Annotated in this window: 98 protein-coding genes, 1 tRNA gene and 1 pseudogene (2 of these 100 only partly in view); 39 read left to right on the forward strand and 61 right to left on the reverse strand. The window is 73.4% G+C overall.

Annotation, left to right across the window (positions count from 1 at the left end; all coding sequences use genetic code 11):
• On the forward strand, positions 1 to 899 hold the 3' portion of the coding sequence (locus ACI790_RS05420) for a hypothetical protein (protein WP_456568764.1). 400 nt of this gene lie to the left of the window's left edge; only the last 899 of its 1299 coding nucleotides appear in the window; its start codon lies off the left edge, out of view; its stop codon occupies positions 897 to 899.
• A gap of 143 nt (positions 900 to 1042) precedes the next feature.
• Complete coding sequence (locus ACI790_RS05425) at positions 1043 to 2548, forward strand: sugar transferase (RefSeq protein WP_456568765.1); 1506 nt, start codon at positions 1043 to 1045, stop codon at positions 2546 to 2548.
• Between the two features lie 75 nt (positions 2549 to 2623).
• On the opposite strand, the gene ACI790_RS05430 is transcribed toward ACI790_RS05425, so the two are convergent.
• Complete coding sequence (locus ACI790_RS05430) at positions 2624 to 3928, reverse strand: hypothetical protein (RefSeq protein ID WP_456568766.1); 1305 nt, start codon at positions 3926 to 3928, stop codon at positions 2624 to 2626.
• A gap of 193 nt (positions 3929 to 4121) precedes the next feature.
• On the opposite strand from ACI790_RS05430, the gene ACI790_RS05435 reads away from it, so the two are divergent.
• The gene (locus tag ACI790_RS05435; protein WP_456568767.1) at positions 4122 to 4295 is read left to right on the forward strand and encodes a hypothetical protein; all 174 of its coding nucleotides are present in this window, start codon (positions 4122 to 4124) and stop codon (positions 4293 to 4295) included.
• A 135-nt stretch (positions 4296 to 4430) separates the two neighbouring features.
• Here ACI790_RS05435 and ACI790_RS05440 read toward each other — a convergent pair whose 3' ends face one another.
• On the reverse strand, positions 4431 to 5240 hold the full coding sequence (locus tag ACI790_RS05440; protein WP_456568768.1) for an arsenate reductase/protein-tyrosine-phosphatase family protein: 810 nt from the start codon (positions 5238 to 5240) through the stop codon (positions 4431 to 4433).
• 177 nt (positions 5241 to 5417) lie between these two features.
• Between ACI790_RS05440 and ACI790_RS05445 the strand changes: the two genes are divergently transcribed.
• Both ACI790_RS05445 and ACI790_RS05450 read left to right on the forward strand, forming a co-directional pair.
• Positions 5418 to 6326 (forward strand): ATP-grasp fold amidoligase family protein, encoded by a 909-nt coding sequence (locus ACI790_RS05445; protein WP_456568769.1) that lies wholly within the window; start codon positions 5418 to 5420, stop codon positions 6324 to 6326.
• A gap of 11 nt (positions 6327 to 6337) precedes the next feature.
• The gene (locus ACI790_RS05450; protein WP_456568770.1) at positions 6338 to 7447 is read left to right on the forward strand and encodes a glycosyltransferase family 4 protein; all 1110 of its coding nucleotides are present in this window, start codon (positions 6338 to 6340) and stop codon (positions 7445 to 7447) included.
• A 40-nt stretch (positions 7448 to 7487) separates the two neighbouring features.
• On the opposite strand, the gene ACI790_RS05455 is transcribed toward ACI790_RS05450, so the two are convergent.
• The 5 genes from ACI790_RS05455 to ACI790_RS05475 all read right to left on the reverse strand — a co-directional run bounded on the left by ACI790_RS05455 (position 7488) and on the right by ACI790_RS05475 (position 14851).
• Positions 7488 to 9119, reverse strand: a complete 1632-nt coding sequence (locus ACI790_RS05455) for a sugar transferase (RefSeq protein ID WP_456568771.1) — start codon at positions 9117 to 9119, stop codon at positions 7488 to 7490.
• Between the two features lie 150 nt (positions 9120 to 9269).
• Complete coding sequence (locus ACI790_RS05460) at positions 9270 to 11075, reverse strand: polysaccharide biosynthesis tyrosine autokinase (protein WP_456568772.1); 1806 nt, start codon at positions 11073 to 11075, stop codon at positions 9270 to 9272.
• A 119-nt stretch (positions 11076 to 11194) separates the two neighbouring features.
• Positions 11195 to 12265, reverse strand: coding sequence for a glycosyltransferase family 4 protein (locus tag ACI790_RS05465; RefSeq protein WP_456568773.1), 1071 nt, complete (start codon positions 12263 to 12265; stop codon positions 11195 to 11197).
• On the reverse strand, positions 12262 to 13269 hold the full coding sequence (locus tag ACI790_RS05470; RefSeq protein ID WP_456568774.1) for a glycosyltransferase: 1008 nt from the start codon (positions 13267 to 13269) through the stop codon (positions 12262 to 12264). Before ACI790_RS05470 ends, ACI790_RS05465 begins: the two co-directional genes overlap by 4 nt.
• Before the next feature lie 73 nt (positions 13270 to 13342).
• Positions 13343 to 14851 (reverse strand): O-antigen ligase family protein, encoded by a 1509-nt coding sequence (locus ACI790_RS05475; protein ID WP_456568775.1) that lies wholly within the window; start codon positions 14849 to 14851, stop codon positions 13343 to 13345.
• Between the two features lie 322 nt (positions 14852 to 15173).
• Here ACI790_RS05475 and ACI790_RS05480 point away from each other — a divergent pair, with 322 nt between their 5' ends.
• Together ACI790_RS05480 and ACI790_RS05485 are read left to right on the forward strand one after the other, a co-directional pair.
• On the forward strand, positions 15174 to 16493 hold the full coding sequence (locus tag ACI790_RS05480; RefSeq protein WP_456568776.1) for a UDP-glucose dehydrogenase family protein: 1320 nt from the start codon (positions 15174 to 15176) through the stop codon (positions 16491 to 16493).
• Between the two features lie 45 nt (positions 16494 to 16538).
• Complete coding sequence (locus ACI790_RS05485; protein WP_456568777.1) at positions 16539 to 17867, forward strand: hypothetical protein; 1329 nt, start codon at positions 16539 to 16541, stop codon at positions 17865 to 17867.
• A gap of 5 nt (positions 17868 to 17872) precedes the next feature.
• Here ACI790_RS05485 and ACI790_RS05490 read toward each other — a convergent pair whose 3' ends face one another.
• Complete coding sequence (locus ACI790_RS05490; RefSeq protein ID WP_456568778.1) at positions 17873 to 18811, reverse strand: heparin lyase I family protein; 939 nt, start codon at positions 18809 to 18811, stop codon at positions 17873 to 17875.
• 342 nt (positions 18812 to 19153) lie between these two features.
• On the opposite strand from ACI790_RS05490, the gene ACI790_RS05495 reads away from it, so the two are divergent.
• Positions 19154 to 20353, forward strand: coding sequence for an acyltransferase family protein (locus ACI790_RS05495; RefSeq protein WP_456568779.1), 1200 nt, complete (start codon positions 19154 to 19156; stop codon positions 20351 to 20353).
• Between the two features lie 114 nt (positions 20354 to 20467).
• Here ACI790_RS05495 and ACI790_RS05500 read toward each other — a convergent pair whose 3' ends face one another.
• Positions 20468 to 20977: an acyltransferase gene (locus tag ACI790_RS05500; protein ID WP_456568780.1), complete on the reverse strand. Its 510-nt coding sequence runs from the start codon at positions 20975 to 20977 to the stop codon at positions 20468 to 20470.
• 991 nt (positions 20978 to 21968) lie between these two features.
• Between ACI790_RS05500 and ACI790_RS05505 the strand changes: the two genes are divergently transcribed.
• Positions 21969 to 23102, forward strand: coding sequence for an LCP family protein (locus ACI790_RS05505; protein WP_456568781.1), 1134 nt, complete (start codon positions 21969 to 21971; stop codon positions 23100 to 23102).
• A 233-nt stretch (positions 23103 to 23335) separates the two neighbouring features.
• Here ACI790_RS05505 and ACI790_RS05510 read toward each other — a convergent pair whose 3' ends face one another.
• From ACI790_RS05510 to ACI790_RS05535, 6 genes are all read right to left on the reverse strand, one after another.
• A complete protein-coding gene (locus ACI790_RS05510) occupies positions 23336 to 24838 on the reverse strand; it encodes a sugar transferase (protein ID WP_456568782.1) in 1503 nt (500 codons plus the stop codon).
• 917 nt (positions 24839 to 25755) lie between these two features.
• Positions 25756 to 26841, reverse strand: a complete 1086-nt coding sequence (locus ACI790_RS05515) for a glycosyltransferase (RefSeq protein ID WP_456568783.1) — start codon at positions 26839 to 26841, stop codon at positions 25756 to 25758.
• A 336-nt stretch (positions 26842 to 27177) separates the two neighbouring features.
• Positions 27178 to 28275, reverse strand: a complete 1098-nt coding sequence (locus ACI790_RS05520) for an O-antigen ligase family protein (protein ID WP_456568784.1) — start codon at positions 28273 to 28275, stop codon at positions 27178 to 27180.
• A 269-nt stretch (positions 28276 to 28544) separates the two neighbouring features.
• Complete coding sequence (locus ACI790_RS05525; RefSeq protein WP_456568785.1) at positions 28545 to 29819, reverse strand: hypothetical protein; 1275 nt, start codon at positions 29817 to 29819, stop codon at positions 28545 to 28547.
• Between the two features lie 86 nt (positions 29820 to 29905).
• A complete protein-coding gene (locus ACI790_RS05530) occupies positions 29906 to 30922 on the reverse strand; it encodes a glycosyltransferase family 2 protein (RefSeq protein ID WP_456568786.1) in 1017 nt (338 codons plus the stop codon).
• Between the two features lie 55 nt (positions 30923 to 30977).
• Entirely contained in the window at positions 30978 to 32108 is a 1131-nt protein-coding gene (locus ACI790_RS05535; protein WP_456568787.1) for a hypothetical protein, read from the reverse strand.
• Positions 32109 to 32962: 854 nt separating this feature from the next.
• On the opposite strand from ACI790_RS05535, the gene ACI790_RS05540 reads away from it, so the two are divergent.
• Positions 32963 to 33709 carry an N-acetylmuramoyl-L-alanine amidase gene (locus ACI790_RS05540; RefSeq protein WP_456568788.1) on the forward strand — a complete coding sequence of 249 codons (747 nt, stop codon included), beginning with the start codon at positions 32963 to 32965 and terminating at the stop codon, positions 33707 to 33709.
• Positions 33710 to 33760: 51 nt separating this feature from the next.
• On the opposite strand, the gene ACI790_RS05545 is transcribed toward ACI790_RS05540, so the two are convergent.
• On the reverse strand, positions 33761 to 35893 hold the full coding sequence (locus ACI790_RS05545; protein ID WP_456568789.1) for an acyltransferase family protein: 2133 nt from the start codon (positions 35891 to 35893) through the stop codon (positions 33761 to 33763).
• A 135-nt stretch (positions 35894 to 36028) separates the two neighbouring features.
• Positions 36029 to 36799 carry a discoidin domain-containing protein gene (locus ACI790_RS05550; RefSeq protein ID WP_456568790.1) on the reverse strand — a complete coding sequence of 257 codons (771 nt, stop codon included), beginning with the start codon at positions 36797 to 36799 and terminating at the stop codon, positions 36029 to 36031.
• Positions 36800 to 37344: 545 nt separating this feature from the next.
• Between ACI790_RS05550 and ACI790_RS05555 the strand changes: the two genes are divergently transcribed.
• The gene (locus tag ACI790_RS05555) at positions 37345 to 38307 is read left to right on the forward strand and encodes a glycosyl hydrolase family 18 protein (protein ID WP_456568791.1); all 963 of its coding nucleotides are present in this window, start codon (positions 37345 to 37347) and stop codon (positions 38305 to 38307) included.
• Here the strand turns inward: ACI790_RS05555 and ACI790_RS05560 are convergent.
• The 5 genes from ACI790_RS05560 to ACI790_RS05580 form a co-directional block, all read right to left on the reverse strand.
• Complete coding sequence (locus ACI790_RS05560) at positions 38265 to 39143, reverse strand: polysaccharide deacetylase family protein (protein ID WP_456568792.1); 879 nt, start codon at positions 39141 to 39143, stop codon at positions 38265 to 38267. The genes ACI790_RS05555 and ACI790_RS05560 overlap by 43 nt on opposite strands.
• Entirely contained in the window at positions 39140 to 40702 is a 1563-nt protein-coding gene (locus tag ACI790_RS05565; protein WP_456568793.1) for a hypothetical protein, read from the reverse strand. Before ACI790_RS05565 ends, ACI790_RS05560 begins: the two co-directional genes overlap by 4 nt.
• Positions 40699 to 40878: a hypothetical protein gene (locus ACI790_RS05570; RefSeq protein ID WP_456568794.1), complete on the reverse strand. Its 180-nt coding sequence runs from the start codon at positions 40876 to 40878 to the stop codon at positions 40699 to 40701. The genes ACI790_RS05565 and ACI790_RS05570 overlap by 4 nt, the downstream gene beginning before the upstream one ends.
• Complete coding sequence (locus ACI790_RS05575) at positions 40878 to 41972, reverse strand: glycosyltransferase (RefSeq protein ID WP_456568795.1); 1095 nt, start codon at positions 41970 to 41972, stop codon at positions 40878 to 40880. Before ACI790_RS05575 ends, ACI790_RS05570 begins: the two co-directional genes overlap by 1 nt.
• A gap of 953 nt (positions 41973 to 42925) precedes the next feature.
• Complete coding sequence (locus ACI790_RS05580; RefSeq protein ID WP_456568796.1) at positions 42926 to 43309, reverse strand: hypothetical protein; 384 nt, start codon at positions 43307 to 43309, stop codon at positions 42926 to 42928.
• A gap of 156 nt (positions 43310 to 43465) precedes the next feature.
• Between ACI790_RS05580 and ACI790_RS05585 the strand changes: the two genes are divergently transcribed.
• The 3 genes from ACI790_RS05585 (at position 43466) to ACI790_RS05595 (ending at position 47065) form a co-directional block, all read left to right on the forward strand.
• The gene (locus tag ACI790_RS05585; RefSeq protein WP_456568797.1) at positions 43466 to 45784 is read left to right on the forward strand and encodes a putative bifunctional diguanylate cyclase/phosphodiesterase; all 2319 of its coding nucleotides are present in this window, start codon (positions 43466 to 43468) and stop codon (positions 45782 to 45784) included.
• Positions 45785 to 45876: 92 nt separating this feature from the next.
• Complete coding sequence (locus ACI790_RS05590) at positions 45877 to 46269, forward strand: S-adenosylmethionine decarboxylase (RefSeq protein ID WP_456568798.1); 393 nt, start codon at positions 45877 to 45879, stop codon at positions 46267 to 46269.
• A gap of 1 nt (position 46270) precedes the next feature.
• On the forward strand, positions 46271 to 47065 hold the full coding sequence (locus ACI790_RS05595; RefSeq protein WP_456568799.1) for a hypothetical protein: 795 nt from the start codon (positions 46271 to 46273) through the stop codon (positions 47063 to 47065).
• Between the two features lie 249 nt (positions 47066 to 47314).
• Here the strand turns inward: ACI790_RS05595 and nrfD are convergent, their stop codons facing one another.
• The 6 genes and pseudogenes from nrfD to ACI790_RS05625 form a co-directional block, all read right to left on the reverse strand.
• Positions 47315 to 48373: an NrfD/PsrC family molybdoenzyme membrane anchor subunit gene (nrfD, locus tag ACI790_RS05600; protein WP_456568800.1), complete on the reverse strand. Its 1059-nt coding sequence runs from the start codon at positions 48371 to 48373 to the stop codon at positions 47315 to 47317.
• 2 nt (positions 48374 to 48375) lie between these two features.
• Positions 48376 to 49455: a 4Fe-4S dicluster domain-containing protein gene (locus ACI790_RS05605; protein ID WP_456568801.1), complete on the reverse strand. Its 1080-nt coding sequence runs from the start codon at positions 49453 to 49455 to the stop codon at positions 48376 to 48378.
• Positions 49456 to 49591: 136 nt separating this feature from the next.
• Positions 49592 to 52891 (reverse strand): annotated as a pseudogene (gene fdh / locus ACI790_RS05610) (formate dehydrogenase).
• A gap of 342 nt (positions 52892 to 53233) precedes the next feature.
• Positions 53234 to 53473 (reverse strand): hypothetical protein, encoded by a 240-nt coding sequence (locus ACI790_RS05615; RefSeq protein WP_456568802.1) that lies wholly within the window; start codon positions 53471 to 53473, stop codon positions 53234 to 53236.
• A gap of 73 nt (positions 53474 to 53546) precedes the next feature.
• Positions 53547 to 54260, reverse strand: coding sequence for an SGNH/GDSL hydrolase family protein (locus tag ACI790_RS05620; protein WP_456568803.1), 714 nt, complete (start codon positions 54258 to 54260; stop codon positions 53547 to 53549).
• Between the two features lie 40 nt (positions 54261 to 54300).
• Complete coding sequence (locus ACI790_RS05625; RefSeq protein WP_456568804.1) at positions 54301 to 54567, reverse strand: hypothetical protein; 267 nt, start codon at positions 54565 to 54567, stop codon at positions 54301 to 54303.
• A gap of 145 nt (positions 54568 to 54712) precedes the next feature.
• On the opposite strand from ACI790_RS05625, the gene ACI790_RS05630 reads away from it, so the two are divergent.
• From ACI790_RS05630 to ACI790_RS05645, 4 genes are all read left to right on the forward strand, one after another.
• Positions 54713 to 56623: a putative bifunctional diguanylate cyclase/phosphodiesterase gene (locus ACI790_RS05630; protein ID WP_456568805.1), complete on the forward strand. Its 1911-nt coding sequence runs from the start codon at positions 54713 to 54715 to the stop codon at positions 56621 to 56623.
• Positions 56620 to 59190 (forward strand): diguanylate cyclase domain-containing protein, encoded by a 2571-nt coding sequence (locus ACI790_RS05635; protein WP_456568806.1) that lies wholly within the window; start codon positions 56620 to 56622, stop codon positions 59188 to 59190. Before ACI790_RS05630 ends, ACI790_RS05635 begins: the two co-directional genes overlap by 4 nt.
• Positions 59191 to 59290: 100 nt before the next feature.
• Complete coding sequence (locus ACI790_RS05640) at positions 59291 to 60256, forward strand: glucosyl-3-phosphoglycerate synthase (RefSeq protein ID WP_456568807.1); 966 nt, start codon at positions 59291 to 59293, stop codon at positions 60254 to 60256.
• A gap of 95 nt (positions 60257 to 60351) precedes the next feature.
• A complete protein-coding gene (locus ACI790_RS05645) occupies positions 60352 to 61179 on the forward strand; it encodes a glycerophosphodiester phosphodiesterase (RefSeq protein WP_456568808.1) in 828 nt (275 codons plus the stop codon).
• A 58-nt stretch (positions 61180 to 61237) separates the two neighbouring features.
• On the opposite strand, the gene ACI790_RS05650 is transcribed toward ACI790_RS05645, so the two are convergent.
• Both ACI790_RS05650 and ACI790_RS05655 read right to left on the reverse strand, forming a co-directional pair.
• Positions 61238 to 61906, reverse strand: coding sequence for an HAD family hydrolase (locus tag ACI790_RS05650; RefSeq protein ID WP_456568809.1), 669 nt, complete (start codon positions 61904 to 61906; stop codon positions 61238 to 61240).
• A gap of 54 nt (positions 61907 to 61960) precedes the next feature.
• The gene (locus ACI790_RS05655) at positions 61961 to 63076 is read right to left on the reverse strand and encodes an NDMA-dependent alcohol dehydrogenase (RefSeq protein WP_456568810.1); all 1116 of its coding nucleotides are present in this window, start codon (positions 63074 to 63076) and stop codon (positions 61961 to 61963) included.
• A gap of 182 nt (positions 63077 to 63258) precedes the next feature.
• Here ACI790_RS05655 and ACI790_RS05660 point away from each other — a divergent pair, with 182 nt between their 5' ends.
• Positions 63259 to 64044 carry a TetR/AcrR family transcriptional regulator gene (locus tag ACI790_RS05660; protein ID WP_456568811.1) on the forward strand — a complete coding sequence of 262 codons (786 nt, stop codon included), beginning with the start codon at positions 63259 to 63261 and terminating at the stop codon, positions 64042 to 64044.
• On the opposite strand, the gene ACI790_RS05665 is transcribed toward ACI790_RS05660, so the two are convergent.
• The 4 genes from ACI790_RS05665 to ACI790_RS05680 all read right to left on the reverse strand — a co-directional run bounded on the left by ACI790_RS05665 (position 63942) and on the right by ACI790_RS05680 (position 66605).
• The gene (locus ACI790_RS05665; RefSeq protein WP_456568812.1) at positions 63942 to 64535 is read right to left on the reverse strand and encodes a TetR-like C-terminal domain-containing protein; all 594 of its coding nucleotides are present in this window, start codon (positions 64533 to 64535) and stop codon (positions 63942 to 63944) included. The two genes, ACI790_RS05660 and ACI790_RS05665, sit on opposite strands and share 103 nt — an antisense overlap.
• A gap of 138 nt (positions 64536 to 64673) precedes the next feature.
• Positions 64674 to 65006 carry a hypothetical protein gene (locus tag ACI790_RS05670; protein ID WP_456568813.1) on the reverse strand — a complete coding sequence of 111 codons (333 nt, stop codon included), beginning with the start codon at positions 65004 to 65006 and terminating at the stop codon, positions 64674 to 64676.
• A 16-nt stretch (positions 65007 to 65022) separates the two neighbouring features.
• The gene (locus ACI790_RS05675) at positions 65023 to 65910 is read right to left on the reverse strand and encodes a 1,4-dihydroxy-2-naphthoyl-CoA synthase (protein WP_456568814.1); all 888 of its coding nucleotides are present in this window, start codon (positions 65908 to 65910) and stop codon (positions 65023 to 65025) included.
• Between the two features lie 218 nt (positions 65911 to 66128).
• The gene (locus ACI790_RS05680; RefSeq protein ID WP_456568815.1) at positions 66129 to 66605 is read right to left on the reverse strand and encodes an NUDIX domain-containing protein; all 477 of its coding nucleotides are present in this window, start codon (positions 66603 to 66605) and stop codon (positions 66129 to 66131) included.
• A gap of 171 nt (positions 66606 to 66776) precedes the next feature.
• Here ACI790_RS05680 and ACI790_RS05685 point away from each other — a divergent pair, with 171 nt between their 5' ends.
• From ACI790_RS05685 to ACI790_RS05700, 4 genes are read left to right on the forward strand one after another with little or no spacing between them, the layout of a single operon-like run.
• A complete protein-coding gene (locus ACI790_RS05685) occupies positions 66777 to 67235 on the forward strand; it encodes a MaoC family dehydratase (protein ID WP_456568816.1) in 459 nt (152 codons plus the stop codon).
• Between the two features lie 7 nt (positions 67236 to 67242).
• On the forward strand, positions 67243 to 67818 hold the full coding sequence (locus ACI790_RS05690) for an LOG family protein (RefSeq protein ID WP_456568817.1): 576 nt from the start codon (positions 67243 to 67245) through the stop codon (positions 67816 to 67818).
• A gap of 51 nt (positions 67819 to 67869) precedes the next feature.
• The gene (locus tag ACI790_RS05695; RefSeq protein WP_456568818.1) at positions 67870 to 68805 is read left to right on the forward strand and encodes an alpha/beta fold hydrolase; all 936 of its coding nucleotides are present in this window, start codon (positions 67870 to 67872) and stop codon (positions 68803 to 68805) included.
• Between the two features lie 45 nt (positions 68806 to 68850).
• Positions 68851 to 69972, forward strand: coding sequence for an NAD(P)/FAD-dependent oxidoreductase (locus ACI790_RS05700; RefSeq protein WP_456568819.1), 1122 nt, complete (start codon positions 68851 to 68853; stop codon positions 69970 to 69972).
• Between the two features lie 46 nt (positions 69973 to 70018).
• On the opposite strand, the gene ACI790_RS05705 is transcribed toward ACI790_RS05700, so the two are convergent.
• The 7 genes from ACI790_RS05705 to ACI790_RS05735 form a co-directional block, all read right to left on the reverse strand.
• Positions 70019 to 70861 (reverse strand): hypothetical protein, encoded by an 843-nt coding sequence (locus tag ACI790_RS05705; protein ID WP_456568916.1) that lies wholly within the window; start codon positions 70859 to 70861, stop codon positions 70019 to 70021.
• A 340-nt stretch (positions 70862 to 71201) separates the two neighbouring features.
• Positions 71202 to 73466, reverse strand: a complete 2265-nt coding sequence (locus tag ACI790_RS05710) for an immune inhibitor A domain-containing protein (protein ID WP_456568820.1) — start codon at positions 73464 to 73466, stop codon at positions 71202 to 71204.
• Positions 73467 to 73854: 388 nt separating this feature from the next.
• A tRNA-Ser gene (locus tag ACI790_RS05715) sits at positions 73855 to 73942 on the reverse strand.
• A gap of 271 nt (positions 73943 to 74213) precedes the next feature.
• Entirely contained in the window at positions 74214 to 75068 is an 855-nt protein-coding gene (locus ACI790_RS05720) for an ABC transporter ATP-binding protein (RefSeq protein WP_456568821.1), read from the reverse strand.
• 24 nt (positions 75069 to 75092) lie between these two features.
• Positions 75093 to 75866: an ABC transporter permease gene (locus ACI790_RS05725; protein WP_456568822.1), complete on the reverse strand. Its 774-nt coding sequence runs from the start codon at positions 75864 to 75866 to the stop codon at positions 75093 to 75095.
• A complete protein-coding gene (locus tag ACI790_RS05730) occupies positions 75863 to 76714 on the reverse strand; it encodes an ABC transporter permease (protein WP_456568823.1) in 852 nt (283 codons plus the stop codon). Before ACI790_RS05730 ends, ACI790_RS05725 begins: the two co-directional genes overlap by 4 nt.
• Positions 76711 to 77694, reverse strand: a complete 984-nt coding sequence (locus ACI790_RS05735) for an ABC transporter substrate-binding protein (protein WP_456568824.1) — start codon at positions 77692 to 77694, stop codon at positions 76711 to 76713. Before ACI790_RS05735 ends, ACI790_RS05730 begins: the two co-directional genes overlap by 4 nt.
• Positions 77695 to 77891: 197 nt before the next feature.
• Here ACI790_RS05735 and ACI790_RS05740 point away from each other — a divergent pair, with 197 nt between their 5' ends.
• A complete protein-coding gene (locus tag ACI790_RS05740) occupies positions 77892 to 78695 on the forward strand; it encodes an IclR family transcriptional regulator domain-containing protein (RefSeq protein WP_456568825.1) in 804 nt (267 codons plus the stop codon).
• Entirely contained in the window at positions 78692 to 79894 is a 1203-nt protein-coding gene (locus ACI790_RS05745; RefSeq protein ID WP_456568826.1) for an MFS transporter, read from the forward strand. The genes ACI790_RS05740 and ACI790_RS05745 overlap by 4 nt, the downstream gene beginning before the upstream one ends.
• Before the next feature lie 87 nt (positions 79895 to 79981).
• On the opposite strand, the gene ACI790_RS05750 is transcribed toward ACI790_RS05745, so the two are convergent.
• Genes ACI790_RS05750 through ACI790_RS05770 form a run of 5 tightly spaced genes read right to left on the reverse strand, consistent with a single transcriptional unit; the run spans position 79982 to position 85506 of the window.
• On the reverse strand, positions 79982 to 81019 hold the full coding sequence (locus ACI790_RS05750; RefSeq protein WP_456568827.1) for an ABC transporter ATP-binding protein: 1038 nt from the start codon (positions 81017 to 81019) through the stop codon (positions 79982 to 79984).
• Positions 81016 to 82092, reverse strand: coding sequence for an ABC transporter ATP-binding protein (locus ACI790_RS05755; protein ID WP_456568828.1), 1077 nt, complete (start codon positions 82090 to 82092; stop codon positions 81016 to 81018). Before ACI790_RS05755 ends, ACI790_RS05750 begins: the two co-directional genes overlap by 4 nt.
• Positions 82089 to 83042 (reverse strand): ABC transporter permease, encoded by a 954-nt coding sequence (locus ACI790_RS05760; protein ID WP_456568829.1) that lies wholly within the window; start codon positions 83040 to 83042, stop codon positions 82089 to 82091. Before ACI790_RS05760 ends, ACI790_RS05755 begins: the two co-directional genes overlap by 4 nt.
• Positions 83039 to 83980, reverse strand: coding sequence for an ABC transporter permease (locus ACI790_RS05765; protein WP_456568917.1), 942 nt, complete (start codon positions 83978 to 83980; stop codon positions 83039 to 83041). Before ACI790_RS05765 ends, ACI790_RS05760 begins: the two co-directional genes overlap by 4 nt.
• Complete coding sequence (locus ACI790_RS05770; RefSeq protein WP_456568830.1) at positions 83977 to 85506, reverse strand: ABC transporter substrate-binding protein; 1530 nt, start codon at positions 85504 to 85506, stop codon at positions 83977 to 83979. Before ACI790_RS05770 ends, ACI790_RS05765 begins: the two co-directional genes overlap by 4 nt.
• A gap of 129 nt (positions 85507 to 85635) precedes the next feature.
• On the opposite strand from ACI790_RS05770, the gene ACI790_RS05775 reads away from it, so the two are divergent.
• Positions 85636 to 85788, forward strand: coding sequence for a hypothetical protein (locus ACI790_RS05775; RefSeq protein ID WP_456568831.1), 153 nt, complete (start codon positions 85636 to 85638; stop codon positions 85786 to 85788).
• Between the two features lie 80 nt (positions 85789 to 85868).
• On the opposite strand, the gene ACI790_RS05780 is transcribed toward ACI790_RS05775, so the two are convergent.
• The 6 genes from ACI790_RS05780 to ACI790_RS05805 all read right to left on the reverse strand — a co-directional run bounded on the left by ACI790_RS05780 (position 85869) and on the right by ACI790_RS05805 (position 90883).
• Positions 85869 to 86027, reverse strand: a complete 159-nt coding sequence (locus tag ACI790_RS05780) for a hypothetical protein (protein ID WP_456568832.1) — start codon at positions 86025 to 86027, stop codon at positions 85869 to 85871.
• A gap of 101 nt (positions 86028 to 86128) precedes the next feature.
• Positions 86129 to 86578, reverse strand: a complete 450-nt coding sequence (locus ACI790_RS05785; RefSeq protein ID WP_456568833.1) for a class E sortase — start codon at positions 86576 to 86578, stop codon at positions 86129 to 86131.
• Positions 86512 to 87243 (reverse strand): acyl-CoA dehydrogenase family protein, encoded by a 732-nt coding sequence (locus ACI790_RS05790; protein ID WP_456568834.1) that lies wholly within the window; start codon positions 87241 to 87243, stop codon positions 86512 to 86514. Before ACI790_RS05790 ends, ACI790_RS05785 begins: the two co-directional genes overlap by 67 nt.
• Positions 87244 to 87264: 21 nt before the next feature.
• Positions 87265 to 88134 (reverse strand): MaoC family dehydratase, encoded by an 870-nt coding sequence (locus ACI790_RS05795; RefSeq protein WP_456568835.1) that lies wholly within the window; start codon positions 88132 to 88134, stop codon positions 87265 to 87267.
• Entirely contained in the window at positions 88134 to 89504 is a 1371-nt protein-coding gene (locus ACI790_RS05800; protein ID WP_456568836.1) for a 3-oxoacyl-ACP reductase, read from the reverse strand. The genes ACI790_RS05795 and ACI790_RS05800 overlap by 1 nt, the downstream gene beginning before the upstream one ends.
• Before the next feature lie 80 nt (positions 89505 to 89584).
• A complete protein-coding gene (locus tag ACI790_RS05805) occupies positions 89585 to 90883 on the reverse strand; it encodes an acetyl-CoA C-acetyltransferase (protein ID WP_456568837.1) in 1299 nt (432 codons plus the stop codon).
• Positions 90884 to 90944: 61 nt separating this feature from the next.
• On the opposite strand from ACI790_RS05805, the gene ACI790_RS05810 reads away from it, so the two are divergent.
• Complete coding sequence (locus ACI790_RS05810) at positions 90945 to 91712, forward strand: TetR family transcriptional regulator (RefSeq protein WP_456568838.1); 768 nt, start codon at positions 90945 to 90947, stop codon at positions 91710 to 91712.
• Complete coding sequence (locus ACI790_RS05815) at positions 91709 to 93769, forward strand: acyl-CoA dehydrogenase family protein (RefSeq protein ID WP_456568839.1); 2061 nt, start codon at positions 91709 to 91711, stop codon at positions 93767 to 93769. The genes ACI790_RS05810 and ACI790_RS05815 overlap by 4 nt, the downstream gene beginning before the upstream one ends.
• 150 nt (positions 93770 to 93919) lie before the next feature.
• On the opposite strand, the gene ACI790_RS05820 is transcribed toward ACI790_RS05815, so the two are convergent.
• Positions 93920 to 96676, reverse strand: a complete 2757-nt coding sequence (locus ACI790_RS05820) for a SpoIIE family protein phosphatase (protein WP_456568840.1) — start codon at positions 96674 to 96676, stop codon at positions 93920 to 93922.
• A gap of 193 nt (positions 96677 to 96869) precedes the next feature.
• On the opposite strand from ACI790_RS05820, the gene ACI790_RS05825 reads away from it, so the two are divergent.
• From ACI790_RS05825 to ACI790_RS05835, 3 genes are all read left to right on the forward strand, one after another.
• Positions 96870 to 97955, forward strand: coding sequence for an EAL domain-containing protein (locus ACI790_RS05825; protein WP_456568841.1), 1086 nt, complete (start codon positions 96870 to 96872; stop codon positions 97953 to 97955).
• A 316-nt stretch (positions 97956 to 98271) separates the two neighbouring features.
• Entirely contained in the window at positions 98272 to 98556 is a 285-nt protein-coding gene (locus ACI790_RS05830) for an HU family DNA-binding protein (protein WP_456568842.1), read from the forward strand.
• Between the two features lie 128 nt (positions 98557 to 98684).
• Positions 98685 to 99941 carry a serine hydrolase domain-containing protein gene (locus tag ACI790_RS05835; protein WP_456568843.1) on the forward strand — a complete coding sequence of 419 codons (1257 nt, stop codon included), beginning with the start codon at positions 98685 to 98687 and terminating at the stop codon, positions 99939 to 99941.
• A gap of 131 nt (positions 99942 to 100072) precedes the next feature.
• On the opposite strand, the gene ACI790_RS05840 is transcribed toward ACI790_RS05835, so the two are convergent.
• Positions 100073 to 100576, reverse strand: coding sequence for a MaoC family dehydratase (locus tag ACI790_RS05840; protein WP_456568844.1), 504 nt, complete (start codon positions 100574 to 100576; stop codon positions 100073 to 100075).
• A 28-nt stretch (positions 100577 to 100604) separates the two neighbouring features.
• On the opposite strand from ACI790_RS05840, the gene folP reads away from it, so the two are divergent.
• From folP to ACI790_RS05860, 4 genes are all read left to right on the forward strand, one after another.
• Entirely contained in the window at positions 100605 to 101465 is an 861-nt protein-coding gene (folP, locus tag ACI790_RS05845; RefSeq protein WP_456568845.1) for a dihydropteroate synthase, read from the forward strand.
• A 136-nt stretch (positions 101466 to 101601) separates the two neighbouring features.
• A complete protein-coding gene (locus ACI790_RS05850; RefSeq protein WP_456568846.1) occupies positions 101602 to 102027 on the forward strand; it encodes a PaaI family thioesterase in 426 nt (141 codons plus the stop codon).
• 87 nt (positions 102028 to 102114) lie between these two features.
• Positions 102115 to 103710 carry a 4-coumarate--CoA ligase family protein gene (locus ACI790_RS05855; RefSeq protein ID WP_456568847.1) on the forward strand — a complete coding sequence of 532 codons (1596 nt, stop codon included), beginning with the start codon at positions 102115 to 102117 and terminating at the stop codon, positions 103708 to 103710.
• Between the two features lie 169 nt (positions 103711 to 103879).
• Positions 103880 to 104872: an NAD(P)H-quinone oxidoreductase gene (locus tag ACI790_RS05860; protein WP_456568848.1), complete on the forward strand. Its 993-nt coding sequence runs from the start codon at positions 103880 to 103882 to the stop codon at positions 104870 to 104872.
• 6 nt (positions 104873 to 104878) lie between these two features.
• Here ACI790_RS05860 and ACI790_RS05865 read toward each other — a convergent pair whose 3' ends face one another.
• Positions 104879 to 106102 carry a cysteine desulfurase-like protein gene (locus ACI790_RS05865; RefSeq protein ID WP_456568849.1) on the reverse strand — a complete coding sequence of 408 codons (1224 nt, stop codon included), beginning with the start codon at positions 106100 to 106102 and terminating at the stop codon, positions 104879 to 104881.
• Positions 106103 to 106281: 179 nt separating this feature from the next.
• On the opposite strand from ACI790_RS05865, the gene ACI790_RS05870 reads away from it, so the two are divergent.
• On the forward strand, positions 106282 to 106830 hold the full coding sequence (locus tag ACI790_RS05870) for a bacterial proteasome activator family protein (protein ID WP_456568850.1): 549 nt from the start codon (positions 106282 to 106284) through the stop codon (positions 106828 to 106830).
• A 47-nt stretch (positions 106831 to 106877) separates the two neighbouring features.
• Here ACI790_RS05870 and ACI790_RS05875 read toward each other — a convergent pair whose 3' ends face one another.
• The 4 genes from ACI790_RS05875 to serS form a co-directional block, all read right to left on the reverse strand.
• On the reverse strand, positions 106878 to 108521 hold the full coding sequence (locus tag ACI790_RS05875) for a methyl-accepting chemotaxis protein (RefSeq protein WP_456568851.1): 1644 nt from the start codon (positions 108519 to 108521) through the stop codon (positions 106878 to 106880).
• 149 nt (positions 108522 to 108670) lie between these two features.
• On the reverse strand, positions 108671 to 109474 hold the full coding sequence (locus tag ACI790_RS05880; RefSeq protein ID WP_456568852.1) for an HAD family hydrolase: 804 nt from the start codon (positions 109472 to 109474) through the stop codon (positions 108671 to 108673).
• Positions 109467 to 110375: an HAD family hydrolase gene (locus ACI790_RS05885; protein ID WP_456568853.1), complete on the reverse strand. Its 909-nt coding sequence runs from the start codon at positions 110373 to 110375 to the stop codon at positions 109467 to 109469. Before ACI790_RS05885 ends, ACI790_RS05880 begins: the two co-directional genes overlap by 8 nt.
• A complete protein-coding gene (gene serS / locus ACI790_RS05890; protein ID WP_456568854.1) occupies positions 110372 to 111673 on the reverse strand; it encodes a serine--tRNA ligase in 1302 nt (433 codons plus the stop codon). Before serS ends, ACI790_RS05885 begins: the two co-directional genes overlap by 4 nt.
• A gap of 355 nt (positions 111674 to 112028) precedes the next feature.
• On the opposite strand from serS, the gene ACI790_RS05895 reads away from it, so the two are divergent.
• The 3 genes from ACI790_RS05895 (at position 112029) to ACI790_RS05905 (ending at position 114214) form a co-directional block, all read left to right on the forward strand.
• Positions 112029 to 113456 carry a GuaB1 family IMP dehydrogenase-related protein gene (locus tag ACI790_RS05895; RefSeq protein WP_456568855.1) on the forward strand — a complete coding sequence of 476 codons (1428 nt, stop codon included), beginning with the start codon at positions 112029 to 112031 and terminating at the stop codon, positions 113454 to 113456.
• Entirely contained in the window at positions 113453 to 113800 is a 348-nt protein-coding gene (locus ACI790_RS05900) for a metallopeptidase family protein (protein WP_456568856.1), read from the forward strand. Before ACI790_RS05895 ends, ACI790_RS05900 begins: the two co-directional genes overlap by 4 nt.
• A 78-nt stretch (positions 113801 to 113878) precedes the next feature.
• Positions 113879 to 114214 carry a GroES family chaperonin gene (locus tag ACI790_RS05905; protein ID WP_456568857.1) on the forward strand — a complete coding sequence of 112 codons (336 nt, stop codon included), beginning with the start codon at positions 113879 to 113881 and terminating at the stop codon, positions 114212 to 114214.
• A 7-nt stretch (positions 114215 to 114221) separates the two neighbouring features.
• Here the strand turns inward: ACI790_RS05905 and ACI790_RS05910 are convergent, their stop codons facing one another.
• Positions 114222 to 115130 (reverse strand): YwqG family protein, encoded by a 909-nt coding sequence (locus ACI790_RS05910; RefSeq protein ID WP_456568858.1) that lies wholly within the window; start codon positions 115128 to 115130, stop codon positions 114222 to 114224.
• A gap of 52 nt (positions 115131 to 115182) precedes the next feature.
• Positions 115183 to 115343, reverse strand: partial view of a MarR family winged helix-turn-helix transcriptional regulator gene (locus ACI790_RS05915; protein ID WP_456568859.1) — the 3' end only. Its footprint extends 316 nt past the window's final position; only the last 161 of its 477 coding nucleotides appear in the window; its start codon lies beyond the right edge, outside the window — the gene reads right to left on this strand; its stop codon occupies positions 115183 to 115185.

Here is a 115343-nt window from a genome sequence, read left to right on the forward strand (position 1 = left end):
CCCCGGGCACGCCGCCGACCGAGGACGAGACGCAGGACACCCCTCTCCTGCCGGTCACGCCGCCGAGCGGTGAAGCCGGCACCGAGGCACCCGCCGAGCCCGAGACCGAGCCCGACGCCGACACCGCGACCGACACCGCGATCGATACCGGCACCGCGACCGACGCCGAGGCCGAGCCCGACGCGGGAACCGAAACCGGAAGCGCTACCGGCACCGACCCCGACGTCGACACCGCGACCGCCGTCGGGGCCGACGCGGTGACGGAGGACGACGCCGACGTCGAGCCGCCTGCGGCACCGGCCGACCCGGAGTCCACGGAGGCCGCACCGGCCGACGCCGCCGCCCCGGAGCTCGCGACAGCGGCACCCACGGTCGCCGCGGCGGTGCCGGCACCGGAGACGACGGCACCCGGGGCCACCGCACCCGGGACGACCGCACCGCAGACGGCGGCCCCGGAGGCGCTCCCGTCGCCGGAGGTCCCGGCCGCGCCCGTCCCGTCCGTGCTCGTCTGCGCCCCCGAGGCCGCGCCGGCGGCCACGCTCGCGGGGCCGCCGCCGTCGGGTGCCGCGACCACGCAGGCTCCCGCCCCGGCCGTCACCGAGACCCCGGACGCGGACGACCCGCCGGCACCGCCCGCACCCCCCGTGCGCCCGGCCGGCCACCCCGTGACCCCGGCGGCGCCCGCCCCGGCCCCCGTGACCACCCCGGGCGGCCCGGCGTCGGCCTCCGCGTCCGCCGGCGGCCCCTGCGGCGCCGGCCACACCGACCACGCGGACGCTGCGCTCGCCGTGCTCGACGCCGGTTTCCCGGCCTCGCTCGCCGGATCGATCCGGATCGCCCGCGGCGACGACGCCGCCGTCGTGGCCGCTGCCGACCACCCCGGTGCCCGGCCCGACTGACGTCGGCGCCGCCGTCCTCTGCCGCCACGCCGATCCGCGGATCGGCACGCCGAACCGTCCGTGACACCGCACGAGCGTCCCGCCCCGTCGTGACTCCTTCCGCCGGGCGCCGGGTCTCGTTCGCAATCGCAGGGAAGCACCAGATGAGCAGTGACGCCCTACCGTCCGAGCACGTCACCCACCACCGTGCCGCGCCTCCCGGCCCGCTGGCGCAGACCGAACGCCTGCGCGGCGCCGGCACCGTCGCCCGCCGCGCATGGCGTGGCCCCTACGTCCGCCGCCTCGTCGTGTGGGACGCCGTCTGCGCGAGCGTGGGCGCGGGGACCGGTCTGCTGGCCCGCTTCCACCCGCCGGAGGTCGGGGTCACGACCGCGTCGCTGGTCATCGCCCTCGTCCTGCCGGGCGTCTGGATCTTCGCGATGGTGCTCGCCCGCAGCTACGAGAGCCGCTACCTCTGGGAAGGGCCGGAGGAGTTCCGCCGGGTGTTCTTCGCCGCCGCGCTCCTCCTCGCCCTGGTGGGCACGGTCTCCTGGGGCCTGAAGCTGGAGGTGGCCCGCGGCTTCGTCGTCGTCGCCCTGCCGCTCGCCACGGCGCTCACCCTGGTCCAGCGGCAGGCGCACCGGTCCTGGCTGCGCCGCCAGCGGGCACACGGCCGCTTCCAGCAGACGACGCTGCTCGTCGGCCACCGCAACGGGGTGGCGGCGCTGCGCGACCAGCTGCACCGGGAGGTCGACCAGGGCTACCGCGTGGTCGGCTGCTGCCTGCCCACCCACGCCGGCATCCACCGCGGCCCCGGGGGCCTGCCGGTGCTGGGCGGGCTGGACGAGGTGGTCGACGTCGTCGAGCGCTACGAGGTGGACACGGTGGCCGTCCTGCCCTCCCCCGAGCTGGACGGCGCGGCGCTGCGCCGGCTGGGCTGGGACCTGGAGAAGACGCGCGCCGACCTGCTGCTGGCCCCCTCGGTCTCCGAGGTCGCCGGCCCGCGCATCCGGGTGCGCCCGGTCTGCGGGCTGTCCCTGCTCCAGATGGAGCGCCCGGAGCTGCGCGGGATCCATCGGCTGGCCAAGGAGAGCTTCGACCGGACCTGCGCCGTCCTGCTCCTGCTGCTGCTGACGCCGGTCCTGGTCGCCGTCGGCCTCGCCGTCAAGCTCGACAGCCGCGGGCCGGTGCTGTTCCGCCAGGAGCGGGTCGGCCGCGGCGGACACACCTTCCCGATGTTCAAGTTCCGCAGCATGCACGTCGACGCCGAGCGGCACGTCGCCCAGCTGGCCACGGTTAGCGACGGCAACGGGGTGCTGTTCAAGATGCGCCGGGACCCGCGGGTGACGCGGGCGGGCCGGTTCCTGCGGCGCTACTCGCTGGACGAGCTGCCCCAGCTGGTCAACGTCCTGCGCGGGGAGATGTCGCTGGTCGGGCCCCGCCCGCCGCTGCCGTCGGAGGTCGAGCAGTTCGGGGCGGAGATGAGCCGCCGGCTGGTGGTGAAGCCCGGCCTGACCGGGCTCTGGCAGGTCAGCGGCCGGTCGGACCTGTCCTGGGCCGACTCCGTGCGGCTGGACATCCACTACGTGGAGAACTGGTCCCTGATGCTGGACGTGATGATCCTCTGGCGGACGATCGGCGCCGTCGTCAAGGGCAGGGGCGCGTACTGAGCCGGACGGCACGAGGGGACGGACACCGCGCGGTCGCGCGCCGCCCGCCCCCTCGAGGTCAGCGGTCGGACGAGGTCAGCGGTAGCCCGGGGAGACGTACCCCCGGCCGACCGAACCGGCGGGGACGAAGTCGCCCGAGGCCGGCCGGCCCTCCTGCACGGTGCCGCTCAGGTTCCCGATCGACGGCCACGAGACGACGCCGTTGCTGATCTTCGCGGGGCAGCTGCGGTCGTCGGTCTGCGGCCACACGCTGTAGCCCATGGGACGGCCGGAACGCGGGTTGATGTGGACGTTCTCGAGCGCCAGCGGGTAGGTGTTGCAGTCGATGCGGATGAACTGCCCGCCGCGGTCGATCGGGTTCACCTCGGAGCTGCCGACGTTGGCGTTCCGGATGGTGCCCTTGCCGATGGCGCCGAGGTCCTGGCGGACCTGGATGCCCTGGTAGTTGGTCGAGCCGGTGAGCCGGTCGATCCGGTACTCCTTCACGCCACCCCAGGGCTGGAAGACGTCGGCGTGGTTCACCGAGTAGGTGCCGCGCAGGGCCTCCATCCGCACGTTCTGGATCTGCACGGTCGCCTCGGGGGCGTTCACCGCGATGCCGTCGGCCTGCGAGCCGTTGACGTTGCCGTTGATCAGGACGCCCTCGACGTGCACGGTGCCGGTGCACTTGTGCACGTAGATGGCTCGCTGGTCGTCGGTCCCGATCCGCGCGGTGGGCAGGACGTTGATCTGCCCGCCCATGATGACGGCGTTCCGGCAGTTGGCGATGATGACCGGCCCGACCGGGCGGGACGGGTCGAGCTCGATGCGGACGTCCCCACCCCGGGCGCCCACGGTGGTGACGGAGGTCGTCGAGGTGATGCGGGTGACCGGGTAGTTCTGCCAGCCCGCGGGCGGCGCCCAGCTGAGCGGGCCGGTGGCGGTGGCGGTGCGCACAACCGGGGCCGCCGGGGCGGTCGAGGCCGCGGTCGTCGTGGTGCTGGTCGGGGTGGTGGGCTTCGGCGCCGCCGGGGCGGTGGTCGGGGTACCGGTGCCGGGCGGGCGCGTACCGGAGCGGGCACCGGCGACCGGGGCCGGCTCCTCCGCCTGGGTCTGGGCCTGCACCTGGGCGCCTGCGGCCGTGGTCGCCGGGACCTCGGTCGGGGCCGCGACGACCGGCGGCGCGGCCGGGGTGGACGGCGTGCCGGCGTCAGCCGAGTCGTGGGCGACGGACTCCACCGGGCCCTGGCTGGCGACGACGTCCGTCCCCCCGCCCTGGGTCAGCGGATAGGTGAGGGGAAGAAGCCCGATGAGCGCGAGCAGCACCTGGGTCAGCCGGCGCCGGGGGTAGCGCCTGCGGGACCGGGTGCTTCGCCACTCTCGGTGACCGTTTCGTGACACGCGACAGACGGTAGCGTCACGGTTACATAACGCCAAGCACGTTCGGGTGAATTTCCGGGGCCTCCAGCCGAGGTGCAGCGAGCATCTGCGGGCCGACCAGCGAGAACGTGCGACAGTCCGTCGGCAAATTTTTCGGCGAGATCTGCCCGCGTCGGATCCGGGCGCCGGATCGCGAGCCACCTAGGAAGGTCCCATGAGCTGGGTGCTGGTCCTCGCGACCACGTGGACGATGCTGGCCGCGCTCGTGGCGCTCGGCATCGGCCGCGCCGTCCGGGTGGCCGACCGGCAGCAGGCGTCGACCGCCGCGTCGGCCGAGCCCGACTTCGTGCCGGCGTCGTGGGCGACCTCCCCGACCGCCTCCCGCTAGGACCCGGGCTCACCAGGCCCTGACAGCGATGTGCGCCCGCGGCGCACGACCGGGCACGGAACGCGCCATCGGCGCACATCGCCCCGCGGCTCCGGCTCCGGGCGGGGGAAGGCCAACCCCGGCGTACGCCTCCCGCTAGGACCCGGCGGAACGCCGGCGGCGGCCGAGGACGCCGAACGGGCGCCGCGCGGACCGGCCCGGCTCCGCGGCGCCGTTCCCGGGATCGGGCCGCGACGCCGACGCAGCATCGCGGCCGGTCCCGTCGCCGTCGGTCGCGCGGGCGGCGCCCCGGGCGACGTGCGCGGCGCGCCCGACCGGGTCGGGCAGCTCGGCGCCGTCCACCGCGGGGTGCAGCGCCACCACCGCGGTCAGCACGGGCAGCAGCGCGTCGGCCACGGCCTGCCCGATCTCCTCGTGCCCCTCCAGGGGCCGGCCGATCGGATCGGCGATGTCGTCGTCGCCCCCGCCGCTGCGCCCGGGGCGCGCCGCGGCCAGGGCGGCGACCAGCGCCCGCACCCGGCCGGCGAAGCCCTCCCCGGCCGGCCGCGGGTCGTCGAGGGCGCCCAGCAGGTCCGCCGCCTCCCGCAGGGTGAACGTGCGCGCCAGTGCCCGGGGGACGAGCCCCAGCACGTCCCGGCGGTGGTCCCGGGTCAGGGTGAGCACGAGATCGGCCTCGGCGATCATCCGCGGCTCGAGCTGCCGGGCGACGAAACCGGTGGGGTCCCCGCCGAACCCGGTCAGCACCAGGGCGCTGTCGGGGTGCATGCGCGAGCCGGCGACCGCGCGGGTGCCCGCGCTGGCCAGCTGGACGTCGGCCGCCGCCGGGCCGAGCACCTCGCGCAGGTAGGAGCGCCCCAGCCCCTCCCCCAGGGCCGACCGGCAGATGTTCCCGGTGCACACCAGCAGGACGGTGACGGGCGTCGGAGCGGTCTCGTCGGGGGGCACGGCACCAGTGTGGTCGGCACGCCCCTGGGACCGACACCTCCGATGGGGTGGTTGCGCGACGACGAAACGCCGCCCTGAGCGCCGGGTACTACGCTCGCCGGGACACCCGGCGCCGGTTGCCGCGCCCGGGACTCCACACAGCCGGCGTGCCCGCGTCGCCCACCGGAAGAGGTATCGATGCCCCGGAGCGGCTTCAACGAGAGCCTCCGACATCTTCTCCAGCCGGCCCACCGCAGGATCGCCGGCCTGCTGCCCCTCGCTGCCCGGCGCCGGTACCTGTACCTGGCCGGGCACGGGCGGCTGCCGCGGCTGCGCGATCCGCAGACCTTCGGCGAGAAGATCAACTGGCGCATCATGCACGACCGCCGGCCGGTGCTCGCCTGGACGTGCGACAAGCTGGCGATGAAGGAGCACGCGGCGCTCGTCCAGGAGGAGGCCGGCCTGTCGGTGCCGGAGACCTTCTGGTCCGGCGACGACCTGAGCGAGGTGGCCGGCCGGGTCTTCGGCCGCCCCTGGGTGCTCAAGCCCAACCACCGCAGCGGCCTCGTGCGGTTCGGCAGCGCCACCGATTCGGTCGACGAGGAGACCATCGCGGCGACGAGGACCTGGCTGCGCGACGACCAGAGCGTCCTGCTCGGGGAGTGGGCGTACAGCGAGGCCCGCCCGCTCTACGTCATCGAAGAGGCCATCGGCGACGGCGTGACGCCGCCCGACGACTACAAGTACCTGGTGTTCGACGGCAGGATCGCCGCGGTGTCGGTGGACACCGGCCGGTTCACCAAGCAGCACTCGCGCACCTTCTACACGCCGGACTGGAAGCCGCTGCACGTGGCGACCGCGCTGGGCAGCGGGGAGCCGGGCCCGCCCCCGGAGAACCTGGCTGCGCTGAACCACGCGGCGGAGGTGCTCGGCCGCCCGTTCGACTTCATGCGCGTCGACCTCTACTACGTCGACGGCACGATCTGGTTCAGCGAGTACACGCCCTACCCGGGCGGCGGCGTGCTGCCGTTCGAGCCGCGCGAGTTCGACGCGTGGCTCGGCCAGCAGTGGACGCTGCCGGCGCTCGACGACGCCGCGGGTCGGTGAGCACGCCCGACATGCGCGATGCGACAACCGGCCCCCCCTCCCCCGACGACGACGGGGCGCTCCGGGTCCTGAGCGTCGGCCCGACCGGCGGGCAGCCCGGCGGAATGGCCTCCGTCGTCGCCGAACTGGGGATCCAGAACCGGCTCAGCTCCGCACCCGTGCGGCTGCGCGTGCTGGACTCCGGCGGCATCGGCCCGGCCCCGCAGCGGGCCGCCCACTTCGCCCGCGCCCTCCTCGCCACCGGCACGGCGCGTGCCGACGTCGCCCACCTGCACGTCGCCTCCCGCGGGAGCACCTGGCGGAAGATGGCGATCGCGGCGGTGTGCGAGCGGCGCCGGCTGCCCTACGGCATCCACCTGCACGGAGCCGGGTACCGGGGGTTCCTCGAGACGACGTCGCCGGCCGCGAGGCGCCGGATCGAGCGGTTCTTCGCCCGTGCCGCGTACGTGGTGGTGCTGGGCGAGCCCTGGGCCCGGCTGGTGACCGACGAGCTGGGCGTCCCCGCGGCGCGGGTCCACGTCGTGCACAACGGCGTGGCCGACGGCGCACCGCCGGAGACCCCGTGGCCCGCGGGCCGCACCAAGCGGGTCGTCCTGCTCGGCCGGATCGACGAGGGCAAGGGCGTGCCCGAACTGCTGCGCGCCTTCGAGCGGCTCGACGCCGTCCCCGACGCGGAACTGGTCCTCGCCGGGGCGCCGGCCGACCCCCGCGTCGTCGCGCTGGTGGAGGAGGCCGCCCGGGCCCGGCCGGGCCGGGTCACCCACGCCGGCCTGCTCCCCCGGGCCGGGGCGCAGGAGCTGCTGCGCGAGGCCTACCTGCTGGCCCTGCCCAGCCACGCCGAGGGGCTGCCGATGGTGGTCATCGAGGCGATGTCGCGCGGCATCCCCGCCGTGACGACGCCGGTCGGCGCCATGGAGGAGCTGGTCACCGACGGCGTCAACGGCTTCCTGGTGCAGCCCGGGGACGTCGACGCTCTCACCGAGCGGCTGCGCCGCCTGCTGGGCAGCGCGGAGCTCCGCGACACGATGGCGCAGGCTGCCTACGACACGTGGGCGGCCGGGTTCGACGCCCGCACCATGTACACCGACATCCGCGCGCTGTGGCGGGCGGCGGCCCGCTGACCCCGCGACGTGCGGCCGGCCGGAGCGGCCGGCGCGGGGGTCAGTAGGCGCCGCGTCCGCGGACGACGGCCCCGAGGGTCTTCCAGAGGATCATCATGTCGAAGCTCAGCGACCAGTTCTCCACGTACCGGACGTCGATCCGCACCGAGTCGTCCCAGGAGAGGTCCGAGCGGCCGCTGATCTGCCACAGCCCGGTGATGCCCGGCTTGACCAGGAAGCGCCGGCGCATGTCGAAGCCGTAGCGCTCGGTCTCGCTGGGCAGCGGCGGACGCGGGCCAACCAGGCTCATGTCACCGCGCAGCACGTTGAACAGCTGCGGCAGCTCGTCGAGGGAGTAGCGGCGCAGCACCTTCCCGACGCGCGTCACGCGCGGGTCGGCCTTGCGCTTGTACAGCACCCCGTTGCCGTCGTTGTCGGTCTCGAGCACGTCGACCATCCGGTCGGCGCCGGTGACCATGCTGCGGAACTTCAGCATGGAGAAGGTCTGGCCGTCGCGGCCGACTCGGGTCTGCTTGTAGAACACCGGGCCGCGGCTGGTGGTCTTCAGCGCCAGCGCGATGCCGAGGAACAGCGGCAGCGTCATCAGCAGCGCCACGGCGGCCAGGGTGGCGTCGACCACCGTCTTGCCGAGCCGGCGCACGCCGCGCAGCTCCGGCCGCTCGACGTGCAGCAGCGGCAGCCCGCACACCGGGCGGATGGCGACCCGCGGGCCGACGACCTCGGTGACGGCGGGGGCGAGCAGCAGCTCGGCCTCGGTGTCCTCCAGCGCCCAGCCCAGCCGGCGCAGCTCCGGCCCGTCCAGCTCCGGGCAGGGCATGACGGCGACGGTGTCGACCGCGTACCGGTGGACCACCTCGAGCACCTCGTCGATGCCGCCGAGGACCGGCAGCCCGTCGAAGTCGGTGGGCCCGTCCGCGACCTTCCCGTCGGGCAGGCAGCAGCCGATCACCCGGTAGCCGTGGTAGGCGGCGCGGTCCAGCTGCGCGTGCAGCGAGGCCACCGCGCCACGGTGGCCCACGATGACCGTGGTCTGCTGGAAGGAGCCGCCCCTGCGCGCCCGGTGCAGCCGCTGCCGGCGAACGTAGCGCTGCAGCAGCGTGAGCAGGGTCGCGAGCGGCAGCGCGACGACGACGAAGCCACGCGCCACGTCGAGGTCCAGCCCCCAGGACACCACCGCCACGACGGCCAGCAGCAGCGCGGCGGCGTCCAGCACGCGCCGGAACTCGTCGGCACCCACCCAGAGGAAGCGCTCCTCGTAGGTGCGCCCGATGTGCATGGCGGCCAGCCAGAGCACGGGCATGAGCATCGCGGCGTACAGCGAGTACTTCGCCGCGCCGTCGACCTCGGTCCCGAAGCGGACGAAGTAGCCGATGGTCGCGGCGAGCGCCGCGCAGACCGCATCCCCGGCGACGATGCTCCGGACGTACGCCGAGCGCCACGCGCGGCGGACCTCGGTGCCCTCACCACGCAGACGACGGACCCGGGCGAACCGGGTCCGGGTCTTCCGCGGCGTCGGGAGCGCCTGGCGGGTCGTGTCGCCGGGAGATATGTCGCCGGGAGATATCTGGAGAGTGATGCCGAACCCCTGGGTGCGTCTCGTCGTCGTGGTCGCGACTCGGACGATCCGCCGACCACCACACCGTGAACACGCAGGGTGATCGCCTGTGTACACGCGAGGTGGACGCATCGGTCACTCGAGCCGCCAGCCCCCGACGTTAGCCGCTCCGGACCGATTAAGCAGGTTCGCAATGCAACCGTACGCAATCGACCTATTCCACCACGGAGCGTGAGCGACCCACGTCACATGCGTAGTCCCCGGCGGTCAGCGGCCGTCCCGGTCCCCCTGCGCCGGGGTCGACGAGTGCTGGCCGACGCCGTCGCCGGCGGGCTCGCCCGTCGATCCGCCCCGCCCCGCACCCGACCCGCGCGAGCGGTCCCGGGCGGGGTCGGCGCCGTTCGCGGGCAGGACGGCGGGGATGGGCCGGGTGACGCCCGGCGACCGGTCGACCGCCGGCTTCTCGGTCATGGGCCGGGGGCCGTCCGACTCCAGCCGGGTGGCGCCCGTGGGCTCGGCCGCCGGCGCTGCTCCGTCGGATCCGGCCGCCGGCGCGGCTCCGTCGGGTCCGGTCGCCTCCTCGGCCTTCGCCGGACGCCCGGCCTCGGCCGCCGGCGCGGACCCGGGCTGCGCCGGACGCCCGGCCTCGGCCGGCGGCGCGGATCCGGACCCGGTCTCCGGACCGGCCTCGGTCGGGGCGTCCCCCTGGTAGCCGTACGCGTGCGCCGGGTCGGCCGACACCGGCGCGAGGTTGAGGACGACGCCGAGCGTCCGGGCTCCGACGCGGTCCAGGATCGCCCGGGCCTCCTCGAGCTCGTCCCGCCGGGTCTTCCCCTGGCGGACCGAGAGCAGCACGCCGTCCATGACCACGGCGACGGCGCTGCCGTCGGAGACCGGCAGCAGCGGAGGCGTGTCGACGATGACGAAGTCGTTCGCGGCGCGCAGCCGGTCGACCAGGGTGCGCAGCTGGACCGACGCCAGCAGCTCGCTCGGGTTGGGCGGGATGGACCCGGCCGCGAGGACGGAGAGGCTGCCCCTGCCCTCCCCGTAGGGCTGCAGGACGTCGTCGAGTTCCGCGGCACCGGAGAGGATGCTGGTCAGCCCGGCTCCGTCGACGAGACCGAGGTACTTCGTCACCCGCGGGTGGCGCAGGTCCGCCTCGACCAGCGTCACCCGGTGACCGCCCTCGGCCAGGGTGATGGCGAGGTTGGCGGCGAGCGTGCTCTTCCCCTCCGCCGCCACGGCGCTGGACACCATGATCACGCGCGGGGGCTCGTCGACGTTGAGGAACTGCAGGTTGGTGCGCAGCTGGCGGAAGCTCTCGGCGTTCCCCGATCGGCTCCAGCGGTCCAGCACGTGCTCGCGCTCCAGGTGCCGGTCGCGGGTGATGGTCCCGATCAACGGCGCACCGGCCGCGGCGGCGGCGACCTTGCCGTCCCGGACCGACCGGTCCATCCGCACCCGGGCGTAGGCGAGCGCCAGGCCGACGAGCAGGCCGATCAGCAGGCCGACGGCGATGTTCGAGTACAGGTTCGGGTCGGTCGGCTCCTCCGGGACCTCCGGGCTGTCCAGCACGGTCACCTTGACCGGGACGGTGGTCACCGGCTCGACCTCGGGGTCGGTCGGCGTCGTGGTGGTCGCCTCGACCTCGTCGACCAGGGCGGCGAACTCGGCGGCGACGGCCGCGGCCAGTTCCTGTGCCCGCTCGGGCGAGGTGTCGGTGACCACGATGTCCAGGACGGTCGTGTCGGGCACCACCGAGGCCTCGATCCGGTTCTGCACCTGGTCCGGCGTGAGGTCGAACCCGCCGGCCTCGATGACCTCGATGGCCAGCCGCTCGCTGGTGAGCAGCTGGACGTAGGAGACCACCCGGTTCTGCGAGAACTGGCTGCCCTGGAAGGCGGCGGTCGTGGTGGTCGCGTCCGTCGACGTCACGAACAGCTGCGTCGACGACGTGTACGTCGGCGTCATCAGCATGGCCATGCCGGCCCCGGCCGCTCCGCCCAGGAGCAGCCCGATGACGGGCAGGAACCATCCGGCCCGGAATGCCGCGATGGTGTCTCTGAAGTCCACGTACTTCCTCGTCTCCGATGTTCGACGCTCACAGGTCCGGGCTGCAGGGGGCCACCCCCCCGGCGCAACGCCGGTTGCGCACCTGCGGTCCGACTCAAGCACTTGCCACGCCCGACAGGCTAGGTAGTGTCCGGCGGGTCGGGCAGCCGGCTGTCACCCGTAAGGGCGTCGGCCAGGCGCGATTCCCAGTGCTCCACGAAGGTGCGCTTGACCACTTCGTTCGAGTGCCGGACCTTGACCCGGTCCCACGCCGAGCGTCCCAGCCGCTGCGCCAGCTCCGGGGAGTCGGCCATCCGGCGCAGCGCCGTGCCGAGCGCCTCGGCGTCGGCCGGCGGGACGACCATCCCCGTGTCGTCGACCACCTCGGCGATCTGGCCGACGTCGGTGGCGATCACCGGGGTGCCCAGGCTCATCGACTCAAGGATGATCATGGGCATCGCCTCCGCCCGGCTGGGCAGCACGAGCGCGACCGCGGTTCTCAGCCGGGCGAGCACCTCCTCGGGTGCGACGGACCCTTCGACCACCACCCCCTCGGGGAGCGGTTCGGGCAGCTGGAAGCGCGGCGCCAGCTCGCCGAAGAGGACGAGCTGGTGGCCGTCGACCCCGGCGGCCGCCCACGCGTCGAGGAGGACGTCGGCGCCCTTGCGCTCCCCGACCTCGCCGGCGAAGACGAAGCCGGAGCGGCCGGCGCCGACCGGCTCGTCGGCGATCGGGACGGCGTTGTCCACTCGGACGGTGGCGACGCCGAGGGAGCGCAGCACCTCGGCGGCGGGCTCGGTCAGCACGAAGACGACCGCCGACCAGCGCAGCACGCGGGCGGCCAGCCACCGGTTGCCCTCCACGAAGTCGACGAACTGCGAGCCGTGGACGAGGACGGAGGTGCAGATCCCGCGCCGGCGGGCGATCCCCAGCAGCAGGCCCTCGCGGAGGAAGGAGCCCTGCTGGGTCAGGTGGAAGTGCCAGACGTCGGTGGGCCGCACCCGGCTGACCAGCACCTTGAGCGCGGTGCGGGCGAACGAGGCGAAGGTGCGCCGGCGGTCGCCGTGCCAGTAGGTGGGCCACTCGCGCATGACGAGGTCCTCGTCGGCCCAGGTGTTCATGGTGCGCACCACGGAGGAGACGCCGCCGCGCCCCTGCGACGCGTTGCCGATCTGCGTCACGCGCAGCGGGCGCCGCGACGTGCCCGTCACGGGGACGTGTCCCCGGATCGGCGGACCTCGACGTCGGAGGGGTCGAGGTCCGCCGACGTCAGCTCGTCGGGGCTGCGCAGCAGGACCAGCCCGCGCTCGGCGAGCTCCCGGGCGACCTGCACCTGGTGGTCGTCGACGTGCTCGTTCCGCGCGGCCAGCCGCGGGACGACGACGGGCCGGACGCCGAGCTCCAGCGCCCGGAGCAGCGTGCCCACGCCGGAGTGGGTGATGAACACGTCGCTCTCGGCCACCAGGCGGTCGAACTCCTCGGCCTCCAGCTCCTGGTTCACGTTCCCGGGCAGGTCGTCGCGCGTGGTGACGCCCAGCTGCCACGTGACGGTGTCGCCGGGGCGCAGCTGGTCGCGCACGGCGTCGACCAGCGCGTCGAAGCGGAACGGCTTGATGGTGCCGAGGCTGACGAAGACGCGGCGTCCCTCCCCGGTCCGGGGAGCCCGGTCGGCCGCCGGGACGGCGGTGTAGTCGTCGAGGAGGGAGGGGCCCAGCCGCCAGCCCGGCCGGTCGGCCCAGGCGGCGTGCTGGCTGTAGCGCTGAATCCGCGGCAGCTTCTCCAGGATGCGGCCGGTGGCCGACGGGCCGTCGAAACGCGAGACGCTCTCGATGTAGACCACCGGGAGGCGCCGGAGCTGCCCGATGGCGTAGGCGGAGAGGCCGACCGCGGCCCCGGTGCTGAGGACGACGTCGAAGCGCTCGCGGCGGGTCTCCCGCTGCAGCCGGACGGCGGCGGCGACGGCGGGCTTGAGCCCGCGCGGCGGCACGTAGTCGAGGTGGATCACGTTCCGCCCGTGCAGCAGCGACCGGCTCTGCTCGGAGTCGAAGGTGGCGAAGACCGAGTCGGAGCGCAGGTCGAACCGCTCCGACCACCGGACGATCTGGGCGAGGTGACCGCCCGTCGAGGCGACCAGGAGCGCGCGCTTGCCCCGCAGCGCGGCGGAGAGTTCGTCCGTCCCACCTGCCGATTCGGATCGATCCCCTTCTGACGGCATTCCAGAAGCCTAAGGGGAATCGGCGGCGCACCCGTCCTCGGAGGCGACTTTTCGCCGGTTGGTGTGCGCTGTCTCAGCGGTCGGCGGTGGCCCGGGTGACCGGGGCCACCCGCGCGCCGCCGCTCTCGTCCCGCGCGGCCTCCGGACGGTCCTCGTCCACGGCCGGCCCGTCGGTCCTGGACGCCCCGCTCCCGAACGACGCCAGCAGCCCCACCAGCAGGAAGAGCGGGACGTAGGAGGGCGGGGAGACGAACACCGGGTTGCCGGTGGACTCGAGCAGGTACTGGAAGATCCAGGCGATCCCGGTGAGGCCCAGCCACCGGGCGACCGGCTCCTGGTCGAACGACAGGCGGCGCAGCCGCCGGAAGATGGCGACGAGGGCGAGGACGTACACCAGCAGCCCGAGGATGCCGGTCTCCCCGAGGATCGCCGGCCACATGGTGTCGGTGAGGAACAGGGCGTTGCCCGTCCGCTCCGACAGCCCCCAGACGTACTGGTAGCCGCGCTCGAGGTACAGCGGGCTGTAGAACTCCGAGGCGGTGTCGGAGCCGAACCGGCCGAACCCGGCGCCCAGCGGGAAGTAGTCGAGGGCGACGAAGAAGGAGTCGCGGGTCATCACCGTGCGCGCCGCGGTGCCCTCGGACTGGTCGAAGTACGTGGCCACGATGCCCTGCAGCGCGGTCAACAGCGTGGACCAGAACACGATGACGATGCCGGCGACCGCGGCCACCGCCGTGGCGAAGACGCCGGACCGGCCCGCCCGCGAGCTCAGCCACAGGAAGCTGCCCATCATCCCGAGCCAGGTCTTGCGCCGGAACGAGAGGACGGCGACCAGGGCCATGCCGGCCGACAGCAGCCAGGTCAGTCGGGTGGAGCCCATGGTGGTGTTCCAGGCGACCAGCGCCAGGAAGCCCAGGGCGGCCATGATGCCCAGCGTCCCCGGCTCGACGAAGGGCCCGATCAGCGACGGGATCGCCGCGCGGTAGCTGAGCTGGGGGATGTTGCCGACCGTGGCCTGCCAGGTCTGCGGGATGGCCAGGTTGACCAGCGAGCAGGCGATGATGAACAGCAGGATGGCGACGCCGCCCTTGGCCATGCGGCGCACGTCGGCGGGCGACCACTGCAGCTGCGCCACGGCCAGGGACAGCAGGATCCCCTTCGAGGCCAGCAGGGTGCCCGACGCCAGGACGACGAGCGGCACGTCGACGAGGAGGCCGCTGACGACGCCCAGCAGGCCGAACGCGAGGAACCAGACGAACCCGGGGAAGGTCCGGATCGACTGCCCGCGGAGCAGCCGGGGGCCGAGGCAGACGGCCACCGACGCGGCGATCGCCGCCTCGTCGAGGAAGTCGAGCACGCCGATGCCGGAGACTTGGGCCGACGACTTGGCGAACAGGCAGGCCACGACGGCGGCCGCCACGAAGCGCTTCGGGTGCTGGGAGCCCCAGACGAGCAACGGCCCGCCGATGACCAGCAGCAGCACCGGGACCGGCTGGTACGCCGCCACGGCGGTGAGGCCGACCACGGCCAGCGCGCACAGGACCAGGGTGCGCGGCACCGTCCTGGTCAGCGCCTCGCCCACCACGGCCCCTTCCCCGCCCCGTAGCCGTCCGCCCGGCGATACGGCTCCCGCTGGTCCGAACAGCGTTCCACGCGGCCGGCGCCTCCGACAATGCCACGGGTCCGCAACCACCCGGGCGGACGGCGCCGGGAGCATGACGCCCGCCACACCCGGACGGGTGAACGGCCACCGGCTCGGCACACTTCTCGCGGTCCCGGAGCAACTGGGCTGGCCATGCGGCCGGTCCGTGGACGACCATGGCGGGGGCCTGCAGCGGACGCACGGGATGACGCCGGGGCCGAACACCTGTCCGCCCATCCCGATCGGACGACTGGAGCACTGCGTGAAGATCTCGGTCATCGGCTGCGGATACCTCGGTGCGGTGCATGCCGCATCGATGGCCGAGCTGGGCCACGACGTCGTCGGCATCGACGTCGACCGCCCGAAGATCGAGTCGCTCTCCCAGGCCAGGGCACCGTTCTACGAGCCGGGCTTCGAGGAGCTGCTGGACCGCACGCTGGCCACCGGGCGGCTGCGCTTCACCACCGACTTCGCCGACGCGGCCGGCGCGACCGTGCACTTCGTCTGCGTCGGCACCCCGCAGAAGCGGGGCGAGTACGCCGCCGACATGCGCTACGTGCAGGGGGCGGTCGAGTCGCTGCTCGACGTCCTGGCGCCCGGCGAGCTCGTCGTCGGCAAGTCCACCGTGCCGGTGGGGACGGCGGCCGGCCTGGCCGAGCTGATCGAGGCGAAGGTGCCGGGCGCGCTGCTCGCCTGGAACCCGGAGTTCCTGCGCGAGGGCTTCGCCGTCCAGGACACCCTGCACCCCGACCGGCTGGTCTACGGCCTCCCCGCCGGCCCGGACGGCGCCACCGCGCGGAAGCTGCTGGACGAGGTGTACGCCACGATCGTCGAGCGCGGCACGCCCAAGGTGGAGAGCGACTACGCCACCGCCGAGATGGTGAAGACCGCGGCGAACTCCTTCCTGGCCACGAAGATCTCCTTCATCAACGCCATGGCCGAGCTGTGCGAGGCCACCGGCGCGGACGTGAAACTGCTGGCCGACGCGATCGGCTACGACGACCGGATCGGCCGCAAGTTCCTCAACGCCGGGCTCGGGTTCGGCGGCGGCTGCCTGCCCAAGGACATCCGCGCCTTCATGGCCCGCGCCGGGGAGCTGGGCGCCGACCAGGCGCTGACGTTCCTGCGCGAGGTCGACAACATCAACATGCGCCGGCGGATCCGCATGGTGGAGCTGGCCCGCGAGGTGCTCGACGGCTCGCTGCTGGGCAAGCGGGTCGCCGTCCTGGGGGCGGCCTTCAAGCCCGACAGCGACGACATCCGCGACTCGCCGGCGCTCAACGTCGCCGCGCAGCTGCAGCTGCAGGGCGCCGTCGTCCGGGTGACCGACCCGGCCGCGGTGGAGAACAGCCGCCGGCTGTGGCCGCAGCTGGAGTACGCGGACACCGCGGAGGAGGCGGCCCAGAACGCCGACGCCGTCCTGGTGCTGACCGAGTGGAAGCAGTACCGCGAGCTCGACCCGGTGGCCTTCGGGCGCGTGGTGCGGCAGAAGCGGGTGCTCGACGGGCGCAACGCCCTCAGCATGTCGGCGTGGACCTCGGCGGGCTGGACCTACCGGGCGCTCGGCCGCCGCGCCGGCTGAGCCCCGCCCTGCGATCTCGATGCCGTTGACCCTCCGCGCCACGCCATGGTGACCCGACGCCTGGGCCGGGCCCTGCGCGGGGGGAAGCTGGTCGGCCGGGGGCTCACCGTCGCCGACCAGGCGATCTCCAGCGCGAGCAACATGCTGCTGTCGGTGGCGATCGCCTCCGGCGTCAGCGCCAGCGTGTTCGGCGAGTTCGCGATCATCTACAGCATCTACTGGCTGCTGCTGGGCGGCACGCGGGCCGCCGTCCTGGATCCGCTGCTGATCACCCAGCGGAACGTGCTCAAGGGCGCGCCGGTCCACCTCGTCGCCGCGGTGTCGGCGACGGCGGTCGGCGCCGTCGGGATCCCGATCGGCCTGCTCCTGCTGGCCACCCCGCTGGACATCGCGTGGGTCGTCTTCTTCCTCGGCCTGCCGTTCCTGCTGCTGCAGGACGCGCTGCGCTACGTCGGCTTCCTGGAGCAGCGGCCGGGCCGGCCGGTGCTGCTCGACGGCGTGTGGCTGGGCGTCATGGTCGTCGCCACCGTCCTCGCGCTGACCGACGTCATCTCCGGCACCGCCGTCGTCCTGGCGTTCTGGATCCTCGGCGCCCTGCTGGCCGACGTCATCGGCCTGCTGGCGTTCCGGCTGCGCCGCGAGCGGCTGGACCTGCGGGCGCGGCTGCGGGCGATGTGGCCGGTGTCCGGCCCGCTGCTCGGTGACTTCGCGCTCTCCTCGGGCTCCGGCCAGCTGACGATCTTCGTGCTGCCGCTGGTGGCGAGCACCGCGCTGCTCGGTTCGCTGAAGGCCGCCCAGGTGGCCAACGGCCCGCTCAACATCACCGTCGCCGCCGCGAGCGTGATCTGCCTGCCGATGGTGGCGAACGCGGTGGAGTCCGACCGGGGCCGGGCGCTGCGGATCGGCCGGTTCGCCTCGCTGGCGCTGGCCGGCGTCGCAGTCCTCTACGGCTCCCTGCTGGTGCTGCTGCCGCAGAGCGTCGGGCAGGCGCTGTTCGGCGAGTCGTGGGGCTCGGGCTGGCTGGTGGCCGCGGTGAGCGTGCAGATGGTGCTGTTCGGCATCACCCACGGAGCGCTGCTGGCGCTGCGGGGATCGCGCAACACCAAGGCCGCGCTGCGGGTGCGCCTGGCCGTGACGCCGGTGGCGGTGTTCCTCCCGGTCGTCGCCACCGCGATCTGGGGCCGCGAGGGCCTGATGGCGGGGCTGGTCATCGCCGCGGCCACGATGTCGCTGGTGAGCTGGCTGGTCGCCGTCCGGGTGGTGCCGCAGCCGCCGGCACCGGACGCGGCGGAGGGCGGCCGGCCGGTCGACGTGCCGGACGACGCCCCGACCGGCAAGAACCCGCTGGGCTCACCGGCGTCCGCCGCGCAGTAGCGCGGTCAGTCCTCGGCCGGCTCGAGGGCCACGCTCTCCTCGGTGTCGCCACGGAGGACGTCGCTGAAGTAGAGCGTGTGCTCGCGCCGGGTGTTGTTGGCGGCGTAGATGCCCTGCTTGAGGTAGACGCTCTGCCCCTCGAAGAGGTTGGCCGCGACGGCGTCGACCCGCTGCTCGTCGTCGATCCAGACCTGGACGCGGCCCTCGTCGGGGTCGGTGGACCACTCGATCCGGACGGTGTGGTCGAGCCACTCCCCCTTCTCGAGCGGGCCGAGGTCGTAGACGGCGGTGTACTGCGGGGCTTCCTGGCCCAGCAGCCCGCCGCGCACCGACAGCCGCAGTTCCGGCTCCGGCCCGGCGGTGACCCAGAGGTCGACGTTCGGGGAGCCCTCGTTCGCCGTCTGGTGCCACTGCGTGTAGATGAGGAACTGGTTACGGCCGTCCCAGAAGAAGTCCTCGGGAAAGTACGTGGACCACGAGTACCACTGCACGTCGCCCTCGCCGGGGGCGCCGGCCTCCTCGACGGTGGAGCGCACCTCGCCGCGGATCGTGGTGTCGACGCCGAAGGTGAAGTCGCCCGGGCGGGCCGAGAACGCGGCGGAGTGCCGGTAGCCGGGGCGCACCGGCTCGTCGACGATCCGCACCTGCTCGGGGCGGGCGGCGTGCACCTCGCTCCAGTCCGAGAGGGTGCCGTCGGCGTAGCTCCACACCTGCTCGGGCTCCCCCTCCGCGGCGGTGGAGGGGGCCGGCGACGTGGAGAACAGCGGTCCCGTCGTCGGGACCGGCTCGAGCTCGGAGATCGGGACCTCGGTGGTCTCCATCGGCGTCGAGGTCGGCTCCGCGGGAGCGGAGGTGGGGGTGGGGGTGGCGACGTCGTCGTCGGGCCCGTCCGAGCCGCACGCCGTGAGGACGAGCGAGGCCGTCACCGCCAGAGCGAGCGGCATCCGGCGGCGTCCTCGGGTCACGACACTTCCCTCTCCGGCGCAGGTCGACAGGACGGTGGGCGATGCGGCACCCCGAACGGCGTCCGGACCCCGCATGCGGCAGTCGTCGCCGGGCCGCCCGGAACGGGCGGACCCCTCGAATGTACCGAGCTGCGGCGCGTACGTGCGGCGTCACCGCCCGCAGCCGGCAACAGAGTGTTCACCTGCACCTGACCGCAGCGGCAAGCGCTGCCGTCCGGCAGCGCTTATCGTGGGGCAGATGATCTTCACCGGGCGCGCCGTCCACGACCTGCTCGGGGAGTTCCGCGCGCCCGGGGGGTCGTAGGAGTGGCGACGCCCCGCGTGAGCGCGACGTCATGGATGCGGTCGAACGGCCAGCGCGGCGCCCAGCGCCCGGCGGCCCTCCCGCCCCGTCGTGGGTCGGACCCGTCCGGCGCGACCCCGACCCGGCAGCCGACGGCCCGGCTCGACTCGTTGACCGGCCTGCGCTTCGTGGCGGCGCTGCTGGTGTTCGCCTCGCACTCGATCGCGTCGTTCGAGTTCACCCCGGTCGCGGAGGCGATCGACCCGTACCTGGAGCCGGGCGCCGCCGGCGTGAGCTTCTTCTTCATCCTCAGCGGGTTCGTGCTCACCTGGACGCACCGCCCCGGTGACCGGCCCGGCCCGTTCTACCGCCGCCGGTTCGCCCGGATCGCCCCGGCGTACTGGGTCGCGGTGATCGCCTTCATCCCGCTGAACGCGCTGGCCCGCCCGGAGGAGACCGGGACGCTCCTGGTGCAGATGGCACCGTCGTTCGTCGGCCTGCACGCGTGGTTCCCGGACAACGAGATCTACTGGGCCGGGAACGGCGTCACCTGGTCGATCTCGTGCGAGATGTTCTTCTACGCCATGTTCCCGCTGCTCATCGTCGGGGCGCTGCGGCTGTCCCGCCGGGCGCGGTGGTGGGCCGCCGGGGTGCTCTGCGTCCTGGTCATCGTGCCGCCGTTCGTGCTGGCGCCGCTGACCCACGGCGAGACGGTGGCCGACTGGGCGATCTTCATCTTCCCGGTGCAGCGCCTGTGGGAGTTCGGCCTGGGCATCCTGATCGCGCTGTGGATCAAGGAGGGCGGGCGGATCCGCCGCCTCGGCATCTGGGGCGCCCTGGCCCTGGTCGCCGTCGCCTACGGCGTCGCGGTGGTCGCTCCCGCGTACCTGATCTGGGTGGCCATCCCGTTCATCCCGTTCGCGCTCACCATCGCGACCGCCGCCCAAGCCGATCTCGACGGCCGCCCGTCGGTGTTCCGGCACCCGGTGCTGGTGAAGCTCGGCGAGTGGTCGTTCGCCTTCTACCTCGTCCACCAGTTGGTGATCCGGGCCGTGGACTACCTGCTCGAGCCGACCACCGTGGCGGTGGCGATCGGGGCGACGACGCTGGCCCTGGCCGGCTCGATCGCCGGCGCGTACGTGCTCTTCACCGTCGTCGAGAAGCCGCTGGAGCGGCGGCTGCGCGGCGGCACCCTCCCGGTCAGCCTCGGCGGCGCCGGCCACGTCCCGAAGCGGTAGGGGGACGCAATTCACTTCGGATCTCTCGACGACGCTGACACGTAGACCAGCGACGACGACTTCGCGCAAGCGCCGACGGTCGTGGCGTCCCGATCGGCACGGGCAAGGCAGGCTTCAGTCTTGCGACCAGGCGACTTCCTTCCGCAGCACCTTCGCCGGGGCGCCGCCGATCAAGCAGTTCGGCTCCTCGAACCGGCCGGCCACCACGGACCCGGCGGCGACCACGCAGCCGTCGGCGATGTGGGCGCCCTTGAGCAGGGTGACGCGGCTGCCGATCCACACGTCGTCGCCGACGACGATCGGTGCGGACCTGGGCCGCGGCTCACCGCCGATCGTCAGCGAGTGCATGTCGTCGTCGATGAACTGCACCTGCCAGGCGATCGAGCAGCGGGCGCCGATGGTCAGCCCGACCGCGACGTCGACGATGGAGAACGTGTTGACGTAGGTTCCTTCGCCGACTCGCACCGTCGCCGAGGGATGAATCCGCCACTGGGCGCCCTGCCCGATGGCCACCGACCCGTCGCACACCAACTGGCCCTCCACGTTGACCAGGCCGGGGGTGCGGGTGTCAGCGAGGTCGTAGCTGCCGGTACCAAGCTTGAGTAGCCCCTGCTCGACGCGCACGTTGCAGGCGCCCAGTAAGCGCGTGCCCCGACCGACGGCCACCCGTCCGGCCGCTCGAACGGCCAGCGCCGTGCGCCACGGCGACGTTCGGAACACGCTACGAGAAACCCGGCGGACCGTCCCCCTGTCGATCATGGCCGGGAAGGTACCGGAATGCGACAGACACCGATACTGGGCATAGCGACTAGGGGCACTTGATTACAGCCGGATGGTTTTGGGGTAGACCACACTCGTCGACCGCCAATGAACTCGACTCAGCCGCTCGAAGCAACACCACCTCCCATTCCTGATCGTCCACCAAAGAAGCATGAGTCTCCTAAGCGGGCCCCCGCCCGAGCGGAAGCGCTAACCGCCCGCAGTCCGACTCCAGTTCGTCGCCGCGCTGGTGCACTCGGTCATCGGCCCGCGCCGGAGCACCCATCAGGCTTTTTGATGCGCCGACGGTGCACGGCCATGACCCGTAGGCCGGGCTGCGCAGGTACCTTTGAAGCAAGTGATCAAGGTCACGAGTAAGAGGCAATTCTGCCCGTCGGACCCGGCCTCTAGCCGACGACAACAAGGAAAGCCCATGAGCTCGGTGCTGATCTTCCTCACGGTATGGGTGGCCGTCGCCCTGGTCGTCGGTCTGGCGATCTGCAGGGCCATCCAGCTGGCTGACAGTCAGGCCGAATCGGCCGCGACCAGGCGCGCGCAACGGTTCGCCGGGGCACCCCCCCGGTCGCGAGAGGTGGCGCTCCCCCGCCCCGCCGCTCCTCTGGACGACGGACCTCGGCGAAGCCAGAGCGCAACGCCCACCGGCGGTGGCCATGTCCAGCCGGCGCAGACCTCCCGCCACTCCGCGGTCCGGGGCGGCGTGCCCGCGTCCGAACGCACACCGGCGAAGCGGGAACACGGAGCGGCCTGACGTCACCCGCGCGGGTCAGGGCTCCCATCGCTGCACATGGGGCCGCCGTACCCTCGGCCGGATTGGACGGCTGACGGGGGTCTGGGCATGGGCAGCGACGAGGACGACTCGTCCCGGCGGGACGCACGCGACTCCGGTCGCGGGTACGAGACGGCGCCGATACTCCTCGTGCCCGACGACCACTCCGCGGAGGCGACGGACGACGAGCGCCCTCGTCGGCGTGGCCTGCGCCGGGTGCTCATCGGCCTCGGCGTCCTGGGCCTCGTCCTCGTCGTGCTCGTCGGTGGGGGCTCTTGGTTCCTCGCCGACCGGTGGGCCGGCAACATCGATCGCGTCTCCGACGTCTTCGCCCACCTGGAGGACGGCGCACGCCCCGCACCGGCCACGCCGCAGCAGAGCGTCGGGGAGGAGCCGATCACCTTCCTGCTGGTCGGCTCCGACACCCGCAGCGAGGGCGCACAGGGCGTCGACCCCGGCGGTCGCTCGGACGCGATCATGCTCGCCCGACTCTCGGCCGACCGGCAGCACGCCCAGCTGATCTCCATCCCGCGCGACTCGTGGGTGGACATCCCCGGTCACGGCAAGAACAAGATCAATGCCAGCTATGCCTTCGGCGGTCCGTCGCTGCTCATCCAGACGGTGGAGCAGCTGACCGAGGTGCGCATAGACCACTACGTCGCCATCGACTTCGAGGGCCTGATCCAGGTGACCGACGACCTCGGTGGCGTGGACGTCGTGGTGGCGGAGACGACGCGGAACGGCCCGTACACCTTCGAAGCCGGCATGAACCACCTGAACGGTGACGAGGCACGGTGGTACCTCGGGCAGCGCTACGGACTGCCCGGCGGCGACTTCGACCGGGTGAAGCGGCAGCAGCAATACCTGCGGGCGATGTTCGACAAGCTGTTCAGCTCGGAAACCTTCACCAGCCCGCCGAAGCTGGACGCGGCCATGCTGGCCATCACCAGCGCGGTGAGCGTCGACGACACCCTGAGCAACGCCGACCTGGTGAGCATGGCGTACTCGATGCGCGGGGTGACCCCGGCCGACGTCGAGTTCTTCACCGCGCCCGTGCTCGGCACCGGCATGGAGGGGCCGGCCAGCGTCGTCTACCTCGACCCCGTGGCCGCCGACCGCATGTGGGGATATCTGCGCAGCGATTCCCTGGGCCAGAACGCCGACGAGTTCGCCGACGAGGCACTCCCCGACGTCCCTCGCTGACCGCCCCTCTGCCAGTTCGGCCGCCGCCTCCCACCGGCCCGTGCTCTATGCCGGGTCGCGACCGCGGCGGCCGGACGGCGCCCTCCACGTGCATGGGGGGACGGGCGCGCGTCTCGCAGCGCCGGAAAACGACTCAGCCGCTCGGCCAGGGCCGAGCGGCTGAGTCGCCGTTGCAGTCGAACTGGGCGGACGCGCCCGTCCCGAGATGAGCCTTGAGGTCTGCGGTCAGGCCGTCAGTAGGCGCCGGAGCCGCGGAGCACCGCGCCGAACGTCTTCCACAGGATCATCAGGTCGAACGTCAGCGTCCAGTTCTCCACGTACCGGACGTCGATGCGCACCGAGTCGTCCCAGGACAGGTCCGAGCGGCCACTGACCTGCCAGAGCCCGGTGATACCGGGCTTGACCAGGAGACGGCGGCGCATGTCAAACCCGTACTGCTCGACCTCACGGGTGACGTGCGGGCGAGGGCCGACGAGGCTCATGCTGCCGTTCAGCACGTTGAACAGCTGCGGGATCTCGTCCAGGGAGTACCGGCGCATGACCGCACCCACGCGGGTGACCCGCGGGTCCCGCTTCATTTTGAACTGGACGTCGTTGCCCTCGTTGCTCTGCTCGAACAGAGTGTCGACGAGCTTGTCGGCGTCCGGCACCATGCTGCGGAACTTGTAGACCTCGAAGGGCTTCCCGCCCAGGCCGATCCGCTCGTGCTTGTAGAACACCGGCCCGCGGCTGGTCAGCTTGACGGCGAGGGCCAACACCACCAGCACCGGCGAGAGGAACAGGATGCCGAACAGGGCCGCGGACCGGTCGAAGACGCTCTTGACGATCCGGCGGTGACCGGTGAACTCGGGGCGCTCGACGTGCATGAGCGGCAGGCCGGCCACGGGCCGGATCTGCACGCGGGGGCCTGCCACCTCGGTGACAGCGGGCGCGAGCAACAGCTCAGCCTCCGTCTGCTCCAAGTCCCAGCCGAGCCTGCGCAGCGCCGAACCGTCGAGTTCGCGCGACGGGAGGACTGCGACGGTGTCGACCTCGTAGCGGCGGACGACGTCGACGACCTCGTCGAGGTTCCCGAGCACCGGCAGTCCATCGAACGTGTCCCGGTCCCCGCTTGCCAGTGGCAGGCAGCATCCGACGACCCGATAGCCGTGGCGAGACTCGCGCTCCATCTGCTCACTCAGGGCGGCGACGCCGTTGCGGTGGCCGACCAGGAGGGTCGTCTGCACGTGCCGGCCCCGCGCGCGCTGCCGGTGCAGACGGTGGCGGAGAAAGAGGCGCAGGACCAGGGTGAGCGCGGCGGCCAGCGAAAGCGCGACGACGACAAAACTACGGGCGACCTCGAGCTTGAAAGCCCATGAAACGGTCCCCACCGTGGCGAGCAGGATGATCGCCGCCGCGAAGACCCTGCGGAACTCCTCGGAACCGAGCCAGAGAAAGCGCTCCTCGTAGCAGCGGGAGACGAGCATCGCACCGAGCCACACGATGGGCAGGACGAGGACCAACCACGGCAGGCCCACCCGTGCCGCCGCGAGGCCCTCATCCGGCACGAGCGAGCCGACCAGCGCAGCGATCAAAGCGCTCAGGGCGTCGAGGGTCACCAGTCGGCGGACGTAACTGCTGCGCCAGGCGCGGCGAGCGGCCGTGCCCTCGCCGCGCAGCCGCGGGGCCAGCCAGAGCCACCGGCGACCGACCGACTCCACGTCGTGATGGAGCAGCGCGTCATCAACCTCGAGCACGGACAAGCCAAGACCCCCAGACCAGCTCTGGGCTCAGAGCGCCCAGCGATGAAACCCCCCGTTACCGCCGAGAACTTCATCGTTCAACCGGCGAGGAAACGGTAACCGCCGTTCCGCCCTGACGGAAGGGCTGCGCTCGATTGTGTGACTGACGATCATCCGCGGTCCACAGATCAGCATTGGGACCTTGCACTGCCTTCTGAGTTCAGTATCTGCATGTGGCCGCTTCGCCACTCAAAGTAATCTCTCGCGATGCCTTTTAATTGGCACTTGGAGGCACTCGCCTAGCGGAGGGCGGCTGCTGACGCCGCGCCCGGAAACGGCCGGCCGCCAAGCGATCCCTTCCCGTGTCCGGACGTCAGCCCCGACTCGCAACGGTTAACTAGGTCAAGGGGTCGAGCGACGCACCGCGCCACGGCCATGTCCCGCTGAGCCTCCACGGGGGCATCTCCGCTACCCCGTCGAGCCCGCCAGGGCACTGGCGCGCCGCAGACGTCGAGCTGCACCTGCTGACCTCCCTCGCAGATGCCGTGCCGCTGGCCGAGCGCGTCGGATCGCTATGCCATGGGTTTGGTGGCTCGGCGGTCCAGTTGACCGGCGGCGACGGGGGCACTTTGCGGTAGCGCTACGAGCACTGCTCGGTCGCCCTGGCTCCCACCGTGGTCGAGGGTTCCGACCCGACCGCGGGGGGCGCTCGACCTAGGCACTCCGCCGTGCCGTCACTTGACCCCGCCCTCGTCGAGGTCGGCGGCGACGACGCCGCGTACTTGTCCGCCGACGACGTCAGGGCTGGGTCGAGGCGGTGCTGCGGCACCTCGACCAGCAACGACCGCAGGCGCTGCCCCGGCGTCGCCGGACGTGGGACGACGTGGCGGAGGAGACGGTGTCCGCGGTCCTGCGCCGCGGGCCCATCGACGCTAGCTGAGGACCTTCGCCACGACGCCGGCCATCGCGCGGCGGAAGTGCGCCCGCGAGAACGACTCGGCGTGCTGCCGGATCGCGGCGGGGTCGTAGCCCGATCCGTCGAAGGAGGCCAGCGCCCGCGCCCACACGTCGACCTCGTCGGTGGTCGGGACAGCCGGCACGAGCACGCCCGTGCGCCCGGGGACGACCGAGTCCCGCGCTCCCCCGGCGTCGATCGCCAGCACCGGGGCCCCGCAGGCCTGGGCCTCCACCGGGACGATGCCGAAGTCCTCGACCCCCGGCATGAGGAGGGCCCGACAGCGGCGGAAGAGATCGCGCAGCCCGTCGTCGTCGACCCGCCCGACGAAGGTGGTGTCCGGACCGGCCAGTTGCTCCACCTCCGCCCGAGCGCGACCGTCGCCGGCGACCACCAACCGAACGCCCGCCTGCTTCGCCGCGCGTACGGCAAGGTCCGGCCGCTTGTAGGGGACGAGCCGGCCGGCGAGGAGGAAGAAGTTCTCGCGGGAAGTTTCCGGACCGGGACGGTAGTACTCGGTGTCGACCGGAGGGTGCACGACGACCGCGTCCCGGCCCCACCAGTCGCTAATCCGGTCGGCCACGGCCCGGGAGTTCGCCACGAGCGTGTGCACGCGGGCGGCGGCGCGCAGGTCGACGGGCCGGTAGGCGGCGGAAAATGCGGCCAGGCCTGCAGCACCCACCCGGCCGCCGACCTCATTGGCCCGCATCGTCGGATCCCAGACCCACCGGGCCGGGCTGTGGACGTAGGCGACCACCGGGGCGCTCGTCGCCCGGACGACCTGCGTCGCGAAGGCGTGGTGGGACGCAATGACGACGTCGGACGGCGGAACCGGCAGCCGCCCCATCGCGACGGGGAGCGCGGGCAGCAGGTGGGCGTAGGCCGTACCGCGGAGCAGGCGGCTGAGCCGGGTGCTGCTCACGCGAGGTTCGACGTCCGCCGGCAGCACCCCTGGCCGGGCGATCGGGGCGAGGATCGGAGCGGCCGGCCACTCGCGGGCCAACTGTTCGACCACCATCTCGGAGCCGGCGTACTCGGTGAACCGCTCGTGTACGAGCGTCACCCGCAGACCGCTAGTCACGACCAGCACTCCCACCGAGGCAGCGCAGCCAATAATGTCTCCCGCGTCATCAACACCTGCTCATGATGTCGGACGCCATATCCGAGTGTGGACCGGTGGTGCTTTGAGGCCTGCAGGCAACCAGCAAGGGGTGCTCAGCGCGCGGCCTCGCTGGCAAGAAGTTGGGCAAAGGCACTTGTCCTGCTCTCCGCCGTGGAATGTCCTCGGTCAGTACAATCAGCCGCGACGACTGCACTCCTCGGCGTGGCCCCGGTTCGAGCTACCGATGGCGGCCCGGTAGCAGCTCCAATGGCAGTCAGGCCTCATTGGAGCGCTCGCTCAGGATGAGTGGGGCGCTACGCGAGCTGGCACCAGCGCCTCCGACCGGACGCGCGGCTTGGGCCTGTTCGAGTCCGACGCACCCGTTGCCAGGCCGATGAGCACCCACACGACAGTTAGGCTTCCCGCGAGCCAGTAGATATCCACCAGCCCATGTACCAGGTTCCCCAACAGGGAACTCAACGCCAGCATCGAGAATGCTGTCCGGCACCTCAATAGCACAACGCCAGTGTGCCCAATAAGGAAGCTGAACGCCGCCAGTCCCACCAAGCCCGATTCCGACAGGGTCTCGACAATAACGTTGTGAGGAGACGCTCTCGCGACACCGTCACCATCTAGCGGCACCGGGAAGTCGAATGCGGGATCAAGATAGTAACGGATCCCCTGTCCGACTATCGGCGAGTCCTCGAAGTAGCCGAGCGCAATCTGCTCGAAGTACTGGCGACTCTCTAGTGAACTCGTCTGCCGCGAGTTTTCGAGGCCCGATTCCGAGGCCAGACTCGTGGCAATATAGGAGCTTGCGCCTACAGCGACCACTGCCATCGCAAACACCACCCGGCGACTGGGCCGACTATAGACAAACCAAATAACAAGAGCTGCACCCAGGCCCAGCCAAGCCCCTCTAGATTGCGTCGCTAAAAGACCCACGCCAGCTAGCGAAACCGCCCAGGCCTGTGCGGTCGCACTTCCTAGCACCTCCTTCCCTACCGCCACCCCGACCAAAACTCCTGCGGCCAGCACTTCGCCCGCGAGGTTCTTCGATATCCCGAGGGGATATACAGGATCAAAGGCGGTAAGGACCGCCTGAACCGCAGAGAGTCCACCCATGGCAGCGCACGTGTAGACGAAGACGCGCAACGCCCGTGCGCGACTCGCAGATCGCGCTAGCTCGCTCCCGACAAGTAGCCCCCCCGCCATGAGGAAGAACCGGTGGGCCCAGTCAATTACGGCGTCCGGAGTCGGGTGGACGACAACAGGGATGAGCAGGATCGCCTGATAGACGACAACGCCCCTTAGGATGCGCTGGGCGACCGCCGAAAGCCCCTCGGCCCGAAGGAGAGCCAGACAGACAGCCAGAGCGAGTGCGACATCGGCCACACTGATTCCCTGTGGGATAAGCGGCACTCGCCAACTAGCGAAAGCCAGAGGGAGTACTGCCAAGAGGATTGCCTGCCCAGTCAGAAAAGCAGCGGCGAGGAGTAGTCCCACGATTGCGGCCAGGACGAATTGCGTCGGGACGATAGCCGTCGCCGCCCCGAGTAGTATTGCCGCAACCACGACAGCCAGTTGGGCGGCCAGGGACCCAGTCCCCCTAGCTGCATGTGAACTGCGGTGCCGGCCGCGAGGCCTTGGCTTCACTTACACACCTACGCTCGCTGCGACCCAGGCTGCACGCGCTCCGCCTGAACGCCTGTGTCACCGTGTGCCCGCTGACGACGCCCGCCGCGCTCCCTCAAGATGACTACGCCGAGTATGGCCGCCCCAGACTCTTGCACGGCCCCGGACAACCGCTCCAACGAACGTGCATCCGACCCTTCGTGCACAGCGAAGACCACGGATCCAATCACCGAGCAGGCACGAACGAGGACCGCATCCGACGCCATGACGCTGACCAGCACCCAGTCGCCCGCCCCTCCCTCGACTGCCTGCCGAAAGGAGTCAGAGAAGACCGCATCCTCGTCCATGGTGTGGCGGGCGATAGGACCGTCATTGATTGCGGCGATCGAATCCGCACTCTGTCTGGATGGGAGGACGTGGATGAGCCGCAGGCTTCGCTCCTCCTGCTGTGCGGTCGAGACGATCGCCTGCTCAAGATTGGACACTGGTCCGTCGACGCGCACCAGTGCCAAAGGTGCCGACTCCGCTGGGCCGATCTGCGCGGCGTTGCTCACCCTGCGTGCGGCTTGGGACACAGGGTCGTCCGGGCCCGCGAGGACGCGGAGCCCTAGCGCGCGGACGTCATCCGCGCCGAAGACGCGGGGGCGAAATCGCGCCCGAAAGAGGACGATCGCCGCCCCCAGTACGGCCCCAACCACTCCCCCCGCAAGCAGGGCAACAAGGGTGCCGGGGCCTCGTTGCAACTGTTGGGTGCTCGGCGCAGCGACGGGCTGCATCGATGAGCCGAGCGACGCCAGCGCCGCAGCTAGATTCGCTCGTACGGTTTCCAAGGTATCCAGGTTGACTGCCTGAGCAGCAACTTCGCTTTCCCTCACTGTCTCAATCTCTCGACCAACGCCCGCCAGCGCCGCCTCGATGCGCGCCCGCTCCGTTGCCACCTCGGCCTGCTGTGCCGTTTCAACGATCGCCCCGAGTTCACGCACTGCCCGCGGAGCAGAGGTTGCCGAGAGCGAGACAGTCACCAGGTCGGAGTTTTCGTTCGTAGCGACGATCAGACGATCCTGCAGTTCCCTGCCGGTCGCCCCGACAACCTTGCCAGCCTGGTTGAGCACAGCGTCCGAAGCCAGGAGCGCGGCGTCGGTGTTGAGAAGCCGGGTTTGACTCGCGTCTCGACTCGCCACGCCTCCCGCCGAGATAAGCGGCGGGACGACAGCCAGATCCTGCGTCGCGACGTACCGCGGCGGAAGCAGAAGAGACGCGCTTCCTGCGGAGGCGCTCACCAATATGGCGGTCCCGACGATCACCGGCACACCCCTGCGCAGGGCCGCCCAGAACTGACGCTCAGTCAACATCTCGTACCTCGATCTCGCAAATCACTTGAAGGTAGCCGTCATCGCAGCCGCGGGCGGTGTCGAAAATGAACGACCCCTCGGTAGTAGTGCCACGTGTACACCCACGACGTCCCTATTGCCGCCACCGATACACCGCCCAGGTCGGCAGGTCGGACATGCTTCCCCCAGCCGATTGCTGCCATGTTCGCGACCCAAGTTCCGGCTGCGGCGAACGCACCCAACTTGGCCACACCACGGCTTTTACAGGAAATACCAGCTAGGACGAGCAACACGGATGAGACGTGGCTGACTGCGGCACCATGACGAGCGGCGCGTAGCGAGATGGGCCCGATGCGCCGCGCCATGTTGACTTGCCTGAATCTGAGCGCGTGATTGCGATCCAAGAGCGCGTCGAAATAGTAGCGACGCGCGAGTCGCATTGGGGTGAGGAAGGATGAGTCGAGGGGCGGATGCAGAGCGACAAGTTCGGGCACCGCGACGATGCGAAGGTTCGCGTCAAGGGCTCGAAAGTACAAATCGATGTCTTCGCGGAAGTGCACCCCTCGCTTTGCGTCGTAAAAGTCTTCACTGAAGCCATTAATAGCTAGGAGCGCTTCACGTCGGTAGACGATGTTCGCCCCGCCGTGGGCCACGTCGCTATCAATCTCCGTCGCGTGGGAGAACGGCGTAGCACCCTCACTGGGTACTCCAACGGTTCCCTCATAGGCGTCTACGTCCGCGCCCTTGATCAATAGACCGCGGAGAACACCTAGCCAACCGTCGGCGGGGACAGTGTCCGCATCGAGGAATGCCACCCATTGGGCCGTTGCAGCTGAGAGTCCTCGGTTACGGGCCGCACCGGGCCCGCCATTGGGACCACGCAGCACGTGAAGCTCTAGAGCCGGGTACTCATCGGCGTCCAGCCCATCGCTCAGGGGAACAGGCGATCCATCGTCCGACACGATGACTCGCAGGTGTGACTGATTGGCAGTCGCCTCCTCCTGAAGCTTCAAAAGGAGGCGACGGAGGCGTTCAGCATCCCCATATGCAGGAACGACCACGTCAAGGTTCGGCACCTCGAAATCCCTTTCCACTAGCTACTCTGGCTCGGTTTACAGTGTGTCCGCATGCTCATCGAACACCACTTCCTCCGCGGTGGCGGCGCAGCCGATGCCACCAGACGGCGGCCGCGAGGATGTTGCTTATTCCGAGGCCCCACGCCGCCCCCTCAGCCCCGCTCAACACCGCCCCTGCGACGCCGCCAAGAACACCCAAGGGCGACAGTAGAATCATGGTGTTGAGACTGACGTTCGCCAACCCTGCCATCCTGAGGCCACCCCGCACCACGTTGATGCTGCCCTTTGTGCCCCAGTAGACGCCGAGGCCTAGGATGGCCGCTTGCGCCACCTCGAAAGTGGCTCCCAGGAAGAAGCGCCCGAATGCGTCGGGCAGGACGACCAGAGATGCGGTCCACAGAAGCGCAAGTACAGGCAGGGCGATTCCGGCCGCCCGTACCAGTCGATCGGCGCCGGCGATATCGCTAGTTCGCATGCGCGACCCCTCGGAAACCGTGAAGGTCACGACTGCTACGAACACCATGCTCAGAGGCCCCAGCAGTACGCGTGCACCGTTTAGCGCACCTAAGGCTGATAGCCCACCCACCACCCCGACAACCAGCAAGGTGACCTGGAACGCGCCCGCCTCTACGAATACCTCAACGACATACCTAACAGTCAGGTCGCGATGCATCCGCAGCCAGGTCCACGACCCACGAAGGGACAAGCGGACGTTCGCCCATCTCACGCCCAGTACCGCGGAGATCAATCCGCCGACTCCCCAAGCCGCGATCGCAGTAGCTGGCGTGATTGCATGCGCAGTCAGTAGGGCGCCAAGAATCGCTACTTCGACGACGAGCCAGACTCCATCGATGAAGGCCGCAGCTCGCATACGTCCTTCGGAGAAGAAGATGTAGCGGCACGCGTCTTGAACGAAAAGACCCGGAAGAAGAGCGCCCATCACCAACATCGGGGGGCCCGCATCGCCGCCAATCGCAGCACCGATCGCCGCGACGATAAGTCCGGATGCGAGTCCAATCTGCGCCGAGAGCAAGACTGCCCACGACGCTGCTGCAGCCTCTTGTCCCGGCCGGTTAGTGCTGTGGCGCACGATGAGAGGCTCGAGTGCAAGCGGTCGGACCAATTCGATGAGCAGAAAGTAGACGGCGGTCGCGAGGCTGAATGCCCCGAAGGCTTCAAGGCCCACTGACCGCGCTACTACCACGGAGAAGGCGAAGTTTCCGATACTGGATAACCCTTGCCCGACCATTGTCCAGCCGGCGCGTCCTCGACGGCCTAATGCCGGATTTGCAGGTATCCCACTTGATGCAGCGAGACGATCGTCCCCCGAATGGCGCCGTCTCACTTAAACGCTTACCTCCAGGGACAGGCCCTCGCCTGTCCCCTCAGGCGATGGCAGGCGAACCGATGGTGCGGGGGCAGTCGCCCTGGGTAGGCAGAGCCTTGGGTAGCCGACTCCGATCAACATGTGGACTGCCGTTGACGAGATGTCAAATGCGAACTTCCCAGCAGCTGGTGGCTCTTCCCGCCAACTCCTCACCCGGGGATACTAGGTGCCCCCAGTAGAGGAAACCTCACTCGGATAGATGGTCTTCTCCCGGCCATGGCGGTCGTCCGCCCGCTCACAACGGGGAGCCTTGCCTCGCAAGGTACGGCGGCAGAGACCTCGGTGGAACGGCGGGCACATAAGAGGCGGCGCAGGAGCCGAGCGATAGCCGCCCGAGGCACCGGGCACCGAGTTCGCTGTGCCCTGAGTTCTGCCGACGTGATCCCCGGCCGTGTTATCCGGCGTGGATGGCTGGTCACCTTCTCGCCGTCCCCGATGGCGTGGCACTGGGACTAAGCCCGGTTGGGCGATCCTTCTCTCATGGTCACGATGGTCAGTCCGGAGGAGCGCCATGGTGCCGGGGCGTCGAGGAGGTTCGCCCCTGCATGTTCGGTCTCCGCGCGAGGCGACAAGCTGCCCTCGGCCGACCGCTGCTGCTCTTGACGCTCGTGCTCGCACTCACGCTGATCTTGGTCATTCTCATGGTCCAGGCGGTGGCAGGCACAGATGGTGTCCCGGCGTCCGGGCGGACGATCGGCACGTCCGCCCCGGCGACCGAGCCAGGCCCTTCCCCCGCTCCCCTCCCGCTGGTCGGGCGCACCGTCGTCCTCGACCCCGGGCACAATCGGGACAACGGCCGGTATCCCACCGAGATCGGCCGTCTGGTCGATGCCGGCGGCTTCGCGAAGCCCTGCAACACCACGGGCACCGCCACGGTGGACGGCGTGCCGGAGGCGACCATCAACTGGGAGCTGGCCCTCGCGCTGCGCGAGCGGCTGGAGGCCCTCGGCGCCACCGTCGAACTCGCCCGCGAGCAGGACGCCGGCTGGGGCCCGTGCATCGACGAACGCGGACAGGCCGGCAATGGGGTGGGCGCCGACCTGCTGCTCTCCCTGCACGCCGACGGCGCGGCCGCCGACGCGCACGGCTTCCACGTGATCCAGCCCGGGTCGCTCCCCGGGTGGACCGACGACATCCACGCCGACAGCTCACGCGCAGCGGTCGCCGTGCGCGACGCACTGGTCGCCGCCGGGCTTCGCCCCGCCACCTACCTGGGGCTGGACGGCATCGTCGAGCGCACCGACCTGGGCACGCTCAACCACTCCGACGTCCCGGCGGTGATGCTCGAGGCCGGCAACCTGCGCAACCCCGGCGACGCCGCTCTGCTCACCGACGCCGGCGGCCGCGGCGTGGTCGCCGGCGCCCTCGCCGACGCCGTCCTTGCGTATCTGACGGAATGACCCGCGGCCGGGGTCGCCCGGCTCAGGACCCGGCGACGCGGACGTGCCTGATCACGACCGGATCCTGGACGGGATCATGTCGCGGACGGCGGCCGCCACCAGCTCTGCCCCCGCCGCCGTCAGGTGGGTCTCGTCGGTGCGCAGCAGCACGGAGCCGATGAAGGCGGGGCAGCGGTCATCCGCGCAGAACAGCTCCCGGGTGTCCACGTAGGTGACGTCCGCACCGGCCGCCTGGAGCTCCTCGACGGCGGCCCGCTCGGCCTCGGACTTGTCCACGTAGCCGCGGGTCATCGGCCGGACGCAGTCCTCCGGGCTGCCCAGGCGCCCCCCGCACCCGCGAGGGTCGACGCCCAGCGGCGGATTGCTCAGCACCACCACCGAACCGACGTACGGCTCCACCGCCTCGAGGGTCGACTCGAGGCCGCGCTCCCACTCGTCGATCACGGCCTCGCCCTCGCTCCCGCTGACCAGGTCGCCGAGGTACCCCTGCCCCGCCGACACGACCAGCACCTCGGGCGAGGTCTCCTGGATGAACTGCAGGGTGCGCTCGCGGGCGTCCGCGCACTCCTCCGGGAAGCCGGGCGCCTCGATCTCCGGGGCCACGGCGACATCGATGAACGGGCAATTGGCGTAGCCGAGCGCGAGCACCTGCCAGTCATCGCCCTCGAACGTCGCGTTGATCGTGGGCGCCCAGCTCATCGCGACGGAGTCGCCGACGAGGAGCGCCGTCTTGCTCGCGTCCGCCGGCCCCTCCTGGCAGACCAGCGGCTCCTCTGAGGCACCCACGATGTTCCGGCACCCCGGCGGGGCGGTGCCCATCGCCACCGCCTGCTGCTCGGGCCCCAGCTCGTCGAAGGAGGGCCTGAGGTCGGCCGGCCAGGAATCGGCGGCCAGGGCGGCCTCCACCCGCTCCGCGAGCACGGCCGCGGGAGGCCGGTCCCCCGAGCTCGCCGGATCCGCGCTGAGCGTGCCGCCGCCTCTCAGGGACGCGGGCCCCCAGAACTGGGCAATGCCCACGACGAGCAGCACCCCGGCCACGGTGACCGGCAGCGCGATCCCCGTGCCGCGGCGCCGCGCCCACGGCGACACGTAGCGGGGGCCGAGACGGAGGGCCAGGACGGGCTGCTCGACCCACCGGTAGGAGGCGGCGGACAGGACCACCGTGAGGGCCAGGACCGCCAGCTGCACCGCCAGGGACCCCCCGAAGGCGGCGACCCCGAACACCACCACGGGGAAGTGCCACAGGTAGATCGAGTACGACCACCGGCCGAGCCGCTGCGCGACCGGGTTGGTCAGCACGGCGGTGGCCGCGGACGGGGACGGGTCGGCCAGCAGCACCATCGCCGCCCCGAGCACCGGCACCAGCACCCACGGGAAAGGGAACGGCGAGGACGGCGAGATGACCACGGCCGAGGCCAGGATCAGCACGACCCCGCCGACGCTCAGCCCGGCACGGAACCGGTCGGCGAGCACCGCCCGGCCGGCGACGACGGCGACGAGCGCCCCGGCCAGCAGCTCGCCGGCCCGCGCCAGGGTGTCGAAGTAGGCGGCCGTCGGAGCCGTGCTCGTCCGGTAGGCCGCCCAGGCCAGCGAGATCGCGATGCCCGCGGCGATGAACCAGACCAGCCGCTGCGGCCGGTGGCGGACGTCCAGGAGCCGGAAGCCACCGAGCAGGAGCAGCGGCCAGAGCGCGTAGAACTGCTCCTCGATCGACAGCGACCAGTAGTGCTGCACCGGCGAGACCGGCCCCTGCGCCTGCAGGTAGTCGCTCCCCACGGCCACCAGGTGCCAGTTCTCCACGAACAACGCCGCGGACAGCGCATCGAGGGCGGTCTGGTTCGCCCGCGGCAGGAAGAAGAGGACGTACCCGGCGGCCACGGTCACCGCCAGCACCACCATCGCCGCGGGCAGGATCCGCTTGGCGCGCCGGAGGTAGAAGTCGCGGAAGTTCACCCTGCCCGTCGAGGCGAGCTCGCGCAGGAGCAGCGAGGTGATCAGGTACCCGGAGATCACGAAGAAGACGTCGACACCGATGAACCCGCCGTGCGGCCAGCCGAAGACGTGATCGGCGACGACCAGCCCCACCGCCACCGCGCGCAGTCCCTGGATGTCGGAGCGGAAGCGCGGCGGACCACCGGGAGGCCGAGGCGTGGTCCTGGTCGCCGCCTGATCCCACCCCGACATAGGCACGAAGGTACTGGGACAAAGAAGTTCTCGTGATCAGGAACGGCATCGGGCTCCGCAGCCCGGGCAGACCCCCCTACCTGCTTGGTCGCGGCGGGGCGCCGTCCGCTCGCCCCCGACGGGGTCGAGCGGAGGTCAGTGCCCGGCGAAGCGGACGTCGCTGATCGCGGTGAAGTCGCGGACCGCCGCGTCGTTGCCGGTGCCCCCGATCTCCAGCACCACCCGCCGGGTCGTGACGCCGTCCGGGGGCTCCAGCTCCGCCGCCGTCGGGCTCGGTGACGCGATCGTCTGGCGCACCGGCTGTCCCTCGTCGAACCGCCACACCACCTCGGTGACCGTGCGGTTCTCCAGGAACCGGTCGGTCCCGTCGGCCGGGTCGACCTTCGCGTACCCGGGCACCAGCCCGACCGATGTCACGGTGACCGGTGCGCCGAAGTCGTAGACCAGCTGCTGGCCCACGGCCGAGCCCGCGCACCGCCAGGCCGTCGCGCCGACGCCGTCCAGCGTCAGCTCGGGGTCGTAGGTGACCGCGTTGCCGGCGGCGTCGACACCGGGCGGCGCCTGGCAGGTCGCCCGCACCGACACCGGCTGCAGCGGAGCCGAGGTCGCCGATCCGGCCGCGGTGTCGGTGCCGCCCTCGGTCGCGGTACCTCCGCCGTCCGCTACGGGTGTGCCGTCGGGAGCAGCGCCGTCGGTGGAGATCAGGTCGGCGACGAACAGGCCGCCGGCGACCACGAGGACGAGGGCCACGGCGGTGGCGACGAGCAGCCCGATCGGCCGCTCGCGCCGGCGCGGACCGACCAGCGGCACGGCCGGCGGCGCGGCCGAGAGCCTGACGGGCGGTGCGGCCGGGGGCCCGACGGGCGGTGCGGCCGGCGTCGGGTGGGCCCACGGCGCCGTGGGCATCGGGGGCTGCACCAGGGCCCGCGGCGGTGGTGGCGGGGGCGGCGGCGGAAGCGCGGGGGCCGGCGCGTCCTCCGCCAGCCACGCCTGCGGGCCGACGCTGTACTCGGGCGTGACCGGTGGCGCCGCGGCCGGCCAGGGCGGGGGCGCACCGAGCGGCGGCGGTGCCGGCGGCGGGTTCGACTCCGGTCCGGCCGGTGACTGCCCGCCGACCGGGTATCCGGGGCCGTCGCCGGCCGGGTTCCGCGGTCCGCTCCCGCCCATCCGTCGTCGCCCCTCTCCGGTGGCCGGCGTCGCGGCGACGGCCCTCTTTCCGCGCACAGCCCGGCCGGGCCACGATATGTGGTGGAGCCCTCGGGGCGGTCCTCCCTCGCCGAGGGCGCGCGTCAGCGGAGGAACGGCCGGGCGGCGCCCCCGCACGCCCCCGGCAGCCCCGACCCTGCGCCGGCATCCGGTCCGCCGGCCCGGCTCGTAGGATCGTTGGCCAGCGGGCACCCGGCCCACCTGTCCGGCACCACCGGGTCCGCACGACTGCCGAAGGGACACCGGTGCCCTCTCGCGTTCGCCGGGCAGCGCTGCCGGCCCTCGTCGGGGTCCTGACCGTGGTCGTCGCGATAGGAGCCGTCATCGCCGCGCGTTCGACCGGATCGTCCGACGCCCCGGTGGATCCCCTCCCCCGCGCCGTCGTCGCCGAGTACTGGCGTGCCGACGGCTCACCGCGGCTGACCACGGCCAGCGACCGGGTGACCGTCTTCTTCCTCGCCTTCGCCACCAGCGCGGAGCCCGGCACCGGCCGGCTCGAGTTCGACCCGGACCAGGGCAGTGGCGTCACGCCCGAGCAGCTGCGCGCCGACATCGCGGCGGTCCAGGCCCGCGGCGCCGCGGTCCTGCTGTCCATCGGCGGCGCCGAGGACGGCGGGATCCGGATGCGCACCGACGACCAGGTCGACGAGGTGGTCGGCAGCGTCACGGAGATCTGCGACCGCTACGGCTGCGACGGCATCGACTGGGACCTCGAGCAGCAGGGCGCGGGCACCGACCTCGACTCCCTGGTCAGCGCCAGCGCCCGGCTCAAGGCCGCCCGGGGGCCCGAGTTCGCCGTCACCGTCTCCGCCGAGCCCGGCCTGCGGCTGTACGAGGACCTCGCCCTGGCCGAGGGCGAGGCCACGGTGGACGGCCGGACGTGGCGCGGTCACGTCGTCGACCTCTACGGTCCGCAGTTCTACGACTTCGCCCAGACCGCAGAGCAGCGCCGGGCCGACATCGTGGCGACGGCGCTGCGGATGGCCGACCGCGGCCTCCCGCCGTCCCGGTTCGCCATCGGCACGACCTACGCCGCCTCCGCCCTGGGCGCGCCGGGCCAGATGCCGGTCGAGGAGTACCTCGCCGCCTACCGCGCCCTGGCCGACGCCGGCCACCGCATGCGGGGCGCCTACGTGTGGGACATGACGATCGAGAGCGTGCGGGGCTATCCGTTCGCCGAGGCCTTCGGCGCCGAGCTCGGCACCTGATCCCCGGCCGGCTCGGGGAACTGGAGGATCCGGCCGGTCGCATCGGGCCGCACCTCGGTCGCGGCGCAGAGACTGCGCTCGTTCATGGCGTCGACGATCGGCTGCAGCGCGTCGATCGAGTTGCGGGTCGCCTGCCCCAGGCCGTCGTGCATGGTGATGATCGAGCCGTTCCGCATCGGTCCCACGACGTTGGCCGCGATCTCCGCGGCGGAGATCCCCTCGGTGTCGTGGGCGTCGATGAGGTTGTCGCTCGGCTCGTGACCGAAGGACATGACCAGCCGCAGCCCCAGGCTCTGCGCGACGTCGTCCACCTGGCGGTTCACCGCCCCGTACGGCGGCCGGTAGAGCTGCGGCACCGGAGCGCCGTTGGCCACCAGCAGGTCGTTGGTCCGCCGCAGCTCCTCGCGGATCTGCTCGGCTCCCCACGGCACCACCCGGTCGCCGGAGGGCAGCTCCCCGGTCGTGAGGTTCGCGTGCGACTGGGTGTGGTTGCCCAGGACGTGCCCCTCGGCGACGGCCCGGCGGACGAGCTCCCCGCGGCCCTCGATGTTGTGCCCGCTCCAGAAGAAGACGGCGGTCAGGTCGAGGGCCCGGAGGCGGTCGAGCAGCTCGGCGCTGTGCTGCCGCGGCCCGTCGTCGAAGCTGAGGACGACGAAGCCGCCGGAGCAGTCGCTGACGAGCGGACGGACGGCCTCGGGCTCGCCGGCCGACGACGCGCCGGCCGACGCCGAGGTGTTCGCCGACACGTCGGAGACCGCCCGGTAGCCGGCGTAGGTCAGCCCGAGCACGACCGCGAGCGCGATCAGCAGCGGCCGCCTCCAGCGGCCACCGCTCACCCGGACACCTGCCGGTAGACCAGCCACGCGTCGGCGTCCGCGACGCCCGAGGCCGGGATCGTCGCCACCAGTTCGTAGTCGGTGTAGTTGTCGCGCAGCGCCGTCAGGACGACGTCCTCCATCGCGTCCTCCGCCGGCGACCCGGTGCCGGCCGAGTGCAGCACGATCGTCTCGTAGTGCAGGTCCTCCACGGCCACCCGGACGGCGTCCTCGCCGCGGGCGTAGAGACCGTAGGTGTCCTCCCACTGCACCGCCGGCAGGTCGCTCGTGTGGTATTCGAGCGCCTCTGCGGCGGTGCCGCTGGCCAGGTAGAGCCCCGGTGCGGGGTCCGTGACGATCTGGGCGACGACCGGCCGGACGTCCGGCCACGCCGCGTAGACGGCACCCGACCGGGAGACGGCGAACAGCACCAGCACCGGCAGGATCAGCAGCACCGGTCCGAGCCGCCACGCACCCCGCGACATCCGGGTGAGCGCGAGGCCGGCCAGCGGGGCCAGGAACAGGGCCGAGTACGCCAGGTTCCGGTCGAACGCCACCGCCTCACCGGTCCACAGCTGCGCCGCCGGGAACAGCGCGCCGCCCGCGAGCAGCGCCGCGACCAGCAGCGCGTTCCGCGTGCCCGTGCCGGCGAGCAGCACCGCACCGGCCACCGCGAGCAGGACCAGCACGCCGATGTCGAGCGCCAGCCAGCCGGCCAGCCCCGACCACGGGCGCGGGCTGAGCGGCGCGTCGCCGACGAGGTCGGTCCAGGCCCGGCCGGCCGGGCCGGCCCCGAGCAGGTGCAGCACGCCGGTCAGGAGCACCGCCGTGCCGCCGACGACCGCCGCCCGGCGGACCGTTCCGGTCCAGCCGCGCACGCCGGTCCGGCGGTGCGCACCGGTCCGGCGGTGGGCGCCGGCCATCGCGGCCCCCGCCACGAGGACGACGGGGGCCAGGAGGGCGGTGGAGTACTGGAGCACGGGCACCAGGGCCAGCAGGGCGCCGGCCGCGAGCGCGGATGCCGCACCGCGGCGCGTCGCGATCAGCCAGAGGGCGGCAGCGAGGCCGGCCAGCGCCACCGCGTCCGGCGTGCCGAGCCCCCCGACGAACACCACCGGAGCGCTCAACGCGAAGGCGGCGGCCGCGAAGACCCCGGCCCGGTGCGGGAAACGCGCCGCCACCGCGGCCGACAGCAGCACCATCGCGGCCACCACGCAGCCCAAGCCGAACGCGCGGACGAGGAACAGCCCGCCGACGCTGTCGAGCACGGCGGCCAGCACCGGGTACAGGAACGGGGCACCGGGCAGCGCGTCGCCGGGCACGACCGCCGTGGCCGGCGTGACCCACTGGGAGATCAGCTCCCGGCCGGTGTTGATCGCGAGCGCCTCGTCGGTGGACGCGCCGTTGCGCAACCGCAGCGCCAGCCCGGCGAGCACGACGGCCAGCAGCACCACCGGCAGCCGGGTGATCCACCGGCGGGTGCGCGGGTGGATCAGCCGCTCGGGCAGGCTCAGCAGCAGCGCGTCGTGCCAGTGCGGTGCGCGGTAGGCGCCGGTCGGCGCGGACGTCGTGACGGTCATCGCCGCCCGGTCTCCAGCGACGGCGGCAACGTCTCGTCACGGTCGTTCTTGGGCAGGATGCGGCGCACCGCGAGGCCGAGCATCAGGACCGTGACCGACGTCAGGAGAGCGGTGGCGCCCATGAACCCGTCGTGGGTCACCTCCTCGAGGAGAGCGGCGAAGCCGGCGGTGTCCATCAGGTGATCCACTCGGTGTCGGCGCCGTGCAGCGCGCGGGACAGGGCCTGCCAGTTCACGACCGACTGGCACAGGTCGTAGACGATCATCGGGAGCAGGAACGCCGCGTAGCGGCGGCCTCGCCGGCCCGCTCCCCAGGACGCCAGCACCTGGTCGAGGACGAAGACGGGGATGATCACCAGCCAGATCAGGTGCAGCGACGGCTCCTCGAGGGCCAGCGCGTACGACCAGGCCAGGACCATCAGCAGCGGCACGATGCTCCGGAAGTACGTCCACCCCTGGACCAGCCAGGCCTTCCGCGTGTGCTCCACGAAGCCGTACGTCATCAGCGTCTCGAGCGTCCCCCGCTGCCACCGGAGACGCTGGGTCCGCCAGTCCGACCAGGTCGGCATGATGTCGGTGACCACCTGGCAGTCCCGCGCGCAGCGCGGGTCGTAGCCGAGCCGCTGCAGGGCGACGGTCAGCTCGTAGTCCTCCGTCAGCGACGCCTCGTGGTAGACCTGCCCGGGCACGCCCGGGAGCAGCGCGGAGCCGCGGGCGTCGGCCACGGCGCGCAGCGCCTCGACGGTGAACATCGTGGCCGCGCCGGAGAGCACGTGGATCCGGCCCGCACGGCGGTGCACCGTCCGCAGGCCCTGGCTGTACTCGATCTTCTGCAGCAGGCCGATCCGGGACGGGTGGTCCTCGGCCACGTACGAGCCGCTGATGCCACCGCGCTGCCGGTAGGCCTCGAAGTACCGCATCCCGCGCTCGATGAAGTCGGGGCTCAGCCGGCTGTCGGCGTCCATCGACAGGACGACGTCGTCCGGCTCGAGCGCCGCCAGCACCCGCGCCAGCCCCTGGTTGAGCGCGCCGGCCTTCTTGGCGGTGTTGCCCTGCGTCTCTAGCACGTCGACACCCAGCGCGCGGGCGATCTCGACCGTGCCGTCCGTGCAGTTGTCGGCGGCGACGAGGATGCGCTGGGGCGGCCTGGTCTGCCTCCGGAGGCTGGCGATCGTCTGCGCGATGCCGACTTCCTCGTTGTGCGCCGGGATGACCGCCGTGACCCGGGCCGGCTGGCGCGCGTGGGAGGTGCGGGGTTCCGGAGCCGCCACGGGCGGGGCCAGGACCGCGGTGTTCGACTCGAAGCGGTATCGCCTGGGGAGCTCCGGCGCGAGCGTGCCGCCCGCCTCCGTAGGACGGGTGCGTCCCTCCGCTGGGCGCGTTGCAGCGCGGTCGATTCCTGCAGTCCCCAACGAATCCCCCCGAATGCCGTGCTGCCTGCGCGTGTGCGCTGCGGCCTCACGGTTGCGTTCCATGCGTTTCCCGGTCACCGCGGACGATGAGCAGGCACCGAGAACGTATGTCGGGACGGGCCGGGTAGCAGCCTTTGTCGGGAAGATCTTTGTGCGCTGAACTTACTACGTAGCGTGATGGCAACTCGCAGTGATCGGGCTGTGACGTGCACATATGCCGTCGCAGACCGTCACCGGACGCGCTTTAGGCCTTCGCTCGTAACTCTCCGTGACCACCCGAACAAGGGTGGCCTCGCGTCTTCACGAAGCGCTCCGGCGCCATTCGTCCACCATTCCCGGCGCGCGCATTTCCGGGTCGGCACAATGGCGGTCGGGGGCCGCCCGACCCGGTCGCGACAGCGCCGCCCGCACCCACGAATTGCCTGGTGAGAGCACCGGGACCGCGGAGAACCCCGCCCGGCCGGCGACGGTCCGCGATGAAGCCCGCCGATGCTTGGAGGCCGGCACCGCGCAGGTCGGGCGGGATGAATGCCGCCCGACTCCACATGCGCACGCCGTCGCGAACAGGTCGTGCACGACCGGTCGACCCGGCGTGCCCGTGCGGCCGGGTGCTTCGCGCGCACCGTCGTGCTCGGCACCCCGCGGGAGCTACCCGGCGCCGGATGGGCGTTCCAGCCATGGCGCGCGGACGACCGGTGCGACACGCCCATGTGACGCAAGTCATGCCGGGTAGCCGGGAAGCGCCACCCGATCGGGGGACGGGCGAGCGCCCGCTGCCCGACGACGGCGGCGCCATCCCTACGACCGGGAGGTCAGGCCGCCTTGGGCGCCAGGCGCAGGCGCGCCCAGAAACCTGTCGTCCTCGTCGGCTCCTCGCCCGCCGACCGGCCACCGTCGCCGTCGTCACCTGCGGCGACGAGTTCTCCGACCGCGCGGACGGGCACCGCCACCGGCGCGTCCTCGGCGTCGATCCGCGCCGGCCGGTACCCGGGCGGCGCCACGGGGAGCAGGCGGTGGGCGTCGGACGGCCCGTAGGCGGACGGCGGCGCGGCATGCCGACCGTAGGCCACGACCTCCGGATCGTGGAGGACCGTCGCGACGCTCATCGGCTCGGGCGTCGGCTCGGCGTCGGCGTCGGCGGGACGACCGATCAGCCGCGTCGACGGCAGCCCTGCGGAACCGGGCGAACACTCCATACCTGCCTCATCGGCAGCCGAGGGCCGGAGCGTGACCATGCGGGGGAACCGGAACGGGATGCGCACGGACCCGGCGGCCGGCGCGGCTCCCCCCTCCGGGTGACCCGGCGCCCCGCATCGCTGAAGCCCGCCCGTTCCGCGGCCGATGTCCCCGACATGGACCAGCGAGATCTGACGGGTGTCGCGCGGCGCCCCGGCCCCGCGCTGTTCCTGACCATCGGCCTGGTGGCGCTGTTCGCCACCGGGATCGGTCAGCGGCCGGCCGGTGCGGCATGGGACCGGACGTACGACGTCGTCCTCTACAACCTGCCCTACCTCGCCGCCGCGGCGGCGTGCGTGCTGGCGGCGCGCCGGGTGCGGACCGAGCGGATCCTCTGGTTCGCGCTCGCCGCCGCACTGACCCTCGGCGCGGTCGGCAACGTGCTGCGCGTGCTCTCCGCCGGCCTGCAGGGCAACGAGCCGTCGTCCACGCTCTCGCACGTCGTCTCCTTCGCGGCCTACCTGCTCGTGTACGTGCCCCTCGTCGTGCTGATCCGGACCCGGGTGCCGCGCTTCCACCCCAGCATGTGGCTCGACGGCCTCGTGGCCGCCCTCGGCAGCCTGTCCGCCGGGGTCGCCTTCCTCCTGGGCCCCTACCTCCGCACCGCCCCCGGCGGGACGCCGGTGGCCGCCGTCGACCTGGCCGCCCCGATCACGACGGTCCTGCTCATCGCCGTGCTCATGGCCGTCAGCGGCATCCTCGGCGTGCGCCTGGACCGCACGTTCGTGCTGCTCGGCGCGGGGCTGGGTGCTCTCTGCGCCTCGGACCTCATCCTGTTCGCCCTCAAGATGCGGGGCACCTACGTCGACGGCGGCCCGCTCGAGCTGGGCTGGCTCGCCTGCGTGATCCTGACCGCCACGGCCGCGGAGAGCGCGGTCGAACGGCCGGCTCCGGTCGACGACACCAAGTCCCGCATCGGCTGGCGGCTGCTCGCCGTGCCGCTGGCCTGCCTCGTGGCCAGCCTCGTCGTGCTGAGCCCGGGCCGGTCGGCGCCCGTGCCCGACATCGCCGGCTGGCTGGCCATCGCCTGCGTGCTGGCCGGCGTCGTCCGTATTGCCGTCACCTTCCGCGAGGTCCGCGGGTACAACCAGGTCAAGCTGGAGTCTCGGACCGACGAGCTCACCGGCCTGGCCAACCGCCGCGCGTTGCTCGAGCGGGCGCAGCGGATCGTCGCCTCGGCCACCCCGGAGCGGCCGGCCGCGCTGCTGCTGCTCGACCTCGACGGGTTCAAGGAGATCAACGACAGCCTCGGCCACTCCGCCGGCGACGACCTGCTGCGCCAGGTCGGCCCGCGGTTGCGCAACTCGCTGCGGGCCGACGACGTCCTGGCCCGGCTGGGCGGCGACGAGTTCGCGGTGCTGATGCCGGCCGCGGAACCCGCCGAGGCGTGCGCGCTCGCCGAGCGGCTGAGCGACCTGCTGCACGCGCCGTTCACGGTGGCCGACGTCCGGCTGCACGTCGGCGTCAGCGTCGGTGTCGCCACCGCGCCGGCACCGGCGGCGACGGTCCAGGAGCTGCTGCACTGCGCCGACGTCGCCATGTACAGCGCCAAGCGCGCCCGCGAACGCGTGCACGTCTACGTGCCCGACCCGGTCACGGGCACCGCCGGCAGCGACCGGCTGCGCACCATGGAGGAGCTGCGGACCGCCCTCGACGGGGACGAGCTCCTCGTCTACCTGCAGCCCCAGATGGACCTGCGCGACGGACGGGTCGTCGGCGTCGAGGCGCTGGTCCGGTGGGCCCACCCCACCCGGGGCCTGCTGTCGCCCGCCCACCTGCTGCCGGCCGCCGAGCAGGCCGGGCTGCTGCGGCCGCTCACCGACCGGGTGCTGGAACTGGCGCTCACCGCAGCCGCCCGCTGGTGGCCGGACCGCCAGGTGCCGGTGTCGGTCAACCTGTCGGCGACGAACGTCACCGACCTCGACCTGGCCGGCAAGGTCGCCGCCGCGCTGCACCGCCACGGCCTCCCCCCGCGGGCGCTCACGCTGGAGCTGGTCGAGGACACCCTCATGGCCGACCCCGAGCGCGGCCGCGGGGTGCTCGCCGACCTCCGGCGCTCCGGCGTCCGCACCTCGATCGACGACTACGGCACGGGCTACAGCTCACTGGCGTACCTGCGGCACCTGCCGGCCGACGAGCTCAAGCTCGATCGCACGCTGACCGCCGACGTCGACCGCGACCCCCGGGCGGCGGCGATCGTGCAGAGCACCGTCGCGCTCGCCCACGCCCTCGGCCTGAGCCTGGTGGCCGAAGGCGTCGAGACCCTCGCGACGAGCGCCACGCTCGCCCGCCTCGGCTGCGACGTCGCCCAGGGATACGCCATCGCCCATCCCATGCCGGTCGACGACTTCCTGCGCTGGCTGGCTGCCTCGGACTCCGGGCTCGTCGACGAGGCCCTGATGCCCCAACTGAGTCGGGGTCCGGCCCGGGACTGACCTGCCGCTGCACGGCGGTGACCTGCGCGTCTGCTGGGCGACACGCCGGAGTAGGTCAGCACGCTGCGCGGTCGAATGGGGACTATGGGCGTGTGACGGCCTCCTCCCCCACCCGGGAACTGCTCGGAAACCGCCCCGTCGGGTGGCGCGACCTCGCACCGGAGATCGTCCGGCAGCGGCTGGTGATCGAGGGCGTCCCGGCCCGGCCCGTGGACGACGCGCAGATCCGGGCGTACCTCTCCGCACTGTCCCGCGAGGTGGAGATGGTGCAGCTCATCGAGCCGGTGACGCACCGCTCCGACCTGTACGGCTGGGCCGGGTGGATCCACTGGGAGACGTCGGGGGCGCACTTCTACGCCTGGGAGCAGCCGCGGCTGTTCTTCTCGGTGGACATCTACACGTGCAAGGCGTTCGACCCCGACGTCGCCGTGGCCTTCACCACCGACTTCTTCGCCGCCCGCACCGTCGTCGCGAAGTCGTTCTGACATGACCCTCCGGCTGCTCGTGGCGGACTCCCCCGCCGAGCGGGATGCCGCACGCCAGGTCGAGGCCCGGGTCTTCCTGCAGGCGTTCGGCAACACACCGGAGGTCCTGGCGGAGGAGTACGGCCCGTACGAGGCGCGGTCGCGGTTCGTCGTGGTGATCGACGACCAGAGCGGAGCCGCCTTGGGCACCGCACGACTGATCGTCCCCGGCGCGAGCCCGGTGAAGACCCTGGTCGACGTGGCCGGCGAGCCGTGGCAGCTGCCCGTGGCGGACAGCCTGGGCGCGGTCGGCCTGGAACCGGCGACGGTGTGGGACGTGGGCACCCTGGCCGTGGACCCCCGGTACCGCGCCGGCGCGGCGGGCGCCGAGATCAGCGTGGCCCTCTGCCACGGCCTCTGGCGGTACGCCCGCAACTGCGTTGTCCCGGGCTTGGTCACCATCGTCGACGACCGGGTGCGCCGGTTGCTGCGCGCGATGGGCGTGCCCTGGCACCCGATGGCGGGGGCGGCGTCCCGCCCCTACCTGGGGTCGCCCGCCAGCACCCCGTGCGTCCTCGTCGCGCACAGGGCCGAGGAGGAGATGGCCCGAGCCCGCCCGGACCTGGCACCGGCCCTGGTGCACGGACGGTTCCGCTCGATCACCGTCGACCCGGCCGACCTGCGGCCGGCCCGCGGCACCCTCGCCGAGGAAACGGCACCGGCCGGGCCGGCGCTGCCGCCGCGCCGCGACACGACCGGGTGGCGGCCGCCGACGTCCCGCCGCGCGGAGCAGCTCGCCAATCCGCCCGGCGCGTGACCCGAGGCGGACCGCTGCCCGTCTGAGCGCGCCGGGTCCTCCGCCGGCACGGCGATGACCAGCCCGACCGGCTCGGCGGGGGTCGGAGCTGGCCGGAGGGCATCCGGCGACGTCCGCCTCTGCCCAGCCCCGGTGGGCAGAGACGGACGTCCCGCGGACCCAGCTGTCGGGCCCACCGCGGACACCACCCACACGCCCCCGCCCAGCCGACGCCATCAGCCGTCAGCCGTCCGGAGGCGTCCCGGCGGCTCAGCGGGTGACGGAGCGGCCCTCGCCCTCGCCGACCTGCTGACCGGCCTCGCGGGCCGCCATCCGCTCGCGCTGCGGCACGACGGTGTACTTCGGGTCGCGGGCGCTGGCCATGCCGGCGTCGAAGACGCCGAACCGGGTGAGCAGCGACCCGGCCGCGAGCAGCACGCCCGACGCGACCGCCCCGGCCCGCGTCCGCCCGGCGACGGCGGTCAGCCCTGCCCCCACGGCGGTGCAGGTCTTGGCCGCGCGCATGAGTGTCCCGGCCCGGCCCTCGTGGTACGGCTCGCTCACGATGCCGTGGTCGTGCTCGACCTTGTGCATCGCGGCCAGCTCGATCGTGGCCCCGGCGATCGCCATCTTCCGCGACGGCCCGGCCTCGTCCACCGGCGTGAACATCATCGTGAGCCCTCCGCCGGCGGCCATCGCGGAGCCGGCGAAGACGAACGGCAGCTGCTTGTACGGCGCGTGCCACGACGGCACGGCCGTGTTCGCCAGCAGCACCGCGGTGTAGGTGGCCATCGGCCCGCCGAACAGCGCCGAGACCACGCCGCCGAAGCGCTTGAGCCGGGGGAACCAGCCCAGCAGCTCCACCGCCGCCGTCGCGCCGGCCGCCGCGCTGAACGGCGACAGGATGTAGGTGCCCACCGACAGCGGCGAGGTCGGCTTGAACACCCGCAGCATGTGCAGGAACCGCTCGGGCCGGCCGAGGTCGTGGATCAGGAAGCCGACCGAGGCGATCGAGCCACCACCGGCGACCAGCCGGCCCACCCGCGTCAGGTTCGGCCGGTCGGTGAGGTCGGCGACCGCGGCGAGGATCGCCGAGGAGCCGGCCGCGCCGCCGAGGAAGAGGTACAGCGGGACGTCGGGGGTCTTCCACACCGGCGGCTTGATGATCGGCCGCCCGTAGTACGACGTGAACTCGACGTCGTCGACCATCGCGACCTCGGCCGAGCGACCCCGCCGGCCACCGCCGCGACGGCGCTTCCGGGGCTTGTGCTCCCCCGGGCCGTCCGCGCGCCGCCAGCCGGCGCCGGGCGTGGTGATCCCCTCGGTCATCGCTACCGCTTCCGTGAGCCGAGGACGGCCGAGACCGCCACACCGATGATCAACGCCGCGCCCTGGGCGGCGGCCTTCCACATGGCCGGAACGTCCCGGGTGGTCACCACCGGGTCCGGCGGCAAGCCGTAGACCTCCGGCTCGTCGAGCAGCAGGAAGAACGCACCCGCCCCGCCGACGCCGTCGTTCTCGTCGCGGCCGTAGAGCCGGGCGGTCTCCACGCCCTGCTCCTTGAGCGTCGCCAGCCGGGCGTCCGCGCGGGCCTGCAGCTCGTCGAGGTCGCCGAACTGGATCGACTGGGTGGGGCACGCGGTGGCGCAGGCCGGCTGCAGCCCGTCGGTCAGCCGGTCGTAGCACATCGTGCACTTGAAGACCCGGCCGTCGTCCTTGCGCTGGTCGATCACGCCGTACGGGCAGGCGGGCACGCAGTAGCCGCAGCCGTTGCAGATGTCGCCCTGCACGACGACGGTGCCGAACTCGGTGCGGAACAGCGCCCCGGTCGGGCAGACGTCGAGGCAGCCGGCGTGGGTGCAGTGCTTGCAGACGTCGGAGGACATCAGCCAGCGGATCTGCTTGTCCGCCCCGGACTGCCCGGTCTGCGGGTCGAACTCGCTCAGCGCCTCGGCGTTGAGCACGCTGCTCTGCTGCGCGTCGGCCAGGCTGACGTCGTCCCCGGCCATCGCCGGCGACGGGCCGCTGCCCTGCCGGTCGTCACCGGGGCGGCCGAACGTCGGCATCGGGAGGTCGACGGTGCGGGTCTGCTCCACGAAGGCCACGTGCCGCCACGAGTTGGCGCCGAGCATGCCGGTGTTGTCGTAGCTCATGCCCGACATGCCCATGGCGTCGCGCAGGCCGTGCGAGTCGTCCATCGGGAGCGTGTTCCACTCCTTGCAGGCCACCTCGCACGCCTTGCAGCCGATGCACACCGAGGTGTCGGTGAAGAAGCCGACCCGCGCGGGGTGCTCCTCGACGTAGCCCGCCTCGGCCGAAACGTCGGGCAGCGGCCCGAACAGCCGGTTGCGCGCCTGCTCCCCGCCCGCCCCGCCGTCCAGACCCGGGCTCGCCGAACTGATCGACGTCATGCCGGTCCCTCTCCCGTGCCGTCGTCCTCCCGCGCCCCGGCGCGTCCTCCCGCACCGCCCACCACGAGGGTGGACGCGCCATGATCAGGGAACCTGATCGTGGCCGGGGGCAGGGGGTGGCTGTCGTCGTGGACGGTCACTGCGTCGCCCCCTCGCCGGCGTTCGCCTCGACCGGGTCGCGGCCGTTCACGCCCACCCGGCCCGACGCCACCCCGGCGCGGCGCCGGTAGGCCTCCACGAACTCCAGCAGCTCCGTCCCCCGCGGGCGCCGTCCCGGGACGATGTCGGCGGTGGAGACCTTGTCCTCCTGGATGTGGGTGTTCGCGTCGAGCGCGATGCCCAGCAGGTCGTTCGCCGAGTCGCCGGTGGAGAGCCCGCTGTAGGACCAGTGGTACGGCATCCCGATCTGGTGCACGACCCGGCCGTCGCGCAGCCTGATCGGCCGCACCCGCTCGGTGACCAGGACCTTCGCCTCGATCGCCGAGCGCGCGCTGACCAGCGTCGCGTAGTCGTTGTGGGTCAGCCCCCGCAGCTTCGCCAGCTCCGGGCTCACCTCGACGAAGAACTCGGGCTGGAGCTCGGACAGGTAGGGCAGCGTGCGGCTCATCCCGCCGGCGGTGTGGTGCTCGGTCAGCCGGTAGGTGGTCACCTGGAACGGGAAGACCTCGGAGCGCGACGGGTTCTCCCGGTTCCACGGCCCGTCGATCCGCTCGACCGTCGGGCTCGCCTGCACCGGGTAGAAGGCGTTCTCCACGACCGACTCCACCGGCTCGTAGTGCGTCGGCAACGGGCCGTCGACCAGCCCGGCCGGCGCGTACAGCCACGCCTTCCCGTCGCCCTGCATGACGAACGGGTCGTCGCCGGCCAGCGCGTCCTGCGCCCGGGCACCCTCCGGCGGCACGTAGTCCGGCCGCTTGTTCTTCTCGAAGTCGGGGACGTCGACGCCGGTCCACTCCCCGGCGGCCTCGTCCCACCAGACGTACTTCTTGCGCTCGCTCCACGGCTTGCCGTCGGGATCGGCCGAGGCGCGGTTGTAGAGCATGCGGCGGTTGAGCGGCCAGGCCCAGCCCCACTCCGAGGCGACGGTGCCCTGCTCGGCGCCGGGCTTGCGCCGCGCGGCCTGGTTGACCCCGTCGGCGTAGACGCCGCAGTAGATCCAGCAGCCGCCGGAGGTCGAGCCGTCGTCCTTCATCTGCATGTAGGACGACAGCGGCTCGCCGTCGGGGCCGGTGCCGTTGATCTCGCGCAGCACGGCGGCGGCGTCCGGCTCCTGGATCTCCCCGTGCAGCGGGTAGTCCCAGGTCATCCGCAGCAGCGCCTGGTCGCGCGGGTCGGTGGAGCCCGCCAGCCGCTCGCGCAGGATCCGGCCCAGGTGGAAGTAGAACCACAGGTCGCTGCGGGCGTCGTTCGGCGGCTCGACCGCCTTGTGCCGCCACTGCAGCAGCCGCTGCGTCTGGGTGAAGGTGCCTTCCTTCTCCACGTGCGTGGCGGCGGGCATGAAGAAGACCTCGGTGCTGATCGTCTCCGGGGCCAACTCCCCCGTCTCGATCTCCGGGCCCTCCTTCCAGAAGGTCGCCGACTCGATCATCTGCAGGTCGCGCACGACCAGCCAGTCCAGGTTGGCCAGGCCGAACCGGTTCATCCGGCCGTTGGGGTGGCCGACCGAGGGGTTCTCGCCGACCAGGAAGTAGCCGTTGACCTTCCCCTCGATCATGTCGGCGATCGTCCGGTACGAGCTGTGGTCGCCGTTGATCTTCGGCAGCCAGTCGAACCCGAAGTCGTTCTCCGGCTGGGCGGCGTCGCCGAACCAGGCCTTGAGCAGGCTGACCATGTAGTCGCGCTTGTTGCCCCAGAAGCCGGCCTTGCCGGCGGCGTCGGCGCAGTACTCGTCCAGCGTCTGGTGCTGCATCGCGTGCGGCATCGGCAGGTAGCCGGGCAGCAGGTTGAACAGCGTCGGGACGTCGGTGGAGCCCTGGATGCTGGCGTGCCCGCGCAGCGCCAGGATCCCGCCGCCGGGGCGGCCGATGTTGCCCAGCAGCGTCTGCAGGATCGACGCCGTCCGGATGTACTGCGCGCCGACGCTGTGCTGCGTCCAGCCCACCGAGTACACCCACGCCGTCGTCCGGTCGCGGCCGCTGTTGCTGGTGACCCACTTCGCGACCTGTTCGAACACCTCGGGCTCGATGCCGCAGACCTCGGACACCATCTCCGGGGTGTAGCGGGCGAAGTGCCGCTTCAGCACCTGGAACACCGACCGCGGGTGCTGCAGGGTCTCGTCCCGCTTGGGCTTGCTCGGGATCGGCGGGCCACCGCTGCCCGCGGCCTGCCCCTGGTCGGCCTCCCGGACGGCGGGGGCGTCGTCGAGCTGCTCCTGCGCGGCGGCCTCGGCCGGGTCGTCGGCGCTGGACTCCGGCCGGTCCTCCGGCTCGTACGCCCAGCTGTCCTCGTCGTACATCCGGTTCTCGCCGTCGTACCCGGAGAACAGGCCCTCGAGGTCCTCGGTGTCGACGAAGTCCTCACCGACCAGCGCCGCGGCGTTGGTGTAGGCGACCACGTAGTCGCGGAAGTAGAGGTCGTTGTCCAGGACGTACTTGATCAGCCCGCCGAGGAACGCGATGTCCGTGCCGATCCGCAGCGGCACGTGCAGGTCGGCCACCGCGCTGGTGCGGGTGAACCGCGGGTCGATGTGGATCACCTTCGCGCCCCGCGCCTTGGCCTCCATCACCCACTGGAAACCCACCGGGTGGCACTCGGCCATGTTCGAACCCTCGATGACGATGCAGTCGGAGTTCGAGAGGTCCTCCAGGAAGTTCGTGGCGCCGCCACGACCGAACGAGGCACCCAGACCGGGCACCGTGGAGGAGTGCTATATGCGGGCCTGGTTCTCGATCTGGATCGCGCCCATGGCGCTGTAGAGCTTCTTCATGAGGTAGTTCTCCTCGTTGTCGAGGGTCGCCCCTCCGAGGCTCGCTATCCCCATGGTGCGGTTGACGCGGTAGCCGCCGTCCTCGTCCTGCCAGCCCTTGCGGCGGGCCTCCAGGACGCGGTCGGCGATCATCTCCATCGCCGTGTCGAGCTCCAGGTCCTCCCACTCCGTCCCGAAGGGACGGCGGTACTTGACCGTGGTGGTGCGGGACGGGCTGGTGACCAGCTGCTTGCTCGCGCTGCCCTTCGGGCAGAGCCGGCCGCGGTTGATCGGCGAGTCCGGGTCGCCCTCGATCTGGACGATCTGCTCGTCCTTCACGTACACGTTCTGCGCGCAGCCCACGGCGCAGTACGGGCAGACGCTCTTGACGACGCGGTCGGCGGTCGCGGTGCGGGACACGACGGACTCGGTCGCCTTGCTGCGGGCGGCCGTGCCGCGCCCCAACGGGTCCGAGCCGGTCAGCTGCCGGTACACCGGCCAGCTCTCGAGCCAGGTCTTCACTCGCGTCACTCTGCCACCTGCTCCGCGGTGCGGCGCGTCGACAGGCGCGGCGCCCGGATCGGTCCGTCCGCGGCGGCTCGCCGACGATGCCGGGCGGGCGGGTACCGGGCCCCCGTGGGCCCGGTCCCCGTCCCCCGGCGTCGCGGACCAGCGGGCGGCACCGTCCCGCCGCGCCGCGGCGGAGGTGGACGACCCCGCCGTGGCCGGGAAGGAGAGGGTGGCGCCCGTCCCGCGGCAGCACCGAGCCTGCGCGCCCGACCGCAGGGTCGCGTGCAGGGATCCGCAAGGAATCCGCAGGAAGGACCCGCGTGGCGCCCGCCGGACAGCCGCCGTCAGCCGCGGGGAACCGCGTCAGCCGCGGGGCGGGGCCTCGCCGTCCGGGTGCCGGCCGGGCATCGCGGCGAGCGCCACCAGGGCGAGCACGGCGACCGCCCAGCCCGCGAGGACGAAGAGGTCACCGGCGTGCAGGCCGTGGTCCCGGGCCACCGTCAGGAGCACCGGCCCCTCGTTGCGGTACTCCCCGGTGACCAGCAGGAAGGCGAAGCCGGAGACCACCCCTCCGACGACGAGCGCGCACAGCCAGCGGAGCATCGGCCAACCGTAGTCCGGCGCGACACCCGCGGCGGCTCCGCGGCCGGGCCGGTCCGCCGTCCGGTCCCGGGGCTCACGGGCCCGCGGCGACCAGGGGCTCGACGAGCGGGGCGATCCGGTCGGCGAGGTACCGGTGGCCCTCGTCGGTCGGCTGCCCGTCGTCGACCAGGTCCGGGCCGGTCAGCCACAGCTCGGCGAGCGGGTCGGCGAAGGGCACGCCGGCGGCCGCCGCGGCGGCCGACACCGCGTCCCGGTTGGTGACCACGTAACCGGGGGCCGGCGTGGTCGGCCACACCGGGCCGACGGCGAGCAGATCGGCCTCGGGCGACACCGCCCGCGCGGCCGCGAAGGTCTGCTCCGCGGCGGCCTGGACGTCGGCCGCGGCGGCGTTGTCGTGCTGCGAGCCGGCGAAGACCACGACGTCCCAGCCGGGCCCGGCCGCCTCGGCCAGCTGGGCGAAGGTCTGCCCCTCGGGCGGGGTCCGGAGATATCCGCTGCCGTCGGCCGCCGCGACCTGCAGCTCCACCGGGGGCCCGTCGGCGGCGAGCTGCTCCGCCATCAGCTGCGGCCAGCCGACGGCGCCCTCCGGCACGGCGGTGGTGGCGTCGCCCACGACGAGGACGCGCAGCGCATCGGCGGCCGCCGGGTCCTCCGCGGACGCCGAGGCGGAGAAGCCGGGCGGTGGCGGCCGGTTCGCCAGCAGGTAGGCCATCACCGCCACCGCGACCACGCCCAGCCCCATGACGACCCACGCCCAGCGCGGCGCCGGCGGCAGTCCCCCCACCATGGCCGGGACGGTACGCCCGCGTTCCGGTCGCGGGCGGTTGTCAGCCGCGGTCGGGCAGGGAGTTCCCCGCGGGCCGGCCGGGCTCCCGGGGCCGGTCCGGCGCCCGGTCACCGGCCGCGAGGCGGGCGGCCTGCTCCCGGCGCTGCGCGGACCGGCGCAGCAGCACCTGCGCCTGCGTGCGGTCGTCGGTGCGCCGGGCCCGCTCCGCCAGGACGTCGGCGGTCTCGAGCAGCAGCGCCACCCGCCGCCGCTCCTCGGGTCGTCCACGCCGAAGGGCCACCCGGTCGGGCAGCTGCCCTGAGGTCATGCCCGCATCGTCGGTGCTCCCCGCGCGGGCCGCGACTCGGCCCGCCCACCGGCCCCGGGCACCGGGCCGGCGCCCGCCCACCCGATCGGGTGACCTCCGGCGCGGCCCACTGCAGCACCGGCCCGATCCGTCCGAGAACTCCGGCGTGACCACCCCCGATCCGGGGCAGCCGGCGGCTGCGCTCCCGGCGGCGCCCCCTGGCGGGCGCGCCGGGCTCGTCGCCGCGCTCCTCGCCGGGTCCGGGCTGGTCGCCGTCCTCGTCGCCGCGGGCTCCGGGCCCGCGCCGGCCCGGCTGACCGCTCAGGGCGGTGCCGTCGTCCTCGCCGGCGTCCTCTGCTGGCTGTGGCGCCGCGAGCGCCGGCTCACCGCCGCTCTGCGCACCAGCCGGTCCGCCGTCGCCGCCCTGGTGGCGACCAGCCCCGACCCCGTCGTCCTCCTCGACGACCGCCTCCGCATCACCGTCGCGTCGCCGGCGCTCCCCGCGCTGCTCGGCCAGGACCCCGCCGCGCTGCCCGGCCTCCCGCTGCTGCACCTCGTCCACCCCGACGACCGCCATCCGCTCGCCGGCGCGCTGTGCGCCCGGGCCGGCGACCACGGCGAGCTCGCCGTCCGCACCGCCCGGATCCGCTCCGGCGACGACCGGTGGCGGCTGATCCAGGCCACCGTCCGCGACCTGCGCACCGACCCCGCCGTCGGTGCGCTGGTGCTGTCCTGCCGCGACGTGACCGCCGGTGGGCACGAGACCGGGCCCGACCCCGAGCTGCTCGAGCTCGCCCTCACCGACCCGGTCACCGGGCTGCCGAACCGCACCGCCCTCCTCCGCCGGCTGGCCGCGGTGCAGCGTCTGCTGCCCGCCTCCCCGGTCGCGCTTGCGGTGGTCTCCGTGGACGGCCTGGCCGACGCCACCCGGCGCCCGGGCACCGAGACCGCGGTCCTGCGCGTGCTCACCTCCCGGATCGCCCGCCAGCTGCGCGGCGAGGACTGGCTGGCCCGCGGCGCGGACGGCGACTTCGCCGTCCTGGTCGACGGCACGGTCGCCGACGCGGAGGTCGTCGCCGCCCGGCTCGTCGCCACCCTCGGCCGGCTGGCCACGCCCGCCGGCCTGCTCCCCGCCACCGCCGGCGTCACCGGCCTGGCCGCCGACGTCGACCCCGCCGAGGCGCTGCGCCGCGCCCACCTGGCGCTGCGGAGCGCCCGGGCCGCCGGCACCGGCTCGGTGCACCGATTCGACGACGCCCTGCGCCTGGCCGCCGACCGCCGCAGCACGCTCGCTGCCGACCTCGCCGGCGCCCTGGCCCGCGGCGAGCTGCGGCTGGCCTTCCAGCCCGTCGTCGACGCCGTCGCGCACCGCACCGTCTCCCTCGAGGCGCTGCTGCGCTGGCGGCACCCCGAGCTCGGCGAGATCTCCCCCCAGGAGTTCGTGCCGCTGGCCGAGGAGACCTCGCTGATCACCGACCTCGGCCGGTGGGTGCTGCGCGAGGCCTGCGCCACCGTGGCCCGGCTCGCCGACGAGGAGCTCTCCGTCGCCGTCAACGTCTCCGCGCGTCAGGTGCGCAGCGGCGAGCTCGTCCTCGACGTCGTCGCCGCCCTGGAGGCCAGTGGGCTGCCCGCCTCCCGCCTCGTCGTCGAGCTCACCGAGTCGATGCTGCTGGACGGCCCGGACACCGACGAGCTGGACACCCTGCGCCGGCTCGGCGTGCGGATCGCCGTGGACGATTTCGGCACCGGCTGGTCTTCCCTGGCATATCTTGCGGGGATGCCGGTCGACCTGCTCAAGATGGACCAGCACTTCCTGTCCGGCATCGAGCAGGACCCGCAGCGCCGGGCGCTGTGCCGCGCCGTCCTCCAGATCGGCACGAGCCTGGGCCTCCCCGTCGTCGTCGAGGGCGTCACCACCGCCGGCCAGCTCGCGCTGCTGCGCGACATGGGCTACCGCTACCTGCAGGGCTACGCGTTCTCCCGGCCGCTGGAGGCCGAGCAGCTCGCCGCCGGCGACTGGCGCGCCGCCGTCGAGTCCCCGCTGACCGCGGCCGGCCGGCCGGCGGTCACCTCGTGAGCCGGCTGCGCGAGATCCCCCACGCGCTGCGCTGGACCGTGCTGCTCGGCCTGCTCGGCCTGGCGGTCACGGTGCCCGTCAGCGCTCCCGACGGCACCGGCATGCAGTGGGACGAACTGGTGCTCGGCTGCGTGGCCACCAGCTGCGGGGTCATGGCCGTGCGCCGGCTGCGGCGGATGGACCGGGTGGCCGCCCGGCCCTGGTGGCCCGCGGCCGTCGGCGCGCTCGGCTTCGCCGTCGCCCAGTTCCTGGCCGGCGCCTTCCCGGGCCCGGCCTTCGACGGGTTCGGGATCGACGACGTCGTCCTCGTCCTCGGCGCCGGCACCCCGGTGGTCACCTGCGCGATCCTCGCCCGGCGGGTCATCCGCACCCGCTGGAGCGCGCTGGTCGTCGACGGCCTCATCGTGACCAGCTCCGTGCTCGTCGTCACCGAGGTGCTGCGCACGCCGCTGGTCAACCCGGTCGGCGCCCCGGAGGACCTGCGCTCGCTGGTGCTCGTGTACGGCGCCTACGCCGCCGCCATGCTCGGCGCCGGCGGTGCGCTCTGCACCGTCTCCACCACGGCCCTGCGGCGGGCGGTGACGACCCTGCTCGTCGGTATCGCGGCCCAGTCGGCCGCCGCCGGCGCCGAGGCCATGGCCATCGTCTCCCCCAGCTGGGTGTGGACGGCGACCTCCGACGCCGCCGCCGCCGCCGCCCTGGTGACCGTCACCCTCGCCACCTACCAGGCGCCGCGGCGGTTCACCGACCGCACCGCGCGCGCCGCCGCCCCCCGGGTGAGCGTCCTCGGGCTGTCGCTGGTCGTCGCCGCCATCCTCGGCATGCCGCTGGCGATGCTCACCGGCGTGCTGCGCGGGCTTCCGCTCAGCTTCGGTGCGGAGGTGGGCTGCGGCATCGTCTTCGCGCTGATGGCCGGGCGCCTGGTGCTGCGCATCCGCGAGGACGGGCGCATCACCGAGGACCTGGTGCGCAGCGAGGAGGACTTCCGCGAGCTGATCGAGGCCAGCTCCGACGGCATCGCGATCATGGACGCCGAGTACCGGCTGCTGTTCACCTCGCCCGCGGCCCGCAGCCTGCTGGGCATCGGCGCCGACGACCCCGGCGTCTCCCTGCTCGACCTCGTCGTCGCGGAGGACGCGGCCCTCGTCCGGTCGGCGACGCTCGCCCACCCGGCCGGGCAGGGCCCGGCCCTGCACTTCCGCGTGCCCGTCGACGCCGCGCGCACCCGCGAGCTGGAGGTCACCTCCTCCGAGCGCCCCGGCGGCAGCCGCCGGGTGCTCTACCTGCGCGACGTCACCACCCGCCGCCGCCGCGAGCGCGAGCTCGAGCGGATGGCCTACACCGACCACCTCACCGGGCTGCCCAACCGCGCCCAGCTGTTCCGGGGGCTGGCCGACCCCAGCGACGCCGGGCGCTGCCTGCTGGTGCTCGACCTCGACGGGTTCAAGGCCGTCAACGACGTCGCCGGGCACGAGTCGGGTGACCAGCTGCTGGTCGAGATGGCCCGCCGGCTGCACACCGTCGTGCGGGAGGACGACCTGGCCGCGCGCCTGGGCGGCGACGAGTTCGCCGTCATCGTCACCGGCAGCATCGCCGAGGCCGAGGAGGTGGCCCAACGGATCGTGCACATCATGGGCCTGCCGTTCCGGGCCGGCGAGGACACCTTCGCCGTCGGCGCCAGCGTCGGCGTCGCGCCGATCGGCGCCGCCGGCGGGCAGGCCGCCTTCCGCGCCGCCGACGCCGCCCTGCGCGCGGCCAAGCGCGCCGGCAAGGGCTGCGTCCGGCTGGCCGGCGCGGTGCCGGCCGCCGCCGAGAGCGACCCGGACTTCCACGACGTCGTCGCCGAGGGCACGTTCAGCGTGCGGCTGGACACCGCCTGCGGCCCCGACGGACGGATCGAGCTGCTGCACGCCGTGCCCGCGTGGTCGCACCCGCTGCACGACACCGTCCGCGGCCTGGAGCTGTGGGGCTCCGCCGAGCGGCAGGGCCGCGGCGCCGACCTGCAGACCTGGCTGCTGCAGGAGGCCGCCCGGGTCGCCGCCGCGCTGCCCGACGAGCGGATCAGCGTGGCGGTCAACCTGCCGGCCGGCTTCGTGACCGCCGAGGGCCTGGCCGCCACGGTCACCGACGCGCTCGAGGCCGCCGGGTTGCCCGCCGACCGGCTGGTCCTCTCCTTCACCGAGGAGACGCTGATGACCGCCTCGGCGGCGCTGATCCCGGAGCTGGAGGCCGTCCGGCGCACCGGCGTGAAACTCTGCCTGGACGACTACGGGATGGGGCACAGCATCTTCGCCCTGCTCGCCCGCATCGCCCTGGACCTCGTGCGGGTGGACCTGGCCGCCCTGGCCACCCGCGACGACACCGCCCGCGCGCTCCAGGTCCTGGGCGCGATCGCCCGCACCACCAGCGGGTTCGGGCTGACCTCGATCGCCGGCGGGATCAGCACCCCCGCGCTGCGGGACGCAGCCTTCGCCGTCGGCGTCCACGCGGTGCACGGCCGCGCCCTGCCGCACGACCTCGGCGTCGACGACCTGGTCCACCGGCTGACCGCCGTCCCCACCGCCTGACCGCCGTCGGCCCGGGCGGCCGGGAACGGCACCGTGACGGCGGGGTGAACAGCGCGCACCCGCCCTGGTGCCGGCGGCCGGGCTGGTCGACAGTGGGCGCGTGAGACCCGACGCCCGCGCCTGGTTCGCCGACCGCACCACCACCGCCCGGTCCCTCGCGGAGGTCGATCCGGCCGCCCTGCTGCACGCCAAGCGCCGTGGCGGCCACCGGATCAGCGTCGTCCTCCCCGCCCGCAACGAGGCGGCCACCGTCGGCCGGCTCGTCGCCGACCTGCACGAACGCTGGGTGCGCCGGGTGCCGCTGGTCGACGAGCTCGTCGTCGTGGACTCCGACAGCACCGACGCCACCGCCGCCGTCGCCCGGGCCGCCGGCGCCGACGTCGTCGCCACCACCGACGTGCTGCCCACCCACGGCACCCGCCGCGGCAAGGGGGAGGCGCTCTGGAAGTCGCTGGCCGCCACCACCGGCGACCTCGTCGTCTTCCTCGACGCCGACCTGCTCGGCGACGTCGCCCACTACGTGCCCGGACTGCTCGGCCCGCTGCTCACCGATCCGCAGGTCGACTACGTCAAGGGCTGCTACACCCGCCCGCTGCAGGTGGGCGACGCCGTGGTGCCCGCCGGCGGCGGCCGGGTCACCGAGCTGACCGCCCGCCCGCTGCTCAACGCGCTGTGGCCCGAGCTCGCCGGCTTCGTGCAGCCCCTCGGCGGGGAGTACGCCGGCCGGCGCTCGGTCCTGGAGCAGGTGCCGTTCGTCGCCGCCTACGGCGTGGAGGTGGGGCTGCTGGTCGACCTGCTGCGCCTCGGCGGGCTCGCCTCGCTGGCCCAGGTCGATCTCGGCGAGCGCCGGCACACCTCGCAGGGCGTCGAGGCGCTCGGTGAGATGGCCGGGCAGGTCGTCGCGACCGTCCTGGCCCGCGCCGCGGCCGCGCCGCAGCCGAGCGGGCTGCTCACCCAGTTCCGGCACGACGGCGCGGGCTTCGTCCCCCGGACCAGCGCGGTCGCCGTCGACGAGCGCCCGCCGATGGCGAGCGTGCCCGAGTACCGCGCCCGGCTGGCCGGGTAGCGACCGCACCCCTCGGTCGCGGACCCGGGCGCGAGCGGGCAAGATCCCCGCGTGCCGCTCGACCGCTCCACCGTGCCCTCCCGCCGTCCGCTCCGGTGACCGGTCCCGAGGTCGTCGCCCACCGCGGGGCCACCGCGGAGGCGCCCGAGCACACCCTGGCCGCGTACCGGCACGCCACCGTCATCGGCGCCGACGCGGTGGAGTGCGACGTGCGGATGACCCGCGACGGCGTGCTCGTCTGCGTCCACGACCGGCGGGTCCGGCACACCTCCAACGGCCGCGGCGTCGTCTCCGCCCTGCACCTCGCCGAGCTGGAGCAGTTCCGGTTCGGCGCCCGCCGCGCCCGGCGGGACCGGTGGAAGGACGACACGATCACCGCCGTCACCGACGAGCCCGACGTCGAGAACGGTCTCGTGCTCACCCTCGACCGGCTCCTCGAGTACGTCACCGCCACCCCCGGCAGCGTGCGGCTCGCCATCGAGACCAAGCACCCGACCCGGCACACCAACCGGGTGGAGCAGGAACTGGTGCGGTCGCTGCGCCGCTACGGCCTCCTGCACGACGACCGGCCGGCGGAGTGGGCCGGCCGGCCGGCGTTCCGGGTGATGAGCTTCTCCCAGCTCGCGGTGCGCCGGACCTCCGCGCTGGCCCCGGGGGTGCCGACCGTGCAGCTGATCGGCAAGCGGCTGCGCACGGTCCGCACCGAGCTGCTGGGGGGCTCGATGACCGCCGTCGGCCCGGGGCTGTCGCTGCTGCGGGCCGACCCGGGGTACGTGGCGCAGGCGCACGCCGCCGGCAAGCAGGTGCACGTCTGGACGGCGAACTCGGCGGCCGACATCGACTTCCTGGCCTCGCTCGGCGTCGACGCGATCATCACCGACCGCCCCGACGAGGCGCTGCGCCGTCTCGGCCGCCTCCCCTGACCCCCTGACGAGCTTTTCCGCGGAAACGCGGGGGGTGCTTTTCCGCGGAAAGGCTCCGTCAGGCGGAGAGGTCGAGGCGGTCCAGCGCCGCGGCGAGGTCGCCGGGGGTGTCGAAGACGTCCAGCGCGCCGGCGCCGCGCAGTTCGTCGTCGCCGAAGCCGCCGGACCGCACCACCAGCGCCGGCATCCCGGCCTTCCGGGCCGCCTCGACGTCGAAGACCGAGTCGCCGATCATCACGCTCGGCGCGTCCACGGGCTCGCCCAGCTTCTTCAGCGCCACCTCGAGCAGGTCGGGGGCGGGCTTGCTGGACTCGACGTCGTCGCTGGTGGTCCAGGCCTCGGCGAGGTCGCGCAGGTCGAGCAGGTCCAGCGAGTGGTCGACGTGCTTGGCCTTGCCGGAGCTGGCCAGCACCACGCGGTGACCGCGCTCGCGCAGCGCCCGGACCAGGTCGCGGGCCCCGGGCAGCGGCGCCACCTCGTCGATCACCCGGTCGAACTCCTCGGTCCAGCGCTCGCGGGCCCGGTCGCCGATCCGCGCCTCCACGTCGTCCCCGCCGAGCGCGGCCGGGAGCCGATCGCCGCCCATGCCGATCAGCCGGTGGATCCGCCAGATGGGATACGTCTCCCCCAGCGACCGCAGGGCCCGGTACCAGGCCAGGGCGTGCTGGTAGTTGGTGTCGACGAGGGTGCCGTCCACGTCCAGGACGGCGATGCGGGGGGCGCTCATGAGCCCTCCCTGCCCCGCCGCCGCGACCGTCGAACCCCATCCCACCCCCGGGGGTCAGTCCGCGTGGACGAGGAGGCCGCGGACGGTCTCGCCGGCCGCCTGGTCGCGGTAGCCCTGATTCACCTCGTCCAGGGAGTAGCGGCGGGTGATCAGCCGGTCGAGCTCCAGCCGGCCCTCCTCGTGCAGCCGGAGCAGGCGCGGGATGTCGACGAACGGGTTGCACGAGCCGAACATCGAGCCCTGCACCCGGTTCTCGAACACCGTGGTCACCTGGCCGTTGAGCGTCGCGCGGCCCTCCTCGGGGCGGTCGGCGAGCGCGGTCAGCACCAGGGTGCCGCCCTTGCCCAGGCAGGCCGACGCCGCCTTGTAGACCTCGCCGGTCATCTTCCCGACCGTCACGACGACCACGTCCGCGCCGGTGCCGCGGGACAGCTCCCGGGCCAGGCTCGCCGCCTCGCCGGCGTCGGCGACCGTGCGGGTGGCCCCGAGCGACTCGGCGAACTCGCGCTTCATGGCCACCGGGTCGACACCGATCACGTGCATCGCGCCGGCGTGCACCGCGCCCTGCACGGCGTTGACGCCCACGCCGCCGAGGCCGACGACGACCACGGTGTCACCGGGCCGCACGCCGCCGGAGTAGACCGCCGAACCCCAGCCGGTGGGCACGCTGCACGCGACCAGGGCGGCGGTGTCCAACGGCAGCCAGGGGTCGATCTTCACGCAGGAGAACTCGCTGAGCAGGGTGTGCCGCGCGAAGGCGCCGATCATGCAGAACCCGCCCAGCGGCTCGCCGTCGAGCCGGTAGGGGAAGGTGCCGGTGGGCAGCTGCCCGGTGGCGATGGTCGCGCCCTTGTCGCACAGGTTCGACCGGCCGGAGGCGCAGTACCGGCAGTGCCCGCAGGCGGGCAGGAAACTGGTGACGACGTGGTCGCCGGGAGCCACGCCGGTCACGCCGGCACCGACGGCCTGGACGACGCCGGAGCCCTCGTGCCCGCCGACGACCGGGTAGCGCCCGCCGGGGTTGCTGTGCCGCAGGTGCTCGTCGGAGTGGCAGAGGCCGGCGTAGGCCATCTCGACCAGCACCTCGCCCGGGCCGGGGTCGAGGACCTCCAGCTCGACGATCTCGTACTCGGTCTCCGGCTCGCGCAGTACCGCAGCTCTCGTCCGCACCGGGCGGCCCCTCCTCGCAGTCGTCGGCGCGCCGCCGGCATCCGGAGCCGGGCGCGCCGCGGGTCATCGTGCCTGGTGCTCCAGGGCGCACCGCGCAGCCCCCCGGGCCGACCGGTGGCCGGGCCGTACCGGGCGGTCGATCGAGCCTGCGATCAGCACTTTCAGTACCTAAGGTCTACACCGTGGGTGAGCTGAGCGACCGCCGGGCGCAGCAGAAGGCACGGACGCGAGAGCAGGTGCGCACCGTGGCGCGGCAGCTGTTCGTCGAGCGCGGGTTCGACGCGGTGACGATCGCCGACATCGCCCGGCAGGCCGGGGTCGCGGTGCAGACGGTGTTCAACCACTTCCCGACCAAGGAGGAGCTCTTCTTCGACGGCCGCACCCCGCCGGTGTCCGGCCCGGCCGACGCGGTCCGCCTGCGGAAGGCGACCGACTGCCCGCTGACGGCCCTGACCGACTACCTGGCCCGGTTCGTGCGGGACCGGATCCACGCGCTCGGGCAGGCCGATCTCCGGGCCTACGTGCGCACGCTCGACGCCTCGCAGTCGCTGCGCGCGCACGAGCGCGAGCTGGTGTTCGAGAGCGAGCAGCTGCTCGCCGCCGCGCTGCGGGAGGCGTGGACCGACGAGGACCGTCGCGACACCGGCCCGACCCCGCACGACCCGACCACCGCGGCGGCGCTCACCGCCGCCATGTGGCTCTCGGCCGTCCGCGCGCTGATGGTCGGGCACCGGCCGCTGGTGGCCGCGGGGGCGGACGCCGCGCAGATCGCGCAGGACCTCGGTCACCTCGCCGAGGAGCTGCTGCGCGGCCTCGCCGACTCCGCGGAGCACCTGCAGGAGCGCATGGGCACGGTGGCCCTGTGTCAGGCGGCGACGGACTCGCCGACCGGCCGCAGCAGCGGCACCAGCACCTCGTCGACGACGAAGCCGACCTGCTCGGCGGTCAGCGGCTCGGGCATCCGGTAGCGCTGCCACCAGAACGCCTCGAGGACCGAGCCCAGCAGCCGCAGCCGCTCGCGCCGTAGCGCCTCGCCCCGCCGCGCGGCACGCTCGCCGATCTCCTGCACGGCCGCGGCCAGCGGACGGACGAGGGCCTCGTCGAGCCCGGCGCGCAACTCCTCGTCGTGCCGCGCCGCGCCCACCAGGCTGGCCACCGCGCGCTCCTCGCGGCTGAGCGGCTGCGTCCAGCGCTCGGTGAGCAGCCCCAGCAGATCGGCCCGCAGCGAGCCGCCGTCCTCGGGGAGCACGATCAGCTGGAACCGGCCCACGGCGGCGCGGGCGAGCGCCGCCATCGTGGGCCACCGGCGGTAGATGCCGGCCTTGCCGGCCCGGGCGCGAGCGGCGATGCGGTCGCTGTTGAGCCGCCCCCACCCCTCGTCGGCCAGGATGTCGACGGCCACGGCGAGCAGCTGCTCGGACAGTTCCGCGCTGAGCGGGCGGCCTGGCGTACCGCTCATGACGCCGTGCCGTTCCGGCTTGTCGTATGCACGGGCACATCCTGGCTGCTGCGTGGAGCGACCACAACGATCTGCCGCCTCGGAGTCACAGGTAACTTCTCCGCCGCCCGCGCGCGAAACGTGACCGTAACGCGCAGCTCAGGCGCCTGCGGCGCTCTCGACGTGCACCTGGAGGGTGGCTCCGTCCTCGGACAGCCAGCCCTGGCTCCGCGCCCCGGCGACCATCGCGTCCCACTGCGTCGACCAGCCCTCCACGGTCGCCCGCGGCTCGGAGGCCGCCCGCAGCGCGGCCACGTCCAGGAACGCGGTGTCCGCGTCCTGCAGCCGGCCCAGCCCGGAGCGCTCGAGCGCCTCGGCGGCCTCCTCGTCGGTGACCACGCCCAGCGCCAGGTGCAGCCGGCCCAGGTCGTCCACGTCCACCACGCGCGCCTCCGGACGCTCGTCGGCGCCCGTCACCACCTCGACGATCACTGCGGTCCTCCTCGTCTCAGACGTGCCAGGGGAATCGGGTGAAGTCCGGGTCGCGCTTCTCCAGGAAGGCGTCCCGGCCCTCGACGGCCTCCTCGGCCATGTAGGCCAGCCGGGTGGTCTCGCCGGCGAACAGCTGCTGGCCGACCAGGCCGTCGTCGATCAGGTTGAACGAGTACTTGAGCATCCGCTGGGCCGTGGGGCTCTTGGCCACGATCTTCTTCCCCCACTCCAGGGCGGTGGCCTCCAGCTCGGCGTGGGGGACGACGCGGTTCACCATGCCCATCGCATGCGCGTCCTGCGCGGTGTACTCCTGCCCGAGGAAGAAGATCTCGCGGGCGAACTTCTGCCCGACCTGCCGGGCGAGGTAGGCCGAGCCGAACCCGCCGTCGAAGCTGCCGACGTCGGCGTCGGTCTGCTTGAACCGGGCGTGCTCGGCGCTGGCCAGGGTGAGGTCGGAGACGACGTGCAGGCTGTGCCCGCCGCCGGCGGCCCAGCCGGGGACGACGCAGACGACCACCTTGGGCATGAAGCGGATCAGCCGCTGGGCCTCCAGGATGTGCAGCCGGCCGCTCGAGCCCTGCGCGTGCTCGTAGCCGTACCTGCCGCGCACCCGCTGGTCACCGCCCGAGCAGAACGCCCAGCCACCGTCCTTGGGGCTGGGCCCGTTGCCGGTGAGGATCACGCACCCGACGTCGGTGGACAGCCGGGCGTGCTCCAGAGCCGTGATCAGCTCGTCGACCGACTGCGGCCGGAACGCGTTGCGCACCTCCGGCCGGTCGAACGCGATGCGGACGACGCCGGCGTCGACGGCGCGGTGGTAGGTGATGTCGGCGAACTCGAAGCCCTCCACCGGCCGCCACGCGGAGCTGTCGAAGATCTCGGAGACGTCGTCGCGGGCGCTCATGCGCCGAACCTAACGCCCGCCGCCCGGGAGCCCCCCGGCCACCGGGTCACCTGCCGCCGCCGAGGACGTCCCCGGGGCCGCCGGACGACGCGGCCCCGCGGCGAGCGGTCTGGGATGCGCGGTGGCGGGACAGGACCGGCTCCTTCGCGGTGCGGGGGGGCGCCGCCCCGCCGACCGGGCGGGACGTCGGGAGCCGCTGTGCCCCGCGACGGACGGGTCTATGCGGCCTCTCCGGCGAGAAGTGGCCGCAACCGGTCGAGGGAGGCGGCCAGCCCCGGGTGCAGCCGCACGGCGGCGAGCCCCGCGAGGGGGACCCACGCCACCCCGTCGCTCTCGCCGTCCAGCCGGAGGTCGGCCGCCTCGAACGGCCGCGCCGGACGGGCGAGGACGGTCGTGTAGGCCCAGCCGCCGTGGTCGTCCACCGACTCCGCACCCAGGACGACGTCGTCCGGCGCCAGGCCCAGCTCCTCCCCGACCTCGCGCAGCGCCCCGGCGGCCGGCGACTCGCCGGTGTGCAGGGCGCCGCCCGGCGTTCCCCAGGTGCCGCCGTGGTGGGACCACCAGGCCCGGTGCTGCAGCAGCAGCTCGACACCGCCGGGCCCGTCGCGGTGGATCAGCAGGCCCGCCGCACCGGCCTTCCCCCAGTGGCGGTGCCCCTGGCTGCAGGCGGTCCAGCCGTCGGTCGAGGCGAGCACGCCCTCCAGTCAACCCGGTCCCGCGCCGACCGCGCGAGGTCAGGAGGTGGCGAGGTCAGGAGGTGTTCGGCGGGAAGTCCGTCTCTGCCCAGGAGGGGTGGGCAGTGACGGACGTCGCACGGGACTAGGTTGCAGGCAGGCATCCGCACGTCCGACGGAGGAATTGCGCGCATGAGCACCACCACGACCATGGCCGAGGTCCCCGGACTCGTCGGCACCGAGCTCGGCAGCAGCGACTGGCACGAGGTCACCCAGGAGCACGTGAACCTCTTCGCCGAGGCGACCGGCGACCACCAGTGGATCCACGTCGACGTCGAGCGCGCCAAGGCCGAGAGCCCCTTCGGCGGCCCGATCGCCCACGGCTACCTGACCCTGTCGCTGCTGGCCTCGCTCTCGGGGCAGGTCCTCGCCGTGAGCGACACCGTGATGGGCGTCAACTACGGCCTGAACAAGGTGCGCTTCCCCTCGCCGGTGCCGGTGGGCTCCCGGGTGCGGCTCAGCGCGAGCCTCAAGTCGGTCGAGGAGGTGGCCGGCGGCCTGCAGCTGACGCTTTCCGCCGTCATCGAGCGCGAGGGCGGCGACAAGCCGGTCTGCATCGCCGAGCCGGTCTTCCGCTACTACCGCGGCTGATCCGCGGGTGCGGATCGCCGTCTTCACCGGGTCCCACACCGGCCCGCCGGCGCACGCCGAGGCGGCGGCGGCCTTCGCCACCGGGCTGGCGAAGGCCGGCGTCGGGATCGTCTACGGCGGTGGGCACGTCGGGATGATGGGCGTGGTCGCCGACGCCGCGCTGGCAGCCGGCGGCGAGGTGGTCGGGGTCATCCCGCAGCACCTGGTCGACGACGAGCTGGCTCACCCCGGCCTGCCGCGGCTGGAGGTCGTGCAGTCCATGCACGAGCGCAAGGCGCGGATGGCGGAGCTGTCCGACGCCTTCGTCGCGCTGCCCGGCGCGGCCGGCACGCTCGAGGAGCTGTTCGAGGCCTGGACCTGGGGCATGCTCGGGCTGCACGCCAAGCCCACCGCACTGCTCGACGTCGACGGCTTCTGGCAGCCGCTGCTGGCCCAGCTGCGGCGGATGGTCGACGACGGCTACCTCGACGGCCGGCGGCTCGACGCGCTGGGCGTGGTGCGGGACGCGGACGAGCTGCTCGGCTTCACCGAGGGTTACCGGCACCCGCCCCGGAAGTGGACCGCCCCGCCGTCGTCGGCCTGAACGGCGGCGCGGGGTAACCCATCGGCAACGGCACGGTGGTCAACTGGGTGGATGCCATCCCCCCAGGTCCGCGACGCCCGCGTCGTCCACGGCCACAAGCGCGCGTTCATCCGTGCCGGGGACGGCCCTCCGCTGCTCCTGCTGCACGGCATCGGGAACAACTGCCAGACCTGGGCGGGGGTCATCGACCGGCTGGCCCGGACGCACACGGTGATCGCCCCCGACCTGCTCGGGCACGGCGACTCCGACAAGCCGCGCGGCGACTACTCGATCGCCGCCTACGCCAACGGCATGCGCGACCTGCTCACCGTGCTCGACATCGAGCGGGCCACGGTCGTCGGGCACTCGCTGGGCGGCGGCATCGCGCTGCAGTTCGCCTACCAGTTCCCCGAGCGCTGCCAGCGGCTGGCGCTGGTGGGCAGCGGCGGCCTGGGCCCGGAGCTCTCGGCCGGGCTCCGGGCCGCGACGCTGCCCGGCGCCGAACTGGTGCTCACCGCCCTGGCCGGGGTCTCCGGCCCGCTGCGCACCGGGATGCGCACCGTCGACCGGATCGGTGACCTGGCCGGGTGGCGGCGGGTGCGCGACCTCGCCGAGGCCGGGGACGCCCTGCTCGCGCTCAAGGACGTCGAGGCGCGCCGGGCCTTCCTCCGCACGCTGCGCGGGGTCGTCGACTCGCGCGGCCAGGCGGTCACCGCGCTCGACCGGCTCTACCTGGCCGACGCCATCCCGATGCTGGTCATCTGGGGCGACCGGGACCCCATCGTGCCCTCGATGCACGCCGACACGGTGCGCTCCCTCGTCCCCCGCGCCCGGGTGGAGATGTTCCCCGGGGCGGGCCACTGGCCGCACCTGGACGAGCCGGAGCGGTTCTGCGACGTGCTGCTGGACTTCATCGCCACCACCGAGCCCGCGGCGCACGACCTGGAGAGCTGGCGGGCGCTGCTGGCCCGGCCGCGGGCGGACGAGCCCTCCCCCGCCGCACGCTGACGGCCCGGCGCGCGCCCGGCCGCCGCGCTGCCTAGCGTCGGGTCCGTGGAGCACTGGGACGTCGTCGTCGTCGGTGGCGGGCCGGCCGGGGCCGCCGCCGCGCTGGCCGCCCGGCGGGCCCGCCCCTCGGCGCGGGTGCTGGTGCTCGACCGGGCCGACTTCCCCCGCGACAAGGTCTGCGGTGACGGCATCGCCGCGGAGGCGCTGGACGTCCTCACCGGCCTCGGCGTCGCCCCGGCCGCCGTCACCGACGGCTACCCGGCCGTGCCCCGGCTGCGGTTGCGCTCCCCCGGCGGTGCGACGGTCGAGCGGGCCACCGCCCGGCCGTCGTACGTGATCCCGCGCGCGGTGCTCGACGCCCGGCTGGTCGACGCCGCCCAGGAGGCCGGGGCGGTGCTGCGCCGGCAGCTGGTCCGGGCCGTCACCGTGCACCCCGACGCGGTCGAGGTGGACGGTTCCGTCACGGCCGGCGTGCTGATCGGTGCCGACGGCGCGGAGTCGGTGGTCCGCCGAGCCGTGGGCGCCGGCCGGAACCGCCCCGACCAGCTGGCCGTCGCCATCCGCGGCTACGCCCCCGAGCCGCCCGGGCAGCGCGGCGTCCAGGTCATCACCACGACCGAGCAGCGCTGGCCGGCCTACGCCTGGTCCTTCCCGCTCGGGGACGGCCGGGCCAACGTCGGGTACGGCGAGCTGGTGTCCGGCGGGGCCACGCGGGCGGCGCTCCTCGACGGCCTGCAGCGGCTGCTCCCGGGGGTGGCCGCCGACGAGCTCCGGGCGCACCGGTTGCCGCTGAGTACCGGCCGGCCGCGCCAGCCCGACGGCCGGGTGCTGCTGGCCGGCGACGCCGCGGCGCTGATCAACCCGCTCACCGGCGAGGGCATCTTCTACGCCGTCCTCTCCGGCGCGCTGGCCGGCGAGGCGGCCGCCGCGGGGGCGGGCGCGGGAGCGGCCTACCGGCGGGCGCTGACCGGCCGGCTCGGCCGGCACCTGCGGCACTCGTCGACGGCGTCGGCGCTCAGCCGCTGGCCGGTGCTGATGGACGCCGTCTTCCGGGCCGCGGCCGGGTCCCAGCGGGTGTTCGACGACGTCGTCGGTCTCGGGCTGGCCGACGGCCGGCTCACCCTGCCGGCGCTCGCGGGCGCCGCCCGCCACCTGCGCCGGGCGTAGGCCGGTCGGGCGACCGCGACCTCCACCCGGCCGCGGCCGGCGCGGGTCAGCGCAGCGCCGTCACCAGGGGGATGCCGGTGGCCCCGGAGGTCTGGAGGACGAACCCGAGCTCGGCGAGGGTGTCGGCGACCGCGGTGCTCATCAGCTCCTGCACCGCGGCGTACACCGTGTCGCCGCGGGAGTCCCCGACGCTCAACCGGTCGTGCGTCCGCCAGCTGACCAGCACCCCGCAGGAGGCGGTGTCGGGCACCAGGCAGACGCCACCGGTCGCGGCACCGGAGGCGGCGTCGTACAGGGGCAGCCCCGCCTCGACCAGCGCCGCGGCGACCTCCACCACCAGGGTGGTCAGCGGGTCGGTGTCGGTGAGCAGCGCGTCCCAGTGCTCCGGCAGCCGGTCCAGCTGGTCGCCGAGCTCGGCCAGCCACGCCCGGTCCGCCGGCGTCGGCCGGGGGGCGACGGTCCCGTCGGGGCGCGGGGCGCCGAAGACGGCGACGGCGGGCAGGTCGCCGGCGAAGCCGGCCCAGTCGGCGTCCAGCTGGTCGGGGAACGGGCCGGCCAGCACCCGCCCCGCGTCGTCGACCAGCCACCACCCGGGCGCGGTGCCCGCCGGAGCGGAGGAGGCGGCGGGCGCCGGCGCCGGCCGGACGGCGACGGCGACCGTCTGGGCACGGGCCTGCGCCTCGACCCCTCCCCGGGCGGAGCCGGCGGCCCGGCGGCCGGCCGGGTGGGTACCGGCGGTGCGGGCGGCCGTGCGCTGGGCGCTCTGCTGCGCCGCGGCGCGCGCGAACTCGTAGCGGGCGGTGGTGCTGACGCCGAGGGCGACCACCACGGCGGTGCAGAGGAGGAAGCCCAGGACCGCAGCGGTCGGCCACAGCAGCATCGCGTCCATGATCACGGGGGTGCTCCTCGGTGCGTTCGCGCGGTGGGGAAGTTCCGCGGTCAGGAGCGAAGTTACGGCGCCGCCACCCCCGGGACGGCCGGTCCGCGACTCTCCGGAACCGCCCGTCACCCGATCGTTGCGAGCGACCCCCGGAGCGGACGGTGACCCCTCCTCCGCGGCAGCGCCATGTCGACATCTACCGCCCTGACCAGCGCGAACGGGCGTCGGCGGGCGGACGGTCACCCCGCGGGGACGGGTGCGCCCGGCATGTCGGGACGGCGTCCGCGGCCCGGGACGCGGAACGGCCCGCCGGCGGGTGCCGACGGGCCGTTCGCGTGGTGGTACCGGATCAGTTGACCCGGACCTGCATGAGTGCACCGGCGGCGCTCATCCCCGTGACGGAGATGACCGTGCCGGTCTTCGGCACGTCGACGCCGGTCCAGCCGTTGGCGTCGGGCTGCTCGCCCGGAGCCACCCACCAGTCCTTGGTGTCGTCGAAGGTCGGGACGGCCGGCAGGCCGCCGATCGCCTTGCCGACGCCGGTGTCCGGGTCGTGCAGCGTGAACTTGTCCGTCGGCTGCCGCCCGAAGGTGGAGTCGTAGGACTGCACCCGCGGCCGCCAGCTCTCGCCGTTGCGGCGGTCGTCGCCCTCGTCGTCGGTCGGCTCGTAGAGCAGGCCCGGGTGGGCGTCGACCGGGAGGATCAGGCCGGCGCCCGGGTGGGCCCCGACGTTGTTGTCGCCGTACTGGGTGTTCCAGTAGCTGATCAGCAGACCGTCCTGGTACGGGAAGTGCTCGACCCAGTCCGGCCGCCGGGGGTCACCGAAGTTGTACGGCCCCGTCTTCAGCCCCGCGTCGTAGCCGGTGTAGGCCCGGTTCTCGAGGATGTAGGCGTTGAAGTACGAGTTCGTGGTGGTGCCGGTGGTCTGCTCGAACCCGTCCAGCGTCCAGGTGGTCACCGGGTCGCCGTCGATCGCCACGGCGTCGACCTGCAGGCCCGGCTCGGTGGCCGCGCCGTCGGTCCAGTAGCGGAAGCCGACCAGCGCACCGTCCGGAACGCCCGCGAGGCTCGCCGAGAGGTCGACCCACTGGCCGCCGGAGCTGCCGGTGATGCCCTGGCCGAAGTTCTGGCCGTTCGGGTCGGTCGAGGTCGACAGGTTGGTCGGGATCGACGTGAAGGTGGCGCCGCCGTCGGTGGAGTACACCGCGTAGGCGTAGTCCCAGTCCTCCTCGATCTGGTAGTTGACCTTGGCGGTCAGCTCCTGCGCACCGGCGGGCTTGGCCGCCAGCATGCTGTGGTCGAGGTCGTCACCGGAGCCGGAGTACCAGAAGTCCTCACCCTCGAACGGGGTGCCGATCGTCGTGGTGACCTCCTTCTCGGGGAGGACGACGACGGCGGCCTGCTTCTCCTTGGAGTTGTAGGCCGCGGGGCCGAGGCGCAGGTCCGCGCTCGCGCCGGGCTCCACCACCTCGTAGTTGAGCCAGCCCAGCTGAAGCTTCTCCCAGGCGCCCATGTGGATGGGCTGGGTGCCGATGCCGTCCTCGGGACGACCGGAGCTGCCGTAGGAGCCGGAGCTCATCAGCGTCCAGAAGGCGGTGCTGTTCTCCGCGCCGCCGCTGTTGCCGGAGGTGTCGTAGAGGTCTGGCAGGCCGAGGTCGTGGCCGAACTCGTGGGCGAAGACGCCCACGCCGCCGTTCTCCGGCTCGACGGTGTAGTCACCGATCCAGTACTTCGAGCCGCCGACCGGCGCGCCGCCGAGCGGGTTGACCGCGCCGTTGACCGTCGGGCCGGCGGTGCCGATCCGGTTGGTCTGGTTGTACCAGCGGTGGCTCCAGATGGCGTCGTCGCCGAGGATGCCGCCGCCGACCTCCTCGCCCATGCCGGAGTGCACGGCCTGGAAGTGGTCGATGTAGCCGTCGGCCTCGTCGAAGTTGCCGTCGCCGTCGGAGTCGTAGCGGTCCCAGACGTCGAACTGCGAGAGGTACTCGTCGATCTGCGCTGGGGTCTTCCCGGCCGCCAGCTGCTTGTCGTACCAGGCGTTGACCGAGTCGTTGACGAAGTCCCAGGTGACGGCGTCACCGAGGTCGTTGTCGCCGTAGGAGGCACCCGTGCCGGGCACCTGCACCCAGTCCTCGACCTCGCCGGTGACGGTGTAGCGGCCGGAGGAGAGCTGCTCGTAGTAGTTCGCCACGGAGTTGACGCCCGGGGCGGTGCTGTACAGCAGGGTGTCGAAGTAGCCCTGCGAGAAGTCCTGCGTCCAGATGGTGCTGTTGTCCACCGAGCGCTTCGGCGCCGGGATGGAGTTGTGCGGCAGGTCGCTGAACTCGCCGAGTACGGTCCAGATGGCGTCGCTGTCCTCCTGGGCCAGCTCGACGTAGCGACCCTTCGCGACCTCGACCACCTTGTTGTTGCCCCGCGGCGTGGCCTGGCCGGTGAGCACCTGCTCGAGGGCCGCAGCGCGCAGCTCGCGCTGCGTGTCGGCCAGCGGGCTGGGCAGGTCGTGGGCACGGGCGGGGGTGGTCGGGGTGTCCTGCACGCGTGGCGCGGCGGATGCCGTCACGGGAACCGCCATGACCAGGGCGGCACCGGCGACGACGGCCAGAGCTCTCTTCAAGGATGGTTCTCCTGCGTTCGGAGGGAGACCGTCCAGCCGCCGATGGGGGGCCACCGACGGCCCTCGCGGGCGGTCGGATCGGGACGTTAGGTGAGCCCTGCACCCATGTCCACAGAGCGATACCGACCGGTCACAGAGCGGTTCCACCCGGGAGCCGCGAACCGCCGGGACGACCTGGGTCTTTACCGTTGCGGAACAGTCGTGGCTGACTCGTCCGCCGTCCCAGCTGCTGGGACGCGGGATCCGGGGGCGGGACGCGGGACGACGGCGCGCTGCCCGGGGCGGCAGGTACGGCGAGGCATCCGGAGCGCTGGGCCCGGCCTCAAGTGCACGAACCGCCGCCACGACGGCGGGGCCGAGCACCGGGATGTCCTGGAACATCACGGAGCGGAGGGCGTGGGATTCGAACCCACGAAGAGGGGTTACCTCTTAGCGGTTTTCAAGACCGCCGCCATCGGCCACTAGGCGAGCCCTCCTTCGAGCCCGCAACGGGAGATGACGTCCGCAGAGGGGCTCGGCCGTCGACGCTACCCGGGCCGGCCGCGGCACAGTCACAGGCGGGCCAGCTCAGCTGTCGCAGCCGCCACCCGCATCGGTCGAGGCGCCCGCCCAGGCCGAGCGCGCCAACCGCTGAGCCGGCGAGAGACGGCGAACGGGGCCCCGGCACAGCTGCCGGGGCCCCGTTTCACGTCTCCCGGGCCGGGAGCCCACAGCCCGATTCCACGGAAAGCAGGCGCTGGACCTGGGTCAGGATCCCGAGTGGTCGGGCGCCGCGGGCGCGGGACCGGACACGGGGCCGGCCGCCACCGGCTGCGAGGCGTCCGTGGCGGTCGCCTGCTCGTCCTTGGCGCGGTGGATCTGCTCGTAGACGCGCGCCCGCAGCTCGGCGAACCGCGGCGAGGAGCGGGTGGTCAGCTGGTCGCGCTCGTCGGGCAGGTCGATCGCCAGGTCGTCGCGGATGACCGTCGGCGAGTTGGACAGGATCAGCACCCGCTGCCCGAGGTAGACCGCTTCGTCGATGTCGTGGGTGACGAACAGCGTGGTCACCTGAAACTTGTGCCACAGGTCGCGGATGAGGTCCTCGAGGTCGGCGCGGGTCTGCGCGTCGACGGCGGCGAACGGCTCGTCCATGAGCAGCACGTGCGGCTCGTAGGCGACCGCGCGGGCGATCGCGACGCGCTGCTGCATGCCGCCGGAGAGCTGCCACGGGTAGGCCGCGTGCGCCTCCGCCAGCCCGACGGCGGCCAGCGACTCCTCCACCAGCTCCGTCCGCCGGGCGGCGGGCAGCTTCTTCTGCTTGAGCGGCAGCTCGACGTTCTCGCGGACGGTCATCCACGGGAAGAGGCTGCGCCCGTACTCCTGGAAGACCACGGCCATGCCCGGCGGCGGGCCGTGCACGCGGGTGCCCTCGAGCAGCACCTCGCCCTCGGTCGGGTCCAGCAGACCCGACATGATCTTCAGCAGCGTGGTCTTGCCGCAGCCCGAGGGGCCGACCAGGCAGGCGAGCTCGCCGGCCCGCAGGGTGAACGTCAGGTCGCGGACGGCCTCGACCGTGCGGTCCTTGCTCTCGTAGACCTTCTTGATGCCGCGGACGTCGAGCATGGGAACCCTTCGCAGGATGTGAGGTCAGGAGGAGCGCTGCGCGCGGCGCAGGCCGTGGTACCACGCGAGCTGCCGGCTCTCGACCAGGCGGAACAGCAGCGACAGCAGGAAGCCGAGCAGGCCCAGCATGAGCATGCCCGCCCAGGTCTCCGGGATCGCGAAGCTGCGCTGCGCCTGGACGACCGCGTAGCCCAGCCCGTTCTGCGCGGCGAAGAGCTCGCTGATGACCATGAGGATGATCGCGACCGACAGGCCCTGGCGGAGCCCGGCGAAGATCTGCGGGCTCGCACTGGGCAGCACGAGGCGCCGCAGCCGCGACCAGCCGTGGAGTCCGTAGACGCGACCGGTGTCGCTGAGCACCTCGTCGACGGCGCGCACGCCCTCGACCGTGTTGAGCAGGATGGGCCACATGCAGCCGAAGGCGATGACGACGATCTTCATGCCGTCGCCGAGGCCGAACAGCAGGATGAAGATCGGCACGAGCACCGGCGGCGGGATGGCCCGGAAGAACTCGAAGACCGGCTCGGTCAGCGCCCGCACCGTGCGGGAGGTGCCGATGAGCACCCCGAGGGCCAGGGACACCACGACGGCGAGCGCGTAGCCGGCGGCCAGCCGGTAGAGGCTGGGCCAGACGTCGGCGGCCAGCCGGGGACCGAACCACTCCTCGACCAGGCTGTCGAGGATCTCCGACAGCGGCGGGAAGAAGAAGCTGGTGCTGCCGGCGCTGGCGAACCACCAGGCGGCGAGCAAGATCACCGGCAGGCCGAGGGTCATCGCGACCCGGCGGAGCACGCTCACGCCGCCACCTCCGCCCGCTGGGACGGGTGCCACGACAGCGCCCGCCGCTCGACGGCCCGGAAGGTCAGGTTGACGATCACGCCGAGGACGCCGGTGGTCACGACGATCGCGTACGCGGCCACGACCGCGCCGCTGCTCTGTGCCGTCGCGAGCAACTGGCCCAGGCCCGGCGTGCCGATGACCAGCTCGGCGGTGACCGCCAGGATCAGCGCGACGGCGGCGCCCAGGCGCAGCCCGGTCATCACGTAGGGCAGCGCGGTGGGCCAGGTGACGTGGCGGACGCGAGCCCAGGGGCCCAGCCCGTAGGCGCGCGCGGTGTCCTGCGCGACCGGGTCGACGTCCTGCACGCCGTAGAGGACCTGGATGAGGATCTGCCAGAAGGCCGCGTAGACGACCAGGAGCAGCTCGCTCTCCAGGTCGTTGCCGTACAGCAGGACGGCGATCGGGATGAGCGCCACCGACGGGATCGGGCGCAGGAACTCGATGGTGGAGGCGGTGAACTCCCGGGCGAACCGGAAGGTGCCGAGGAGCAGCCCCAGCAGCACGCCGGCCACCGCGGCGATGGCCAGGCCGATCGCCCAGCCCTTCAGGGTCTCGAGGACGGCGGTCCAGAACTCGGGGCGGCCGAACTGGGCGACCAGCTCCGCGCCGATCTCCGACGACGGCGGGAACCAGCGCCGCGGGACCAGCCCGATCCGCGGCGCCACCTCGACCAGCACGACCAGCGCGACCAGGCCGAGCAGGCCCAGCGCCCAGGCCGGGACCGGCCGCCGCCGGCCCGCTCGCGGGGAGCGGGCCGGCGGGGCGGCGGGATCGGCCGACGCCCGGGTGGCGGTCGACCCGGTCACGGCAGCAGGGCGTCCAGGTCCGGAGCCTCGTCGAGCAGCCCGTCCTCGACCGCGAGGTCGGAGAGGGTCTGCACCGAGTCGCGGTTCACCTCGGCCGGCCAGGCCGGCAGCGTCATCGCCTCGGCGATGGCCGGGTCGATCTGGGTGTACTCACCGAGGATCTCGCGGACGGCGTCCGGGTTCTCCTGCGCGTACTCCAGCGACTGCGCCATCGCGTCGCTGAAGCACTGGACGGCCTCGGGGTTCTCCTGGGCGTACTGCTCGCTGGTGAAGTACGCGGCCACGGTGAGGTCGTCGGCGGTGTCCACGAAGTTCGACGTGACGACCTGCGCGCCCTCGTCGGTGGCCAGGGCCAGGAACGGCTCCACCACCCAGGCGGCGTCGACGTTGCCCTGCTCGAGGGCGGCCGGCATCTCCGGGAACGGCAGCTCCACGAACTGGACGCTGTCCGGGTCGCCACCGGCGGCCCGCACCGACTCGCGCACCGTCGTCGTCCCGATGTTGTTCAGCGTGTTGACCGCCACCGTCCGCCCGGCGAGGTCGGCGGCGCCGGTGATGCCGCTGTCCGGGGTGGTGACGACGGCGCCGAAGTCCGCGCCCTGCTCACCGGTCGAGGCGACACCGTTCGCGACGACCCGCAGCGGCAGACCCTCGCTGGCGGCGAGCAGCAGCGAGGTGATGTTGCTGAAGCCGAACTGCGACTGGCCGCTGACGACCGCCGGGACGATGGCGGCGCCGCCCTGGCCGGTCTCCAGCGTGAGGTCCAGGCCGCAGTCCTCGAAGAAGCCCTGCTGGTCGCCCAGGTAGATCGGTGCGACGTCGACGATGGGGATGACCCCGACCGAGACCTCCTGCACCGCGCCGCCCTCCCCGCCAGCGCTACCGTCACCGGAGGCGGCGCCCGGCTCCTCGTCGGAGCCGCCGCAGGCGGCGACCAGCATCAGGGGCGCGGTGACGAGCGCGGCCACGGTGCGGCGCATGGGTTCTCCCTCGATCGACGGTCCGACTCGGCATTGTTCGCTATGCGAACAACTGTGTGCTGTACGAACGCTGGCACGTGGTCGCCGTCACGTCAATCCCGTCGTGACCCGACCGTCATCTGTACGCATGCCGCACCGGCGTGCGTGAGGCGCACCGTATGGTGGCGTCGCTTCCCCACTGCGGACAGGAGTGTGTCGTGACATCCGTGCCCGAGGAGTCTCCGGCGCCGGTCCGCGACGGCACGTTCGTGCAGTCCCTCGACCGCGGTCTCGCGGTCATCCGGGCCTTCGACGCCGAGCACCCGCGGCTCCAGCTCAGCGAGGTCGCCCGCGCGACCGGGCTCACCCGCGCGGCCGCACGCCGCTTCCTGCTCACCCTCGTCCAGCTCGGCTACGTCCGCGCGGACGGCCGGGAGTTCTCCCTGCGGCCCCGGGTGCTGGAGCTCGGCTACTCCTACCTGTCGGGGCTCACCCTGCCGGAGGTGGCCCAACCACACCTGGAGACCCTGGTCGGCCGGGTCGAGGAGTCGTCGTCGCTGTCGGTCCTCGACGGCGACGACGTCGTCTACGTGGCCCGGGTGCACACCAAGCGGATCATGACCGTGCTGATCACCGTCGGAACCCGGTTCCCCGCCTACGCCACCTCGATGGGCCGTGTCCTGCTCGCCGGCCTCCCCGATGCCGAGCTCGACGTCTACCTCGAGCGGGCCGGGCTGGCGCCGCTGACCGCCCGCACCGTCACCGACGCCGCCGAGCTGCGGCGCATGCTCCTCGCCGTGCGCGAGCGGGGCTACGCGATGGTCGACCAGGAGCTGGAGGAGGGCCTGCGCTCGGCCGCCGCACCGGTCCGCGACCGCTCCGGCGCCGTCGTCGCCGCCGTGAACCTCTCGGTCAGCGCCAGCCGCACCTCGCTCGAGCAGCTGGAGCACGACTACGTGCCCCCGCTCCTGGAGACGGCCGCGCAGATCGAGCAGGACCTCGGCCGCCGCGCACGGTCGTGACCACCACCGACCGGAGGCAGCGGAGCGCCTGGCGGCTCGTGCTGCCCGCCCTCGCCCTCGTCCTGGTGGCGCTCTGCCTGCGCGCGCCGTTCGCCGCGGTGGGGCCGCTGCTCGCCGAGCTCGGCGACGAGCTCGCGCTCTCCACCGGGGCGCTCGCCGTCGTCACCGCCCTGCCGCTGGTCTGCTTCGGGCTGGTCTCGCCGTTCGCCCCGGCCCTCGCCACGCGCGTCGGCCTGCACCGCGCCGTGCTGGTCGGCGTCGTGCTACTGGCGGTGGGCGTCCTGCTGCGCCTGGCCGCCGCGCCCGGGCTCTACGTCGGCACCGTGCTGCTCACCGGCGGCATCGCGATCGCCAACGTCCTGCTGCCCGCGGTGGCACGGGCGGAGTACGGCGCCCGCAGCGCGATCGTCGTCGGGATGATCGTCGCCTCCATGGCGGGATCGGCCGCCATCGGCGCCGGGCTGGCGCAGCCGCTGGCCACCACCGCCGGTAGCGCCGTGATCGGCCTGCTGCTGTGGGGCGTGCCGGTGCTGGTCGCCCTGCTCGCGGTGGCCGCCCTGGCCCGCGCGCGGCGCGACGTCCCGCCCCCGCCGCCCGCCCCCGGCGGTGCCCGCACCGCGGTCCTGCGCGACCGCGTGGCGCTGGCCGTGACGCTCTTCTTCGGCCTCCAGTCGCTGTCGTTCTACACGATGCTCACCTGGCTGGCCGACATCCTCGAGGCCGAGGCCGGCGTCTCCGCCGTCGCCGCCGGCGGGCTGCTGGCGCTGGCGGCCGGGCTCGGCATCCCCGCGTCCCTGGTCGTCCCCCCGCTGGCGGCGCGCCGCCCCGGCCAGGGCGGGTGGGTGCTCGTCGGCACCCTGCCGGTCCTCGCCGGGATCACCGGCCTGCTGGTCGCCCCAGCAGCGGCCCCCCTGCTCTGGACGCTGCTCTACGGCATCGGCACCGGCGTGGCGTTCCCCCTCGCCATGACGCTCATCCTGCAGCGCACCCGGGACGCCGCCCAGACCGGGCGGCTCTCCGCCGCGGCGCAGAGCGTGGGCTACCTGGTGGCCGCCACCGGTCCGCTCGGCGTCGGGCTGCTGCACGAGGCCACCGGCGGATGGCGGCCCGGGCTGCTGCTGCTCCTGGTGGTCGTGGCTGCGCAGCTGGCCGTGGGGCTCGCCGCCGCCCGCCCCCGCCTGGTCGGCGGAGCCGTCTGACCTCCCGCCCGACGGTGTGCGCCGAGGCGGGCTCCGGCGCACCGGAACCCCGCACCGGCGCACACCACCGGGGCTGCTCCGTGCGGGTCAGGGGTCGGCGGTGACGCCCTCGGGGGCCGCCGTGGCCGGGGTCCCGACGACGCCGTGCAGGTGGCAGGCGGCCAGCTGACCCGGCGCGCCGGCCGGTTGCAGCGCCGGGTCGACGTCGTCGCACGGCTCGAACACGTACGGGCAGCGGGTGCGGAAGCGGCAGCCGCTGGGGACGGCGGACGGCGAGGGGACGTCGCCGGTCAGCACGATCCGCTGCCGCGCCCGCTCCTGCGCCGGGTGCGGCACCGGGACCGCCGACAGCAGCGCCTGCGTGTAGGGCATCTCCGGGGCGCTGCCCACGGCCGCCGCCGGCCCGACCTCCACGACCCGGCCCAGGTACATGACGGCGATCCGGTCGGAGATGTGCCGGACGGCGGAGAGGTCGTGGGAGATGAACAGCAGCGTCAGGCCCAGCTGCCGCTGGAGCCGGCGCAGCAGGTTGAGCACCTGGGCCTGCACGCTCACGTCCAGGGAGGCGATCGCCTCGTCGCAGACGAGGAAGTCCGGCTCCCCCGCCAGCGCCCGCGCGATGCCGACGCGCTGCCGCTGGCCGCCGGAGAACTCGTGCGGGTAGCGGCCGGCCACCGCCGGGTCCAGGCCGACCAGCTCCAGCAGCTCGCCCACCCGCGCCGCGCGCTCGCGCTTGCCCGACCGCAGGCCGTGCACCTCCAGCGGCTCGCTGACCGTCTGGGCCACGGTGCGGCGCGGGTCGAGGGAGGCGAACGGGTCCTGGAACACCATCCCGGCCCGGCGGCGCATCTCCTTGAGCCCGCGGCGGTCCAGCGAGGTCACGTCGGTGCCGTCGAACGTGATCGTGCCCCCGGTCGGTGGCACCAGGCGCAGCAGCGCGTTGCCGAGCGTGGACTTCCCGCAGCCGGACTCGCCGACCAGGCCGAGCGTCTCGCCGCGCAGGATGTCGAGGTCGACGCCGTCCACGGCCCGCAGCACGCCCTCCGGCGTCCGCCGCAGACCACCGCCCCCGACGGGGAAGTGCACCTCCAGCCCGCGGGCGGAGACCAGCACGTCGTCGCTCATCCGCGGCTCCCCCCGTCCATGCCCTCGGTGCACCACGTCGCCGCGCGGTGCGGGAGGCCCGCGCCGTTCCCCGCGTACGCGGCGGACGCGGTGGCGCCCCCCGGGCCGCCGACCGCGGCGCGGGACACGATCGCCAGCGGTGGCTGCTCGGTCTCGCACCGCGGATCGGCGCGCACCGGGCACCGCGGCCAGAAGACGCAGCCGGGCGGCAGGTCGGTGGGCGGCGGCGGCAGCCCCGGGACGGTGGTCAGCTCGGGCACCTCGCCGTCGGGCCCCACCGGGGCGGCCAGATCGGGCAGCGAGCCCAGCAGGCCCCGGGTGTACGGGTGCGCCGGGTGCTCGAGGACGTCGTCGACCGTGCCGTCCTCCACGCAGCGCCCGCCGTACATGACCAGCACCCGGTCGGCGATCCCGGCGACGACGCCGAGGTCGTGGGTGATCCAGATGACGCCGGTACCGTGCTCGTCCTGCAGCTTCTCGATCAGGTCGATGATCTGCGCCTGGACGGTGACGTCCAGCGCCGTCGTCGCCTCGTCGGCGATCAGCAGCGACGGCGAGTTCGACAGCGCGATCGCGATGACGACCCGCTGGCGCATGCCGCCCGACAGCTCGTGCGGGTAGCGGTCCAGCGCCCGCTCGGGATCGGGCAGCCCCACCTCGCGCAGCAGCTCGGCCGCCCGGTCGCGGGCGGCGGCCTTGGAGACGTCGCCGTGCGCCCGGATGCCCTCGACCAGCTGCCGGCCGATGGTCAGCACCGGGTTCAGCGACGTCATCGGGTCCTGGAACACCATGCCGGCGCCCGGTCCGCGCACCTGCCGCAGCCGGTCGGGCGACATGGTCAGCAGGTCCTCGCCCTGCAGCACCGCCCGGCCGGTCACCGTCGCCACCCCGCTGGGCAGCAGGCCCAGCAGGGCGAGCACCGAGACGCTCTTGCCGCTGCCGGACTCCCCGACGACGGCGACCGTCTCCCCCGGGCCGACGGTGTAGCTCAGCCCGTTGACGACGTCGGCCGGCCCGCGCGGGGTGCGCAGCCGCACCCGCAGGTCCTCGACCTCCAGCACCGGCTCGGTCACTTCCCACCCCCGGCCATGAGGGTGCGCTGGCGGGGGTCGAGCGCGTCGCGGAGCCCGTCGCCGAGCAGGTTGAAGCAGAGCACGGTCAGGAAGATCGCCATCCCCGGGAAGAACGCCAGCCACCAGGCCAGCTGGATGTACCCGCGCCCCTCGGCGAGCATCAGCCCCCACGAGGGGTCGGGCGGCTGGGTGCCCAGCCCGAGGAACGACAGCGCCGCCTCGGCCAGCACGGCGAACGCCAGGCTGATCGAGGTCTGCACGATGATCGGGGGCGCGGCGTTCGGGAGGATGTGGCGGGTCAGGATCCGCCAGTCCGAGGCGCCGACCGACCGGGACGCCCGCACGTACACCTCCTCCCGCACACCCAGCACGCTGGCGCGGGTGATGCGGGCGAAGATCGGCGTGTAGACGATGCCGATGGCCAGCGCGGTGTTGCCGGACCCGGGCCCCCGGACGGCGAGGACGGCGATCGCCAGCAGCACCGCGGGGAAGGCGAAGAGCATGTCCATGAACCGCATGAGGACGTCGTCGACCCACTTGCCGTAGTAGCCGGCGAGCAGGCCGATCATCGTGCCGACGACCAACGCGAAGCCGACGGCCAGGAAGCCGACCCGCAGCGACACCGAGGCGCCGAGGATGACCCGGCTGAGGATGTCCCGGCCGAGGTCGTCGGTGCCGAACGGGTGTTCCCAGCTCGGCGACTGCAGCCGGTCGGCCACCTCGATGTCGTTGGCCCCCTCGGGGGCGATGGCGTCGTCGAAGATCGCCACGACCACGATCAGCAGCAGGAGCACCGACGCGATGGCCGCGGTGGGGTTGTGCGCCAGCAGGCTGAGCGTCTCCCGCCAGCGCGGGCGGGCCGGCCGGAGCGTGGCGACCGGGGACGTGCCCGGCGACCCCGCCGGGGTGTCCGGGGAGTTGCCGGGTTCGGGAACGGGCGCTCCGGTCATCGGCGGATGCGGGGGTCGATGGCGGTGTAGAGCAGGTCGACGACCAGGTTGATCACCAGGAAGACGACGGCGAACAGCAGGATCGCGCCCTGCAGAACCGGGTAGTCGCGGGCCTGGACCGCCTGCAGCGCGAGCTGCCCCAGGCCCGGCCAGGAGAAGACGATCTCCACGACCACGACGCCGGAGAGCAGGTAGGCCAGTTGCACGCCGGTGACCGTGACCAGCGGCAGCAGGGCGTTGCGCAGCACGTGCCAGGTGAACACCTGCCGCGTGGGCAGCCCCTTGGCCTGCGCCGTCCGCACGTGGTCCGAGCCCAGCGCCTCGAGCATGCTGGACCGCACGAACCGGGTGATGACCGAGCCGGACACCACCCCGGTCACCACCGCCGGCATGATCAGGCGCTGGAGCCACGCACCCGGGTCCTCGCTGATCGGCACGTAGCCGCCCGAGGGCAGCCAGCCCAGCGTCCCGGCGAAGACCAGGATGAGCACGATGCCCATCCAGAAGTCGGGCACCGAGATGCCGAACTGGCTGATCACCGTGGCGACGCGGTCGATGATCGACCGAGGCCGCAGCGCCGAGACGGTGCCCAGCGGGATCGCGATGACCAGCGCGACGAGGATCGAGGCGAACGCCAGCGTGAGCGTGGCCGGGAGCCGCTCGGCGATCTGCGAGGTCACCGTCTCGCCGCTGCGGAAGCTGACCCCCAGGTCGCCGGTGAGCGCCCGGCCGAACCAGGTGAAGAACTGCTCGACCAGCGGCTGGTCCAGCCCCGACCGCTCGCGCAGGGCGTCGTAGCTCTCCTGGGAGAACCGGGTGCCCAGGGCGAGCCGCACCGGATCGCCCGGTACGAGGTGCACCAGGGCGAACACGATGACGCTCACGCCGGCGAGGACGACCGCGGACTGGCCGACCCGCCGCAGCAGGTAACCGGTCAGCTCAGCTCCACGTCCTCGAAGTTGATCGCCTTGTCGGCCCGGATCGTGTAGCCGGTCAGCCCGGGCGCCCAGGCCTGCACCACGTTCGGGTTGTAGAGGTACAGGTAGGACACGTCGTCGACGATCATCCGCACCGCCTCGTCGTAGAGCTCCTTGCGGGTGTCGCGGTCGGTCTCGCTGGAGGCCGCCTGCAGGAGCCGGTCGACCTCCGGGTTGCTGTAGCCCTGGTAGTTGTTCACCCCGTCGGTGATGTGCTGGGAGTGGTAGTAGTCGAACGGGTCCAGGTTGCCCAGCCAGCCGAGCATGAAGGCGTCGAAGTCACCCTGCGCCTGCCGGTCCAGCCAGGTCGCGAAGTCCACCGTCTGGACGTCGACGTCGATCCCGATCGGCTCGAGCTGGCTGGCGATGACCTGGGCGGCGGTCACCGTCTCGGGGAACTCGTCGGTGACCATCAGCCCCATCGTGATCGGGGTCTGCACCCCGGCCTCCTGCAGCAGCGCCCGGGCCTCCTCGACGTTCGGCTCGAACGGCGCGTAGTCCGAGGCGAAGAAGTTGCCTTCGGGGATGGCCGTCTGGTTGGCCTGCGCCGCCCCGAAGCGAGCCGCCTCGGTGACCGCATCGCGGTCGATCGCCGTCGCGATCGCCTGGCGCACCTGCGGGTTGGCGAACGTCTCCCGGTCGAAGTTCATCGACAGGTACCAGTAGTCGACGCTCGGAATGCTCTGCAGCTCGACGTCCTGGTTGCCCTGCAGGGCCTCGATCTGCTGCGGCGGCACGTTGTCGGTCCACTGCACCTCGCCGTTCTGCAGCGCGGTGAGCGCCGCCGCCGGCTCGGTGATGTAGCGGAACTCGACGCCGCCGAGCTCCGGCGTACCACCCCAGTAGTCCTCGTAGGCGGCCAGCTGCGTGCTGCTGGCGTCGAAGCTCTCCAGCGTGAAGGGGCCGGTGCCCACCGCCTCGGTCTTGAGGTCGTACTCCTCCGCCGCTCCCTCGGGCAGGATCGCCATGCCCTTGAAGCCACCGATGAGCGCCGGCAGGTTGGGCGTGGGCTGGGAGACCGTGATCTCCACCGTCTGCGGGTCGACCGCCTCCACCGACTCGACGTTCTCGAACCGGTAGGCGTTCTGCAGCTCCTCGTCGATGATCCGGTTGTAGGAGTAGACGACGTCGGCGGCGTCGAACTCGCTGCCGTCGTGGAACGTGACGCCCTCGCGCAGGGTGAACGTCCAGGTGAGCCCGTCCTCGCTGGTCTCCCACGATTCCGCCAGGCTCGGCTCCATCGTGAGGTCGTCGGGGTTCGGGACGACCAGGGTGTCGTAGACGTTCTCCAGCACCTGGAAGCTCGGGTAGGCGCTGGTGGCGTGCGGGTCCAGCTGGTCGGGCTGCGCGCCGACCGCGGCGACGAGGGTGTTGTCCCGGCCCCCGCCGCCACCGCCGCCGGTGTCGACCCTCTCGCCACCGCCGCTGCACGCCGTGAGGGTCAGCGCACCGACGGCGCCGAGGGACAGGAGTCGGGTGGTGCGCACGGGAACCTCCGGGGTCGGGGCAGGTCGTCCGCCTCCGACCATCGCCCTGTTCCCGCAGGTCGGCCACCCGGGGCCCGGCGATCGTTGCCTCATCGAGACCCAACCCCGTCCGCGCCGGCGCACCGCGTCGTGCGCGGGACATCCGACGCCGCCGCGCGGGCGGCGGTCGACGCGGCCGCCGCCGGGACCGGGCTGGTCGCCGACGACGTCGTGCGGTTCGGTGCCGATCGCGTGCTGACGCCGTCCTCGGCGCCCTTCCGGGGTGAGCCTGCCGCCGAGTGAGCAGTTGTGGTCGCCGACCTGGCGGGACACGCCGCCCCGGGCGACTCCAGGCGCCCACTCGGCCGGGACCACCGGCGGCGTCAGCCGTCGACGGTGACGTCGTCGAAGGGCAGGTGCGGCTCCACCCACGGGAAGACGACGAACAGCAGCAGGGCGCAGACGGCGAGCACGAGCACCAGCGACTGCAGCGCCTTGAGGCCGCTGCCGCCGGGCAGCTGCCGCCAGATCCAGCCGTACACAGGTCCTCCGGGGAGTTCGGGTCAGCTCTCGCGCAGCGCCGGCGGACCGTCGGGCATCCCGGCCTTCGGGATGCCGGCGCCGTCGAGCTCGGCGTGCACGATCAGCCGCTGCCGCGCGGAGAAGCGCGATGGCAGGTGGTGAGGGTCAGGTACGAGCCGGTCGGCCCGGCCGCCGCCTGGTTCGGCGTGGGCGCGATGACCGAGACGTCGGCGGGGCTGACGATCTGCCGGCCCGGGATGCCGCTGGGATCGGTGGTGAGGTCGCCGGTCGCCCGGTCGCCGAGCACCCGGTAGACGAACCAGGTGTCGGCGGTCTCCACGACGATCGGGTCGCCGGGCTGCATCAGGTCCAGCTCCAGGAACGGCGAGCCCTTGCCCACCCGATGGCCGGCCAGCGCCACGTTGCCCGGCTCCCCGGGCATCGCCGTCCCCGCGTAGTGGCCGGGGCCCTGCGAGAGCTCCCCCTCGGTGGTCCCCTCGAGGATCACGCGGGCGTAGTCCTCGCCCAGCCGCGGGATGCGCAGGACGCCGAAGGCGTCCCCGATCTCCACCTGCACCAGCCCGGCCTCGGGGGCGCCGGACTCCCACCGCTCGTGCAGGTCGGCTTGAGGAACTTCTGCCCCTGGGCGATGCCCGGGGTGCCCGGCGGGACGACGAAGCTGGCGTGCCCGCGGGCCTTGAGCTCCGGGTCGACGACGGCGTTCACCACGTGGATGTCGGCGATGCCGCCGTTGGTGGCCCAGGTCTTGGTGCCGGTGAGCACCCACTCGTCGGTCTTCTCGTCGTAGACGGCGCGGGTGCGCATCGCGCCGACGTCGGACCCGGCGTCGGGCTCCGACGAGCAGAACGCCGCCACCTTCGGTTCGTCCTCGGTGCCGAACATCGCCGGGATCCACTGCCCGACCTGCTCGTCGGTGCCGTTCGCCCGCACCGACGCCGCCGCCAGGGTGGTGCCGACGATCGCCAGCCCGATCCCGGCGTCACCCCAGAACAGCTCCTCCATGGTGAGCGGGATGCCGAGGCCGGACTCGTCGAACCACTGGGTGGCGAAGAAGTCGAGCGAGTACAGCCCGATCTTCGCCGCCTCCTGCAGGACCTCCCACGGGAACGTCTCCCGCTCGTCGTACTCGGCCGCGGCCGGGCGCACGACGTTCGCGGCGAACTCGTGCACCCACTTCTGCAGCTCGAGCTGGTCCTCGGTGAGGTCGAACGACACGGGTATGGCGGTGGACTTCCTTTATCGAAGGGGGCGGATCGTCGCGACGAGGTGCTCGGTGCCGCTCGTCGCGTTGCGAACGGCGGCGTCCCAGCCGCCCCCGGCCTGCGCCGTCGACAGGGTGACCGTCGACGGCAGGAACAGCGGCTTGCGGAAACCGACGTCCACGGTGAGCGCGTCGGGCAGCCGGTTGACCAGCGCCGCCAGCACGCGGGCCTTGACCCACATGCCGTGCGCGATCGCCCGCTTGAAGCCGAACGCCTTCGCGGCCAGCCCCGACAGGTGGATCGGGTTCACGTCGCCGGAGACCGTGGCGTAGCGCCGGCCGGCGTCGCCGGGGATCCGCCAGGTGGCGGCCACCCCCACATCCCCGACGGCAACCGTCACATCGGAATCCGGCGCACCCGCGGGCGCGGTCGCGCCGCGCCCCAGGTACGTGGAGCGGCCGCGCCAGACCTCCGCACCGCCGGCGGACACCGAGGCGCACAGGTCGACGGTCGCCCCGCGTGGATGGGTGGCGAACCGCTCGGCCCACACCTCGAGGTCGAGCGCCTCGTCGGTGCGTACCGGGCGGAGCACGTCGATCCGGTTGCGCACGTGCACCAGGCCCGGCAGCGCCAGCGGGAAGGCGCGGTCGCTCATCAGCGCGAGCTGCAGCGGGAAGGTGAGCATGTGCGGGTAGGTCGCCGGCAGCGAGTCGGCGAGCGGGAACCGGCAGACGCGGGCGTACTCGGCCAGGTTCGCGGGATCCACGGTCACGCCGGTGCGGGCCAGCCGGGTGCCGGGGAGGTCGCCGCCCCGGCCGCGCGCGGTGAGCGCGGCCCGGGCGAACAGCGCCGCCATGTTCGGCGACTCCTCCAGCACCCTGGCGTTCGGGGACGGGGTGATCATCAGGCCCCCAGCATCGACTGGCCGCAGACCCGCACGGTCTGCCCGTTGACCCCGGCGCTGCCCGGCTGCGCGAGCCAGGCGATCGTCTCGGCGACGTCGACCGGCAGCCCGCCCTGCTGCAGCGAGTTGATCCGCGACCCGATCTCCCGGGTGCCGAAGGGCATCTTCGCCGTCATCTCGGTGACGATGAAGCCCGGGGCGACGGCGTTGATCGTGGCGCCGCGGCCGGCGAACTCCGGTGCCCAGGCCCGCACCATGCCGATGACGCCGGCCTTGCTCGCCGCGTAGTTGGTCTGGCCGCGGTTGCCCGCGATGCCCGACTGCGAGGAGACGCAGACGATGCGGGCGCCGGGCCTCAGCACGCCCTCGGCGTCCAGCAGCGCCTGGGTGATGTCGAGCTGCGCCTGCAGGTTCACCGCCATGACGCTGTTCCAGCGGGCGGCGTCCATGTTGACCAGCAGCTTGTCGCGGGTGATCCCGGCGTTGTGCACGACGATGTCCACTCCAGGTCCTACGCCCGCGTGATGCCGCTCCCGCAGGTGTTCCACCAGCCGCTGCGAGGCGTCGTCGGCGGTGATGTCGAGCTGGAGCGCCGTCCCGCCGATCCCGTTCGCCACCTCGGCCAGCTTGTCGCCGGCGGCGAGGATGTCGACGGCGACGACGTGCGCGCCGTCCCGGGCCATGACCTTCGCGATCGCCGCGCCGATGCCGCGGGCCGCCCCGGTGACGACGGCGACCTTGCCGGCCAGCGGCTTCTCGCCGTCCTCGCCGGTGGGCACGTCGGCCGCCGACAGGGTGAGCAGCTGCCCGTCGACGTAGGCCGACCGGCCGGAGAGGAAGAACCGCAGCGGGCTGCCCAGCGACCCCTCGGCGCCCTCCGGCACGTAGACCGCGTTCGCCGTCGATCCGTTCAGCAGCTCCTTCGCGATGGAGCGGACCAGTCCGTCCACCGCCTGCCGCGCCGCGGCCTGCGCCGGGGAGTCGGCGTCCGACGGGGGATCGGCGAGGACCAGCACCCGCCCGGAGGCGCGCAGCCGCTTGATCGCCGGCGCCAGGAAGTCGTGCGCGGCGGCGAGGTCGCCCGGCGAGGTGAGCCCGGTGGCGTCGAGGACGACGGCGCCCAGCTTCTCGCCGCCGGTCCCGCCGTCGGCCGCCACCGGCGACTGCACGGTCACCCCGGCGTCCCGGAGGATCGCCCTGACCGCGTCGCGCAGCCGGCCGGCGCCGGCCGAGCCGACCACCACCGGCCCCGGCAGCAGCGGCTCCCCGGGCTCGTAGCGGCGCAGCTCGACCGGGCGCGGGAGGCCCAGCTGCTTGGTGATCGTGGTGCCGAAGCCGGAGTTCGCGAAGTTCGTGTACCAGTCAGCCACTGGGTGTTCTTCCTTCCGAGGGACCGAGCTTTTCCGCGGAAACCCAGGGGAGGGTTTCCGCGGAAAAGCTGGGGAGGTGGTCAGGACTCGAGGATGGCGACGACGCCCTGGCCGCCGGCGGCGCAAATGGAGATCAGGCCCCGCTTGCCCGGGCCCGCCTCGTGCAGCATCTTCGCCAGCGACGCCACGATCCGGCCGCCGGTCGCGGCGAACGGGTGGCCGGCCGCCAGCGACGAGCCGTGGACGTTGAGCCTGGACCGGTCGATGGCCCCCAGCGGGGCGTCGAGGCCCAGCTTCTCCTTGCAGAACGCCGGGTCCTCCCAGGCCTTCATCGTCGCGAGCACCGTGGAGGCGAACGCCTCGTGGATCTCGTAGAAGTCGAAGTCCTGCAGGGTGAGGCCGTTGCGGGCCAGCATCACCGGCACCGCGTAGACCGGCGCCATGAGCAGGCCCTCGCCGCCGTGCACGTAGTCGACGGCGGCGGTCTGCGCGTCGACCAGGTGGGCCAGCACCGGCAGCCCCTTGGCCTCGGCCCACTCGTCGGAGGCGAGCAGCACCGCGGAGGCGCCGTCGGTGAGCGGGGTCGAGTTGCCCGCCGTCATCGTGGCGTCCGGGTCGCCCTTGCCGAAGACCGGCGTGAGCTTCGCCAGCTTCTCGACGCTGGAGTCGGGGCGCAGGTTGTTGTCGCGGGCCAGTCCGAGGAACGGCGTCACCAGGTCGTCGAAAAAGCCGCGGTCGTAGGCGGCCGCCATGTTCCGGTGCGAGCGGACGGCGAGCTCGTCCTGCTCGTCGCGGCCGATCTGCCACTCCTTGGCGGTGATCGCCGCGTGGTCGCCCATCGCCAGGCCGGTGCGCGGCTCGGCGTTGCGCGGGATCTCCGGGGCGATCATGCCCGGGCGGATCCTCGCCAGCGCCTTGAGCCGGTCCTGCACCGTCTTGGCGTTGTTGACGGAGAGGAGCACCCGGCGCAGGTCGTCGCTGACGGCGAGGGGGGCGTCGGAGGTGGTGTCGACGCCGCCGGCGATGCCGGACTCGATCTGCCCGAGGGCGATCTTGTTGGCGACGAGCACCGCCGCCTCCAGGCCGGTGCCGCACGCCTGCTGGACGTCGTAGGCCGGCGTGGTGGGCGACAGCTTCGAGCCCAGCACCGCCTCGCGGGTCAGGTTGAAGTCGCGGGCGTGCTTGAGCACGGCGCCGGCGACGACCTCGCCGACCGACTCGCCCTGCAGACCGAACCGGGCGACCAGCCCGTCGAGGGTGGCGGTGAGCATGTCCTGGTTGGACGCCTGGGCGTACGCCGAGTTGGACCGCGCGAACGGGATCCGGTTCCCACCGACGATCGCCGCCTTGCGGGTTGCCGGCTTCGCGTTCTCAGCCATGAGGACCTCCGGGGTCGGGTGCGGTTGGCCGGTACCCACAGTACCCGGTACCGTGGGTTGCATGAAACTCGAGGCGGTGCAGCCCCCGCAGCGGACGCCGGCGGCCGACCGCCCGGTCCCGGCAGCCGAGATCACGCAGGACAGCGGCGGGCGCGAGTCGAGGCGGGGCGCGGCCCGGGCCGCGGGGGCGCGGGACCGGCGCGACTCGCGGTGGGACGAGCACCGCCGCGCCCGCCGGGCCGCGCTGGTCGATGCGGCGGTGGTGGCGGTCGGCAAGCACGGCGCCGGCGTCGGCATGGACGAGATCGCCGCCGAGGCCGGCACCAGCAAGACCGTCGTCTACCGGCACTTCGCCGACCGCAGCGACCTGCACGTCGCCGTCTGCACCCGGGTGGCCGAGCAGCTGCTGCCCGCCCTCCGCGCGGCGATGCGCAGATCCGACCGGCCACGCGACATGCTCGGCGCCGCCATCGAGGCCTACCTGGCCTTCCTCGAGGCCGACCCCGAGCTCTACCGCTTCGTCGTGCACGGCCCGCCGGGCGCGTCCGCGGCGGACGCCGACGACCCGATCACCGGCCTGTCCGACCTCGTCGGCGACCAGGCGGCCGCGCTCCTGGCGCAGGCGCTGGGCGGGACCGGGCGCGATCCGGTCGCCGCCGCGCCCTGGGGCCACGCCGTCGTCGGCCTGGTCCGCGCCGCCGCCGACTGGTGGCTGCGGGCCGGCCGCCCCATGCCGCGCCGGGACCTCGCCGCCCACCTCACCGAACTCGCCTGGGCCGGACTCTCCGGCGTCGTGACCACCGCATCCCGCAAGAAGGAGGAACTGTGACGAGCACCCTGCCCCCCGCGGTCGACCCGGCCGCCCTGCAGGAGGCCCTCGACGGCCGCTGGGCGCACGTGCGCCGCGACGCCCGCGAGAACCTGCACGACCCCGAGATGCTCCCGGTCTACGGGGAGTCGATGCAGGCCGCCCGCGAGCGGGTCACCCGCATGGCGCGGAAGCTCGCCGAGTCCGGCCGCGTCACCCTCGGCTTCCCCAAGGAGTTCGGCGGCGAGGCCGACGCCGGCGGCTCGGTCGTCTCGATCGAGATGCTGGCCTTCACCGACCTGTCGCTGATGGTCAAGGCGGGCGTCCAGTGGGGGCTGTTCGGCGGCGCCGTCCAGCTGCTCGGCACGCGCCGGCACCACGAGGCCTACCTGCGCGACATCATGAGCTTCGACCTGCCCGGCTGCTTCGCCATGACCGAGACCGGCCACGGCTCCGACGTCCAGCAACTGCGCACGACGTGCACCTACGACCCCGCGACGCAGACGTTCGACCTGCACACCCCGCACGAGGCCGCGCGCAAGGACTACATCGGCAACGCCGCCGAGGACGGCCGGATGGCCGTCGTCTTCGCCCAGCTGGTCACCCAGGGCAAGAACCACGGCGTGCACGCCTGGCTGGTGCCGATCCGGGACACCGACGGCGCCCCGATGCCGGGCGTCACCATCGGCGACGACGGCCCCAAGGCCGGGCTGCTCGGCGTCGACAACGGCCGGCTGAGCTTCGACCACGTCAGCGTGCCGCGCGACATGCTGCTCGACCGCTACGGCCAGGTCGCCGAGGACGGCACCTACACCTCGAGCATCGAGAACGAGACCCGCCGCTTCTTCACCATGCTCGGCACGCTCGTGCGCGGCCGGGTCAGCGTCGGCGGCTCGGCGGCGTCGGCCACCAAGCTGGCCCTCGACATCGCCGTCCGGTACGGCAACGTCCGTCGCCAGTTCGCCGCGCCCGGCGAGGAGCGCGAGATCGTCATCAACGACTACCTGGTGCACCAGCGCAAGCTGCTGCCGGCGCTGGCGAGGACCTACGCGCTGCACTTCGCCCAGGGCGAGCTGGTCAGCACCATGCACGACGTGCAGACGGCGGTGCACGAGCACGGGCAGGAGATCGACGAGCAGGCGCAGCGGGAGCTGGAGTCCCGCGCCGCCGGCCTCAAGGTGGCCCAGACCTGGCACGCCACCCGCACCATCCAGATGTGCCGCGAGGCGTGCGGCGGGGCGGGCTACCTGCAGGAGAACCGGCTCCCCCACCTCAAGGCCGACACCGACGTCTTCACCACCTTCGAGGGCGACAACACCGTCCTCCTGCAGCTGGTGGCCAAGGGGCTGCTCACCGGCTACCGCGACAACTTCGGCTCGCTCGACGGCTGGGGGCGGGTCGGCTTCGTGGCCGACATGGTCCGCGAGACGGTGCTGGAGCGGACCGCCGCCCGCGCGCTGATCGCCCGGCTCGTCGACGCCGTCCCGGGTGTGGACGAGGTGCCGATGCTCGAGCGCGGCTGGCAGCTGAAGATGTTCGAGTTCCGCGAGAAGCACGCGCTCGAGGGCGCGATCCGGCGGCTGCGCAAGAACTCCACGACCGAGGGCATGGCGCCGTTCGACATGTTCAACGACGTCCAGGACCACGTGCTGAAGGCGGCGCGGACGCACATCGACCGGATCGTGCTCGAGGCCTTCGTCGAGGGCGTCGACCGCGCCACCGACCCCGACGTCGCGACGCTGCTCGACACGGTCTGCGACCTCTACGCGCTGTCGACGATCGAGGAGGACAAGGCCTGGTTCCTCGAGCACGGGCAGCTCACCCCGGCCCGCGCCAAGACGCTGACGTCGACGGTGAACAGCCTGCTCAAGCAGCTCCGGCCGCACATCACCACGCTGGTCGACGCCTTCGCCATCCCGGCCGACTGGAAGGCCGCGGCGATCCTGGTGGCCGAGCCGGACCGGCAGGCGGCGATGGCCGCCCGCGACGCCGAGCTGCGCGCGCGGAACGGCGGGGACGGGCGGGACGGTGGTCCCGGGGCGACTGCGACCGACATGGACGTCCCGCCCGGTCAGTGACGCGGGGCTGTTCCGCGCACGGTCCGGCTCTGCCCACTCCGGCTGGGCAGGGTCGGACTGCGTCCGGAGGGCTGCCGGAGGTGTCCCCGGAGCAGCGGGAGCGGTGCCGCCCCGAGCGGACCGTCGTGCGGCGCCCCGGACGGTCCGGCGTCAGTCCGCGGGCACCAGCCGGACGGCGAGGACGGCGACGTCGTCCTCCGCATCGGGGAGGATCATCCGCTCGAGCACGCGGTCGCACACCTGGTCCAGCGGCAGCCCGTCGCACTCGCCGAGCACCTCGAGCAGCTGCTCGGTGCCGGCGTCGATGTCGCGGTCGCGCCGCTCCACCAGCCCGTCGGTGTAGAGCAGCACCGTCGAGCCCGGGGCGAGGACGGCCACGTGGTCCTCGCGCACCGTCTCGGGGGCGACCCCCAGCAGCAGGTCGGCCTGCTTGCCGTCGAGCAGCACCACGCTGCCGTCGGAGGCCAGCAGCGCCGGCGGCGGGTGCCCGGCGTTGGCCCAGCGCAGCCGCATCCGGCCGCCCCCGTCGCCGGGCTCCGGCTCGAGGTGGGCGACCAGGGCGGTGGCCATGGTGTCCAGCGCCAGGCCCTGGACGGCGCGGTCGAGCTCGCTGAGCACCTCCGCCGGGGAGCCGCCGCTGGAATAGCTGATCCCGCGCAGCAGGCCGCGGACCTGGCCCATCGCCGCGGCCGCGCGGGTGTCGTGGCCGACGACGTCGCCGATCGCGAGCACCGTCGTCCCGCCCCGCTGCAGGAACGCGTCGTACCAGTCGCCACCGATCTCGGCGCCCTCGGCGGCCGGCACGTACCGGACGACGATCTCGCAGTTCTCCGGCTGCGGCGGCTCGGTCAGCATGCTCCGCTGCAGGGCGTCGGCGAGGTCGCGCTGCTGGCTGTAGAGCCGCGCCTGGTGCAGCGCCAGGCCGGCCCGCCGGCCGATCTCCACGGCGGTGTCCACCTCGGCCTCGCCCAGCGGCCCCCGCTCCTCGCGGGTGAACAGGCCGAGGGCGCCCAGCCCCTGGCCGCGCGCGACGAGCGGCACGACGACGCCGGAGGCGGCACCGAGCCGGGCGAACAGCTCCCGGGTGGCGGGGTCGGGCAGCGCCCGGGTCACGTGCTCCCAGTCGATGACCGGCAGCAGCATCGACCGGCCGGTGGCCGTGACCTGCCGCGCGGCCGAGTCCTCGGTCATCACCGCGACCATCGCGCGGACGAACGCCTCGAGCTCCTCCTGCCGCGACGGGTCCCGGTGGCTGCTGGCCACCCCGTGCAGCCGGCCCTGCTCGTCGGTGACCACGATCCAGCACCAGTCGGCGAGCTCGGGCACGACCAGCTGCGCCAGCTGGCCGATCTGCTGGTCGATGTCCAGCGTGCCCGAGAGCACCCGGCCGGCCTCGGCGAGCAGCCGCAGGCGCTGGTTGGCCTGGGCCATGGCCGCCACCGCGGCGGCGCGCTCGGCGTCGGCCTGCAGCCGCGAGACGCTCAGCGCGATCTGCGCGGCCAGCGCCTCCAGCACCTCGACGTCGTCGCCGGCGAGCTCGGTGACGGTGGTCCAGACGGCCAGGAACGCGCCCAGCACCCGCCCCTCGACCCGCAGCGGCAGCGCGGCCACCGCCCGCAGGCCCAGCAGGTCGGCGATCGGGGCGAGCGCGGGGAACCGGCTCACCGCCTCGGCGTGGTCCGCGAGCAGCAGCCGGCGCCCGTGGCGGGCCACGTGCTGGGCCGGCAGCGCGTCGTCCATCGGCAGCACGTGACCGTCGGTCAGGGCGACGTCCGGATGCCCGTCCCGGACCGCCGCCAGCAGGTTGCCGGTCATGTGCAGGCGCAGCGGGCCGCCGGGCGAGTCGAAGATGGCCAGGGCGCTGGACTGGGCGCCGAGCACCTGGGCCCCGCGCAGCACCACGTCGGCGAGCTGGTCCAGCCGGGCGGCGTTGGCCAGCTCGGCCGCCACCTCGGCGATGGCCGCCGCGCGCTGCACCGCGGAGAGCCGCTGCTGGGCCTGCCCGCGGGCGTCGGTGACGTCCAGCACCGTGCCGAGGACGCGGGCCGGCTCGCCCGAGGCATCGGTCACCACCCGGCCCCGGGCCAGCACCCAGCGGACGACGCCGTCGAGCCGGTTCACCCGGAACTCGACCGTGTAGTCGACGCGGTCCTCGACGGCGACCCGCATCGCCTCCTCGATGGCGGCGTGGTCGTCGGGGTGCACGTGCTCGGTCAGCACGACGTCCAGGGAGTCGAGGTCGACCGCGGCGTCCAGACCGAACAGCGCCGCGCACCGCTCGTCCCAGTGGATCGTCCCGGTGCGCAGGTCGCGCTCCCAGATGCCGACCGAACCGGCCTCCAGGGCCACCTCCAGCCACGCCCGGGAGGTCCCGACCGCCGACTGCGCGGCGGAGAGCTCCAGCTCGGCGACGACGGAGGCGGCCAGTTGCTCGAGGAGCTCGACGGCGTCGTCGGACCAGTCCCGGGGCGCGGGGTCGTAGACGGCCAGCGCCCCCACCACCTGACCCGAGGCGGCCGACAGCGGCGCTCCCAGGTAGGACTGCACCTGCCCCGAGGTCACGGCCGGCAGCGCGGCCACCCGCTCGTCGCCTGTGGCAGCGGCGATACACAGCGGGCCGGCCTCGCGCACGACGATCGCCGACAGGGCGCCGGTCAGCAGCGCCGGGCCGCCCACCACCCCGGCCGGCAGCCCGTACCCGCCGACGACGACGTCGTGGTCGGTGAAGAGGGTGACCTTGGCGTGTCCGGCGCCCAGCAGCCGGGCGGCGAGGGCCGAGAGGCGGTCGAAGGCTGCCGGGCCGCGGACCTCCAGCAGCAGCCGCCGCGCCGCGGCGATCCGCAGCGGATCGGTCAGCGGATCGGTCCCCGGCGAGCCCGCGGGGACGGTGGAGGCACTCGTGGCCACGCGCTCCTCCACCCGGCTCCCCGCGCCCGGGCGGGCGCGCACCAGTGCACATGCTGGCACGCCCGTCGGCGCGGAACGGGAGCGGCATCCCCGCGGGATCCGGCGCGCCGGGCGTGTCCCCCCTGCTGGGGAAGGGGCGGCGCTCCCGGTCAAGCTCCGCCGCCGCCGGGCCGATGCCCCCTCCATGCTCGGCATGCGCACCCGCCTCCCGGACTGCCGGCCCCTGCTCGCCGACGCCGACGACCTCACCCTGGTCTTCCAGCCGATCGTCGACCTGGCCGCCGCGACCATCGCCGGGTACGAGGCGCTGGCCCGCTTCCCGGGTGTCGCCGGCCCCGCCGTCTGGTTCACCGCCGCCGCCGAGGCGGGGATCGCCGCCGAGCTCGAGGCCCTGGCCATCCACAAGGCGCTCGCCGCCGTCGACGACCTGCCGCCCCACACGTTCCTGACCGTCAACGTCAGCCCGCACCTGCTCGGCACCGCCGTCGTGCAGGACGCGCTGGCCTCCCGCGACGACCTGCACCGCGTGGTCGTCGAACTCACCGGGCACACGCCGGTCGACGACCTGGCCGCGCTGCGCCGGCAGACCGAGGACCTGCGTGAACGCGGTGCGCTGATCGCCCTGGACGGCGCCGGCAGCGGCTACCCGGGGCTGCCCCAGCTGGCCGCCGTCCGGCCGCAGTTGATGACGCTCGACCGGGCGCTGGTCGCCGACGCCGACGGCGACCCCGTCCACATGGCCCTGGCCGAGCTGGTCGGGGAGTTCGCCGACCGCATCGGCGCCTGGCTGCTGGCCGAGGGCATCGAGACCCCCGCCCAGCTGGCCGCGTCCACCCGGCTCGGCGTCCCGCTGGCCCAGGGCTGGCTGCTCGGCCGCCCGGCTCCGGAGTTCCGACCGCTCGACCCCGAGGTCGCCCGGCTGGTGCGCACCCACGCGGCCCGCGCCCGGGTGACCGACAGCGTGGCCGGCCTGCTCCGCCCGGTCCGGCAGTACGTGCTCGGCGCCGAGGTGCCGAGCACGCCCCCGGCCGTGCTGGTCGGCCCGCACGGCGAGCCCGCGGCGCTGCTGCTGACCGACCCCCGCACCGGGGCGATCCACACCGCGCCCGTCTCGCTGCGCGTGCACCCGACCACCGACGTCGGGGACGCCCTCCGCCGGGCGCTCACCCGGCCGCCCGCGCACCGTTTCGACCCCGTCGTCTGCACCGACCCGACTGGCCACGTGCTCGGGCTGCTGCGGATCGAGGACCTGGCGTCGGCCGGCCGCGCCGCCCGCTGACCCGCCCGTCCCGGTCACCCGACCGGGTGATGTCCCGGCCGGGCCGCCGAAGGCGCCCGCACGGCCCCGGCGCAGCCATGGGACTGCTGTGACCGGCGGGTCTGCTGCGGGCCGCCGGAAGCCCCCCGCTGGCGGGACACGCCGGCGGCATGGCACCGTGCCCCCCGGCCCGGACTCCCGCGAGACCGGGCGCCCCGTGCACCGCGCCACCGCGCGGACATCGGGGAACCCCGCCCGCGCTCCGCGCGTCAGGGGGAAGGAGCCGGCTGCGTGCCGAGATCACGGCACGCGCCACCGCCTACGGAAAGGTTGCCCCATGAACAAGGCCGAACTGGTCTCCGCCATCGCCAAGCGCGCCGACGTCCCGACCTCGACCGTGGACTCGGTCCTCGCCGGCCTGCAGGACGAGCTCGTCGACGCCATCACCCGCGGGGAGAAGGTCGCCGTCTCGGGCCTCATCACCGTCGAGCGCACCCAGCGCTCCGCGCGCACCGGCCGCAACCCGCAGACCGGTGAGTCGATCGAGATCCCCGCGGCCAACACCGTCAAGGTGACCGCCGGCTCGAACCTCAAGAAGGCCGCCAGCTCCGTCCCGGTCTGATCGCAGCTCGTCCCCGCCGCCGGGCGGACGCCCCGACCCCCGTGTGTCCGGGCTCACAACGTCGTGAGTCAGGATGCGGGTCGAGGCGTCGCCCGGCGGCGGACGGCGTCCGGGACCCGGAGGTGTGCGTGAGCGACGAACTGCAGGTGGGCACCGATCCGGCCGAGGTGGGCATGGACCCCGCCCGGCTGCGACGCATCGACGACCGGCTCGCCCGCTACGTCGAGGACGGCCAGCTGCCCGGCTACCTGGTGACGGTCGCCCGGCACGGCAAGCTGGTGCACGTCGGCCGCTACGGCTCCCGCGACGTGGAGCAGGGCCGCCCCGTCGAGCTGGACACCCGGTGGCGCATCTTCTCGATGACAAAGCCGGTCACCTCGGTGGCGGCGATGATGCTCTACGAGGAAGGCGCCTTCCAGCTCACCGACCCGATCTCGCGGTGGCTGCCGGAGTTCGCCGAGACCCGGGTGTACGTCGCCGGCTCGGCGCTGAAGCCGGTGACCAGCCCGCAGGTCGAGCCCATCCGGGTGCGGCACCTGCTCACGCACACGTCGGGGCTGACCTACGGCTTCCACCACGCGCACCCGGTCGACGCCATCTACCGCGCGATGGGCCACGAGTGGGGGACGCCGCCGGGCGCGGACTCCGCCGAGGTGTGCCGGCAGTGGGCCTCGGCGCCCCTGGTCTTCCAGCCGGGCAGCGAGTGGAACTACGGCGTCTCCACCGACGTCCTGGGCCGGCTGGTGGAGGTCGTCTCCGGGCAGTCGCTGGACGAGTTCTTCGCTTCTCGCATCTTCGCGCCGCTCGGCATGACCGATACGTCGTTCGGGCTGCGGCCCGAGGACGACCCCGACACCCTGGCCCGGCTGTACGCCGCCGTCCCGGGGCAGCCGGGCGGCGCCGCCACGGGCTTCGCGCCGCTCGACGCCATGGGGCAGGCGGCGCTGAGCAAGCCGACGTTCCTCTCCGGCGGCGGCGGCCTGGTCTCCACCGCCGGCGACTACCTGCGCTTCATCGAGATGCTGCGTCGCGGCGGCTCCTTCGACGGCGGCCGACTGCTCGGGCCCCGCACGCTGGCGCACATGGTCACCAACCACCTCCCCGGCGGGCAGGACCTGGAGACCTTCGGCCGGCCGCTGTTCGCCGAGACGCCGCTGCGCGGGGTGGGCTTCGGGCTCGGGTTCTCGATGGTGATCGACCCGGCGCACTACGGCGTCGTCTCGAACGTCGGCGACTACAGCTGGGGCGGGGCGGCGTCGACGGCGTTCTACGTCGACCCGGTCGAGGACATCACCGTCAGCTTCTACACGCAGCTGCTGCCCTCGAGCACGCTGCCGATCCGCAACTACCTGCGCCAGCTGGTCAACCAGGCCCTCGTCGTCTGACCAACGACCCGCCCGAGGTCGGGGCGGGGATCAGGTGACCTGATCGTCGCGCGTCCTCCCTCACCGCCTGCGGTGAGGGAGGACGCGCGACGGCGCGGGAGGACGGCGGATCCGGGCCCCCCGCCCGCCGGTCAGAGGTAGCGGCGGTAGACGACGGTGGCGACCATCGCCGGCTTGCTGCCGCCCTCGACCTCCACGGTGACGGCGAGGTTCATCTGGATGCCGCCCTCGAACGGCGTCGCCGCCTCGAGCGTGGCCCCGGCCCGCACCCGCGCACCCACCGGCACCGGCGAGGGGAAGCGCACCTTCTCGGTGCCGTAGTTGACGCCCATCCGGAACCCGGTGATCTCCACGATCTGCGGCATCAGGGAGGGCAGCAGGGACAGCGTCAGGTAGCCGTGCGCGATCGGCCCGCCGAACGGGCTCTCCTTCTTCGCCCGTTCCGGGTCCACGTGGATCCACTGGTGGTCACCGGTCGCCTCGGCGAACTGGTTCACCTGCTCCTGCGTGATCGTCACCCAGTCGCTGTGACCCAGGTGCTGACCCACCAGGCCCTGGACCCCCTCGACGCCCTCGGCCGTCGTCTGCGCCATCTGCTCTGCCTCCTCGTGCACGGTCTGGTTGGCTGACTCCACCACACACCACCATGGGACGGGGAACGGGTTGCTGCGACTGGGGGCCCTCGACGTGCCCGACGGACGGTTCGTCGTCATGGCGATCGTCAACCGCACCCCCGACTCGTTCTACGACCGCGGCGCCACCTACGAGCTGGCCGCCGCCGTCGCGCGGGTGGACCAGGTCGTCGCCGAGGGGGCGGACATGGTCGACGTCGGCGGGGTGAAGGCGGCGCCCGGCGAGGAGGTCTCCCCCGCCGAGGAGGTGCGCCGCACCGCCGACCTGGTGGCCGCGATCCGCGCCGCGCACCCCACCCTGCCGATCTCGATCGACACCTGGCGGGCGGAGGTGGCGCGCGAGGTGCTGGCCGCCGGCGCCGACATCGTGAACGACGCCTGGGGCGGGGTGGACCCCTCGCTCGCCGCCGTCGCCGCCGAGGCCGGCGCCGGGATCGTCTGCACGCACGCCGGGGGGCTGCCGCCCCGCACCCGGCCGCACCGGGTGGCCTACGACGACGTCGTCGCCGACATCGTCACCCGGACGACGGCGCTCGCCGAGGCCGCCGTCGCCGCCGGCGTGGACCCCGAGCGGGTGCTGATCGACCCGGGCCACGACTTCGGCAAGAACACCCGCCACTCGCTGGCGGCCACCCGGCGGCTGGACGAGCTGGTGGCCACCGGCTGGCCGGTCCTGGTCGCGCTGTCGAACAAGGACTTCGTCGGCGAGACGCTCGACGTCCCGCTCGAGGAGCGGCTCACCGGCACGCTGGCCGCCACCGCCGTCAGCGCCTGGCTGGGCGCACGGGTGTTCCGGGTGCACGACGTCGCGCCGACCCGGCAGACGCTGGACATGGTCGCCTCGATCCAGGGCACCCGGCCGCCGGCCCGCACCACCCGCGGCCTCGCCTGACGCCATGACACCGTCGTCCTCCGGACGACACCGCGGCCACGTGCCGTCCCGATCGCGCTGAGCGCCACCGCCCACTCGTCGGGGACCCTCCGGGCCCCGCTCCTCGCGGGAACCCCTGCAGCTAAGTTCCCTTTCCATGTCCGCCACCGGGTTCCTCACCGCCGACGAGCTCAACGCCCTGCTGCCGGGCACCTTCCCGGGCCTGCTCGGCATCGTCATCGACACCCACGAGCGCGGCCGGCTCACCAGCCACCTCGACATCCGCCCGGAGCTGCTGGCGCCCAACGGCTACCTGCACGCCGGCACGGTCGTCACGCTCGCCGACACCAGCTGCGGCCTGCCCACGCGGGCGCTGCTGCCCGAGGGGTCGACCGGCTTCACCACGATCGAGCTCAAGAGCAACCACCTGGGCACCGCGCGCGAGGGGCGGATCGCCTGCGAGGCGACCAACGTCCACGCCGGGCGGACGACGCAGGTCTGGGACGCGGTCGTCAGCAACGCCGCGACCGGGAAGACCATCGCGCTGTTCCGCTGCACGCAGTCGGTCCTCTGGCCGCGCTGATCGGGCGAACCGGCGGCTAACCCCCTTGTGAGCGAGGGCGCCGCGGATGTGAGACTGGCGCCACACACCGCCCGAGGAGGAACACCTGTGGCTCTGGCCAGCCGTTATCCCGACGTCGAGATCCCCAACGTCTCCGTCCCCGAGTACGTCCTCGCGGCCGGCAGGGACCGGCCCGACGCCCCCGCCCTGATCGACGGGCTCAAGGGCGATGTGATCACCCACGGCCAGCTGGCCGCGTACGTCGACCGCGTCGCCGCGAACCTGCACGCGCGCGGGCTGCGCAAGGGCGACGTCGTCGCCGTCTTCTGCCCGAACACTCCCTGGTTCCCGGTGGTGTTCCACGGCATCGCCGCGGCCGGCTGCGTCATGAGCCCGATCAACTCGCTCTACACGCCCGACGAGATCGCCTTTCAGCTGAAGGACTCCGGCGCCAAGATCCTCATCACGATCTCGCTGTTCATGGACCGCGCCACCGCGGCCGTGGAGAAGACGCCGCTGGACGAGATCATCGTGCTGGACGGGGCCGAGGGGCACGCCAACCTGTTCGACCTGCTCGGCGCCGACGCGCCGTCGGTCCAGGTGGACATCGACCCGGCCAACGACCTGGTCACGCTCCCCTACTCCAGCGGCACCACTGGTCTGCCCAAGGGCGTCATGCTCACCCACCGCAACCTGGTGTCGAACGTGGCGCAGTGCCTGCCCCTGCTCAGGACGGGGGAGGACGAGCGGATCATCGCCGTCCTGCCGTTCTTCCACATCTACGGCCTCACCGTGCTGATGAACCAGGGCCTGGCGCTGGGCGGCGCGGTGGTGACCCTCCCCCGCTTCGAGCTCGAGGACTTCCTCCGCACCATCCAGGACCACAAGATCACCCGCGCGTTCGTGGCGCCGCCCATCCTGCTGGCGCTGGCCAAGCACCCGCTGGTCGACCAGTACGACCTCAGCTCGCTGGACTCCATCCTCTCCGGCGCCGCCCCGCTGGACGAGCAGCTGGCGCTGGCCGCCCAGGACCGGCTGCGCAAGGGTGCCGACACCGGCGTCACGGTGGGCCAGGGCTACGGGATGACGGAGCTGTCCCCGGTCTCGCACACCACCCCCGACGCCGACGCCCAGCCGCCGGGCGTCTCCATCGACGTGCCGAAGGGCTCGGTCGGGTTCGCCATCCCCAACACCGAGTGCCGGCTGGTCGACCCGGCCACCGGTGAGGACGCCGCCCCGGGTGAGCGCGGCGAGCTGTGGGTCCGCGGCCCCCAGGTGATGAAGGGCTACCTCAACAACGAGGAGGCGACCCGCTCCACCCTCGACTCCGAGGGCTGGCTGCACACCGGTGACGTGGCCGTGGTCGACGACAACGGCTGCTACACCGTCGTCGACCGGGTCAAGGAGCTGATCAAGTACAAGGGCTACCAGGTGGCCCCGGCCGAGCTCGAGGCCGTCCTGATCAACCACCCGGAGATCGCCGACGCCGCGGTCATCGGCGTGCCGGAGAAGGAGAGCGGCGAGGAGCTGCCGAAGGCGTTCGTCGTCCGCGCGCCCGGCTCGGAGCTGACCGAGGACGCCGTCAAGGCCTACATGGCCGAGAAGGTGGCCCCGCACAAGAAGATCCGGTTCGTCGAGTTCATCGAGCAGGTGCCGAAGTCGGCGGCCGGCAAGATCCTCCGCAAGGACCTCAAGAACCGCTGAGCACGGCCGACGGCGCCGCGTCCCTCCCCGGGGGCGCGGCGCCGTCGCGCGTTCCCGGCACCTGCGTGGGCGCCGGGATGCGCATCCGCGCGGTTCACAGCGCCCGGATGACCGCGCTCGTGCGCATCTCGGTGAGCAGCGCCCCCGCCGGGCTCCCTAAGGTCGGGGCATGCGTGCGGTGACGACGAGCGGACCCGGTGGCCCGGAGGTGCTCGGCTGGAGCGAGGTGCCCGACCCCGTCTGTGGCCCGGGCGAGGTGATCATCGACGTCGCCGCGACGGCGGTGAACCGGGCCGACCTGATGCAGCGGCAGGGCTTCTACCCGCCGCCGAGGGGGGCCAGCGAGGTCCTGGGCCTGGAGTGCAGCGGGATCGTCAGCGAGGTCGGCGAGGGCGTCTCGGGCTGGTCGGTCGGCGACGAGGTGTGCGCGCTGCTGGCCGGGGGCGGCTACGCCGAGCGGGTCGCCGCCCCCGCCGGCCAGGTGCTGCCGAAGCCCTCGGGCGTGGAGCTGGCCACCGCGGCCGCCCTGCCGGAGGTCACCTGCACCGTCTGGTCCAACGTCTTCCTGCTCGCCGGGCTGCAGCGTGGCGACTCCTTCCTCGTGCACGGTGGCTCCAGCGGCATCGGCACGATGGCGATCCAGCTCGCCGCCCGCGCCGGCGCCCGGGTGTTCACCACCGCGGGCACCGCCGCGAAGCTCGACGTCTGCCGCGAGCTGGGCGCCGAGGTGGGGATCAACTACCGCGACGAGGACTTCGTCGAGCGGGTGAAGGAGGCGACCGACGGGCGGGGGGTCGACGTCGTCCTCGACAACATGGGCGCCAAGTACCTGGCCCGCAACGTCGACGTCCTGGCCGACGGCGGCCGGCTGGTGATCATCGGCATGCAGGGCGGCACCAAGGCCGAGCTGGACATCAACGCGCTGCTGCGCAAACGCGGCTCGGTGCACGCCACCGCGCTGCGCTCGCGCCCGGCGACGGGGCCCGGCGGGAAGGCCGAGATCGTCGCCGCGGTGCGGCACGACGTGTGGCCCGACGTCGAACGCGGCGTCGTCCGGCCGATCGTGGACCGGCGGCTGCCCATGTCCCGCGCCGCCGAGGCCCACCAGGTCGTCGAGGCGAGCGAGCACATCGGCAAGGTGCTGCTGCTGCCCGGCGACTGAGCCGGCTCAGCGCGGCCGCAGCCCGGCGACGGCGTCGATGATCCGGCCCACCTCGTCGGCGGTGTTGTAGTGCATGAGGCCCAGGCGCACCGCGCCCCCGGTCTCGTTCACGCCGAGGGCGTCGAAGAGCTCGCGGGCGTAGAAGTCGCCGTCCCAGGCGCAGATGCCGGCCCGGGCCAGCTCGGCGGCCACCTGCCGCGGGCGCATGTGCGCGACGGTGAACGACAGGGTCGGGGTGCACCGCTCGGGCTCCCCGAGGACCTGCACGTGCCGCATCGCGCGCAGCGCCTGGTCCAGCCAGTCGAACAGGTCGCCCTCGTGCCGGGCCACGGCGGCCATCGACGCGCGCAGCCGGTCCCGCCGGCTGCCGCCGACCTCGCCGCAGAGGCCGGCGAGGTGGTCGACGGCGGCGCTCACGCCCGCGTACAGCTCGAAGGGCGGCGCGCCGGCCTCGAACCGGTCGGGCACCCGGTCCGGCGAGGGGAGCAGCTTGTCCGGCCGCAGGTGCTCCAGCAGCTCCGGATCGGCCACCACCGCACCGACGTGCGGCCCGCACCACTTGTAGGCCGACACGGCCACGAAGTCGGCCCCCAGCGCGGTCTTGTCGAGGAACACGTGCGGGGCGGCGTGCGCGGCGTCGACGTAGACCAGCGCACCGACCGCGTGCGCCTGGGCGGCGATGCCGGCGACGTCGGGCCGCGTGCCCAGCGCGTTGCTGGCGGCGGTGACCGCCACCAGCCGGGTGCGGCGGTCGATCAGCTCGGCGTACTGCCACGCGGGCAGCTCGCCGGTCTCGATGTCCACCTCCGCCCAGCGGACCTGCACCCCGGTCGCGGCGGCCATCTGCACCCACGGCCGGACGTTCGCGTCGTGGTCGAGCCGGCTGAGCACGATCGCGTCGCCGGGGCGCCAGGTTCGGGCCAGCGCGCGGGCCATCCCGTACGTCAGCGTCGTCGTGCTCGGCCCCAGCACCACCCCGCCGGGGCGGCCACCCACGAGGTCGGCCACGGCCGCACGGGCGCCGGCGACGAGCGCCTCGGCCCGGCCCGAGGCGGGGAAGACCCCACCCCGGTCGGCCACCGGCATGCGCATCGCCGAGCCGACCGCGTGGGCGACGTTCTCCGGGACCAGCGAGCCGGCCGGCCCGTCGGCGTGCACGTAGCCGTCCGACAGCGCCGGGAAGAGGCCGCGCACCCGCGCGACGTCCAGCCCGCCCGCCCCCGAAGACATGCGCCGCACCCTAGTTCCCGGCCGGGTGCGGCGATTCCCTGGCCGGGTCCGGCGATGCGTTCCTGGCCGGGTCCGGCGATGCGTTCCTGGCCGGGTCCGGCGATGCGCCGTCCCGGGGCCGGGGCCGGCCTCCCCGGCCGGGCGGCCCGCCGTCCCCGGCACGGGGCAGGATGGAGGGCATGACGGCACCGGAGAACGGCAACGAACGTCCCCAGCAGGTGGTCGTGGTCGGCCCCGACGGACGCCCGGTCGGCACCGTCCCCATGCCCCAGGGCGCCGACGACGAGGGTGACGGCGGCACGAGCGTCGGCGAGCTGGTCGAGCAGCCCGCGAAGGTCATGCGGATCGGGACGATGATCAAGCAGCTCCTGGAGGAGGTGCGCGCCGCTCCCCTGGACGACGCCAGCCGCAACCGGCTGCGCGACATCCACGCCTCCTCGATCCGGGAGCTCGAGCAGGGGCTCGCCCCCGAGCTGCGCGAGGAGCTGGCCCGCATCACGCTGCCGTTCACCGAGGGCGAGACGCCGTCGGACGCGGAGCTGCGGATCGCGCAGGCGCAGCTGGTCGGCTGGCTCGAGGGCGTGTTCCACGGCATCCAGACGGCGCTGTTCGCCCAGCAGATGGCCGCCCGCGCCCAGCTGGAGGAGATGCGCCGCAAGGCGCTCCCCGGCGGCCAGGCGCCCGGCCCGCACGGCGACTTCCGCCCGGGCGGCGGCCAGTACCTCTGACCCGTCCCCCGGGCGACGACCAGGTGACCTGGTCGTCGCCCGGGGGGTCAGATCTGGAAGCGGCTCACCGCGTCCTGGAGCTCGCCGCTCATGCGGGCCAGCTCGGCGGCCGCCCGCTGGGCCTCCTCGACCCGGTGGTTGGTCTCCTGCGTCCCGGCGGCCAGCCCGGAGATCGCCGCCGCGATGCCCTGGGTGCCGCTGGCGGCCTCGGCCACGTTGCGGTTCATCTCGTTGGTGGTGGCGGTCTGCTCCTCGACGGCCGCGGCGATGGTCGCCTGGAAGTCGTTGATCTCCCCGATGACCGTCGAGATCCGGCTGATCGCCTCCACGGCGCCGGCGGTGTCGGCCTGGATCGCCTCCACCCGCTTGGAGATGTCCTCCGTCGCCCGCGCCGTCTCCTGCGCCAGCTCCTTGACCTCCGACGCCACGACGGCGAAGCCCTTGCCGGCCTCACCGGCGCGGGCGGCCTCGATGGTGGCGTTCAGCGCCAGCAGGTTGGTCTGCTCGGCGATCCCGTTGATCAGCTTGATCACCGTGGCGATCTCCTGCGAGGAGTCGCCCAGCTTCCCGACCGTCCGCGTCGTCGTCTCGGCCACGCCCACGGCCTGACCGGCCACCCGGGCGGCCTCGGTCGCGTTGTGCGCGATCTCCCGGATCGCCGACTCCATCTGCGACGACCCCGTCGCCACCGTGTCCACGCTCGAGGCCACCGCGCCGGCCGAGGCCACCACCTCGTCGGCCTGACCGGCCGCCGTCCGCGCGTTGGCCGAGATGCCCTCGGCCGCCGAGCTCAGCTGGTGCGAGGCAGCGGCCACCCGGGTGGAGGAGTCGCTGACCAGCGTGAGCACGTGCCCGATCGAGTCGAGGGTGTGGTCCAGCGACTCGGCCATCTCGCCCAGCTCGGCGCCGCCCGTGCGGCCGGCGCGGACGGTGAGGTCACCGGCGGCGACCTGGGCCAGCACCTCGCGGATCCGCTGCACCGGGCGGGTGACGCCCCGGGCGACGACCAGCGCGAGGACGACGGCGACCAGCAGGCCGACGGCGATGATCACCAGCGCCAGCGTCCGGGCCGTCTCGTAGGCGCCGCGGGCGTCGTCCGCCGTCGCCACCGCGGCCGCGGCCGCGGCGTCGGTCGCCTCGACCAGCGACTCCTCGATGATGGTCTCGTTCTCGGCCATCGTCCGCAGCAGCGGCGGCATCGCGGCGGGGTTGGTCGCGCTGACCGCCTGGAGCTCGGCGAGCGCCTCGAGGTAGGTCCGGGTCGCCGACGCGAACGTCTCGTACGCCGTCCGGGTGGGCCCGTCCAGCGGCATCTCGCCGACCGCCGCGATGTCCTCGGCGAGGACCTCGCCGGACTCCTGCGTGCCCCGCCGCGCCTTGGCGATCGTGTCGGCCGGCAGCGTCGGGATGGACGCCCGCGCGACGTTGGCCGACAGGCGCCACCAGTCGCTCTCGAGCTCCTGCAGCCCGTGCAGCGGGACGGCGCCGTCGTCGTAGACCTGCTTGGCCTGGTCGCTGAGGGTCGACATCCGGTCGATGCCGAACGCGCCGACGCCGACGGTCGTGAGCGCCACGACGAGGATCGAGCCCAGCAGGCGGCCGCGCAGCCCGATGGCGGACAGCCCGCGGCCCGGCTGCAGGTCGTCCCGCCGCGTGGCCGTCGTGGTGCCGGGGTCGTGCACGTGCTCCATGCCAGCTCGCTTCCTCGCGGATGATCGTCCGCCGCACGGCGTCCCTGCAGTCATCGGCACGAGGCCCGGGAGGTCCAGCCCAGCCGCTGGATGCGCTGACACGAACGGCCGTGATGCCGCGTCGCGCGAACGATCGGTGCGGCGGGCCGCTACAGGGAGCGCAGGAACGCCGCGACGCCGTCGTCGTCGTTGCCGCCGGTGACGTCCGTGGCGACGGCGAGCAGGTCGGGGTGCGCGTGCGCCATGGCGACCGCGCGGCCACCGCCGTCGCGGACCCACCGGAAGGCGGCGATGTCGTTGGGCATGTCCCCGAACACGACGACGTCCCCGGGCCCGACCCCGTGCCGGGCCGCGACCGTGGCCAGGCCCGACGCCTTCGTCACCCCGGGTGCGGAGATCTCCGCCAGGGCGTCCGTCGACGAGCACGTGACCGTCGCCCGGCCGCCGATGACCTCCTCCACCAGGGCGACGAACTCGTCGCGCGGCAGGCTCTCGTGGCGGGCCAGGAGCTTGGCGACCGGCTGCCTCACCATCTCCTCCAGCGTCGCCTCCGCGACCCCGGGGGCGTCGACGTCCCACCGCGGCTGGTAGATCGGCTCGTGGCGGAACTCCAGCCCGTACTCGACCGCGAACCAGGTGTCCGGCTGCCGCCGGCGCAGCTCGTCGGTCACCGATCGGAGGACGTCGGGGTGCACGGCCTCCTCGTGGAGGATCTCGAAGGTCTCCAGGTCCAGGAGGACGGCGCCGTTGCAGCACACCGCCGTCCCGTACCCGAGCACGTCGCGGATCCGGCGCATCCAGCGCGGCGGGCGGCCGGTGGCCAGCACCACCGGGACGCCGCCGGCCCGCCACCGCTCGAGCTCGGCGACGGTCGCCTCGCTGACCGTGTCGTCCCAGCGCAGCAGCGTGCCGTCCATGTCGCTGGCGATCAGCCGGGGACGCCAGTCAGACACCGAGGACCTCTTCCAGGTAGCGGGCGACCCCGTCGGCGCGGTGGCCGCTGGTCACGTGGCTGGTGACGGCGCGCACCGCCGGGTGCGCGTTGGCGACGGCGACCGCCCGGCCCCCCGCCTCGGCGACCGCGGTCAGCATCGGCAGGTCGTTGGGCATGTCGCCGAACACGAGGACGTCGCCGAAGCCCACGCCGTGGCGCTCCAGGGCGATCGCGAGGCCGGTGGCCTTGGTGATGCCGGGCGGCAGCACCTCGATGAAGCCCAGGCCGGCGTGGGTGAGCTCGGCGTCGGCCGGGTCGACGACGGACCGGGCGAGCGCCAGCAGCTCGTCCTGGCCGAGGGTCGGCGAGCGCAGGAAGACCTTCAGCACGGCCTCCGGCGGCAGCACCTCGTGCTTCGCCAGCAGCTGGGCGTCCTCGGGGTAGGGCCAGTCGAAGCCGTGCTGCACCCGCAGCGCGCCGCGGGCCTCGCGCTGCTGGGCGGCGTCCTCGACCGCCATCACCAGGTCGCCGGTCACCGCCTCGATCCGCTCGATCACGGCCATGGCCTGCGTCCGCGGCAGGGCGACGGCGCGCAGCACCTCGTCCCGCTCCAGGTCGACGACGAACCCGCCCTGGGAGAGGACGGCGACGCCGCGCCCGTCGAGGGCGGCCCGCACGCTCTCCAGCAGCCGCGGGCCCCGGCCGGTCACGCCGACCACCGGGATGCCGGCGTCCCAGCAGGCCGCCAGCGCGGCGCGGGTCCGCGGGCTCACCTCGCCGGTGGCGTCGAGCAGCGTGCCGTCGAGGTCGGTGGCCACCAGCTTGGGGCGCCACGGCCCCAGGTCGCCGAGCTCGACGACCCGGTCCGCGCCGGGCAGGACGCCGTAGGCCTGCAGGACCTCCGGCGGGCGTGGGCTCATGGGGTGGCCGGCGGGACGGGGGCCGCCAGGGTCATGCCCGGCGTCAGCGCCGCGACGCCGCCGAGCCACGGGCGCAGCGCCACCGGCACGTGCACCGAGCCGTCGGCGCGCTGGTGGACCTCCAGCAGGCAGGCGATGGTGCGGGCGATGGCGCAGAGCGTGCCGTTGAGCGTGGCGGCGGTCTGGGTCTTCCCGTCGGCGTCGCGGTAGCGGATGTTCAGCCGGCGGGCCTGGAACGTCGTGCAGTCCGAGGTGCTGGTCAGCTCGCGGTAGGTGCCCTGCGTCGGGAACCACGCCTCGATGTCGTACTTGCGGGTGGCGCTGGTGCCCAGGTCACCGGCGGCGATGTCGACGACGCGGTAGGGCAGCTCCAGCGCCTGGAGGAACTCCTCCTCCCAGGCGAGCAGCCGCAGGTGCTCGGCGGCGGTGTCCTCCGGCCGGGCGAAGCTGAACATCTCGACCTTGTCGAACCAGTGCACCCGGATGATGCCGCGGGTGTCCTTGCCGTAGGAGCCGGCCTCGCGGCGGAAGCAGGACGACCAGCCGGCGTAGCGCTTCGGGCCGGCGGAGAGGTCCAGCACCTCGCCGCTGTGCATGCCGGCCAGGGCGACCTCCGAGGTGCCCACGAGGTACAGGTCGTCCCGCTCGATCCGGTACACCTCCTCGTCGTGCTCGCCGAGGAAGCCGGTGCCCTCCATGGCGCTCGGCTTGACCAGCGCCGGGGCGATGACCGGGGTGAACCCGGCGGCGACCGCACGGGAGATGGCCAGCTGGGCGAGCGCGAACTCCAGCAGCGCCCCCGGGCCGGTGAGGAAGTAGAACCGCGAGCCGGAGACCTTCGCGCCGCGCTCCATGTCGATCGCGCCGAGGGCCTCGCCGATCTCGATGTGGTCGCGCACCGCGAAGCCGTAGGCGGGCACCTCGCCGACCGTGCGGAGGGTGACCGCGTCGTCCTCACCGCCCGGCGGCACCTCGCCGGCCACCACGTTGGGGATGCGGATGTGCACGTCGCGCAGCGCGGCGTCGGCGGCGCGCTGCGCCTCCTCGGCCTCCTTCACCTCGGCGGCCAGCGCCCGGGCCCGGTCGAGGACGGCGGGCCGCTCCTCGGGAGCGGCCTTCTTCACCGCCTGGGAGGCGCTCTTCTGCTCGGCGCGCAGGTCGTCGGCCCGCTTCACCGCCTCCCGCCGGGCCACGTCCGCGGCGAGCAGCGCGTCGACCAGGGACTCGTCGGCACCCCGCGCCCGCTGGCTGGCACGGACGACGTCGGGGTTCTCACGCACGAGCCGGAGGTCGATCACCGTGCGATTTTGTCACCTGCCGGTGGACGGCGCGCCAACGGTGACGAGACACCGACTCCCGAGCCGGGCGCGGACGCCTCGGTTCCACCCACAGCACAGTCCGTCTCTGCCCAGCACCCGCGGGCAGAGACGGACTGTGCGCAGAACGACCTCGCCGTCTCTGCCCAGCACCCGTGGGCAGAGGCGGACTGTGCGCAGAACCACCTCGCCGTCTCCGCCCAGCACCCGTGGGCAGAGACGGACCTTGAGCAAAATGGCCCCGCCGGCTCTGCCCAGCACCCGCGGGCAGAGACGGACTGCGCGCAGAACGACCTCGGCGCGGCCGCACCGAGCCCCCGTCAGGGACACTGGGGCCATGCGGTTCCTGCAGCGCCCCGACCACGACCTGACGTACTCCGACGTCTTCATGGTCCCCGCGCGGTCCTCCGTCGGCTCGCGGCTCGAGGTCGACCTCACCACGCCGGACCGGGTGGGGACGACGATCCCGATCGTCGTCGCCAACATGACGGCGATCTCCGGACGGCGGATGGCCGAGACCGTGGCCCGGCGCGGCGGGCTCGCCGTGCTGCCGCAGGACATCCCGGTCGACGTCGTCGGCGAGGTGGTGTCGTGGGTCAAGACCCGGCACCCGGTCTACGACACCCCGATCACCCTCTCCCCCACCTCGACCGTGGGCGAGGCGCTGTCGCTGCTCACCAAGCGCGCGCACGGGATCGTCGTCGTCGTCGAGGGCGGCTCCCCCGTCGGCGTCGTCACCGACGGCCAGTGCCAGGGCGTGGACCGGTTCACCCAGCTCGCCGAGGTGATGACCCGCGAGCCGCTGACCATCCCGGCCGGCACCGACCTCACCAAGATCTTCGACGTGCTCTCCGGCGAGCGGGTGAGCGCGGCCCCGGTGACCGACGGCGACCGGCTGGTCGGCGTCATCACCCGCAAGGGCGCGCTGCGCTCGTCGCTGTACACCCCGGCCCTCAACGCCGACGGCTCCCTGCTCACCTCCGCCGCCGTCGGCATCAACGGCGACGTCGCGGGCAAGGCCGGCGCCCTGCTGGCCGCCGGGGTGGACGTGCTCGTCGTCGACACCGCGCACGGGCACCAGGAGAAGGCGATCGAGGCGCTGCGCGCGGTGCGCTCGGTGGCGGGCTCCGTGCCGGTCGTCGCCGGCAACGTGGTGACGGCGCAGGGCACCCGCGACCTGATCGAGGCCGGTGCCGACGTCGTCAAGGTCGGCGTGGGCCCCGGCGCGATGTGCACCACGCGGATGATGACCGGGGTGGGGCGGCCGCAGTTCTCCGCCGTCGAGGAGTGCGCGGCCGAGGCGCGCGCGCTCGGCAAGCACGTCTGGGCCGACGGCGGCGTGCGCCACCCGCGCGACATCGCGCTAGCCCTGGCGGCCGGCGCGGCCAACGTGATGGTGGGCTCCTGGTTCGCCGGCACCTACGAGTCGGCCGGGGACATCCACGACGACGGCTCGGGCCGGCTGTACAAGGAGTCCTTCGGCATGGCCTCGGCGCGGGCGGTCAAGGCGCGGACGGCGACGCAGTCCGGCTTCGAGCGGGCCCGCGCGGGCTTGTTCGAGGAGGGCATCTCGTCGTCCCGGATGTACCTGGACCCCGCCCGGCCCGGTGTCGAGGACCTGATCGACCAGATCGTGGCGGGCGCGCGGTCCTCGTGCACCTACGCGGGCGCGCGCACCGTGGACGAGCTGCACGAGCGGGCGGTCCTGGGGGTGCAGAGCTCGGCCGGCTACGAGGAGGGCCGGCCGCTGCCGACGTCCTGGTGAAGGCGCTCCCGCTGCCGGTGTTCGAGGCGCTGGTCGCCGACGCGCTCGACGAGGTGCCGGCGGAGCTCATGAAGCTGCTGGACAACGTCGTCGTCCTGGTGGAGGACCGCCACCCCGACGAACCGGAGCTGCTCGGGCTCTACGAGGGGTACGCGCTGACCGAGCGCGGCTGGGACTACGGCGGCGCGCTGCCGGACCGGATCATGATCTACCGCGAGGCCATCTGCGACATCTGCGACACCGAGGACGACGTGGTCGAGGAGGTCACGATCACCGTCGTGCACGAGATCGCGCACCACTTCGGCATCGAGGAGGACCGCCTCCACGAGCTGGGCTGGGGCTAGCTCCGGCGTCTCGTGCACGAACCGCCGGGCGGTCGGTGCCCGGAACCCCCCGGACGGCGGCGGGTAGCGTGGATCGACGTGCCCGACGACATCGCCTCCGCCGGCAAGCTGCCGATCAAGATGCTGCACGACCGCATCCTGGTCGCGCTGCGCAGGGAGGACGGCGACCGGCGCTCCAGCGGCGGCATCCTCATCCCCGCGACCGCGCAGGTGGCCAAGCGGCTGGTGTGGGGCGAGGCCAAGGGCGTCGGGCCGAGCGTGCGCCAGGTGAAGGTCGGCGACCAGGTGCTCTTCTCCCCCGAGGACCAGCACGAGGTCGAGGTGCACGGCGAGGACCTGATCATCCTGCGCGAGCGCGACGTGCACGCCGTCGCCGCCGAGCGCATCGAGGAATCGACCGGCCTCTACCTCTGAGCCCCGCTCAGCCAGAACGGATCAGACACCAGGCCCGGTCGAAGCGGCGGGCCGCCAGATCGCTCTCCCGCATCCAGACCTCCAGCGGTGCGGCATCGCCGAACCACTGGTCCAGATGCGTCCAGCTCTCGATGTCCAGGATTAGCCGATGGCTGTCCCCCGCGTCCAGCGGCAGCACCTCCGCGAGCACTTCCAGCGCCTCCGCGCTGCCGGCCTGGCTGTACCCGTAGACGTGGGTCACGGGGATCGGCCACCCGTCCGTGGAGCGGGTCTGCTGGAGGAGCCAGGCGCGCTGGTAGGCCTCGCCCAGCGCTTCGGCCGCCTCGAAATGCTCAGTCCCGACGAAATCCGTCGTCGACGGCAGGATCCAGCCGCGCAGGAAGAGCCCAGGCTGGGCCACCTCCGTCGGCGTGTCGACGTCGGCCGGCACCTCGGCGAAGCCCGACCGGTCGGGCTCCGCGACCCACCGGACCAGCCAGCACCCGGCACTCCCGTCCGCGGCCGCGAAGCCGTAGGTCTCCAGGTCGTGGAACACCTCGAGGACCCCGGTCGTCGGCAGTCCCTCCCGGTGAGCGGGGAACGCCTCCTTCTCCTCGATGACCGCAGCCCCGTCCACGTCGGCCAGGGCGACGGTCGCGATGTGCGCCAGCGGTCGCCCGTCCCGGCGACGGGGCCACTGCGGTAGCGGGAGGATCGCGGGGCCGCCGAGCCACGAGACCTCCCCGCCCGTGGTCCACAGCTCGTCGAGCTCCGGCCGGCCGGGGGTGAACGACTGGGCGGTGAAGACCGGCGACCAGGCGATGTCGTCCCGCAGGAACGCGGAGTCGAACGGCCACTGCCCCAGCCACTCCTCGACCACGGGCCACGGCGCGTTGATCGGCGCGATGTCCGGCTTCCGCTTCTTCCTGCCTGCCATGCCACTCCTCCGTCGACGACGGCCGCCGCCGCCCGTCCACTCGGCCGAACCGTTACTCCGGCGGTTCCACGACTCTGGCGTACTGCTCGATGACGGCGGTCATCCCGGTCAGGAACCGGTGGACGACGGCGAGGTCGGCGTCGGAGTAGTCCTCCATCGCCGCGAGCAGGTCCCGCTGCAGCCCGCCGAAGAACTCCGCGCCGGCCGCCATCG

The sequence above is a fragment of the Blastococcus sp. SYSU DS0539 genome (genome assembly GCF_054050855.1).

Coding starts and splice junctions, on each gene's coding strand:
- ACI790_RS05595 (WP_456568799.1), top strand. CDS start 46,271: ATGACCCTCCGGCTGCTCGTGGCGGACTCCCCCGCCGAGCGGGATGCC.
- ACI790_RS05435 (WP_456568767.1), top strand. CDS start 4,122: ATGAGCTGGGTGCTGGTCCTCGCGACCACGTGGACGATGCTGGCCGCG.
- ACI790_RS05625 (WP_456568804.1), bottom strand. CDS start 54,567: ATGACCTCAGGGCAGCTGCCCGACCGGGTGGCCCTTCGGCGTGGACGA.
- ACI790_RS05565 (WP_456568793.1), bottom strand. CDS start 40,702: ATGACCGTCACGACGTCCGCGCCGACCGGCGCCTACCGCGCACCGCAC.
- ACI790_RS05545 (WP_456568789.1), bottom strand. CDS start 35,893: ATGTCGGGGTGGGATCAGGCGGCGACCAGGACCACGCCTCGGCCTCCC.
- ACI790_RS05470 (WP_456568774.1), bottom strand. CDS start 13,269: ATGCCGTCAGAAGGGGATCGATCCGAATCGGCAGGTGGGACGGACGAA.
- ACI790_RS05580 (WP_456568796.1), bottom strand. CDS start 43,309: ATGGAGTGTTCGCCCGGTTCCGCAGGGCTGCCGTCGACGCGGCTGATC.
- ACI790_RS05450 (WP_456568770.1), top strand. CDS start 6,338: ATGCGCGATGCGACAACCGGCCCCCCCTCCCCCGACGACGACGGGGCG.
- ACI790_RS05550 (WP_456568790.1), bottom strand. CDS start 36,799: ATGCCCACGGCGCCGTGGGCCCACCCGACGCCGGCCGCACCGCCCGTC.
- ACI790_RS05865 (WP_456568849.1), bottom strand. CDS start 106,102: ATGTCTTCGGGGGCGGGCGGGCTGGACGTCGCGCGGGTGCGCGGCCTC.
- ACI790_RS05505 (WP_456568781.1), top strand. CDS start 21,969: ATGGGCAGCGACGAGGACGACTCGTCCCGGCGGGACGCACGCGACTCC.
- nrfD (WP_456568800.1), bottom strand. CDS start 48,373: ATGACCGAGGGGATCACCACGCCCGGCGCCGGCTGGCGGCGCGCGGAC.
- ACI790_RS05445 (WP_456568769.1), top strand. CDS start 5,418: ATGCCCCGGAGCGGCTTCAACGAGAGCCTCCGACATCTTCTCCAGCCG.
- ACI790_RS05870 (WP_456568850.1), top strand. CDS start 106,282: ATGACGGCACCGGAGAACGGCAACGAACGTCCCCAGCAGGTGGTCGTG.
- ACI790_RS05795 (WP_456568835.1), bottom strand. CDS start 88,134: ATGATCACCCCGTCCCCGAACGCCAGGGTGCTGGAGGAGTCGCCGAAC.
- ACI790_RS05425 (WP_456568765.1), top strand. CDS start 1,043: ATGAGCAGTGACGCCCTACCGTCCGAGCACGTCACCCACCACCGTGCC.
- ACI790_RS05620 (WP_456568803.1), bottom strand. CDS start 54,260: ATGGTGGGGGGACTGCCGCCGGCGCCGCGCTGGGCGTGGGTCGTCATG.
- ACI790_RS05570 (WP_456568794.1), bottom strand. CDS start 40,878: ATGGACACCGCCGGCTTCGCCGCTCTCCTCGAGGAGGTGACCCACGAC.
- ACI790_RS05910 (WP_456568858.1), bottom strand. CDS start 115,130: ATGGCAGGCAGGAAGAAGCGGAAGCCGGACATCGCGCCGATCAACGCG.
- ACI790_RS05615 (WP_456568802.1), bottom strand. CDS start 53,473: ATGCTCCGCTGGCTGTGCGCGCTCGTCGTCGGAGGGGTGGTCTCCGGC.
- ACI790_RS05735 (WP_456568824.1), bottom strand. CDS start 77,694: ATGCGCCGCACCGTGGCCGCGCTCGTCACCGCGCCCCTGATGCTGGTC.
- ACI790_RS05825 (WP_456568841.1), top strand. CDS start 96,870: ATGCGCACCCGCCTCCCGGACTGCCGGCCCCTGCTCGCCGACGCCGAC.
- ACI790_RS05650 (WP_456568809.1), bottom strand. CDS start 61,906: ATGAGCGCCCCCCGCATCGCCGTCCTGGACGTGGACGGCACCCTCGTC.
- ACI790_RS05720 (WP_456568821.1), bottom strand. CDS start 75,068: ATGCTCGACGTCCGCGGCATCAAGAAGGTCTACGAGAGCAAGGACCGC.
- ACI790_RS05585 (WP_456568797.1), top strand. CDS start 43,466: ATGGACCAGCGAGATCTGACGGGTGTCGCGCGGCGCCCCGGCCCCGCG.
- ACI790_RS05830 (WP_456568842.1), top strand. CDS start 98,272: ATGAACAAGGCCGAACTGGTCTCCGCCATCGCCAAGCGCGCCGACGTC.
- ACI790_RS05485 (WP_456568777.1), top strand. CDS start 16,539: ATGGTGACCCGACGCCTGGGCCGGGCCCTGCGCGGGGGGAAGCTGGTC.
- ACI790_RS05665 (WP_456568812.1), bottom strand. CDS start 64,535: ATGAGCGGTACGCCAGGCCGCCCGCTCAGCGCGGAACTGTCCGAGCAG.
- ACI790_RS05490 (WP_456568778.1), bottom strand. CDS start 18,811: ATGCCGCTCGCTCTGGCGGTGACGGCCTCGCTCGTCCTCACGGCGTGC.
- ACI790_RS05805 (WP_456568837.1), bottom strand. CDS start 90,883: ATGGCTGAGAACGCGAAGCCGGCAACCCGCAAGGCGGCGATCGTCGGT.
- ACI790_RS05685 (WP_456568816.1), top strand. CDS start 66,777: ATGAGCACCACCACGACCATGGCCGAGGTCCCCGGACTCGTCGGCACC.
- ACI790_RS05605 (WP_456568801.1), bottom strand. CDS start 49,455: ATGACGTCGATCAGTTCGGCGAGCCCGGGTCTGGACGGCGGGGCGGGC.
- ACI790_RS05850 (WP_456568846.1), top strand. CDS start 101,602: ATGTCCGCCACCGGGTTCCTCACCGCCGACGAGCTCAACGCCCTGCTG.
- ACI790_RS05860 (WP_456568848.1), top strand. CDS start 103,880: ATGCGTGCGGTGACGACGAGCGGACCCGGTGGCCCGGAGGTGCTCGGC.
- ACI790_RS05810 (WP_456568838.1), top strand. CDS start 90,945: ATGAAACTCGAGGCGGTGCAGCCCCCGCAGCGGACGCCGGCGGCCGAC.
- ACI790_RS05895 (WP_456568855.1), top strand. CDS start 112,029: ATGCGGTTCCTGCAGCGCCCCGACCACGACCTGACGTACTCCGACGTC.
- ACI790_RS05760 (WP_456568829.1), bottom strand. CDS start 83,042: ATGACCGGAGCGCCCGTTCCCGAACCCGGCAACTCCCCGGACACCCCG.
- ACI790_RS05705 (WP_456568916.1), bottom strand. CDS start 70,861: ATGGACGCGATGCTGCTGTGGCCGACCGCTGCGGTCCTGGGCTTCCTC.
- ACI790_RS05875 (WP_456568851.1), bottom strand. CDS start 108,521: ATGGAGCACGTGCACGACCCCGGCACCACGACGGCCACGCGGCGGGAC.
- ACI790_RS05695 (WP_456568818.1), top strand. CDS start 67,870: ATGCCATCCCCCCAGGTCCGCGACGCCCGCGTCGTCCACGGCCACAAG.
- ACI790_RS05885 (WP_456568853.1), bottom strand. CDS start 110,375: ATGAGCCCACGCCCGCCGGAGGTCCTGCAGGCCTACGGCGTCCTGCCC.
- ACI790_RS05675 (WP_456568814.1), bottom strand. CDS start 65,910: ATGAGCGCCCGCGACGACGTCTCCGAGATCTTCGACAGCTCCGCGTGG.
- ACI790_RS05750 (WP_456568827.1), bottom strand. CDS start 81,019: ATGAGCGACGACGTGCTGGTCTCCGCCCGCGGGCTGGAGGTGCACTTC.